The organism is Halorubrum sp. T3, from assembly GCF_000296615.1.
GTDB classification, from domain to species: Archaea; Halobacteriota; Halobacteria; order Halobacteriales; family Haloferacaceae; genus Halorubrum; species Halorubrum ruber.
The window spans coordinates 1,168,342-1,273,711 of sequence record NZ_JH815330.1 but is presented as its reverse complement, the minus strand read 5'-3'; the positions used below and the strand labels follow the sequence as shown (position 1 = coordinate 1,273,711).

Annotated in this window: 112 protein-coding genes and 4 tRNA genes (1 of these 116 cut by a window edge); 52 read left to right on the top strand and 64 right to left on the bottom strand. The window is 68.7% G+C overall.

Annotated features, from left to right (window positions below; genetic code table 11):
• Positions 1-515: 515 nt before the first annotated feature.
• Complete coding sequence (locus B378_RS0115540) at positions 516-1,076, top strand: TATA-box-binding protein (RefSeq protein ID WP_004046033.1); 561 nt, start codon at positions 516-518, stop codon at positions 1,074-1,076.
• A 102-nt stretch (positions 1,077-1,178) separates the two neighbouring features.
• On the opposite strand, the gene B378_RS0115535 is transcribed toward B378_RS0115540, so the two are convergent.
• From B378_RS0115535 to B378_RS0115520, 4 genes are all read right to left on the bottom strand, one after another.
• Complete coding sequence (locus B378_RS0115535; protein ID WP_017344686.1) at positions 1,179-2,384, bottom strand: Cdc6/Cdc18 family protein; 1,206 nt, start codon at positions 2,382-2,384, stop codon at positions 1,179-1,181.
• 746 nt (positions 2,385-3,130) lie between these two features.
• On the bottom strand, positions 3,131-3,946 hold the full coding sequence (locus B378_RS0115530) for a MarR family transcriptional regulator (RefSeq protein ID WP_017344685.1): 816 nt from the start codon (positions 3,944-3,946) through the stop codon (positions 3,131-3,133).
• Positions 3,947-4,012: 66 nt separating this feature from the next.
• Positions 4,013-6,265 carry an NADP-dependent malic enzyme gene (locus B378_RS0115525; protein ID WP_017344684.1) on the bottom strand — a complete coding sequence of 751 codons (2,253 nt, stop codon included), beginning with the start codon at positions 6,263-6,265 and terminating at the stop codon, positions 4,013-4,015.
• A gap of 191 nt (positions 6,266-6,456) precedes the next feature.
• Positions 6,457-7,563 carry a hypothetical protein gene (locus B378_RS0115520; protein WP_017344683.1) on the bottom strand — a complete coding sequence of 369 codons (1,107 nt, stop codon included), beginning with the start codon at positions 7,561-7,563 and terminating at the stop codon, positions 6,457-6,459.
• 113 nt (positions 7,564-7,676) lie between these two features.
• Between B378_RS0115520 and B378_RS0115515 the strand changes: the two genes are divergently transcribed.
• Positions 7,677-8,564 (top strand): hypothetical protein, encoded by an 888-nt coding sequence (locus tag B378_RS0115515; protein WP_017344682.1) that lies wholly within the window; start codon positions 7,677-7,679, stop codon positions 8,562-8,564.
• A 36-nt stretch (positions 8,565-8,600) separates the two neighbouring features.
• On the opposite strand, the gene B378_RS0115510 is transcribed toward B378_RS0115515, so the two are convergent.
• The 11 genes from B378_RS0115510 to B378_RS0115460 all read right to left on the bottom strand — a co-directional run bounded on the left by B378_RS0115510 (position 8,601) and on the right by B378_RS0115460 (position 16,118).
• Positions 8,601-9,326 (bottom strand): fumarylacetoacetate hydrolase family protein, encoded by a 726-nt coding sequence (locus B378_RS0115510; RefSeq protein ID WP_017344681.1) that lies wholly within the window; start codon positions 9,324-9,326, stop codon positions 8,601-8,603.
• A 54-nt stretch (positions 9,327-9,380) separates the two neighbouring features.
• Complete coding sequence (locus B378_RS0115505; protein ID WP_017344680.1) at positions 9,381-9,791, bottom strand: hypothetical protein; 411 nt, start codon at positions 9,789-9,791, stop codon at positions 9,381-9,383.
• A complete protein-coding gene (locus tag B378_RS0115500; RefSeq protein WP_017344679.1) occupies positions 9,791-10,153 on the bottom strand; it encodes a hypothetical protein in 363 nt (120 codons plus the stop codon). Before B378_RS0115500 ends, B378_RS0115505 begins: the two co-directional genes overlap by 1 nt.
• Positions 10,150-10,431, bottom strand: coding sequence for a ubiquitin-like small modifier protein 1 (locus B378_RS0115495; protein ID WP_017344678.1), 282 nt, complete (start codon positions 10,429-10,431; stop codon positions 10,150-10,152). The genes B378_RS0115500 and B378_RS0115495 overlap by 4 nt, the downstream gene beginning before the upstream one ends.
• A gap of 77 nt (positions 10,432-10,508) precedes the next feature.
• Entirely contained in the window at positions 10,509-10,892 is a 384-nt protein-coding gene (locus B378_RS0115490; protein ID WP_017344677.1) for a hypothetical protein, read from the bottom strand.
• Between the two features lie 36 nt (positions 10,893-10,928).
• Positions 10,929-11,801 carry an alpha/beta hydrolase gene (locus tag B378_RS0115485; RefSeq protein ID WP_017344676.1) on the bottom strand — a complete coding sequence of 291 codons (873 nt, stop codon included), beginning with the start codon at positions 11,799-11,801 and terminating at the stop codon, positions 10,929-10,931.
• Complete coding sequence (locus B378_RS0115480; RefSeq protein WP_017344675.1) at positions 11,798-12,796, bottom strand: phosphate uptake regulator PhoU; 999 nt, start codon at positions 12,794-12,796, stop codon at positions 11,798-11,800. The genes B378_RS0115485 and B378_RS0115480 overlap by 4 nt, the downstream gene beginning before the upstream one ends.
• Before the next feature lie 191 nt (positions 12,797-12,987).
• Positions 12,988-13,935: a D-2-hydroxyacid dehydrogenase gene (locus B378_RS0115475; RefSeq protein WP_017344674.1), complete on the bottom strand. Its 948-nt coding sequence runs from the start codon at positions 13,933-13,935 to the stop codon at positions 12,988-12,990.
• Positions 13,936-14,014: 79 nt separating this feature from the next.
• A complete protein-coding gene (locus B378_RS0115470) occupies positions 14,015-15,244 on the bottom strand; it encodes a cystathionine gamma-synthase (RefSeq protein ID WP_017344673.1) in 1,230 nt (409 codons plus the stop codon).
• A gap of 107 nt (positions 15,245-15,351) precedes the next feature.
• Positions 15,352-15,460: transfer RNA gene (locus tag B378_RS0115465), tRNA-Glu, on the bottom strand.
• A 91-nt stretch (positions 15,461-15,551) separates the two neighbouring features.
• Positions 15,552-16,118: a peptidylprolyl isomerase gene (locus tag B378_RS0115460; RefSeq protein ID WP_017344672.1), complete on the bottom strand. Its 567-nt coding sequence runs from the start codon at positions 16,116-16,118 to the stop codon at positions 15,552-15,554.
• Positions 16,119-16,331: 213 nt separating this feature from the next.
• On the opposite strand from B378_RS0115460, the gene B378_RS0115455 reads away from it, so the two are divergent.
• Together B378_RS0115455 and truA are read left to right on the top strand one after the other, a co-directional pair.
• Entirely contained in the window at positions 16,332-16,865 is a 534-nt protein-coding gene (locus B378_RS0115455; RefSeq protein WP_017344671.1) for a universal stress protein, read from the top strand.
• Positions 16,862-17,779: a tRNA pseudouridine(38-40) synthase TruA gene (gene truA, locus B378_RS0115450; RefSeq protein WP_017344670.1), complete on the top strand. Its 918-nt coding sequence runs from the start codon at positions 16,862-16,864 to the stop codon at positions 17,777-17,779. The genes B378_RS0115455 and truA overlap by 4 nt, the downstream gene beginning before the upstream one ends.
• A gap of 60 nt (positions 17,780-17,839) precedes the next feature.
• Here the strand turns inward: truA and B378_RS0115445 are convergent, their stop codons facing one another.
• Complete coding sequence (locus tag B378_RS0115445; protein ID WP_017344669.1) at positions 17,840-18,373, bottom strand: Rrf2 family transcriptional regulator; 534 nt, start codon at positions 18,371-18,373, stop codon at positions 17,840-17,842.
• Positions 18,374-18,803: 430 nt separating this feature from the next.
• Between B378_RS0115445 and nadE the strand changes: the two genes are divergently transcribed.
• Positions 18,804-19,736, top strand: a complete 933-nt coding sequence (gene nadE / locus B378_RS0115440) for an NAD(+) synthase (protein WP_017344668.1) — start codon at positions 18,804-18,806, stop codon at positions 19,734-19,736.
• A 48-nt stretch (positions 19,737-19,784) separates the two neighbouring features.
• Here the strand turns inward: nadE and B378_RS0115435 are convergent, their stop codons facing one another.
• The gene (locus B378_RS0115435; RefSeq protein WP_017344667.1) at positions 19,785-21,221 is read right to left on the bottom strand and encodes a M28 family metallopeptidase; all 1,437 of its coding nucleotides are present in this window, start codon (positions 21,219-21,221) and stop codon (positions 19,785-19,787) included.
• 114 nt (positions 21,222-21,335) lie between these two features.
• On the opposite strand from B378_RS0115435, the gene B378_RS0115430 reads away from it, so the two are divergent.
• Positions 21,336-21,406 (top strand) — tRNA-Gly (locus B378_RS0115430).
• 312 nt (positions 21,407-21,718) lie between these two features.
• Positions 21,719-22,807, top strand: coding sequence for a hypothetical protein (locus B378_RS0115425; protein ID WP_017344666.1), 1,089 nt, complete (start codon positions 21,719-21,721; stop codon positions 22,805-22,807).
• A gap of 29 nt (positions 22,808-22,836) precedes the next feature.
• Here B378_RS0115425 and B378_RS0115420 read toward each other — a convergent pair whose 3' ends face one another.
• Positions 22,837-24,273, bottom strand: a complete 1,437-nt coding sequence (locus tag B378_RS0115420) for a KaiC domain-containing protein (RefSeq protein ID WP_017344665.1) — start codon at positions 24,271-24,273, stop codon at positions 22,837-22,839.
• A 144-nt stretch (positions 24,274-24,417) separates the two neighbouring features.
• Between B378_RS0115420 and B378_RS0115415 the strand changes: the two genes are divergently transcribed.
• A complete protein-coding gene (locus tag B378_RS0115415) occupies positions 24,418-25,245 on the top strand; it encodes an NAD(+)/NADH kinase (protein ID WP_017344664.1) in 828 nt (275 codons plus the stop codon).
• A gap of 76 nt (positions 25,246-25,321) precedes the next feature.
• Positions 25,322-26,014, top strand: a complete 693-nt coding sequence (locus B378_RS0115410) for a VTT domain-containing protein (protein WP_017344663.1) — start codon at positions 25,322-25,324, stop codon at positions 26,012-26,014.
• Positions 26,015-26,292: 278 nt separating this feature from the next.
• Here B378_RS0115410 and B378_RS0115405 read toward each other — a convergent pair whose 3' ends face one another.
• The 3 genes from B378_RS0115405 to aspS form a co-directional block, all read right to left on the bottom strand.
• Positions 26,293-27,030, bottom strand: a complete 738-nt coding sequence (locus tag B378_RS0115405) for a DUF4382 domain-containing protein (protein WP_017344662.1) — start codon at positions 27,028-27,030, stop codon at positions 26,293-26,295.
• 1 nt (position 27,031) lies between these two features.
• Positions 27,032-27,334, bottom strand: coding sequence for a hypothetical protein (locus B378_RS0115400; protein ID WP_017344661.1), 303 nt, complete (start codon positions 27,332-27,334; stop codon positions 27,032-27,034).
• Positions 27,335-27,591: 257 nt separating this feature from the next.
• On the bottom strand, positions 27,592-28,896 hold the full coding sequence (gene aspS / locus B378_RS0115395; protein WP_017344660.1) for an aspartate--tRNA(Asn) ligase: 1,305 nt from the start codon (positions 28,894-28,896) through the stop codon (positions 27,592-27,594).
• 556 nt (positions 28,897-29,452) lie between these two features.
• Here aspS and B378_RS0115385 point away from each other — a divergent pair.
• Positions 29,453-29,785 carry a hypothetical protein gene (locus tag B378_RS0115385; protein ID WP_017344658.1) on the top strand — a complete coding sequence of 111 codons (333 nt, stop codon included), beginning with the start codon at positions 29,453-29,455 and terminating at the stop codon, positions 29,783-29,785.
• A 26-nt stretch (positions 29,786-29,811) separates the two neighbouring features.
• Here B378_RS0115385 and larC read toward each other — a convergent pair whose 3' ends face one another.
• Positions 29,812-31,203 (bottom strand): nickel pincer cofactor biosynthesis protein LarC, encoded by a 1,392-nt coding sequence (larC, locus tag B378_RS0115380; RefSeq protein ID WP_017344657.1) that lies wholly within the window; start codon positions 31,201-31,203, stop codon positions 29,812-29,814.
• Positions 31,204-31,691: 488 nt separating this feature from the next.
• A complete protein-coding gene (locus tag B378_RS0115375; RefSeq protein WP_017344656.1) occupies positions 31,692-31,874 on the bottom strand; it encodes a hypothetical protein in 183 nt (60 codons plus the stop codon).
• Positions 31,875-32,103: 229 nt separating this feature from the next.
• Here B378_RS0115375 and B378_RS0115370 point away from each other — a divergent pair, with 229 nt between their 5' ends.
• The 4 genes from B378_RS0115370 (at position 32,104) to B378_RS0115355 (ending at position 35,625) form a co-directional block, all read left to right on the top strand.
• Positions 32,104-34,326: a CDC48 family AAA ATPase gene (locus B378_RS0115370; protein WP_017344655.1), complete on the top strand. Its 2,223-nt coding sequence runs from the start codon at positions 32,104-32,106 to the stop codon at positions 34,324-34,326.
• Positions 34,327-34,418: 92 nt separating this feature from the next.
• Positions 34,419-34,652 (top strand): hypothetical protein, encoded by a 234-nt coding sequence (locus B378_RS0115365; RefSeq protein ID WP_017344654.1) that lies wholly within the window; start codon positions 34,419-34,421, stop codon positions 34,650-34,652.
• Positions 34,653-34,727: 75 nt separating this feature from the next.
• On the top strand, positions 34,728-35,261 hold the full coding sequence (locus B378_RS0115360) for a DUF5815 family protein (RefSeq protein ID WP_017344653.1): 534 nt from the start codon (positions 34,728-34,730) through the stop codon (positions 35,259-35,261).
• A gap of 139 nt (positions 35,262-35,400) precedes the next feature.
• Complete coding sequence (locus B378_RS0115355; protein WP_017344652.1) at positions 35,401-35,625, top strand: hypothetical protein; 225 nt, start codon at positions 35,401-35,403, stop codon at positions 35,623-35,625.
• Between the two features lie 78 nt (positions 35,626-35,703).
• Here B378_RS0115355 and B378_RS0115350 read toward each other — a convergent pair whose 3' ends face one another.
• On the bottom strand, positions 35,704-36,714 hold the full coding sequence (locus B378_RS0115350; protein ID WP_017344651.1) for a hypothetical protein: 1,011 nt from the start codon (positions 36,712-36,714) through the stop codon (positions 35,704-35,706).
• A 200-nt stretch (positions 36,715-36,914) separates the two neighbouring features.
• Here B378_RS0115350 and carB point away from each other — a divergent pair, with 200 nt between their 5' ends.
• A complete protein-coding gene (gene carB / locus B378_RS0115345) occupies positions 36,915-40,139 on the top strand; it encodes a carbamoyl-phosphate synthase large subunit (protein WP_017344650.1) in 3,225 nt (1,074 codons plus the stop codon).
• A 72-nt stretch (positions 40,140-40,211) separates the two neighbouring features.
• Here the strand turns inward: carB and B378_RS0115340 are convergent, their stop codons facing one another.
• Positions 40,212-40,805: a nitrous oxide reductase accessory protein NosL gene (locus B378_RS0115340; RefSeq protein WP_044965934.1), complete on the bottom strand. Its 594-nt coding sequence runs from the start codon at positions 40,803-40,805 to the stop codon at positions 40,212-40,214.
• A 104-nt stretch (positions 40,806-40,909) separates the two neighbouring features.
• On the opposite strand from B378_RS0115340, the gene B378_RS0115335 reads away from it, so the two are divergent.
• The 3 genes from B378_RS0115335 to B378_RS0115325 are packed head-to-tail and all read left to right on the top strand — an operon-like array spanning position 40,910 to position 44,582.
• Positions 40,910-42,964 (top strand): NosD domain-containing protein, encoded by a 2,055-nt coding sequence (locus B378_RS0115335; protein ID WP_017344648.1) that lies wholly within the window; start codon positions 40,910-40,912, stop codon positions 42,962-42,964.
• Entirely contained in the window at positions 42,961-43,722 is a 762-nt protein-coding gene (locus B378_RS0115330) for an ABC transporter ATP-binding protein (RefSeq protein WP_017344647.1), read from the top strand. The genes B378_RS0115335 and B378_RS0115330 overlap by 4 nt, the downstream gene beginning before the upstream one ends.
• Positions 43,719-44,582: a hypothetical protein gene (locus B378_RS0115325; RefSeq protein WP_017344646.1), complete on the top strand. Its 864-nt coding sequence runs from the start codon at positions 43,719-43,721 to the stop codon at positions 44,580-44,582. Before B378_RS0115330 ends, B378_RS0115325 begins: the two co-directional genes overlap by 4 nt.
• A gap of 49 nt (positions 44,583-44,631) precedes the next feature.
• Here the strand turns inward: B378_RS0115325 and B378_RS0115320 are convergent, their stop codons facing one another.
• Positions 44,632-44,985, bottom strand: a complete 354-nt coding sequence (locus B378_RS0115320; protein WP_017344645.1) for a hypothetical protein — start codon at positions 44,983-44,985, stop codon at positions 44,632-44,634.
• 111 nt (positions 44,986-45,096) lie between these two features.
• Here B378_RS0115320 and B378_RS0115315 point away from each other — a divergent pair, with 111 nt between their 5' ends.
• The 4 genes from B378_RS0115315 to B378_RS0115300 all read left to right on the top strand — a co-directional run bounded on the left by B378_RS0115315 (position 45,097) and on the right by B378_RS0115300 (position 48,120).
• The gene (locus B378_RS0115315) at positions 45,097-45,609 is read left to right on the top strand and encodes a helix-turn-helix domain-containing protein (RefSeq protein WP_017344644.1); all 513 of its coding nucleotides are present in this window, start codon (positions 45,097-45,099) and stop codon (positions 45,607-45,609) included.
• 127 nt (positions 45,610-45,736) lie between these two features.
• The gene (locus tag B378_RS0115310) at positions 45,737-46,594 is read left to right on the top strand and encodes a sulfite exporter TauE/SafE family protein (protein ID WP_017344643.1); all 858 of its coding nucleotides are present in this window, start codon (positions 45,737-45,739) and stop codon (positions 46,592-46,594) included.
• Between the two features lie 110 nt (positions 46,595-46,704).
• Positions 46,705-47,394 carry an SCO family protein gene (locus B378_RS0115305; protein ID WP_017344642.1) on the top strand — a complete coding sequence of 230 codons (690 nt, stop codon included), beginning with the start codon at positions 46,705-46,707 and terminating at the stop codon, positions 47,392-47,394.
• An 81-nt stretch (positions 47,395-47,475) separates the two neighbouring features.
• A complete protein-coding gene (locus B378_RS0115300) occupies positions 47,476-48,120 on the top strand; it encodes a DJ-1/PfpI family protein (RefSeq protein WP_017344641.1) in 645 nt (214 codons plus the stop codon).
• A 16-nt stretch (positions 48,121-48,136) separates the two neighbouring features.
• Here B378_RS0115300 and B378_RS0115295 read toward each other — a convergent pair whose 3' ends face one another.
• The gene (locus tag B378_RS0115295) at positions 48,137-48,613 is read right to left on the bottom strand and encodes a universal stress protein (protein ID WP_017344640.1); all 477 of its coding nucleotides are present in this window, start codon (positions 48,611-48,613) and stop codon (positions 48,137-48,139) included.
• Positions 48,614-48,753: 140 nt separating this feature from the next.
• On the opposite strand from B378_RS0115295, the gene B378_RS0115290 reads away from it, so the two are divergent.
• Complete coding sequence (locus B378_RS0115290; protein WP_017344639.1) at positions 48,754-49,188, top strand: hypothetical protein; 435 nt, start codon at positions 48,754-48,756, stop codon at positions 49,186-49,188.
• A gap of 163 nt (positions 49,189-49,351) precedes the next feature.
• Here the strand turns inward: B378_RS0115290 and B378_RS0115285 are convergent, their stop codons facing one another.
• The 3 genes from B378_RS0115285 to B378_RS0115275 form a co-directional block, all read right to left on the bottom strand.
• Positions 49,352-49,720 (bottom strand): hypothetical protein, encoded by a 369-nt coding sequence (locus B378_RS0115285; RefSeq protein WP_017344638.1) that lies wholly within the window; start codon positions 49,718-49,720, stop codon positions 49,352-49,354.
• Between the two features lie 58 nt (positions 49,721-49,778).
• Complete coding sequence (gene trmB, locus B378_RS0115280; RefSeq protein ID WP_017344637.1) at positions 49,779-50,831, bottom strand: HTH-type sugar sensing transcriptional regulator TrmB; 1,053 nt, start codon at positions 50,829-50,831, stop codon at positions 49,779-49,781.
• 96 nt (positions 50,832-50,927) lie between these two features.
• On the bottom strand, positions 50,928-51,677 hold the full coding sequence (locus B378_RS0115275) for a proteasome assembly chaperone family protein (RefSeq protein WP_017344636.1): 750 nt from the start codon (positions 51,675-51,677) through the stop codon (positions 50,928-50,930).
• Between the two features lie 139 nt (positions 51,678-51,816).
• On the opposite strand from B378_RS0115275, the gene B378_RS0115270 reads away from it, so the two are divergent.
• Both B378_RS0115270 and B378_RS0115265 read left to right on the top strand, forming a co-directional pair.
• Entirely contained in the window at positions 51,817-52,848 is a 1,032-nt protein-coding gene (locus tag B378_RS0115270; protein ID WP_017344635.1) for a mechanosensitive ion channel family protein, read from the top strand.
• Between the two features lie 44 nt (positions 52,849-52,892).
• Positions 52,893-54,521 carry an MATE family efflux transporter gene (locus B378_RS0115265; protein ID WP_017344634.1) on the top strand — a complete coding sequence of 543 codons (1,629 nt, stop codon included), beginning with the start codon at positions 52,893-52,895 and terminating at the stop codon, positions 54,519-54,521.
• A gap of 677 nt (positions 54,522-55,198) precedes the next feature.
• Here the strand turns inward: B378_RS0115265 and B378_RS0115260 are convergent.
• From B378_RS0115260 to B378_RS0115240, 5 genes are all read right to left on the bottom strand, one after another.
• Positions 55,199-55,426: a hypothetical protein gene (locus tag B378_RS0115260; RefSeq protein WP_017344633.1), complete on the bottom strand. Its 228-nt coding sequence runs from the start codon at positions 55,424-55,426 to the stop codon at positions 55,199-55,201.
• Positions 55,427-55,530: 104 nt separating this feature from the next.
• Positions 55,531-56,733, bottom strand: coding sequence for a DUF418 domain-containing protein (locus B378_RS0115255; protein WP_017344632.1), 1,203 nt, complete (start codon positions 56,731-56,733; stop codon positions 55,531-55,533).
• Positions 56,734-57,181: 448 nt separating this feature from the next.
• Complete coding sequence (locus tag B378_RS0115250; protein ID WP_017344631.1) at positions 57,182-58,246, bottom strand: Gfo/Idh/MocA family protein; 1,065 nt, start codon at positions 58,244-58,246, stop codon at positions 57,182-57,184.
• An 84-nt stretch (positions 58,247-58,330) separates the two neighbouring features.
• Positions 58,331-58,822 carry a hypothetical protein gene (locus tag B378_RS0115245; protein WP_017344630.1) on the bottom strand — a complete coding sequence of 164 codons (492 nt, stop codon included), beginning with the start codon at positions 58,820-58,822 and terminating at the stop codon, positions 58,331-58,333.
• Positions 58,823-58,894: 72 nt separating this feature from the next.
• Complete coding sequence (locus B378_RS0115240) at positions 58,895-60,625, bottom strand: thiamine pyrophosphate-binding protein (RefSeq protein ID WP_017344629.1); 1,731 nt, start codon at positions 60,623-60,625, stop codon at positions 58,895-58,897.
• A 162-nt stretch (positions 60,626-60,787) separates the two neighbouring features.
• On the opposite strand from B378_RS0115240, the gene B378_RS0115235 reads away from it, so the two are divergent.
• Complete coding sequence (locus B378_RS0115235) at positions 60,788-61,072, top strand: DUF5789 family protein (RefSeq protein WP_017344628.1); 285 nt, start codon at positions 60,788-60,790, stop codon at positions 61,070-61,072.
• The gene (locus tag B378_RS0115230) at positions 61,072-61,626 is read left to right on the top strand and encodes an adenylate kinase (protein WP_017344627.1); all 555 of its coding nucleotides are present in this window, start codon (positions 61,072-61,074) and stop codon (positions 61,624-61,626) included. The genes B378_RS0115235 and B378_RS0115230 overlap by 1 nt, the downstream gene beginning before the upstream one ends.
• A 75-nt stretch (positions 61,627-61,701) precedes the next feature.
• On the opposite strand, the gene B378_RS0115225 is transcribed toward B378_RS0115230, so the two are convergent.
• Positions 61,702-62,949 carry an RNA-guided endonuclease TnpB family protein gene (locus tag B378_RS0115225; protein ID WP_017344626.1) on the bottom strand — a complete coding sequence of 416 codons (1,248 nt, stop codon included), beginning with the start codon at positions 62,947-62,949 and terminating at the stop codon, positions 61,702-61,704.
• A 303-nt stretch (positions 62,950-63,252) separates the two neighbouring features.
• Complete coding sequence (locus B378_RS0115220; protein WP_017344625.1) at positions 63,253-65,190, bottom strand: DEAD/DEAH box helicase; 1,938 nt, start codon at positions 65,188-65,190, stop codon at positions 63,253-63,255.
• Between the two features lie 112 nt (positions 65,191-65,302).
• Here B378_RS0115220 and B378_RS17170 point away from each other — a divergent pair, with 112 nt between their 5' ends.
• The gene (locus B378_RS17170) at positions 65,303-65,446 is read left to right on the top strand and encodes a hypothetical protein (protein WP_017344624.1); all 144 of its coding nucleotides are present in this window, start codon (positions 65,303-65,305) and stop codon (positions 65,444-65,446) included.
• A 103-nt stretch (positions 65,447-65,549) separates the two neighbouring features.
• Here B378_RS17170 and B378_RS0115210 read toward each other — a convergent pair whose 3' ends face one another.
• The 8 genes from B378_RS0115210 to B378_RS0115175 all read right to left on the bottom strand — a co-directional run bounded on the left by B378_RS0115210 (position 65,550) and on the right by B378_RS0115175 (position 71,935).
• Positions 65,550-66,806: an RNA-guided endonuclease TnpB family protein gene (locus B378_RS0115210; RefSeq protein WP_026046316.1), complete on the bottom strand. Its 1,257-nt coding sequence runs from the start codon at positions 66,804-66,806 to the stop codon at positions 65,550-65,552.
• A 647-nt stretch (positions 66,807-67,453) separates the two neighbouring features.
• Positions 67,454-68,212: a hypothetical protein gene (locus B378_RS0115205; protein WP_017344622.1), complete on the bottom strand. Its 759-nt coding sequence runs from the start codon at positions 68,210-68,212 to the stop codon at positions 67,454-67,456.
• Positions 68,213-68,298: 86 nt separating this feature from the next.
• The gene (locus B378_RS0115200) at positions 68,299-69,267 is read right to left on the bottom strand and encodes an aldo/keto reductase (protein WP_017344621.1); all 969 of its coding nucleotides are present in this window, start codon (positions 69,265-69,267) and stop codon (positions 68,299-68,301) included.
• Positions 69,268-69,361: 94 nt separating this feature from the next.
• Positions 69,362-70,156 carry a thermonuclease family protein gene (locus tag B378_RS0115195; RefSeq protein ID WP_017344620.1) on the bottom strand — a complete coding sequence of 265 codons (795 nt, stop codon included), beginning with the start codon at positions 70,154-70,156 and terminating at the stop codon, positions 69,362-69,364.
• Entirely contained in the window at positions 70,153-70,317 is a 165-nt protein-coding gene (locus B378_RS16915; RefSeq protein ID WP_017344619.1) for a hypothetical protein, read from the bottom strand. The genes B378_RS0115195 and B378_RS16915 overlap by 4 nt, the downstream gene beginning before the upstream one ends.
• Positions 70,314-70,631, bottom strand: a complete 318-nt coding sequence (locus B378_RS0115185; RefSeq protein WP_017344618.1) for a hypothetical protein — start codon at positions 70,629-70,631, stop codon at positions 70,314-70,316. Before B378_RS0115185 ends, B378_RS16915 begins: the two co-directional genes overlap by 4 nt.
• Positions 70,618-70,911 carry a hypothetical protein gene (locus tag B378_RS0115180; protein WP_017344617.1) on the bottom strand — a complete coding sequence of 98 codons (294 nt, stop codon included), beginning with the start codon at positions 70,909-70,911 and terminating at the stop codon, positions 70,618-70,620. The genes B378_RS0115185 and B378_RS0115180 overlap by 14 nt, the downstream gene beginning before the upstream one ends.
• Before the next feature lie 418 nt (positions 70,912-71,329).
• A complete protein-coding gene (locus tag B378_RS0115175; RefSeq protein WP_017344616.1) occupies positions 71,330-71,935 on the bottom strand; it encodes a tyrosine-type recombinase/integrase in 606 nt (201 codons plus the stop codon).
• Between the two features lie 216 nt (positions 71,936-72,151).
• On the opposite strand from B378_RS0115175, the gene B378_RS16910 reads away from it, so the two are divergent.
• A complete protein-coding gene (locus tag B378_RS16910; RefSeq protein ID WP_155118227.1) occupies positions 72,152-72,622 on the top strand; it encodes a hypothetical protein in 471 nt (156 codons plus the stop codon).
• A gap of 256 nt (positions 72,623-72,878) precedes the next feature.
• On the opposite strand, the gene B378_RS0115170 is transcribed toward B378_RS16910, so the two are convergent.
• The 3 genes from B378_RS0115170 to B378_RS0115155 all read right to left on the bottom strand — a co-directional run bounded on the left by B378_RS0115170 (position 72,879) and on the right by B378_RS0115155 (position 73,736).
• Positions 72,879-73,103, bottom strand: a complete 225-nt coding sequence (locus B378_RS0115170; protein WP_017344615.1) for a hypothetical protein — start codon at positions 73,101-73,103, stop codon at positions 72,879-72,881.
• Positions 73,096-73,269 carry a hypothetical protein gene (locus B378_RS16905; protein ID WP_017344614.1) on the bottom strand — a complete coding sequence of 58 codons (174 nt, stop codon included), beginning with the start codon at positions 73,267-73,269 and terminating at the stop codon, positions 73,096-73,098. Before B378_RS16905 ends, B378_RS0115170 begins: the two co-directional genes overlap by 8 nt.
• Positions 73,270-73,662: 393 nt before the next feature.
• Positions 73,663-73,736: transfer RNA gene (locus B378_RS0115155), tRNA-Tyr, on the bottom strand.
• Between the two features lie 161 nt (positions 73,737-73,897).
• Between B378_RS0115155 and B378_RS0115150 the strand changes: the two genes are divergently transcribed.
• Positions 73,898-74,788, top strand: coding sequence for a hypothetical protein (locus B378_RS0115150; protein ID WP_017344613.1), 891 nt, complete (start codon positions 73,898-73,900; stop codon positions 74,786-74,788).
• A gap of 39 nt (positions 74,789-74,827) precedes the next feature.
• Here the strand turns inward: B378_RS0115150 and B378_RS0115145 are convergent, their stop codons facing one another.
• A complete protein-coding gene (locus B378_RS0115145; RefSeq protein WP_017344612.1) occupies positions 74,828-76,561 on the bottom strand; it encodes a S8 family serine peptidase in 1,734 nt (577 codons plus the stop codon).
• A 162-nt stretch (positions 76,562-76,723) separates the two neighbouring features.
• Between B378_RS0115145 and B378_RS0115140 the strand changes: the two genes are divergently transcribed.
• Positions 76,724-77,314, top strand: a complete 591-nt coding sequence (locus tag B378_RS0115140; RefSeq protein ID WP_017344611.1) for an NAD(P)/FAD-dependent oxidoreductase — start codon at positions 76,724-76,726, stop codon at positions 77,312-77,314.
• Positions 77,315-77,359: 45 nt separating this feature from the next.
• Here B378_RS0115140 and B378_RS0115135 read toward each other — a convergent pair whose 3' ends face one another.
• Both B378_RS0115135 and B378_RS0115130 read right to left on the bottom strand, forming a co-directional pair.
• Positions 77,360-79,000, bottom strand: coding sequence for a succinic semialdehyde dehydrogenase (locus B378_RS0115135; protein WP_017344610.1), 1,641 nt, complete (start codon positions 78,998-79,000; stop codon positions 77,360-77,362).
• A gap of 67 nt (positions 79,001-79,067) precedes the next feature.
• Complete coding sequence (locus B378_RS0115130; protein ID WP_017344609.1) at positions 79,068-80,087, bottom strand: AI-2E family transporter; 1,020 nt, start codon at positions 80,085-80,087, stop codon at positions 79,068-79,070.
• 516 nt (positions 80,088-80,603) lie between these two features.
• Here B378_RS0115130 and B378_RS0115125 point away from each other — a divergent pair.
• From B378_RS0115125 to speB, 4 genes are all read left to right on the top strand, one after another.
• The gene (locus B378_RS0115125; protein WP_017344608.1) at positions 80,604-81,773 is read left to right on the top strand and encodes an aminotransferase class I/II-fold pyridoxal phosphate-dependent enzyme; all 1,170 of its coding nucleotides are present in this window, start codon (positions 80,604-80,606) and stop codon (positions 81,771-81,773) included.
• Positions 81,773-82,057 carry a hypothetical protein gene (locus B378_RS0115120; protein WP_017344607.1) on the top strand — a complete coding sequence of 95 codons (285 nt, stop codon included), beginning with the start codon at positions 81,773-81,775 and terminating at the stop codon, positions 82,055-82,057. The genes B378_RS0115125 and B378_RS0115120 overlap by 1 nt, the downstream gene beginning before the upstream one ends.
• Before the next feature lie 110 nt (positions 82,058-82,167).
• Positions 82,168-82,545: a translation initiation factor IF-5A gene (locus tag B378_RS0115115; protein WP_017344606.1), complete on the top strand. Its 378-nt coding sequence runs from the start codon at positions 82,168-82,170 to the stop codon at positions 82,543-82,545.
• 5 nt (positions 82,546-82,550) lie between these two features.
• Positions 82,551-83,393: an agmatinase gene (speB, locus tag B378_RS0115110; RefSeq protein ID WP_017344605.1), complete on the top strand. Its 843-nt coding sequence runs from the start codon at positions 82,551-82,553 to the stop codon at positions 83,391-83,393.
• A 12-nt stretch (positions 83,394-83,405) separates the two neighbouring features.
• Here speB and B378_RS0115105 read toward each other — a convergent pair whose 3' ends face one another.
• Positions 83,406-83,657, bottom strand: a complete 252-nt coding sequence (locus tag B378_RS0115105) for a hypothetical protein (protein WP_017344604.1) — start codon at positions 83,655-83,657, stop codon at positions 83,406-83,408.
• A 76-nt stretch (positions 83,658-83,733) separates the two neighbouring features.
• A complete protein-coding gene (locus tag B378_RS0115100) occupies positions 83,734-85,383 on the bottom strand; it encodes an amidohydrolase (RefSeq protein ID WP_017344603.1) in 1,650 nt (549 codons plus the stop codon).
• 81 nt (positions 85,384-85,464) lie between these two features.
• Here B378_RS0115100 and B378_RS0115095 point away from each other — a divergent pair, with 81 nt between their 5' ends.
• Positions 85,465-85,914, top strand: a complete 450-nt coding sequence (locus tag B378_RS0115095) for a universal stress protein (RefSeq protein ID WP_017344602.1) — start codon at positions 85,465-85,467, stop codon at positions 85,912-85,914.
• 14 nt (positions 85,915-85,928) lie between these two features.
• Here the strand turns inward: B378_RS0115095 and B378_RS0115090 are convergent, their stop codons facing one another.
• Positions 85,929-86,888 carry an alpha/beta hydrolase gene (locus tag B378_RS0115090; RefSeq protein WP_017344601.1) on the bottom strand — a complete coding sequence of 320 codons (960 nt, stop codon included), beginning with the start codon at positions 86,886-86,888 and terminating at the stop codon, positions 85,929-85,931.
• 49 nt (positions 86,889-86,937) lie between these two features.
• Between B378_RS0115090 and B378_RS0115085 the strand changes: the two genes are divergently transcribed.
• Complete coding sequence (locus B378_RS0115085) at positions 86,938-88,320, top strand: DEAD/DEAH box helicase family protein (protein ID WP_017344600.1); 1,383 nt, start codon at positions 86,938-86,940, stop codon at positions 88,318-88,320.
• 543 nt (positions 88,321-88,863) lie between these two features.
• Here B378_RS0115085 and udk read toward each other — a convergent pair.
• On the bottom strand, positions 88,864-89,562 hold the full coding sequence (gene udk, locus B378_RS0115080) for a uridine kinase (protein WP_017344599.1): 699 nt from the start codon (positions 89,560-89,562) through the stop codon (positions 88,864-88,866).
• A 182-nt stretch (positions 89,563-89,744) separates the two neighbouring features.
• Here udk and B378_RS0115075 point away from each other — a divergent pair, with 182 nt between their 5' ends.
• The 6 genes from B378_RS0115075 to B378_RS15960 all read left to right on the top strand — a co-directional run bounded on the left by B378_RS0115075 (position 89,745) and on the right by B378_RS15960 (position 93,145).
• A complete protein-coding gene (locus tag B378_RS0115075) occupies positions 89,745-90,476 on the top strand; it encodes a cyclic nucleotide-binding/CBS domain-containing protein (protein ID WP_017344598.1) in 732 nt (243 codons plus the stop codon).
• Positions 90,477-90,563: 87 nt separating this feature from the next.
• On the top strand, positions 90,564-91,124 hold the full coding sequence (locus B378_RS0115070; RefSeq protein WP_017344597.1) for a GNAT family N-acetyltransferase: 561 nt from the start codon (positions 90,564-90,566) through the stop codon (positions 91,122-91,124).
• Between the two features lie 61 nt (positions 91,125-91,185).
• A tRNA-Thr gene (locus B378_RS0115065) sits at positions 91,186-91,259 on the top strand.
• A gap of 139 nt (positions 91,260-91,398) precedes the next feature.
• Positions 91,399-91,524: a hypothetical protein gene (locus B378_RS17440; RefSeq protein ID WP_256364748.1), complete on the top strand. Its 126-nt coding sequence runs from the start codon at positions 91,399-91,401 to the stop codon at positions 91,522-91,524.
• Complete coding sequence (locus tag B378_RS0115055; protein WP_026046315.1) at positions 91,517-91,993, top strand: hypothetical protein; 477 nt, start codon at positions 91,517-91,519, stop codon at positions 91,991-91,993. Before B378_RS17440 ends, B378_RS0115055 begins: the two co-directional genes overlap by 8 nt.
• A gap of 180 nt (positions 91,994-92,173) precedes the next feature.
• A complete protein-coding gene (locus B378_RS15960; RefSeq protein ID WP_017344595.1) occupies positions 92,174-93,145 on the top strand; it encodes a minichromosome maintenance protein MCM in 972 nt (323 codons plus the stop codon).
• Positions 93,146-93,163: 18 nt separating this feature from the next.
• On the opposite strand, the gene B378_RS16900 is transcribed toward B378_RS15960, so the two are convergent.
• Positions 93,164-93,523, bottom strand: a complete 360-nt coding sequence (locus B378_RS16900; RefSeq protein ID WP_155118226.1) for a hypothetical protein — start codon at positions 93,521-93,523, stop codon at positions 93,164-93,166.
• Positions 93,524-93,690: 167 nt separating this feature from the next.
• Between B378_RS16900 and B378_RS15955 the strand changes: the two genes are divergently transcribed.
• Together B378_RS15955 and B378_RS0115040 are read left to right on the top strand one after the other, a co-directional pair.
• Positions 93,691-94,197: a hypothetical protein gene (locus B378_RS15955; protein WP_017344594.1), complete on the top strand. Its 507-nt coding sequence runs from the start codon at positions 93,691-93,693 to the stop codon at positions 94,195-94,197.
• Between the two features lie 700 nt (positions 94,198-94,897).
• Positions 94,898-95,131: a hypothetical protein gene (locus B378_RS0115040; RefSeq protein ID WP_017344593.1), complete on the top strand. Its 234-nt coding sequence runs from the start codon at positions 94,898-94,900 to the stop codon at positions 95,129-95,131.
• 765 nt (positions 95,132-95,896) lie between these two features.
• Here the strand turns inward: B378_RS0115040 and B378_RS16895 are convergent.
• Entirely contained in the window at positions 95,897-96,052 is a 156-nt protein-coding gene (locus B378_RS16895; protein ID WP_017344592.1) for a hypothetical protein, read from the bottom strand.
• Between the two features lie 62 nt (positions 96,053-96,114).
• Here B378_RS16895 and B378_RS0115030 point away from each other — a divergent pair, with 62 nt between their 5' ends.
• The gene (locus B378_RS0115030; RefSeq protein ID WP_017344591.1) at positions 96,115-96,423 is read left to right on the top strand and encodes a hypothetical protein; all 309 of its coding nucleotides are present in this window, start codon (positions 96,115-96,117) and stop codon (positions 96,421-96,423) included.
• 822 nt (positions 96,424-97,245) lie between these two features.
• Here the strand turns inward: B378_RS0115030 and B378_RS0115020 are convergent.
• Together B378_RS0115020 and B378_RS0115015 are read right to left on the bottom strand one after the other, a co-directional pair.
• The gene (locus tag B378_RS0115020) at positions 97,246-97,461 is read right to left on the bottom strand and encodes a hypothetical protein (protein ID WP_017344589.1); all 216 of its coding nucleotides are present in this window, start codon (positions 97,459-97,461) and stop codon (positions 97,246-97,248) included.
• On the bottom strand, positions 97,454-97,663 hold the full coding sequence (locus B378_RS0115015; protein WP_017344588.1) for a hypothetical protein: 210 nt from the start codon (positions 97,661-97,663) through the stop codon (positions 97,454-97,456). Before B378_RS0115015 ends, B378_RS0115020 begins: the two co-directional genes overlap by 8 nt.
• A gap of 246 nt (positions 97,664-97,909) precedes the next feature.
• Between B378_RS0115015 and B378_RS17365 the strand changes: the two genes are divergently transcribed.
• Both B378_RS17365 and B378_RS0115005 read left to right on the top strand, forming a co-directional pair.
• Positions 97,910-98,434 (top strand): hypothetical protein, encoded by a 525-nt coding sequence (locus tag B378_RS17365; RefSeq protein WP_017344587.1) that lies wholly within the window; start codon positions 97,910-97,912, stop codon positions 98,432-98,434.
• 340 nt (positions 98,435-98,774) lie between these two features.
• Complete coding sequence (locus tag B378_RS0115005; protein WP_017344586.1) at positions 98,775-98,978, top strand: hypothetical protein; 204 nt, start codon at positions 98,775-98,777, stop codon at positions 98,976-98,978.
• A 37-nt stretch (positions 98,979-99,015) separates the two neighbouring features.
• Here B378_RS0115005 and B378_RS0115000 read toward each other — a convergent pair whose 3' ends face one another.
• Positions 99,016-99,435, bottom strand: coding sequence for a universal stress protein (locus tag B378_RS0115000; RefSeq protein ID WP_017344585.1), 420 nt, complete (start codon positions 99,433-99,435; stop codon positions 99,016-99,018).
• Between the two features lie 71 nt (positions 99,436-99,506).
• Positions 99,507-100,019, bottom strand: coding sequence for a CinA family protein (locus tag B378_RS0114995; protein ID WP_017344584.1), 513 nt, complete (start codon positions 100,017-100,019; stop codon positions 99,507-99,509).
• Between the two features lie 59 nt (positions 100,020-100,078).
• Here B378_RS0114995 and B378_RS0114990 point away from each other — a divergent pair, with 59 nt between their 5' ends.
• The 4 genes from B378_RS0114990 (at position 100,079) to B378_RS0114975 (ending at position 103,033) form a co-directional block, all read left to right on the top strand.
• Positions 100,079-100,750, top strand: a complete 672-nt coding sequence (locus tag B378_RS0114990) for a bifunctional 2-polyprenyl-6-hydroxyphenol methylase/3-demethylubiquinol 3-O-methyltransferase UbiG (protein WP_017344583.1) — start codon at positions 100,079-100,081, stop codon at positions 100,748-100,750.
• Positions 100,747-101,391, top strand: a complete 645-nt coding sequence (locus tag B378_RS0114985; protein WP_017344582.1) for a hypothetical protein — start codon at positions 100,747-100,749, stop codon at positions 101,389-101,391. Before B378_RS0114990 ends, B378_RS0114985 begins: the two co-directional genes overlap by 4 nt.
• Positions 101,392-101,491: 100 nt before the next feature.
• A complete protein-coding gene (locus tag B378_RS0114980) occupies positions 101,492-101,779 on the top strand; it encodes a hypothetical protein (RefSeq protein WP_017344581.1) in 288 nt (95 codons plus the stop codon).
• 72 nt (positions 101,780-101,851) lie between these two features.
• Positions 101,852-103,033: a PAS domain S-box protein gene (locus tag B378_RS0114975; RefSeq protein WP_017344580.1), complete on the top strand. Its 1,182-nt coding sequence runs from the start codon at positions 101,852-101,854 to the stop codon at positions 103,031-103,033.
• Between the two features lie 38 nt (positions 103,034-103,071).
• Here the strand turns inward: B378_RS0114975 and B378_RS0114970 are convergent, their stop codons facing one another.
• The 3 genes from B378_RS0114970 to B378_RS0114960 form a co-directional block, all read right to left on the bottom strand.
• On the bottom strand, positions 103,072-103,713 hold the full coding sequence (locus B378_RS0114970; protein ID WP_017344579.1) for a thymidine kinase: 642 nt from the start codon (positions 103,711-103,713) through the stop codon (positions 103,072-103,074).
• A gap of 101 nt (positions 103,714-103,814) precedes the next feature.
• A complete protein-coding gene (locus B378_RS0114965; protein WP_017344578.1) occupies positions 103,815-104,270 on the bottom strand; it encodes a hypothetical protein in 456 nt (151 codons plus the stop codon).
• A 128-nt stretch (positions 104,271-104,398) separates the two neighbouring features.
• Positions 104,399-105,370, bottom strand: the 3' portion of a protein-coding gene (locus B378_RS0114960) for an amidohydrolase family protein (protein ID WP_017344577.1). 93 nt of this gene lie beyond the right edge of the window; 972 of the gene's 1,065 nt are visible here — the last part of the coding sequence; its start codon lies beyond the right edge, outside the window — the gene reads right to left on this strand; its stop codon occupies positions 104,399-104,401.

Below are 105,370 nucleotides of genomic sequence, written 5' to 3'. Positions count from 1 at the left end.
ATCACCGCTTACGCCGGAGCGCAGGGGGCGTGATCCTCATCGGATGAGTCGGACGAGCCGACTCTGCGAAACCGGGCCGAGTTGAACGGCCCGAGTCCGCGGTGCGTTCTTCGCGTATTGACCGAACGGGCTTATACACTTAAGCACGTCGGAACGCTTCGACCGGCCGCGTCAACGGCCGGTCGGTGCCCCCTCGGCGGGGGCGCCTCGCATTTCTTCGAATGCCCGGGTTGTATTTAACCCCGTCGAAGCATCTACGCTACGTCATGCGGTTTCATGGGACAGTTCACAACGAGTTGATCCATCTGTGAGTGGTGACGACCGGAGACGGCCGGCGCCAGCGAGCGGTCGGATAGGAACTCGTGATCGGGCAATATATCAGAATAATATCATAGTAGCTCAGGCTACGTGGGGTCTCACGCGTACGCGGGATGAGAGACAATCCGTTTCGGGACGGACCGGTCGTTTATACCACGGGCGTTTATAAGGGAGGGGGACACATATAAAAGCGAACGATGACGAACCCTGCAGACTCGATCGAGATTCAGAACGTTGTTGCATCGACGGGTATCGGTCAGGAGCTCGATTTGGAGGCGCTCGCGGAAGACCTCCCGGGCGCGGATTTCAACCCGGACAACTTCCCCGGCCTCGTGTACCGGACCCAGGAGCCGAAGGCGGCCGCGCTCATCTTCCGCTCGGGGAAGATCGTCTGTACGGGCGCGAAGAGTATCGACGACGTCCACGAGGCGCTCGGGATCATCTTCGAGAAGCTGCGCGGCCTCCAGATCCCCGTCGAAGACGACCCGGAGATCACCGTTCAGAACATCGTGTCGAGCGCGGACCTCGGGCACAACCTCAACCTCAACGCCCTCGCGATCGGGCTCGGCCTCGAGGACGTCGAGTACGAACCGGAGCAGTTCCCCGGGCTCGTCTACCGGATGGACGAACCCGAAGTCGTCATTCTGCTCTTCGGGAGCGGAAAGATCGTTATCACCGGCGGCAAGCGGACCGACGACGCCGAGGAAGCGGTCGAGGAGATCGTCGAGCGCATCGAAGGGCTTGGCCTGCTCGGCTGAAGTTGAATCGATCGGTCTGTTCGGTTCCCACCGCCTCGGTATAAGGCGGTAATCGGTGTCGAGCGGCCGTCAGTCAGTGTCGAGCGGGCGAGTACGGTTCGGTTACGTTTCGGCGTCGTCCTCGGTGAGGACCTCTTTGACGACGCTCGGATCCTCGAGGAGCTGGTGTTTGGTGTAGCTCCCCTCGGCGCTGCCGCCGCTGTGTTTCGACTGTTCGATGATGTCGAGGAACGCGTGTTCCTTCAGGAGGTCGCGGACGCGTCGCAGCGAGAGGCTATCGGAGCCCTCCTGTCGACAGATGTTCTCGTAGATCTCATACACGCGACTCGTCCGGAATCCGTCCTGGCGACCGTTCGAGAGCGAGAGCAGCGCGAGCGCCTGAAGCACGTACCGCGAGTGGGGCGTTGACCCGCGGATGAGCTCCCGGAAGCGGTCGGTTTCGGCTCGCTCGCGCGCCTGCGTGACGAACTCCTCGCGGACCGTGGGTTCCCCGTTCGCCTGTGCGATCTCGCCCGCGTATCGGAGGATGTCGATGGCCTTCCGCGCATCTCCGTGTTCGCGCGCGGCGAGCGCGGCGGCGCGGGGGATCGTCGATGGTTCGAGTACGTCGTCGTGGAACGCGTCCGCGCGAGCCTGCATGATCTCCCGTAGCTGATTCGCGTCGTACGGCGGGAAGACGAACTCGCGCTCGCAGAGGCTCGACTTGACGCGTTCGTCCATCCGGTCTTTGTACTGGATCTTGTTGCTGATCCCGACGACGCCCAGCTTACAGTCGGTGATCTTTCCGGCCTCGCCCGCGCGGGACAGCTGCATCAGGATGGCGTCGTCGTCGAGCTTGTCGATCTCGTCGAGCAGGATCAGGACGACGTCGTACCGCTGGTCGAGTATCCGCCAGAGCCGCTTGTAGTACGTGGAGGTGGAGAGCCCCTTGTCTGGGACGTTGATTCCGGTCTCCTCGGGGTCGTTGACGCCCTCGGCGATCGTCTGGACCGCCTGCGTCTCCGTGGTGTCCTGCGCGCAGTCGACGTAGGCGAACGTCGCCGTGACGCCCTCCTCGCTCGCGGTCGAGACGAGTCGCTTGGAGACGTACTTCGCACACAGCGACTTCCCCGTACCAGTCTTCCCGTAGATGAGGACGTTGCTCGGGCTCTGCCCGAAGATGGCCGGATTGACCGCCGTCGCCAAGTCGGCGATCTCGTCGTCTCGGCCGACGATTCGGCCCTCGCCCGGCAGGTGACTGATCTCGAGGAGCTCCTTGTTCGCGAAGATGGGGTCCTCCCTCGTGAAGAGGTCGTCCGCTGCGTCCATGAGAGAGACACCGGGTTTCCGGTGAAATGAGTTCTGTTTCGCGGCCGCGTGTGGGGCGCGGGCGCGGGGCGGTCGGGGGACGGGTTGGTCCGTCGAGACACACACCGTGTTTCCGGTGAAAACGGGGGCTGGGGAGGGGAGGGTTGGGAAAGGTCTGAGGAGGGATGAGCTGGGAAAGGCCTGAGGAAGGGTGGGTTGGGAGAGATCCAGGGAGACAGGTCGAGAGAGGACTGATGGGGTGAACGGACGACGAGAGCAGGTGCGAGTTAACGAGAGCGGATGCGAGTTAACGAGAGTACGACGAGAGCACGTGGAGGCGGTGTCAGCAGACAACACCGGAGGGAAAGGCGGCCCGAAACTGAGTGAACGAGGTTAACAACGGGGACGATCGTCGGCCGGTTTCACCGGAAACACGGTGTTCGACGAGCTGAGGGTCGACACCATCACGGGAGAGACCACGTTTCCGGTGAAACGCCCGTCATGGCTCGGCGAGCACTCGCCAACTTGGCTTGGCGAGCTTTACTCTGAGACGGGTAATAAAACCTGTTGTTTTAATACGGTCAGAAACTGCGGTTTCTCAGACGACATGTCCCGCCCACGCACCGACCGCACCCAGCCACACCCCGATTTCACCGGAAACACGGTGTGTCTCTCCGCTCATATCACTCACCATTCGCACCTACCTGTGAGTCGCCCCGCGCGTGACCCGCACGGCGTCCCGCTCGCACTCGCGCTCAGTGACGGACTCAGCGGTCGAGGGAGTCGCGAACCTCGTACCGCACGCCGTCTTCGCGGAGCCGAGTCGTGTGCCGAGAGAGTTCGTCGGTCGACACGAGCAAGAGCACGTCCAGGCCGCGAAGGGCGGCCTGAGAGACGCCCGTCGCCGACCCGAACCGCACGTCGGGCCGCAGTCCGGTACGGGTCGCGAGGGCGTAGGCCTCGGTTCCGCCGACCGCGACGAGGTCTGCCCCGGTGGCACGGTCCCTGATCACGTCTGGAGAAGGAGGCTCCCCCTCAGTCACGGCGGGGACGGGAACGACCGTCACCACGCCCGGGTCGTACTCGACGACGCCTTCGAAGTCGGTGACGCCGACCGCCTCTCCCGCCTCGCCGCCCGTGACGACGACCGCCGTCGCCGCCGCGCCGCCCTCGGGGACGGCGTGTAACACGCCGTCGCGCATCTCCAGTCCGACGTCGTCCCCCTCCGCGAGCGCGTCGGTCGCCACCGCGGCGTCGACGTCGACGCTTCCCAAGACGTCGTCGGACACCCGGGAGACGAACTCCGAGAGGGCGTCGGTCCGCGTGATGATCCAGTCGACGCCCTCCTTCGTCACCTCGTACCGACCGCGACCGCGCTTCTCCACGAACCCGCCGTCGACCAGATCGCGGACGTAGTCGCTGACCGCCTGCGACGTCACGCCGATGACGTCGGCGATCTCCTCCTGGCTCACCGCCGGCTGTCGCGCGGCGATCTCGACGAGAACCCGGTACCGAGTCGCGTCGCGCCTGTTGTCGAGCACTCGCGGCCCGGTCGGTTCGTCCGGATCCTCGCTCGGTCCCATACCAATACTGTCGTAGTCGGAAACAAGTAAAATTGGTGTGCCGAGCGCCGGGCTGCGACCGATGAACTACTCCTGCGCGTCCACGACCGCGACGCTGGCGAGGTTGACGATGTCTTTCACCTCGTCGCCCCGCTGGAGGACGTGGACCGGCTCGTCCATGCCGACGAGCATCGGCCCGATGGCTTCGGCGCCGCCGAGGCGCTGGAGCAGCTTGTACCCGATGTTCCCGGCTTCGAGGTTCGGGAACACGAGGACGTTGGCGGCCTCGTCGAGCTGGGAGAACTCGTAGGTCCCGTTGAGGATGTCGTCGACGACCGCGGTGTCGGCCTGCATCTCGCCGTCGACCGGGAAGTCGACCGCGTCGTCGGACTGGAGGATGTCGACCGCGTCGCGCGGCTTCCGGGTCCCCTCGTTGTCGACGCTCCCGAAGTTGGAGTACGACAGCATCGCCGCGCGCGGTTCGACGTTGAACCGGCGCGCGAGGTCGGCAGTGTGTCGCGTGACCTCCGCCAGCGTCTCCGCGTCCGGGTCCTGATTGACGGTCGTGTCCGCACAGAAGATGACCCGGTTCTTGAACGTGAGCATGTACACGCCGGCGACGGTGTCGGTGTCGGCCGCGGACCCGACTATCTGGAGCGGCGGCCGGAGCGCGGACGGGTAGTGGTGGGTGAGCCCGGTGAGCATCGCGTCGACGTCGCCGGTCTCGACCATCACGCTTCCGAGGTAGTTCGTGTCCCGCTTCACCAAGTCGTCAGCTTCGCGCTTCGTGATTCCCTTGCGCTTCCGGAGCTCGTACAGCCGGTCGCCGTACCCGGAGACGTCGCGGTCGTCGGGGTCGACCACTTCGGGGCGGAACGAGAGGCCGAGTTCGGCCGCGGTCTGCGAGATGGTGTCGGCGTCGCCGAGCAGCACCGGCTCCGCGATCCCCTGCTCGGAGAGCTGGTAGGCGGCGCGGATCATCTTCTCGTCGGTGCCCTCCGCGAGCGCGATCCGCTTCGGGTCGCTCTTCGCCTTGTTCAACACGACCCGCATCATCTCGCGGGACTTCCCGAGCCGCGCTTCGAGCCGCTCCCGGTACTTTTCTAAGTCGATCTCGGTCCGCGCGGATCCGGATTCCATCGCCGCCTCCGCGACCCGCGGCGCCACCTCGAACAGCACGCGGGGGTCGAGCGGCTTCGGGATGACGTAGTCGGGGCCGAACTGAAGGGGCTCGTCGCCGTACGCCTTCACGACCGCGTCCGGGACGTCCTTGCGCGCGAGGTCGGCGAGCGCCTCCGCGGCGGCCGCCTTCATCTCCTCGTTGATCTCCGTCGCGCGCACGTCGAGCGCCCCGCGGAACAGGAAGGGGAACCCGAGCACGTTGTTCACCATGTTCGGGTAGTCGGACCGGCCAGTCGCCATGATCACCGTGTCGTCGCGCGCCTCTTTCGCGTCCTCGTAGGTGATCTCCGGGTCGGGGTTCGCCATCGCGAAGATGATCGGGTCGTCGCCCATCGAGCGGACCATCTCTTGGGAGACGATCCCGCCGACGGAGAGCCCGACGAACACGTCCGCGCCCGCCATCGCGTCCGCGAGGTCGCCGTCCTCGACGGGCGTGGCGAACTGGCTCTTGTACTCGTTGACCTCGCCGGCCTCGACGCGCTTCTCGGTGATGATCCCCGAGGAGTCGCACATCGTGATGTTCTCCTTGCGCGCGCCCAGTGAGACGTAGAACCGGGCCGTCGCGATGGCCGACGCACCGGCGCCGGAGAAGACGATCTCGAGCTCCGAGAGGTCCTTATCCGAGATGTCGACCGCGTTCATCAGCGCCGCGCCGGAGATGATCGCGGTGCCGTGCTGGTCGTCGTGGAACACCGGAACGTCCATCTCCTCGCGGAGCCGCTCCTCGATTTTGAAGCACTCGGGCGCCTTGATGTCCTCGAGGTTGATCCCGCCGAACGTCGGCTCCATCGCCTTCACCGCCTCGCAGAACGGGTCGACGGAGTCGATGTCGAGCTCGATGTCGAACACGTCGATGTCGGCGAACCGCTTGAACAGCACGCCCTTCCCTTCCATGACGGGCTTCGAGGCGGCGGCGCCGATGTCGCCGAGCCCGAGGACGGCCGAGCCGTTCGAGACAACGGCGACGAGGTTCCCCTTCGCCGTGTACTCGAAGACGGACTCTGGGTCGGCCGCGATGTCGCGACACGGCGCCGCGACCCCCGGCGAGTACGCCAGCGAGAGGTCTCGCTGCGTGTTCGTGGGCTTCGTGGTCTCGATCGCTATCTTTCCGGGCGGCTCCTGTCGGTGGTACTCCCGCGCGTCGTCGTCTAATCCCATGTCTCTCTCCATTCGTGAACGGAGTAAAAAGGTATCCTATGGTGTCGAATATACGATTCGACGTTCGACGATCATTCGACGTTCGCTATACGATGCCGAGAACCCTGACGACGCGCGACCATCGATAAATTCCCCCCAGCGATGCGCCATCACCACAGAATCACCCTCAGCAGCCCGCCATCACCACCGAATCACTCCCCCACTGATGCCGATTCGTCGCGCGCGATGAGCGCCGTCGACAAGGGGGCCAAGTCGGGATCGACCCCGGCAAGCGTCGAGACCTCGTACGCGGTCAGGTACGTCCTCACGAGCAAGGTGACCGGGAGCGTCAGGACCACGACGGCGACGACCGCGCAACCCAGAACGGTCGCGAGAACGATCACCCCCGCGGTCGTCCCGATCAGCGCCTCGACGCCGCCGAGGGAAACCGCCGCGAGGAGGAGCGCGACGAGACCCGCCACCGCGACGCCGCCGCCGACGAACGCGACGGCGACGGCCTGAACGATCCCGACACCGGCCGCGAGGACGAAGTGAACCGCGACGTAGACGACCACCTCTGCCCACGATCCGCGGAACGACGCCCAGACCGCCCGCCACCCGTCGACGACGCCGACGTCTCGGGCGACCATCGCCGGCGCGACGAACTCGAACGTGAGCCGTGAAACGACGGTCCCGGCGAGCGCGACGGCGGCCGCAAGCGCGCCCAACACTGCGAACGCGGAGGTGGCCGCCGGCGATCGCCCGGAGAGCGCGCCGACGGAGACGCCGAGGACTCGCAGCGCGTCGGGGTCGAGCGCCACCGCGAGCGCGGCCGCGGGGAGCACGGTGACGACCGCGGTTACCAGCGAGAAGCCGAGGAGTCCCAGCGCCTGTCCGAACCGGTCGCGGAACGGCCGCCAGATCGCGACCTCGGTCGTCGCGAGCGCGTCGTAGAAGGCGAGCCGGAAGGTGATGGAACACGCGAACAGGACGACCCCAACGAACAGGACACCGACGGCGACCCCGGCCAGCAGCGCGGGGTCGAGCTCGGCGAGACGCTCGAAACCCGCGCTCACGGTGCCTTCGAAGCCCGAGGGCACCGCCTCGCCGGAGTCCGGGGCGACGTCGTTCCAAGCGCCGACGCCGCCAGCGGGGGCGCCGAGAGAGGACGTCGCCCCGCCCGACATCCCGGCGCCGCCGCCGAGCATGAAGAGCGCGAGGAACGCGAGCTTCACCCACCGCACCGCCTCGAAGGGAAAGAGGAGCCGCCGCGTCGCGTCAACGGCGCGGTCGAGCGCGTCGACGGCGTGCCAAGTCATACCGACCGTTCGCCGGAGAGCGTCAAATAGGCTGGCCACGGACACCGTCGCTCGCTTCGCGAACTGACCGTCGACCCGCAGTCGTTTAGGGCGGAGGCGACGAACCGCCCGGTATGAAGGTCCGCGGTGAACGCGAGTGTCAGTCCTGCGGCACGCGGTGGTCGTACTACGAGACGGGCTCCGTCGCGTGTCCAAGCTGCGGCGACCTCCGCAGCGTCGGCGTCGACGCCCGCACCGCCCACACCGACACCTCCGCCTCGCTCGACCTCGCCGCCCACCGCGAGCGGTTCGGCGACGCGCCCGAGACCCTCCCCCGGTCGGGGACCGACGATCTCCAGTCCGACCTCCGGGAGTACTGCCGGAAGCGCGGGTTCATCGACGGCGGCCGGCTCGCCCCGCTCGACGAGACGTACCTCGCGGCCCGCGAACTGCTGGAGGCCGTCGACTGCTTCGAGCGACTGCGCGACCCGACCGACGCCGACCGCGAGTACCTCCTCGCGCTGCTCGCCGGCGCCGACGACGGCGACCGACCGCCGGCGGACGAGGTCCCGACAGCGCTCCGCGAGGCCCGCGGGATGGCGGCCGTGCGCGCGGTCGAAGCGTACCGGAGCGACGCGCTCGACTTCCTCGACGAACTCGAAGCCGGCACCGACCGAAACGACGCCGACCGAGACAACGCCGAAAGCGGCGATACCGAAAGCAACGACGCCGAAATCGACCAGACAGAGAGCGACGAAGACGCCCCGACGGTCACCGTCGACGGAGAGAATCCGGAAGCGAGGATCGGCCCCGCCCGCGACGCGTTCGAACGCCTCCGCGACCGCGTCACGCGCGTCGACGCCCTCGGTGGCGACGTGCCGCCCGCGGCCGCGGACGCCCTCGTCGAGGCGGCCGACGCGCTCGGAGCGTACGTCCGGACCGGCGACGAGACGGCGCTAACGAACGCCGACGACCTGATCGACGACGCGAGCGTCGACGACCTCGACCCCGCGGGCAGCTGATCTCAGTCGACGCCCGCTTAGCTGAACTCGGAGACGCTACTCCGGGTCCGGCGCGACCACCGCGTTCGAGAGCGTGCCGACCCCCTCGTAGGTGATCTCGACGCGCTCGCCGGGCTCGACGAGACCGGGATTCGCGGGGCTACCGAACGCGATACAGTCGCCGGGCTCGAAGGTGAACCGCTTCGAGAGGTACGAGACGATTTCGTACGGTCCGAACAACATCAGCTCCGTGTTGGCGTCCTGTCTCCTCTCGCCGCCCACGGTCGTCTCGATGTCGAGTCCCGTCGGGTCCACGTCGGTCTCGATCCACGGCCCGAGCGGCGCCGAGCCGTCGAACGCCTTGCGCGCGGTCCGCCCCTGTTGGTCGAGCGCGTCGACGTCGTTCATGACCGTGTAGCCGCGCACGGCGTCCGGGACCTCCTCGGGGTCGAGGTCGCGGCACCGCTCGTCGATCACCGCGACCAGTTCGCCGGCGTACGTCAGCTCGTCGGTCCACTCCGGATAGCGGATCGGCTCGCCGTGCGCGAGCAGGCTCGCCGGCGGCTTGACGAAGAAGTCCGGCTCCTCGGGGCGCTCGTACTCCATCTGGTCGAGCGTCTCGGCGTAGTTCCGACCGACGCAGTAGAGCGCGGTGGGGTCACAGGGCGGGAGCAGTCGCCCGTCGCGACCGACCTCGTAGCGGCCGTCGTCGGCGACGACCGCGCCGTCGACGTAGCGGCCGGCGACGGGTCCGTCCGGCGTGAGCAGTCGAGCGAGTCGCATGCGGGAACGTCCGCGCTGCGGTCCGAAAAGGCGTCGATGACGGCAGGACTCGGATCAGTCGCCTTCTTCGTCCGCATTCACGCCGATGACGACCCCGGACCGGATCTCCAGCGCCGTGTCGAACTCCTCCCGGCGACCGCTCCCGGAGCCGATCCGCTCGACCGCGGCCTCGTGAGCGCGGACCACGGCGTCGCGCTCGCGCTCGGTGAGCCCGACGCGGTCGGCCACCGCCTCCCAGTGGTCCGGCTCGACGAGGAACGTCTCCCGGCCCGGCTCGGCCGCGATTCGCTCGTAGCGCCGGCGGTACGCGTCGATTCTGGGCCCGAGATCGGCTTGGACGCGCGTGAGCAGGGCGGGCACGCGGGCCGCAGGCACGCTCGCGAGCGCGGCCGTCTTCACCAGCGCGGTGCCCTCGATCGGATACGGCCCCGTCTCTCCCTCACCGTCGTCGGCGTCGCCGGACATCACCCGCCTGCGCGCATCGCCTTCTGCCGGTACTTGGGGAGCAATTCGGCGAGGACTTCGGGGTCGCCCGCGAACTCGGCGGTCACCTCCGTGAGTTTGATCGCGGCCGCGGCGGTCACCTTCTCGGCGCTGAGGGTCACCCGCCAGCCGTCGCCGTCCACGCGGGTCGCCGCCGCGGGGTCGTCAGTCCCCACGAGCTTCCCGCCCAGATTCCGGAGGTAGTGGGCCGCAAGCCGCCGGGAGATGCCGCGGTACGCCACCGTCTCGCGCTCCCACCCCTCCTCCGCGGGCGGAAGATCGGGAGAACCGGAGCTCGCGTCGTCCCCGGCCTCCTCCGCCGTCGTCGACCCGTCGTCGCTCATGAACCCCCCGCGACCGGCGGGAACACGGAGAGCCGGTCGCCGTCCGCCATCTGCGTGTCGAGCCCGTCGAGGTGGAGCACCTCGCGGCCGTTCTTCAGGACGTTGATCTGCGGGGCGAGGTCGCCGTCGACGATCAGTCGGCCCTCCATCCCCTCGTACTCCGACTCCAGGTCGCGCAGCACGTCGCCGACCGTGGAGCCGTCGGCGAACTCCGCGTTCACCGTCTTCCCGCCGGCGGCCTCGCGAAACGTCGCGAAGAACCGCAGTTCCAGTTCCATACCCGTACGTCGTGTCGCGGCGGCTTAAAAGCGGCCGGCCGCGGAAGGCGACGGTCGAGAAGTCGACGCGTCGCCGACTACAGGTCGGAGAGGCGGATCCCGTCTTCGACCAGCCGGAAGTTGCGCTCGCGGTCGAGGTCGTCGGCGAGCCACTCGTGGTCGTACAGCTGGCCGATCAGCTCGAGGTAGAGGTTCCGCCACGCGATCGCGTAGATGGGCGACTGCCCCCACGCGCGCAGCTCCGGGACGAACTCGTGGTACGTGCTCGCCTGCGACTCCATGCGCTCGACCGCGTCCGCGACGACCTCGGCCGCCTCGTCCGGATCCGCCTCGTCGAGCGCGTCGTTCAACCGCGACTGGATGCCGGTGATGGCACGTCGCATGTCTCGTTCGGCGGTCCCCTCCTCCTCCGGGAGCGACTCGACGACGCCCTTCGGGACGCCGAGTTCGATCTCTGGCATGCGATCCCCTCGGGGGAGCGCGCTCAAAAAACCCGCTCACCCGGCAACGTCGAGCGCGGCGGAGCGGACACTCTCCGAGCCGGCGGTCGACACCGATCGCGACCGGATGTCCCGGTTCGCCGCTCCCCGCTCCGAGAGCCACGTTCCGGTCGCGTTCCCGACCGCTCGCCGGCTGGCGTCCGGCGACAGCGACGCGGGATCGTCGCCGGGCTGTGGTCCGTACGCGCCGAATCCGGCGTGGTTGACGCCGTCGAGTTCGACGATCCGAGCGTCCGCCGGCAGGTTCGACCGAGACGCGCGCTCGCGCTCGGCGTCGATCACCCCGTCGGCGCCGCCCAAGACCGAGAGCGCGTCGAGGCCGCTCTCGGAGACGTCGCGGTCGCAGTACGCGGCGTGGAGGACGAGCGCGTCGTACGCCTCGGCGTTTCCGGCCGCGTGTCGGCAGGCCATGGCGCCGCCGAGCGAGTGGCCGCCGACCGCCCACGCGTCCACCTCGGGGTAGCGTTCGCGGACGCGCTCGGCGCGGTCCGGCGCGAGGACGGCCAGGTTGAGCGGCATGTCCACCACGACGACGAGCGCGGCGCGATCGGACGCCGCCACGATCTCGGCGGCGGTGGGAACGTAGCTCTCGTGATCCACCCGCCCGCCCGGATAGTAGACGAGCCCGACGGTCGACGACGTCACCGGCCCGTCGCGGACCGCGGTCCCGACCGCCATCCGGTCCACGGAGACGTTCGGGTCGGCCTCGACGGCCGCGACCGCGTCCGCGTCCGGCCCCAGGCCGGCGGCGAAGTACGCGGCGCCGCCGGCGACGACGAGCCCGACGAGGAGGACGACCGCACCCCCGGCGAACGCGAGCGTCCGGCGCTCGGGCAGTCGACGCGCTATCGCGTCGAGGACGCCCCTCACGGCGTCGGCGCGGCCTTCTGGAGCGCGGTCTCGGCGATGTTGCCGCCGTAGTCGGCCGAGCGAAGCACGGAGTCGACGACGAGCCCCAGCAATTGCGCGCGCGTCGGATCAAGATCACGTAGAAGCTCGTCGATGGCGCGCACCCGCTCGTCGATCGCCCTGACCATCGTCCGCGCCTCGTTGGCCCGTCGGGTCGCCTCGTCGGTGTCGTCGTCGAACAGCGCGTCCATCGCGGTGTCGATCACCTCGACCGCGTCGCCGTGGAGGTCGCTCACCGCCTCGACGACCTCGTCGGGAAGGGGCTCGTCGATGTTCAGCGTCAGGTGCGCGATCTTCGTCGCGTGGTCGCCGATCCGCTCTAACTGACGAGCGCTGGAGTGGTAGTCGAAACACTCCTCGCGCGGAAGTCCGAGCTCCTCGGCGGCCTTCGGCGTCCGCAGCGTGGCGCGGAAGATCCGCGAGACGACGAGCCACAGCCGGTCGAGGTCGTCGTCGCGGCCGATCACGTCGCGCGCGAGGTCATGGTCGTGTTCCGCGAGCGCGGTGATCGCGTCTTCGAGCATCGACAGCGAGATCAGCCGCATCCGCGTGACCGCGTTGTGGATCGAAAGCTCCGAGGAGTCGAGGAGGTCCTGAACGACGAGCCTGTCGCGCGTCTCCTCTAACACCTCCAGGCCGACGAGGCTCTGGACCGCGTCGCGGATCGTCGACCGCTGCTCGGTGCTGATCTCCGCGGCCTCCAGCTCGATGACGTCGAAGCCGCTGACGTACATTGTCGTCACCGCGCGCTGGAGCGCTTGCCCCGTCAGGTCGGCGATGTCCAGCGTCCCCCGCGTCCGCTCTTCGTCGGACCGCGGGGTGAGGACCAGCGAGTCGCCGTCGGGGTGGAACTCGATCTCCGTCCCCGCCTCGACGTCGTTGTCGGTCGCCCACGTCTTCGGGATCGAGACCGTGTACGTCGAACCGCCGGTGACCTGGACCTTCCGCGTTTCCATGGTTCGCCCTCCGGAGCGGAACACCTTAATCTTGATCAAAAATATATACTTCGACGTACATGTGAGGATTCATCCGATGTCCGCCACCCCAGTCGCTACTTTTGAACCGTATCAGACCCTCTATTAGGATAATATTAGCGCTATATACTTCTATATATTTCACACCGGCCGCGAAACTCCCTGGTCTCGCCTCAGACGACCCGGTTCCGAAGCTCGTCGCCGGCGTCAAGCCGCGCGACGTTGTCAGCCAGGATGTCCGCGACGCGCTCGTAGTACTCGGGCGTGTGGCCGGCGTTGTGCGGCGTGATCGTCGCGTTCGACAGGCCCCACAGCGGGTGGTCCTCCGGGAGGGGCTCCGGGTCCGTGACGTCCAGCGCCGCGCCGCGGATGCGGTTGTTCCGGAGCTCCGTCACCAAGGCGTCGGTGTCGACGATCGGCCCGCGTGCGATGTTGACGAGGACGGCGTCGGGCCGCATCGTCCGGAGCGCGTCGGCGTCGACGAGCCCCCGCGTCGTCTCCGTGAGCGGACACGCCAGCACGACGTACTCGGCGTCCGTGACGGCCTCGTGGAACTCGTCGAACCCGTACACATCGTCGGTCGGACCGCCCTTCTCCGGGGAGTAGCGCACGCCGACCGTATCGACGTCGAACGACTCCAGCCGATCGACGACGGCCTGCCCGATGGCGCCGAGCCCCACCACGGCGACGGTCGAGCCGTACACCTCCGTCGTCTCGTAGGTGCGCCACTCGCGGCGGGACTGCTGGCGGTACGCCCGGTGGAACTGCCGCGCGTGCGCGATCATCGAGCCAATGACGTGCTCGGCGATGTTCGAACCGTGGACGCCCGACGCGTTCGTCACGGCGACCCCGTGGTCGTCGAGCAGGTCGCGCGGCAGGTGCCCCGTCCCCGCGAACACGCAGGCGAACAGCTCTAACTCCTCGGCGGCCGCGAGCAGCTCCTCGTCGATGGTGAGCCCGACGGCGACCCGCGCGGTCCGGATCAGGTCGCGCTCCTCAGCGGGAGTCCGCGCCCGCGTGACCTCCGCGTCGGGGAGTCGATCGCGGATCGCCGCCACCAGTTCGTCGGGGCCCAGCCCGTGGATCGTCTGTCGAAGCACCAGAACGTCTGGATCGCTCATGTGGGCAGTCTCGGCGGAACCGATAAAAATGGTGTCAGTCGGCCGGCGCCGGACGCGACCTCCCGTTCCGGAGAGCCCGCTACGACAGCGCCGCGTCGAACGCCGCTTGGAGGTCAGCCTTCATGTCGTCGACGTGTTCGATCCCCACGGACACCCGGATGAGGCCGTCGGTGAGCCCGGCCGCGAGCCGCTCCTCGCGCGGGATCGCGGCGTGGGTCATCGCGGCGGGCTGCTCGATGAGGCTCTCGACGCCGCCGAGCGACTCCGCGAGCGTGAACACCTCCGTCTCGCTCACGACCGTCGACGCCTCTTCGAGGGTGCCGTCCAGCTCGAAGGAGAGCATGCCGCCGAAGTCGTCCATCTGCTCGGCGGCCAGCTCGTGATCGGGATGCGACTCCAGCCCGGGGTAGTAGACGCGCTCGACCGCGTCGTGGTCCTCCAGCCATTCGGCGAGCGCCATCGCGTTCTCGCAGTGGCGGTCCATCCGCACCGGGAGCGTCTTCGTCCCGCGGAGGACGAGGAACGCGTCGAACGGGCCGGGCGTTGCGCCGACGGAGTTCTGGTAGAAGCCGAGCCGCTCGTCCAACTCCTCGTCGTCGACGATGAGGGCGCCGCCGATGGTGTCCGAGTGGCCGCCGAGGTACTTCGTCAGCGACTGGCAGACGACGTCCGCGCCGTGTTCGAGCGGGCGCTGGAGGTACGGGGTCGCGAACGTGTTGTCGACCGCGCAGAGCGCGTCGCCCTCGTGGGCGATGTCGGCGAGCGCACCGATGTCGTTGACGTTCATCAGGGGGTTCGTCGGCGTCTCGACCCACACTAACTCGGTCTCCTCGCGCATCGCGTCCCGGACCGCGTCGTGGTCCGTCGTGTCGACGAAGCTGGTCTCGATGTCGTACTCGTCGTACACCTGCGTCAGGATGCGGTGCGTCCCGCCGTACACGTCGTCGCCCGCGACGACGTGGTCGCCCGCCGAGAGGAGGTTGAGGACGGTGTTGATCGCGCCCATGCCGGAGGAGAAACAGCGCGCGAGGCTGCCCGACTCCAGCGAGGCGAGGTTCGCTTCGAGGTCACTGCGCGTCGGGTTCCCCGTGCGGCTGTACTCGTAGCCGCGGTGGTCACCCGGCCCGTCCTGCTCGTACGTCGAGTTCGCGTGAATCGGCGTCATCAACGCGCCCGTCTCCGGGTCCGGCTCTTGGCCGGCGTGGATCGCGCGGGTCTCGAAGCGGCGGTCGTCGGCGCCGCCGTAACCCCCGTCGCCGCCGCGGCCGTCGCCTCCGTCACCGTCGCCGCCGTCGGATCGGTCGCTCATACCCGATGCTCCGCCACCGACGGCCGTGATTCTTCCCCTTCGGACTGACCGGAGAACGGAACGGACGACCGGAGAACGAGACGCGTCGCTCGCGGTGTGAGAGTGGATGCTCGGTCAGGGATTTGAACCCTGGTCGTCGGCTGACTTCCGAACCGGCGCCGAGGCGCCGCGTCCGCCGAAAGGCCAACATGATTGGCCGGACTACACCAACCGAGCGCGATTATCGCTTACGGCGGGGATGATTTATATCTTCTTAACTCCCCCCGACGTGGGAGGGTCGAACACGGGACGGGGGAACCCGGACCGACTACTCGTCGACGTCGACCTTCTCGATCTCGACGGCCTCTCGGGGGTCGTCGTTGCGCCCGGTCGGCACGCCGCCGATCTCCTCGACGACATCCATCCCGTCGATGACCTGCCCGAAGACGGCGTGTTTGCCGTCGAGGTGCGGGGTCGCGTCGAGCGTGATGAAGAACTGCGAACCGTTCGTGTTCGGGCCGGAGTTCGCCATCGAGAGGATCCCGGGCCCGTCGTGGGTGAGGTCGTCGTGGAACTCGTCGTCGAACTGGTAGCCGGGGCCGCCGCGACCGTTCTCCATCGGGTCGCCGCCCTGGATCATGAAGTCGTCGATGACGCGGTGGAAGACGATGCCCTCGTACAGCGAGTCGCCGCGGACCTCGCCGCTTTTCGGGTCCTCCCAGGTGTTTGTGTCGCGCGCGGGCTCCGCGTCGGCGGCGGGGTCGTGGCGGGCCAGCCCGAGGAAGTTCTCGACCGTCTTCGGCGCGCGGTCGGCGAACAGCTCGACGACGATGTCGCCGTGGTTGGTCTGGAGCGTCACCTGCGGGTTGTCGGGGTCGGAAACCTCTCGTGCCATGTCCGCGAGGAGGGACGCGCGTCGGAAAACCCTGCCCATCCGTGCGAGCAGCGCACCGGGAGCGAGCATCGCACTTATAAATAAGCGCCGCGGACGCGTCGACACAGGCCCGCACTTCGTTCTGTCCGTCGCTGCGATCCGACCGTACCGGACCTCAGTCCAACCGCTTCAACGGCCGGTATCGTTTTCCGCCGGGCGCGAGCAGTACCGCGTATGTACGACGACATCCTCCTGCCCGTCGCGCCCGGCGGGGAGGCGAACGACGCCATCCCGCACGCCGCCAGCCTCGCCGAGCGATACGACGCGACGGTCCACGTCCTCTCGGCCGCCGATACCGCAGTCGACACGCTCGCCGGCCCGCGGACCGGCGTGTTCTCCGACCGGCTCGCGGAGGCGGCCGAGGAACGCGTCGAGGCGGTGACCGCAGAACTGGAAGCGGCCGGCGTCGAGGCAGTCGGAAGCGTCGTCCGCGGCGACCCGCTGGACGTCATCGAGAACGCGATCGACGACGGCGCTGACATCGTCGTCATGCCGAGTCACACCCGCCGCGGGATCCGCCGGCTGCTCCTCGGGAGCGTCACCGAGAAGGTCGTCCGCGTCGCGTCGGTGCCGGTAGTGACCGTCCCGATGGCCGATCCCGACGGGGCGGACGGAGAGACGGAGTCGACCGATACCGACGAAGGCGCGGGCAACGCGACGGGCGGCGGCGACGCGACGGACGGCGGCGACGCGTCCGACGATCAGTGACGGCCGCGTCGAACGGTCACGGGACGGTTACCCGCGCCTTCCGGGTCGCGTACGACGGCCGAGAGTACGCCGGCTTCCAGCGCCAGCCGCACGCCCGCACGGTCGCGGACGCGCTCCTCGAAGCGCTCGCGGAACACGGCGTGGTCGATCGCGGCGACGGGTCGACCCACGCCACGCCGCCCGGCTACGCCGCGGCGGGCCGGACCGACGCCGGCGTCTCAGCGGTTGCCCAGACCGTCGCCTTCGAGGCGCCGCCGTGGCTCACGCCGCGCGCGTTCAACGGCCACCTGCCGGGATCGGTCCGCGTGTGGGCCGCCGCCGACGTCGCAGACGGCTTTCACGCGACGCACGACGCGGTCCGGCGGACCTACCGGTACCACCTCTACGCGCCCGAATCGAGTTCCGAATCCGGCTCGGACCGCGCGCGCCGAGACCCGGAACACGCGGTCGACGACGACCGGTTCCGGGCCGCGCTCGCGCGCTTCGACGGCGAGCACGACTTCCACAACCTGACGACCGACGAGACGGGGACGGTCCGCGACCTCGACGCGCGGGCGACCCGCGAGGGCGACGCGCTCGTCGTCGAACTCTCGGCGGACGGGTTCCCGCGCGCGCTCGTCCGGCGGGTCGTCGCCGCCGCTCGCGCCGTCGGTCGCGGAACCGCCGACCTCGCGTGGATCGACCGGCTGCTCGCCGCCGAGCCGATCCCGGGAGACCGCGGCGTCGGTCCCGCGCCCCCGGAACCGCTCGTGTTGTGGGACGTGACCTACCCCGACGCGGAGTTCACCGTCGACCGCGAGGCGGCGGAGAGCGCGCGCGTCGCCTTCGGCGAGCGACACCGGGACGCGCGTCACGCCGCGGCCGCGACCGATGCGGTCCGCGACAGGCTGTTCTCCGCGGTCGACGAGGAGTGAATCGGGCTTCCGGACGGCCGCGGCTCTGGTCCCCGCTCAGGCCCCCGTTCAGGATCCCACTCAGGCGGCCGACCCCCCCGCCGGCGTCTCCATGCCGTCGACGCGGACCAGGAGGCTGTTGCCGTCGACGTTCGTCGCGTCGACGACGCCGGAGAGCCGCAGCCCGGTGGCGGGCGTCGGCCCGACGGTCACGTGATCGCCCGCGTCGAAGGGGCCGACCGGGCCGCGGATCACGAGTTCGGCGCGACACAGCTCCGGATTTGCGACGCTCGACAGGTCTATCTCCGCGACGGTGACGTCCTCGACGGGGTCGCCCTCGCGCTCGACCGGCGTCGTCGCGGCGTCCTCTAAGCGCTCGATGCCGAGCGTGTCGTACGCCTCGTCGGTCGGGATGTAGCCGCCGTCGGGCCCGGCAACGCCCTTGACGAGCCCGAGCGTGCTGAGGCTCCCCATGCGGTTCCGCACCGTTCCCGGATTGCGGTCGATCGCGTCGGCGATCTCGCGGCCCTGTACCGGCGCCTCCCGGCCCTCGGAGAGGTTCACGAGCGCGGTGAGCACGCGTTCCTGACTCGAACTCAGCTGGATGCGTGACATGGACAAATCGAACTCTATCTAACTAATAAATGTTCGTATATAATCACATTATATGCTTAGAACGATTATTCTGTGACTAATTTCTATTCAAACGTACTCAAATTGGGCGTGTTATTTTGGGAGACGAGTTATTCCTTCGTTCAGCGGCATCGAAGTTCAAGTATATTAGATTATTCCGATTCTAATCGCACGTACATCGTGCTTCACGAGTAACTCTACTCCACTCAGCCGTAACTGTACCAATTCCTTATACGATCCACACCGCAAGTATTTACCAGCGCAAACGGAAGCGGCGGCCGACTGATGACGATCCAACGCGACGCTCGCGAACGCCCGCAGAGACGCACCCGCGCTCCCTCACGAGCCGTCGGCGGACAGGCCCGTCGGCGGACGATTCGGACGGGGCGGACGGCCCGCGCCGGAGGAGGAGATGGCTGACCCGGAGTCGGCGTTCGATTCGGACGGGGCCGCCGCCGAGCGTTCGGCGGGAGGGGCGGTGTCGAACCACGAGCGAGACGCCGCCAGTTCTCACTCCCTTCCCGCCTCGCTGCTCCCGGACCGGGATCCCGCGGTCGAACGCGACCGAGTCCGGTCGTTCGTCGCCGACCGGGTCGCCGCCGCGGGCGCCGACGGCGTGGTCGTGAACATGAGTGGCGGGCTCGACTCGACGGTGACGGCGGCGCTCGCGGTCGAAGCGCTCGGCGCTGACCGCGTGTACGGGCTGATACTTCCGTGTAACAAGATCGGCGCGCCGCACGCCCGCGACGCCGAGGCGCTCGCGGAGGCGCTGGGTATCGACCACGACACGGTCCACCTTCAGCCGCTGTTCGCGCAGTTCGGCGCCGTCGCCCCGGACCGCTTCGACCTCCATGACGAGCCGGTCCGGTCCGGCAACGCCGTCGCGCGGCTCCGGATGGCCGTCGCCTACCTCGCTGCCAACGCGACGAACCGCCTCGTCTGCGGCACCGCGAACCGGAGCGAGCTCCTCCTGGGCTACCTGACGAAACACGGCGACGGCGCGGCAGACCTGTTCCCGCTGGGCCACCTCTACAAGACGGACGTCCGGGGGCTCGCGGCCGAGCTTGACGTGCCGGAGTTCGTCGTCGAGAAGGCGCCGACCGCGGGGTTCCTGCCGGGGCAGCGCGACGCGGACGACCTCGGCGCCCCCTACGAGGTCATCGACCCGGTCCTCCACCTCGGCGTTGACCGCGGGCTGGACCCGGAGGCGGTCGTCGAGCGGATCGAGGGAGCCGACGCCGACCTCGATGTCGACCGCGAACTCGTCGCGGACCTGCTCGGACGCCACCGCGCGACGGCCCACAAGCGGCTTCCGCCGCCGACGCCGGACGCGGACGTGGAGTGACCGGGCGGGCGGTCGCTCCGCCCTGCGGCCGCTCCGCGACCGCCCCGCTCAGTCCCAGTCGGCCGGCCAGAGGTCGGCCGCGCGCATCCCGGTCTCGAAGTCGGCCTCGCGGAACGCGGCCGCGAGCTCGTCGCGGTCCAGCCGCGGAAGGTCGCGCTCGGGCGCCGCGAACTCGGCGACGAGCAGCGCGATCAGCATCGCGTGTTCGCGGACGTTCCGGTCGTCGACCTTGTCACGGGTGTCCGCGTGGGTGTGGCCCCACCCTCGCCCGCGGTCGCCCGAGTCGCTGTGGAGCTGGAGCGCCGGCACGCCGCGGCGCACGAACGGCCACTGGTCGGAGAACGGGTGCGGCTGCGCGTCGACCGCGATCGGCTGGCGCGTCGCGGTCGACACTGCCTCTGCGACCGACGCGGCCGCCGTGGAGGCGTGCGCGAGCGCGACCAGGTCGCGGAACCGTCCCGCGCCGTCGACGTTGACCACGCCCTTCACGCGATTGAGGTCGAGGCGGTCCGCGAGGTGCTCCGCGCCGAGTAGTCCCACCTCCTCCGCACCGACTGCGACGACGTCGACGCCGAGGGGGAGGTCCGCGTCGGCGAGGATCTCGGCCGCGGTCGCGACCGTCGCGATCCCGCAGCCGTTGTCGAGCGCGCCCTCCGCGATGTCGTGGGCGTCGTAGTGGGCGAGCAGGAGGACTCGCTCGTCGGTGTCGGGGCCTGCTCTCCCGATCACGTTGCGGCTCTCGCCCGGCGTCGTCGACGCTTCGACCGACAGTTCAGCCTGTGCGACCGGTTCGGAGTCCGGGCTGGCTGAATCGCCCCCGACCGCGTACTCGCGGAGCCACGCGCCGGTCTCCTTCGAGACGCCGACCGCGACCGCCTCGGCCTCCTCGCCGAACGTGAGCGATCCGGTGGGCGGCAGCTGCCCGTCGAGGTGGTTGACGAACACGAAGCCGACGGCGCCGGCGTCGATCGCGTAGCCGAACTTCTCCATGCGGTGGACGAACCGCCCGCCCTCGGGGGTGGTGGTCGAGGCGACCGCGATCCGCCCCTCCACGTCGCGCTCGTCGATCTCTCTCGGGGTGCCGTACCCCACGTCGACGAGCTCGCCCGCGACGCTTCCTGACGGCGAGTACGGGAGCGCCAGCGCCTCGAACGAGCGCGTCGCCGGCTCGCCGTCCCGCCCCGAGACGGTCACGTCGAGCGACGCCGACCCGCGCTCCCACGCGGGCAGGTCGAACGGCTCCGTGCGCACGTCCGCGAGCCCCGCCCGCTCGAAGGCGTCGGCGACGAGGCTGGCGGCCCGGCGCTCACCCTCGCTGCCGGCCATGCGACTCCCGATCGCCGTGAGGTCGGTGAGGAAGCGCCACGGCTCGTCGTCGGTCCAGGTCGCGCCGAGCGCGGGCGCGAGGTCGGCCGCGCGCTCTCGCACGCGATCGACCGTGTCTGCGGCGTCCGTTCGCGTTGCGTCCGCTGCGTCGTCGGTCATGGCCGTGCCTTCGTCGGCGGCCGCTTAATCGTGTGGCTCGCGGCACTCGGCGTCGGTGGTCGGGGTCCGCCGAAACGCTACGTTCAAGTGGGACGGTCGGGTACCTCGAATCGAGCACCGTTGGTCCAGTGGTAGGACATTAGCTTCCCAAGCTAATAGCCCGGGTTCAATTCCCGGACGGTGCATTTCTCGAACGCAGTGAGAGAAATCACCGGACGGAATTGAACCCTATCAGTCGCGCGCAGCGAGTGAAACGAGCGAGCACGTCTGATTTCGGTTCAATTCCCGGACGGTGCACTTCCTTCGGTCGTGCCCCGTCCGTTGTCCCGTTCGCTCCGTCGCCGGCGCTTTGCGCCGGCTTCCAGAGGGACCGTAGGTCCCTCGCCGCTCACGGGACTCCCGGACGGTGTATTTCTGCGACGATCAGCTCGCAAGCGCCGGCGCTCGCCGAAGACAGAGGACCCACTCTTATACTGTCTGGATGGTGACCGGACGCTATGGCAGACGTACAGCGATATCGGGACCGACTGCTGATCGAAATCATCGCCGAGAAGCTCGGTTTCGGGCGGCTATCGGACACGCTCACCGGCGGAGACGTCTATCCGCCGTATCTGCTCGTCGCGGTCGGACTGTTCGTCGAGTACGGGCTGTTCGACGTGTACAACTTCCTCGTGTCGGGGAAAAGCTCCTTTTTCGTACAGCCGAACTCGCTCGCCATCCCCGCGATGACGGTCCTCGGCGTGTTCGGGCTCCGGTACATCCACGAGAGCTACGCCGACGCGATGATCGCGCTCGGTATCGACGACGAACACGTCGACATCGACGCGTCGATGCGGCGGCAGTTCGAGGGGCTCGTCTCCCTCCGGACGCGGACGGCGGCCTACGTCGTCGCCCTCGTCGCCTTCTACGCCTTCGGGGCGTTCGTGCTCGGATTCCCGCGTCTCATCGAAACGGACGGGATCGGCCTCGTCTTGTACGCACAGGCGGTCTCGTTCCCGCTCATCACGATCCCGATCTTGGTTGAGCTCGGGGTGTCCTACGTCGCCGTTCACCTCGCTGTCCCACGCCGGCTCGCCAAGGCGGACTTCGGACTCTTCTACTACGACCCCCGGAACCTCGGCGGGTTCGAACCGGTCGGAGAGCTCCTCAAACGCTCGTATTACATCTATACGGGGGTCCTGCTGTTGTGGTTTCTCCAGACCCACATCCCGGTCATCCTCTCGCAGTACCTCTCGTCGCCGTATCCGGCTCCCGGGCCGGGTTTCCAAGCGGTTCTCTCGGCCGTCTGGTTCGTCGGCGTGCTGACGATCGGGTACTCGATGTACAGGGTCCACGCAATCATGAAGAGCAAAAAGCGAGCGAAGATCCGATCGCTGGAACGGGAGCTTAAGCGGTCGGTGAGCGACCCGTTCGACGCCACGCTCACGGATATTGAGAACAGGGAGCAGTACGAGAACGCACAGGAGACGCTCGCGCACGTCGAAAGCACCGGAACGTATCCGACGACGTTCGCCATGTGGTCGCAGATATTCGTCAGCGTCCTACTTCCGCAGGCGTTGAACTTGGTCGTTCAGCTCCCCGGATAGGTTCGGAGCCGCCCGCGGCCCGCGAGGGCTCAGAAGATGTTCGCCTGATCGTACACGGAGATCCCGGTGTCGGTGATGTCGTACGGCTTCGTCTCGCGGGAGTGGTTCGCGTCGCGGATCTTCTGGATCTCGACGGCGAGGCGGGTCTCGCGGAAGTCCGAGCCGCGGACGTACTGGAGGACGAACACGGCGTCGGTGAGGTACTCGACGATGCCGTGCCGGGAGGCGTACGGCGTCTCCTCGCTCGCCTCGGAGGTGAGCAGCGTCGTGACGCCCGACTCCTTCAGCGAGCGCGTGAACCCGAACACCTCAGAGCGTCGCTTCGCGGGGTGGTCGTACATCATCTCCAAGAGGGAGACGGAGTCGAGCACCAGCCGGTCCGCGTCGAACTCAGCGATGAGCCGGACGAGGTCGTTTCGGATCGACGACAGCGAGTTGGCCATCTCGATGGGGTCGATGGCGACGACCGCGAGGCGGTCCTCCGCCGCGTGCTCGCGGAACGACCACCCCTTCTCGGTCGCCGTGTCGAGAATCGACTCGCGGGTCTGTTCAAGCGTGATGTAGATCCCCTTCTCGCCCGATTCGAGCGCGTGGTTGAGAAACTGGAGCGCGAACGTCGTCTTCCCGGTGCCGGCCCCGCCGATGACCGACAGCAGCGACCGGCTGGGGACGCCGCCGAGGATCATGTCGTCGAGCCCCTCGATCCCGATGTCGGTCCGCTCGATTTCGGACTCGAACTCGTCGGGGTCGACGTCGAAGTCGGTCGTCCCGCCGGCGTCCGCGTCGCCGCCGAACTCACCGAATCCGAAGTCGTCGTCGTCTCCGCCCGTACTCCCGCGGTAGCCGCCGAACGGATCGCCGCCACCGCCCGCCGCTCCACCGTCACCGGCGCCGCTTGACCGGCCGTCGGACCCGCCACCACTCCGACTCCCGCCGAAGGGGTCGTCCGCGCCGAACGGGTCCGTCGCGCCGCCGTCGCCGCCAGCGTCGAGGTCGTCGGTACCCGCTTCATCGCCGCCGAAGGGGTCGTCTTCGCCGAAGGAGTCGAACCCGGAGTCGGCGTCGACGTCGCCGAACGCGTCCGCCGGAATGCCACCGCTCGCCGCGTCGTCGCCGCCGAATTCACCGTCGCCGAACTCGCCTCCGTCGGACTCGTCGCCCTCCCCGGCGTCGCCGGCGAAGGGGTCTCCGTCGCCCGCCTCGGCGCCCGTCTCGTCGCCGGCACCGCCGAACGGGTCGGCCGGTTCGGCGTCGTCGCTCGCGGCCTCCGTTTCCCCCGCAGGGTCGTCCGCACTGGCTTCCGAGTCGTCCGCGTCGCCATCCGGATCGGCGGACCCGTCTTCCGCACCGTCTGAACCGCCCTCCACGCCATCGGACCCGCCCTCTGCACCGCCCACCGGCGGCTCGTCGGACTCCTCGTCGGTCTCGCGCAGCGCGCGCTCGAACCAGTCGTCCTCCTCGCTCATCGTTTCCGCCGCCCGTGGGGGGTCGACATGGACCGAGCAACGCGGCCGAGCGGCTTGAAACTTTCCGGCGAGGTTTCAGGTCTCGGGAACCCGGTGCCGCCCGATGTCCGCACGCTTTTATCCGGGGCTCGGGATGGATTCCGCATGGAAGTGGGCATCGTGGCGCGAAAGGGAAGCGAGCGGGCGGCGTCGCTCGCGGCGACCCTCCGAGACGTCGTCGTCGACGCGGGCGAGAGCGTTTGGCTGGACGAGGAGACCGCTGCCGCGCTCGACGCCGGCGACGACGCCCGACCGGTCGACGCGTTCGGCGACTGCGACCTCGTCGTCGCGGTCGGCGGCGACGGGACGTTCCTGTTCGTCGCGCGCAACGCGGGCGACACCCCGATCGTCGGGGTGAACCTCGGCGAGGTGGGCTTTCTCAACGCCGTCCCGCCGGCGGACGCCGCGACCGCGCTCCGCGCCGAGATCCGGGCGTTCCGCAACGGCGGCTTAGACGTCCGCGAGGCGCCGCGGCTCACCGCGAGCACCGGCGACTGGACCTCGACGCCGGCCGCGAACGAGGTGGTCGTCCAAGGCGACCGGCGCGGCCCGGGTGGCGGGATCGACTACGAGGTGCGCGTCGACGGGTCCCGGTACGCTGGCGGCCACGCCGACGGGGTCCTCGTGGCCACGCCGACCGGGTCGACCGCGTACAACCTCTCCGAGCGCGGGCCCCTCGTCCACCCCGAGGTCGGGGGGTTAGTCGTCAACGAGATGGTCGCCGAGGAGGGGATGCCGCCGCTCGTGGTGGACGCCGACGCGACGGTCACCGTCTCGGTCGCGGACGACGCGGGCGCGACGGTCGTCAGCGACGGCCGCGACACCGAGACCCTCGACGGGCCGGTTGAGGTGACAGTCGAGCGCGCCGCGCCGCCGATACGCATTGCCGGCCCGCCCTCGGACTTCTTCGAGGCGCTCGGAAAGCTGTCGTGAGCCGGACGCGCAGACCTTCGGCTCCCGCTCGAACGCACCCACAAAGCGTTTACCGGGCGCCCGCGGACCGGCGAGCGTGAATCGCCGGTCGACGCTCGGGCGGTACGCGGTCGCGGGCGCCGTCGTCGCCGCGCTGGCGGCGCTCGCGCTCGCGGTCTCCCCCGAGGGGGCGCTCTCGCGGCTCCGCTGGCTCGCGACCGATCCGCTCCGGTTCGGGGTCGCCGTCGTCGCGCTCGCCGCCGTGCGGCCCCTGCTCGCGTGGCCGACGACCCTCCTCGCCGTCGCCGTCGGCTTCGGGTACGGCTGGGTCGGGGCGCCGTTCGCGCTCGCGCTCGTCGTCGGCACCGCCCTCCCGCCGTACGCGCTCGCTCGGGCGGGGCGGCTCCGAATTCGCGACGGTTCCGAGACGGGCGAGGAGCCGGGCATCGCAGACCGGTTCTGCCGGGCCGGCGAGCGCTTCGCGGCGGAGTCCGGCAGCGTGCGCGCCGTGGCCGGGACCCGCCTGCTGCCGCTCCCCTCCGACGCTGTGACGGCCGGGGCCGCGGCCGCCGGCGTCGGGGTCCGGCCGTTCCTGGTCGGCACGGCGCTGGGCGAGTTGCCGTGGGTCCTCGCCGGGGTCGCGGTCGGCGTCTCGCTCGACCGACTCGCGGCGAGCGGCGGGTCGCTCGTCGACCCGACCGTGATCCTCGGGATGGCCGCGGTCGGCGCGCTGGTCCTCGCCGGACCGCTCTATCGGACGTTCGTGCGGCCGGACGCGGCGACTGCCTGACTCCTCGCGGTATGAAAAGGCCGAAAGGCGAACGGATCGGAGAAAGCGGAGACCGCCCGAACGCGTCGTCGTACGGGCGATCGTGCGGGTCGTGTGCCTCTGACGGCGTCTGCCTCGGATCGGGGACCGACCGCAACGGCGCGCGCATTCCCCCGGTCCCCGAATCCCGGGAACCGACCCAGCCCTGACCCCGAAGCCGCGGCGCGGGCCGCGCTCGCTCCGCGCGAGCGACGGGTGCGGCCGCGACTCCAACGGGGGACCGGGGGACTGCGGCGTCGCTACGAGTCGTCGGTCTCGTTGTCGCCGCTCGATCCGTCGTCGTCCGAGTCCGACGACTCCTCGTACTCCACCTCGATGCCACTCGGTACCGGTCGGAGGAGGTAGCGGCCGTTCCCGCGCAGCACCGGCGCGAAGTCCGCGGTGAACGTCGTCCGCGTGTTCTCCCGGATCTCGAACGCTTCGTTGAACTTCAGCGGCGCGTTGCCCGGGAGGTCGACGGTCGCGTCGCTCCCGTCGGTGAGCGTCCCGTCCGCCGACGACACGTCGATCTGGAGGTACGGGTACTCCCCCGTCTGGAGCTCGCGCTCGTCGATCAGCTGCGTCTCGCCGTTCTGGAGTTCGACGAGGTCGGCCTCTTGGGCCTCGTCGAACTCGAAGTACTCGCGGCCGGCGTCCTCCTCGTCGTCGGCCTCGTCGCCCGCGTCCGTCTCGTTGCCGTCGGCAGTCTCGTTGTCGCCAGCGTCGTCGCCGCCATCGTCCGTGTCGGTCTCGTTGCCGTCGGCGTCCTCGCTGTCCGGCTCGGCGCCCTCCGGCCCGAGCCAGAACCCCTCGACGGTGACGACGAGCGACTCGAAGTCGCCGATGTCGGCCGGCTGGTCGGTGACCCGCGTCGCGAGCGTCCCGCTCGCCCGGCCGACGCAGCCGGCCAGGCCGGCCGCGCCGAGCGCGGCGGCGCCGGTCGCACGGAGGTACGTTCGGCGGTCGAGCGCGAGGCGGTCGGACGTGCGGTCCGTCACGTTACGCCCCCTCCTCGTCGGTGTCGGTTCCGTCGTCTGCGTCGCCCTCGCCGGCGCCGTTCCCGGCGACCTCGCTCACGGTCTCGCCGAGGTCGTCGACGCCGCCGTCGAGGAACTCGTTCACGCTATCGAGGACCCCGCCGACGAAGTCCGGCACCTGGTCCGGGAGGTCGCTCGGTGGGCCCGCGTCGCCCGAGGCGTTGTCCGGGCCGGGCGTCGCCGCGACGGCACCGGCGGCCGCGCCGGTCCCGATCAGTACCACCGTGGCCAGCGCCACGAGCAGCGTCGTTCGGAGTGCGTTCATAGCAACTTCCCCTCGGGGCCCGACTCCCTTTAATGACGCAAGCCGTTCAGCCGAATTACGCCCAATTTAATTCGGTTTAACGGGCGTGAGAGACTTTGAAACCCGAATCTCGTCAGATCGGCAGGCATCTTATAAAAGACGGCGAACGCCGAGCGGTTCGATTGTCGCTCGCGCGACGGAATTGGATCCCGACCGCGCAGCCGCGCATCGGGGAGCGGACGGAACGAGCCTCGACGGTCCGGATCGGTTCGGTCCCGCTACGGCTCCAGCCGGTTCGGGTCGCGCGGGAACATGATCGCCTCCTTGATGTTGTCGAGGTCGGCGACCTTCTGGACGAGGCGGTCGATGCCGAGCCCGTAGCCGCCGTGCGGGGGCGTGCCGTAGCTCAGCGCCTCGATGTAGAACTCGAAGTTCGCGGTCTCGACGCCCTCCTCCTCCATGACCTCGACCATGCGCTCGACGTCGTGCTCGCGCTGGCCGCCCGAGGAGAGCTCCTGTCCTTTATATATCAGGTCGAACTTCCGGGAGGCGATCTCGTCGTCGGGCACGTCCTGCATGTAGTAGAACTTCTCGTCGGGGTAGCCGACGACGAAGAACGCCGGGTGTCCCTGCTCCTCGAAGTGCTCGCCGAGCAGCTTCTCCCCTTTCGTGTCGAGGTCGGTCGGGTCGTCCGGGAAGTGGCCGTACTCGGTTTCGAGGATGTCGAGCGCCTCGTCGAAGGTGATCCGCGGGAAGTCCTCTTCGGGCACGTCAAGGTCGACGTCGAGCAGGTCGAGCTCGCGCTCGGCGTTCTCCGCGACCTCGCTGAGCGCGTAGCGCAGCGACTCCTCTTGGACGTCCATCACGTCGTCCTCGTCGTCGATGTACGCCAGCTCCACGTCGAACATCGCGATCTCGGAGACGTGGCGAGAAGTGGCGAAGTCCTCGGCGCGGAACGCGGTGCCCGTCTCGTAGACGGCCTCGTACCCCGACGCCATCAGCATCTGCTTGTACAGCTGGGGGCTCTGCGAGAGGAACGCGTCCTGGTTGTAGTAGAGGATCGGGAACAGCTCGGCGCCGCCCTCGGCGCCGCCCTTCGAGATCAGGGGCGTCTTGATGTCGACGTACCCCTCGTCTTCGAACCACTCCTCCATCGCGGTGATGAGCTCCGAGCGCAGGGTGAACACCGCGAGCGTCTCCGGCTTGCGGAGGTCGAGCGCGCGGTTGTCGAGCCGGGTCGAGAGGTCGACCTCGATGTCCTTCGAGATTTCGAGGGGGAGCGGGGAGTCGGCCTCGTCGATGACCTCGTACTCGGTGGGCGCGATCTCGACGCCGCCGGGCGCCTGGTCGCTCTCCAGCGGCTCGCCGACGACGCGGACCACGTCCTCGGCGCCCACGTCCTGGACGGCCTCGAACAGCTCGGGCTCGCGCTCCTCCTTGAAAACGATCTGGATGAGCCCCTCGCGGTCGCGCACGATGAGGAAGACGAGGCCTCCCAGGTCGCGGATCTCGTGGACGTGGCCGGCGATGGCGACCTCGTCCGCGTCCGGTTCGACGTCCGACGTGTGAATTCGCTCGATCATGACGGTGGCTGCTTACGCGCAACTGGTCGGGCGTTCGGCATAGGCCTGTCGTCTCGGCGTCGACGGAACGGCTCGCCCGCGGCCGCTCCGGCGGATTCTCGGGGACTTCCGGGCCGAATTCACCGTGGCATGTGGTCGCATAACTAACATAATTTTAATACGAAACCGATACAGGAGGCTGATAACGGCGCTTCCCGCGCCGCGGATCCCGACCATGACCCGTTCCACCACCTCGACGCTCGGCCGGTCCGCGAGCGTCGCGTTCCTCGGGTGGATCGGGATCGGGTATTCGGCTCCGAACCCACGGTCCGTCCGCCCGACCGCGTGACGCGCGTCGGCTGGGGAGCTTTCCCCGCGGGACGGACCATCTCCCGTTCTCTCCAGCCGCCGCTGTCCGTCATGCGCGTCGAGTGAGACGACCGTCACCCTCGCGAGCGTCGCCGTCGGCGACCCCCGTCGTCGCCGGCGCGGCGTTCGAGGACGCGGATCGGTCGCCTCCCGGGGTCGGCCCGGGACGCCGACCGGCCGCCCCGCGTTCGACTCGCGGCGAGGGCGTATGGCGGCAGCCATCCACACGCCGTCGGTCGAGGCCACGGTGACCGTCCGCGTCTCGCAGGCGGCCGCCGGCGACCTCGTCGCCGGCGCCAGAGCACAGATCGAGCGAATCGACGGCCTCAGCGTCGAGGAGCTTGAAATCGCCGGCCTCCGGCCCGGCCTCAACGACACCACGGTCGAGGCGGTCGCCACCCTCGCGGTCGACGAGGAGGCGGTTCGGGCGGCCGAGCTCGGCGCGGACGAGGCGGTCGTCGCTGACCGCGTCCGGGAGCGCCTCGCCGACGGGTTCGGCGTCGACCCCGAGCGCGTCGAGCGAGTCGACCCGCCCGACTGACGGGGCGGGGGCTCGGTCTTCCGAACCTAACCGTCGTCGAGCCGCTCCCGCACGTCGGCCTCGGCGCGCCGGAGCACCTCCCGGATCGGGAGGCCCGTCGCCTCGGCGACCGCGGCCGCGTCGTCGTACTCCGCGCTGACGTCGTACACCTCCCCATCCGTCGTCGAGGCGACCTTCACGGCCACCTTGTGGTCGACGCCGTCGACCCGGAGCGTCGCCGTCTCGAACTCGCGCTCGGCGATCCAGCGGTGGGTCGCGCCCGACTGGCGCACCCCGAGCGTCCCGGTCTCCCGGGCGAGCCGCTCGGCGACCGCCTCGGCGTCCGCCGGCTTACAGATGACCTTCACGAGGTGGCCCGGGCGGGATTTCTTCATCGTCGTCGGAACGATCGTCACGTCTCGCGCGCCGGCACGCGAGAGGGTCTCCTGAAGCCCGCCGAGGACCTCCGGCGCGGCGTCGTCGAGGTTCGTCTCCAGGACGGCGATGTCGTCGCGGACGAGGCTGCCGCCTGCGGTTCGTTCCCGCGCGGTCTCGCTCGCTGACGGTCCCCCGTCGCCGACGAGCGCGCGGAGGACGTTCGGGTGGCGCTCGAACTCGGCGTCGCCCGCGCCGTAGCCAGCGCGCTCGACCGCCAGATCCGGGACCGCGTCGACGTCGTCGGCGACCGCTCCGAGGATCGCGGCGCCCGTGGGGGTGAGCAGTTCGCGGTCGATCGGCCCGCCGACGATCCGGAAGTCGGCGCGGCTCGCGATCTCGGTCGTCGCCGGGGCCGGAACCGGGTACGTCCCGTGGCTCATCTCGACCGTGCCGCCCCCGGCAGCGACCGGCGTGGTGAGAACGCGGTCGGGATCGAGGTCCGCGAGCAGCAGCGCGGCGCCGACCACGTCGGCGATCGCGTCGTCCGCGCCCACCTCGTGGAAGTGCGTGTCGTCGAGGTCGGTGCCGTGGACCGACGCCTCGGCGCGGCCGAGCAGTTCGAAGGCGTCGAGCGCGGTCGACTCGACCGCGTCGGGGAGCCCCATCGACTCGACGAGATCGATCACCTCGCGGTAGGAGCGGTGGACGCCGGCGCCCTCGGCGTGGGTGTCGTCTTGGGCGGCCTCCGTCTCGTGGTCGTGGCCGTGACTGTGGTCGTGGTTGTGACCGTGGTCGTGGTCATGCGTGTGATCGTGGCCGTGATCGTGACCGTGGCTGTCGTCCGCGCCTGTCTCGACCGCTCCGTCGTCCTCGCCGTCGACGAGGACGTCGACCGTGGTCGCCCGAATCCCGTTCTTCTCCGTCTCTCCGACCTCGTATCGTATCGGGAGGGCGTCGCTGACGGGGGCGAGGACGTCGGGGTCGGCGCCGGCCGCGATCAGCGCGGCGCAGATCATGTCGCCGGCGGCGCCGGTCCGACCGTCGAAGACGAGCGTTCGCATGGTGCTCCCGAGGCGACTGGCGGACAAATACCTCGGGATTGACGCCGCCGAATCAGTCGGATATTCGTTTATAACTGTCCGGCCAGTAGCTGTTTATCATTTATAAATGAATAACGCCGCTGCGCTAAACACCACCGAGGCCTCGGTCGCTCATTTATCAACCGATGATTACGAATCGACGGAGAACATCTCCAAAGCCCCAGCCGCGAGGGCTCGCGCGACTCGCTGCGCTCCTCAGTCAGTCGCTACCGCTCCTTCCCTGCGGTGCTTGCGTCGTCGTGCTTCGCCCTCGCGGCTGCCCCTTTGATTCCCACCCCGCACGGCACCGCAACCGCACCTCACGCCTCCCCAGCCTCGCCGCTCGCTCGGGGCTCCCTTCGGTCGCCCACATCGCTCGCGGCGTCCCTCGCGCGTGCTGACTCGCGGCCACCGGTGGCGGCCGCTCGCAGGCACGCGCCACCGCAAATTGTCGTTGCTATTTATAAACGCTACTCGCCGGTCGCGAACAGGTACAGCTCGCCGACGACGATGAACGCGACGACCGCGAGCGGAACGGCGAGGAAGCCACCGATATCGAGGGCGTACAGCGCGGCGCCGACGAGCGCACCGGCCACGAGGAAGGCAAGCCGGGAGAGCAGCGACCGCATCGGGTCGGAGAGGGACTCGAACACGTCTGATAGTCGCCTCGCAGGGACAAAAGGCGCCCGTCGCGACAACGCGCGAGTCGACGGCGAAAAGGCACGCTTACGACGAGGTTTTAAGAGCGGGCTTCGTATCGTGCTATATGATAACACAACATTCCGCGGGCGCTAGTCGCTCGGTGCGAAGCGGCGGCGCCGGGACGGGCAACAGGCTTATTCCCGGACCGGGTCCAGATACGACCATCCCCCGCGAGGAACCATGAACGAAGTCCAACTCGAAGTGGCGAAGGCGTACCCGAACGACTCGGGGCGCGGCATCGCCCGACTCGACCCCGACACCCTGCTGCACCTGAAGCTCTCGCCCGGCGACATCATCGAGATCGAGGGCGCGGAGACGACCGCCGCGAAGGTCTGGCGCGCCGACCGCCAGGACTGGAACACCGACACCGTCCGCGTGGACGGGTTCACCCGACAGAACGCGGACGTCGGCATCGGCGAGCGCGTCACCATCCGGAAGGCGGAGGCGGAGAAGGCCGACAAGCTCGTGCTGGCCCCACCCGAGGAGGCGTCGGTCCAGTTCGGCTCCGACGCCGCCGGCATGGTGAAACGCCAGATCCTCAAGCGCCCGGTCGTCGAGCGCGACATCGTCCCCGTGATGTCGTCGACGAACCACCCGTTCATGCGGTCGCCCGGGCAGGCGATCCCGCTGATCGCGGTCGAAACGGAGCCGGACGGCGTCTGTCTCATCACCGAGGACACCGAGGTCGAGCTTCGCGAGGAGCCGATCTCCGGGTTCGAGAAGACCGGCGGCGGAATTACGTACGAGGACATCGGCGGGCTCCAGTCGGAGATCCAGCGCGTCCGCGAGATGGTCGAGCTGCCGATGAAACACCCGCAGATCTTCTCGAAGCTCGGCATCGAGCCGCCGCAGGGCGTCCTGCTCCACGGCCCGCCGGGCACCGGGAAGACGCTGCTCGCGAAGGCCGTCGCCAACGAGACCTCGGCGTCGTTCTTCTCGATCGCCGGCCCGGAGATCATCTCGAAGTACTACGGCGAGTCCGAACAGCAGCTCCGGGAGATCTTCGAGGATGCCAAAGAGGAGTCGCCCTCGATCATCTTCATCGACGAGCTCGACTCGATCGCGCCGAAGCGCGAGGACGTGACTGGCGAGGTCGAGCGCCGCGTCGTCGCCCAGCTGCTGACGATGATGGACGGGTTAGAGACCCGCGGACAGGTGATCGTCATCGGGGCGACGAACCGCGTCGACAGCGTCGACCCCGCGCTCCGCCGGCCGGGTCGCTTCGACCGCGAGATCGAGATCGGCGTCCCCGACGAGGTGGGCCGCAAGGAGATCCTCCAGATCCACACCCGCGGGATGCCGCTCTCCGACGACGTGAGCCTCGATCACCTCGCGGACGAGACGCACGGGTTCGTCGGCGCCGACATCGAGAGCCTCACCAAGGAGGCGGCGATGAAGGCGCTCCGGCGCTACCTCCCCGAGATCGATCTCGACGAGGAGGAGGTGCCCCCGAGCCTCATCGACCGGATGATAGTCAAGCGCGACGACTTCTCGGGCGCCCTCAACGAGGTCGAGCCGTCGGCGATGCGCGAGGTGCTCGTCGAGCTGCCGAAGATCTCGTGGGACAACGTCGGCGGGCTCGAGGACGCCAAACAGCAGGTCCAGGAGTCGGTGGAGTGGCCGCTCACCTCGCCGGAGAAGTTCGACCGGATGGGCGTCGACGCGCCGAAGGGCGTGCTGCTGTACGGCCCGCCGGGCACCGGGAAGACGCTGATGGCGAAGGCGGTCGCCAACGAGACGAACGCGAACTTCATCTCGGTGCGGGGGCCGCAGCTGCTCTCGAAGTGGGTCGGCGAGTCGGAGAAGGCGATCCGGCAGACCTTCCGGAAGGCCCGGCAGGTGAGCCCGACGATCATCTTCTTCGACGAGCTCGACAGCCTCGCGCCCTCGCGCGGGCAGGAGATGGGGAACAACGTCTCCGAGCGCGTCGTCAACCAGCTCCTGACGGAGCTCGACGGCCTCGAGGACATGGGCGACGTGATGGTGATCGGCGCGACCAACCGCCCCGACATGATCGATCCCGCGCTGCTGCGTTCCGGACGCTTCGACCGGCTCGTGATGATCGGTCAACCGGATCAGGAGGGCCGCGAGCAGATCCTCGACATCCACACCGAGGACACGCCGCTCGCGCCCGACGTGAGCCTCCGCGAGGTCGCCGAGATCACCGACGGCTACGTGGGCTCCGACCTCGAGGGGATCGCCCGCGAGGCCGCTATCGAGGCGCTGCGCGACGACGACGACGCCGAGGAGGTCGAGATGAAGCACTTCCGGCGCGCGATGGAGTCGGTGCGCCCGACGATCAACGACGACATCCTCGCGTACTACGAGGACGTCAAAGAGCAGTTCAAGGGCGGCGGCGGCGAGTCGCTCCGCGACACCGGCGGTCGGATCGGCTTCCAGTGAGCGCCTGAGTTTCGGGCCGCGGATCGCCCCGCGCCGCTCAGACCCGCCGCGACCGACCGCTTTTGCGTTCCCGCCTCGAAGGAGCGACCGGTATGTCCGACGACGTGACCGTCGACGTGGAGGTCGAGGTGGAGGTCGACCGGGACGAACTGGAGATCGAACGCGAGGACGCCGAGGTGGTCGAAGCGACCTACGAGGCGAACGGGATCGAGATCGAGGTCGAGGCCGAAGTGGAGACGCACGGCGGCGAGAGCGACGAGGGTGAAGACGACGAGAACGCGCCCGAAGCCGACGACGACGAAAGCGGCTACGAGGATCTCGAGTAGCGAACCTCGCCGTTCCCGCTCCCCCGCACCGACCCGTTCCGCTCCTTTTAACCTCGACAGCGACCAAGCGGAGCTATGTCTCAGCCCCGCGTCCCCGGCGGCGACGAGAACGCGCTGGAGCTACCCTGCGGGGAGACGATCGGCGCCGGCGACCTGGACCTCGGGATGCGCGAGTACGAGTGCGCCTGCGGCGAGACCCACGCGGTCGTGATGGACGTCCACCCGCCCGAGCGGTTCCTCCCCGACTTCCTCGTCGAGGTCCTCCGCGAGGCGATCGACACGACCAGCGAGGAGATGCCGGAGTTCGACACGCCGCACCTGCTCGGCGTCGTGTTAGAGGAGTTCCCGGAGGCGGTCGTTTCCCACGACGCCAGCGAGAACGCCGACGTGGGGTACGCGATGGTCTGGGTGACCGAGTTCGACTCCCGCCGGCTCCACGAGATCGTCGTCGAGCTCGTCGTCGAGCTGATGGAACACGCCGTCAGCCACGCCGACGACGATGAGGCGCTGTCGGCGTTCGAACAGGAGATGGTCGAGTTCGACGTGAGCGAGTTCGTCGAGCAGTACCGGTCGGAGCGCGACCTCGAAGCCGAAGACCCGTACGCCTGAGCGAAACCCGACTCGTTCCCGTCGCGTCTCGGCAAACGGCTCAAACGGCCGAAAACAACCGCGAGAGAACTCGTGTCAGACAACCGTCCGACTCCTGTCTCACTGAACCCTATATGTTCGGAGACCCTACGTAAGACGTATGAGCGCCGGCGAATACGACCGGTTCGACCGGATCCGCGGCGTGCTCGCCGAGGCCGACGAGCCGCTGACGGCGCGGGAGATCCTCGCCCTGGTCGAGGAGTGTGACGACTGCGAGGAGATCGACAGCCCGCACCGAGTCGCCACCGTGTTGGGGCGGCGGGCCGAGCGCGGCGAGGTCGAGGTCATTTCGGGCCAGCCGTACCGGTACCGGATCGAAACCTGAGGGCGGCCGGCGTCCGGGAGGCCTCCGTCCGTGTCGAGGGGGCGGTGTGCGGTCGGCCGGCGACGGTCCGCGAGATTTCTACGGCGTGACGATCAGGTCGAACCGATAGACTCCGTCTCGGTACTCGACGACGACGTTCCGGAAGTCGACGCGGTCGTCGTAGCTCTCGATCGGTTCGAGGTCATCGGCGATGCCGAGCGCGTCGAGGGCCTCGTCGAGGTTGGCCGACGGCGGCGCGCCCTCCTCGTAGCGGCGCGGGTCCTCGGCGATCGCGTCGTCCAACACCCCGCGAGCGCCGTCCGAGAGCCCGGCCTCGCTCAGGTCGCGCTCGACGATCGCGTCTCGCGCGTACTCGGTGAATCCGCCCGGCGAGGCGGCGATCTCGTCGATTGCGTACGTCCACTCCGGAACGTCGACGGTCCGCCGCTCCGTGACGGCTCGGAAGAATTCGTCGCTGTACTCCACGAACTCGAACGGCGGCGACGGGACGAGCGCGCTGGCGTCGGCGTCGAGCCCGTGGTGGAACTCGACGGTCTGGAGCTCGTCGAACTCCGGGTCTCCGAGGAAGCCGTCGTTGCCCGCGTACACGGCGTCGAGCGCCGCGTCGAGCACGCGCTCGTCCTGCTCGGAGAGGTCGAAGGGCGGTTCCGCGACCGCCGCGCCGTCGGGCGGCGTCTCGTCGACCCGGTCGACCGCGAAGTGCCAGCGCTCGCGTTCGAGGACGCGCTCGTCGGTGATCCGGACCTCGTAGAAGGTCCCGTCGCGTTCGAGGAACGTCGGCCGCGGTCGCGTCTCGGTTCCCCACTGGTCTCGACCGACGAGCGGCCACTGTCTGACGGTCACCATCCCGGTTTCGAACAGCTCGGAGAGGGACGCGGTCTTGGCCTCGGTCGTGAAGTCGACGCGGGTGGTGGCGTCGATGACCGTTGGGTCGGGCCACAGGTAGGGGGGTCCGATCGACGATAGGTCCAGTTCGTCGGCGATGAGCGCGTACGAGTCGAGGTCGCCGGGGCTGAGACAGCCGGCCGTCGCGGCGGTCGCGCCGGCGACGCCGAGCAGTTGGAGGGCGCGGCGGCGGGAACAGGGCATATCAGTCCCCGATTTTCTGACATCTCGGTAAATCCCTTGTGGTGGGCCTCTCAGCTCACCGATACGGAGAGGCGGCGGGAAAATCATGTGGTGTCGTACCGACCACCGTGGCACGTCGTGTCTTGCGAAAATCGCAAACTCGCTGCGAGATTCGTACTCTACCGCCGGCCTTATTACGATGAGCGTATTCCGTCCGCGTAATGAGCGAGGACCGGACGATTCTCCTTATCGGCAGCGGACCGATCCAGATCGGACAGGCGGCCGAGTTCGACTACTCCGGCGCGCAGGCGTGTCGCGCCCTCCAGGAGGAGGGCGCCCGCGTCGTCCTGGTGAACTCGAACCCGGCGACGATCATGACCGACCCGGAGACGGCCGACCGGGTGTACATCGAGCCGATCACGCCCGAGGCGATAGCGGAGGTCATCCGCATCGAGGAGCCCGACGGCGTGATCGCGGGGCTCGGCGGACAGACCGGGCTCAACGTCACCGCCGAGCTCGCCGAGGAGGGCATCTTGGAGGAGCACGACGTCGAGGTGATGGGGACGCCCCTCGACACCATCTACGCCACCGAGGACCGCGACCTCTTCCGCCAGCGCATGGAGGGGCTCGGCCAGCCGGTGCCGAAGTCGACGACCATCTCTCTGGACGACGACGAGTCGGTCACCGACTTCGACGAGGCGGCGTTCCGCGAGCGCGTCCAGGAGGCGGTCGACGCGGTGGGCGGCCTGCCCGTCATCGCGCGGACGACGTACACCCTCGGCGGCTCGGGCTCGGGCGTCGTCGACGAGTTCGAGGAGCTGGTCGAGCGGGTCCGCAAGGGGCTCCGCCTCTCGCGCAACAGCGAGGTGCTGATCACGGAGTCCATCGCGGGCTGGGTCGAGCTGGAGTACGAGGTGATGCGGGACGCCGACGACTCCTGTATCATCATCTGTAACATGGAGAACATCGACCCGATGGGGATCCACACCGGCGAGTCGACGGTCGTCACGCCGTCGCAGGTGATCCCCGACGACGGCCATCAGGAGATGCGGGACGCGGCGCTCGAAGTGATCCGCGACCTGGGCATTCAGGGCGGCTGTAACATCCAGTTCGCGTGGCACGACGACGGCACCCCCGGCGGGGAGTACCGCGTCGTCGAGGTGAACCCCCGCGTCTCGCGCTCCTCGGCGCTCGCCTCGAAGGCGACCGGGTATCCGATCGCCCGCGTCACGGCGAAGGTTGCGCTCGGCAAGCGGCTCCACGAGATCGACAACGAGATCACCGGCGAAACGACGGCGGCCTTCGAGCCCGCCATCGACTACGTGGTGACGAAGGTGCCGCGCTGGCCCATCGACAAGTTCGACGACGTGGACTTCGAGCTCGGCACGGCGATGAAGTCCACCGGCGAGGCGATGTCGATCGGCCGGACGTTCGAGGAGAGCATGGTGAAGGCGCTTCGCTCCTCGGAGTACGACCCCGCCGTCGACTTCGACGAGGTCGACGACGCGGAGCTCGAATCCGAGTATCTCGAACGCCCGACCCCCGACCGCCCGTACGCGATGTTCGAGGCGTTCGACCGCGGCTACGCCGTCGACGACGTGATCGACCTCACCGGCATCCACCGCTGGTACGTCGAGCGCTTCGAGAAGATCGCCGACGGCACCGCCGCGGCCGCCGAGGGCGACTTCACCGAGGCGGCGATGGTCGGCCGCACCGACGCCGAGATCGCGGCGACCGCGACCGCCGGCGGCGTCGACGCCGACGTGGGGCAGGTTGAGAGCGAGGTTCCGGACCGCACTTATAAACAGGTCGACACCTGCGCGGGCGAGTTCGAGGCCTCGACGCCGTACTACTACTCCGCGCGCCTCCCGGAGTTCCTCCGGGGCGCCGACACCGCCGGCGCGGCGAACGAGGTCCGCGTCGACCCCGACGTCGAGAGCGTCGTGGTCGTCGGCGGCGGCCCGATTCGCATCGGGCAGGGCGTCGAGTTCGACTACTGCGCGGTCCACGCGGTGCGCGCGCTCCGCGAGCTCGGCATCGACGCGCACGTGATCAACAACAACCCCGAGACGGTGTCGACGGACTACGACACCTCAGACGGACTCTTCTTCGAGCCCATCTCCGCCGAGGAGGTCGCCGACGTGATCGAGACCACCGGCGCCGACGGCGTGATGGTCCAGTTCGGCGGGCAGACATCCGTCAACGTGGGCGAACCGCTCCAGGCGGAGATCGAGCGCCGCGGGCTGGACTGCGAGATTCTGGGCACGAGCGTCGAGGCGATGGACCTCGCCGAGGACCGCGACCGGTTCAACGTCCTGATGGACGAGATGGGAATCGCGCAGCCCGAGGGCGGCACCGCGACGAGCGAGGCCGAGGCGCTGGAGCTGGCCCACGAGATCGGCTACCCCGTCCTCGTGCGTCCCTCCTACGTGCTGGGCGGCCGCGCGATGCGGGTCGTCGAGGACGACGCGGAGCTCGAGGAGTACATCGAGGAGGCGGTCCGCGTCTCGCCCGACAAGCCCATCCTCGTCGACCAGTTCCTCGACGACGCGGTCGAGCTGGACGTCGACGCCGTCGCGGACGGCGAGGACGTGCTGCTCGGCGGCGTGATGGAGCACGTCGAGAGCGCGGGCGTCCACTCGGGCGACTCCGCGTGCATGATCCCGCCGCGCTCGCTCGGCGACGAGACGCTCGGCCGGGTCCGCGAGGTCACCGAGGACATCGCCCGCGCGCTCGACACGGTCGGCCTGCTCAACGTCCAGCTCGCGGTGACTGGCGTCGAGAGCGAGGCGGAGAGCGAAGTGTACGTGTTGGAGGCGAACCCGCGCTCCTCGCGGACGGTCCCGTTCGTCTCGAAGGCGACGGGCGTCCCCATCGCCAAGCTGGCGGCGAAGGTGATGACGGACGACCTGACGCTCGCCGACCTCGACGCCGACGAGCAGATCCCCGAACACCGCTCCGTGAAGGAGGTCGTCCTGCCGTTCGACCGCCTGCCGGGCTCGGACCCGCGGCTCGGCCCGGAGATGAAGTCCACCGGCGAGGTGATGGGCACCGCGACCTCCTTCGGCAAGGCGTACGACAAGGCGCAGGACTCCACCGGGAAGCCGATCCCGGAGTCCGGCACCGCCGTCGTCGACCTCTCGGCCGAGGAGTTCCCGGACCCGGGCACCGAGGCGGGCGAGGCGCTCGTCGACGGGTACGCCGAGCACTTCGAGCTGAGCGAGGCGACGGACCTCATCGAGGCGGCGAGGCGCGGCGAGCTCGACCTCATCGTCTCGCGCCAGCGCGACCTGCTGGAGGTCGCCGTCGAGGAGGAGATCACCTACTTCTCGACGCACGCCTCCGCGAAGGCGGCGCTCGAAGCCCTCGACCACGCGGGCGACGACCTCGACGTGATGGCGGTGTCCGACCGCCCGAAGCGCGTCGAGCAGTGGGGCGCAGAGTAGTCCGCTCGCGTCGCGAAGACGGTCGGACCGAGCCGTCTGTTTAAATACCCCCGTCGCCGGTCGCCAACTTGTTTATAAAGCTTCGAGCGTCGACCGCTCCACCTCGGTCGCGGGCATCGCCTCGCCGCCGTACTCCGCGACGAACTCGTCGACGTCTCCGTCGTCGCTGAACGGGATCAGGTCCGGCCCCATCGCGCCGATCACCTCGCTGCGCGCGACGACCGTGAGGGCCGACTCTCGGGCGAACGCCTCGCTCTCGACGTGCGAGGAGAACATCGTGTCGCCGCCCTGCTCGAAGACCTCCTGTTCGACCGCCGAGTAGTCGGTGAGGAACGTCGCCAGCGGCGTCCGTCCCTCGGCCTCGGCGTCGAACCGGTAGGTGTACGTACAGGTCGCGCTACAGAACTGCGCCGGGCGACCGCCCTCCGGCTCGTCGTCCTCGAAGTGGACCTGCCCGACCGTCCCGGGGTGGTCGGCGACGATCATCCCGCACTGGTCGCAGGCCTGATCGTCGGCGATGGTGACGGGGGCGATCGAGTTCGACCCGCCGCCGGCGCAGCCGGCGACGGAACCGATCCCGGCGGCGGCGATTCCGGCGAGCAGGCGTCGCCGCGGGACGCTCTCCGTGCGAGGGCGCGCGGGCATCGAAGGGTCGTCTCTCTTCATAGTCGGATTTGGATTACTGGCCTCTTAGCCCCTCTGGACGCGTTCAAAGGCGCGTTCGAGGAACGAACCAAACGCCCTAAGTCGCCGCCGATCGAAGCGTTCGCGTGGCAGTTTTCGACCCCGCTACCGCCCGGTCGCGTCGCCTCCGCCTCGCGGTCGTCGCGCTCGTCGCGCTCGCCGCGGTCGCGACCGCCGGCGCGTTCGCCGCGGACCCGAGCGAGTCGGTCCCCGATCCGGTGCGGTTCGACGACGCGGTCCAGCTGGGGCTCTCCTCGGAGACGGACGCGCTGATGGCCGGGGACGCGACCCTCCCGCGGGTCCAGGTGTTCTACTCGCAGCTCCAGTACGTCGTCGGCTACAACGGGGTCGTCTCGTTCGTCGACTCGCGGCGGGACGGCCGGACGGAGCGGCAGTTCGGCTACCCGCTCGTCGCGTACGTCGAGACGTTCGACCACAGGGACCCGGGCACGACCGAGTCCGGGCTGTTCTCAGCGACCGGCGCGGGCGGGTGGACGCCGGTCGGTGACGCCCGGTACGTCGTCGGGAGCGACGCCCAGGGCCCCTCCGGCGAGGTCGTCGTTCCCTTCCGGGACCGCGAGGCGGCGGCGGCGTTCGCGGCCGACCACGGCGGGTCGGTCGTCGGCTGGGAGGCGGTCCGGACCCGGTCGTTCGACGTCGACTCCGCGGCGACCGTGCGGTCGCTCGCGCCGGAGCGCTGGCGGACGGCGACCGAGCGGCTCGCGGCGGCGGAGCGGCGCGCGGACCGACCGGTCTCCGTCGTCGTCGGCGAGGACGCCCCCACCATCGACGCCGCGGTCGCGGCCGCGCCGCCGAACACGACGGTCCGCGTGCCGCCCGGGACCTACGAGGAGACCGTGACGGTGAATCGGTCCGTGACGATCGCCGGCGCGGGCGCCGGCGGCGAGCGGGGCGACGCCGGCGCGACCCGCGTCGTCGGCAACGGGACCGGGTCGGTGATCACCGTCCGCGCGCCCGACGTGGCGCTCACGGGGATGCGAATCGCGGGCACGGGGAACCGCACCCGCGACCCGGACGCAGCCCGCGAGTCCCGCGACCCGGAGGGCGGAACGTGGGACACGAACATCCAGCTCGGCTACGGCCACGGTGACGCCGGGGTCAAGGCGGTCGGCGCGCCGGGGCTCGTCGTCGACGACGTCGCCGTCGACACGGACGCGAGCGGCCTCCTGCTCCGGGAGGGCTCGCACGCGACCGCGACCGGGCTCCTCGTCGACGGGACCGACGAGTGGCAGGACGGATTCATGGGCGTCACCGGGATGGAGTCGCGCGTCACCGTCACCGACAGCCGGTTCGAGGGCGGTCGGGACGGGATCTACCTCCACCGCGCGGACGGCTCCGTCGTCCGCAACTCGACGTTCGTCGACAACCGGTACGGGACGCATCTCATGTACACCGGCGACGCGCTGGTCGCGGACAACGCCTTCCGGAACGAGCTGTTCGCCGGCGTCACCGTGATGACGCGGCCGGCCGGGAACGCGATCGTCGGCAACGACGTCCGCAACTCCAGCGCTGGAATCCAGGCGTCGGGCACGCGGACCTATATCGGCTACAACACGCTGGTCGGGAACGAGCTCGGCTTCTCCACGAGCGCCCGCGGGTCGCTGTACGAACACAACGTCGTCGTCGACAACGAACTCGGGGCGCGCGCGACGACCGTCGTGCCGTCGAGCCGGGTCGTCGCGAACGACTTCGTCGGGAACGACGACCACGCCGACGCCGGGGCCGGCGCCCTGCGCGTGTGGGCCGACGGGGACCGCGGGAACTACTGGGAGGGCGCGAACGTCGGCCCGCGCGCGGCCGGCGACCGGGCGTACCGACCGACCTCGCCCGTCGACGGCGCGCTCCACCGGCATCCGAGCGCGGTCGCGGTCCGCGAGTCGCCCGCGGCGCGGCTGCTCGACCGGCTCCGCGGGACCGTCCCCGGCGCGCGCTCCGGGAGCATCATGGACCCCGTCCCCGCGGCAGAGCCGTACCACCCCGACCGGATCGACGCGGTTACGGGGGCGAACGCCGACGACGGGCCGGTTCGGGGCGACTGGCGGTCCGCGCACGGGGGCGCCGGAAACGCGAGCGTGACGCCTTCGGTACGACCGACGGCGACCGCGGAGGGGGCGGAATGAGCGAGCGCGCGCTCGCCGCGGTCGACGGCGTCACGCGGGCCTACGGCGGCGTCCCGGTCCTCGAAGGCGTCTCGCTGTCGGTCGAGGCGGGCGTCACCGCCGTGGTCGGCCCCAACGGCTCTGGCAAGTCCACGCTCCTCGGGGTGCTCGCGGGCGCGGTCGAGCCCACCGACGGGGCCGTCCGGTACCCCGAGGGCGGCCCGCGCTCCGGCTCCGAGAAGCGCGTCGGCTACCTCCCGCAGCGGGTCCCGTTCCGCGACGGGTTCACCGCGCGCGAGACGCTCGGGTTCTACGCGGCGCTCGTCGACGGGGACCCGGACGCGGCGCTGGCGGCGGTCGGGCTCGCCGACGCCGCCGACAAGCGCGTCGAGGCGCTCTCCGGCGGGATGCGGCGGCTGCTCGGGATCGCGCAGGCGACGCTCGGCGACCCGGCCGTCGTCGTCCTCGACGAGCCGACCAGCGGGCTCGATCCGGAGATGCGCGAGCGGGCCTTCCGCGCCGCGGCCCGCGCGAGCGACGACGCAGCGGTCGTCGTCAGCTCGCACGACCTCGACCTCGTCGACGCGCACGCGGACGCCGTCGTGGTCCTCCGCCGCGGACGGATCGCCGCGGCGGGGCCCCGCGAACGGCTCCTCGACGAGCACGAGGTCGACGATGTGGACGGACTGTACCGCGCCGTCGCCGGCGACGCCGACGCCATCGCACGGGGAGACAACGGCGGCGAGGCGGTCCACGTCGCGGGGGTGTCCGACCGATGAGCACCCCGTTCGACGGCGTCTGGCTCGTGTTCCGTCGCGAGCTGGTCACGGTGCGGCGGACTCCCGGCTACGCCGTCCTCGCGCTCGGGCTGCTCGTCGTCCTCGGCGGGCTCGTCGCGGTCGGCGGCGGCGGCGCGACCGGGTTCGTGCCCGCGGTCGTCGACCTGCTCTTACCGACCGAGGTGTTGGTCCCGCTGCTCGCGGTCGTGCTGGGGTACCGCGCGCTGTTCGCCGACGCCGCGAGCGGCGAACTCGCCGTGATCCGGACCTATCCCGTGAGCGCGGCCGCGTACGTCCTCGGCGTGCTGCTGGCGCGGACGGTCGCGCTCGTCGTGCTCGTCGGCGGACCGTTCGCGCTCGTCGGCGCGTACGTCTGGCTCACCGCCGCCCCGGACACGGGAATCTTCGCGACGCACGCCGGCGTCGACTCGCCGGTTCTCTTCGTCCGCTTCGTCGCGCTCGTCGTCCCGTTCGGCGCGGCGTACCTCTCGCTGTCGGCGGCGGTGTCCACGATCGCGACGAGCCGGCGGAGCGCGGTCGCGCTCGGCGTGCTCGCGCTGCTCGCCGGGGTCCTCGGCGGCGACCTCGCGGTGCTCCGGTCGCTGTCGGCCGGGGCGCCGGCGGGGGGCGTCGCGGAATCCATCGCGTTCACCCCCAACGGGGCGTTCAGGGGGCTCGTCTTCGAACACGTGATCGGGGTCGCCTTCGCGCCGGAGGGCGGCTTCGTGGACACCGGTCTCGCGGCCGCCTCGCTCGTCGGCTGGAGCGTCCTCGGGGTCGTCGCGGCGGTCGCGGCGGTCGCCTTCGGTCCGCGCGTCGACGTCGCAGTCGAGCGCCTCCGCGGGAGGCTCGACCGATAGGCGCGTCGCGGCGACGGTGGCGGTCGCTCGGTCCGAGGCGACGCCCGACTCAGTCCGAGGCGGCGTCGTCGCCGACGGCCCCGGGCGCGTGGGCGTACACGGCGTAGAGGACGAGCGCGGCGATCAGGAAGTCCAGACTGTGCGCGACGAGGTGGTGGACCGGCATCGGCACGACGCCGAGGACCGTGCCGGCGCCCACGACCGACCGGGCGAGGAGCGCGCCGACCGCGAGGGCGATCAGCCGGTACTGCGCCCGCCGCCGCCGACGGTACGCGGCGAGGCTGACGGCGAAGAGGAGAGTCGTTCCGAGCCCGGCGGCGATCACGACCGCCAAGATGGGGAGCGACCCCTCTACGGACCACCCGGCGAGCGCCGGTACCGACCCCGAGAGCGACTGCGCCACGGCGGTCCTTGGGACGCGACCGATAAGAAGCCGTTCCCCCGCGACGTTCCCAGACGGGGAGACCGCGCGGGCGCCTTTTATCCCGCGCGAGGGTAGGACGGACAGCCACGAATGTCGGACACCAGATCCCGGATCCGACGCCACGTCCGCGAGACTCCCGGCGTCCACTTCAACCGGATCGGCCGCGACCTCGACATCGCGACCGGGCAGGCGCAGTACCACCTCCGGCGACTCGTCCGCGACGGCGAGCTGGCGGTCGAGCGGATCGGCGGGCGCGCCCACTACTTCGATCCGGACGTCGACGCGCGGGACCGCCGGACCCTCGCGTTCCTCAGGCGCGAGACGGCGCGCGAGATCGTCGTCCGCCTCCACGCGGACGGCCCGACTCGCCCGGCGGCGCTCGCGGACGACCTCGGCCTCGCGAAGAGCACGGTGTCGTGGCACGTCTCGACGCTCGCCGACCACGGGATCGTCGAGAAGTCGCCCGACAGACCGATGACCGTCTCGCTGGCCCGTCCGGAGCGGACGGCCGCGCTCCTCGACGAGGTGTCGCCGTCGCTGCCCGACCGGCTCGTCGACCGCTTCGTCCGCACGGTCGACTCGCTCTTCGACGCCGAGGAGTGACGGCGTCGACGCCGTTCAGGGGGCGGACCGTCTCGGCTCCTTCACGGGCTGGCCCCGCCCCGGGTCGGTCTCGTCCGTTCGCCGATCGCACCAGATCGATTAGCGGCCTCCGGGCCGTTTCGCCGATATGTACGCTGTCAGCGCTGCGGCGCTCCGTCCGTTCCTCGCCGCCGCCGACCCGGCGACCTGCGAGCCGAGCGGCTCCCTCTACGCGACCGACTCGCTGGGCCTCGGCGTCTTCCTCCTTGTCGGGCTGCTCGGCGGCGCCCACTGTCTCGGCATGTGCGGGCCGCTCGTCACCACCTACGCCGACCGGATGCGGTCCGGGGAGGCCGCCGGCGGGCGCGGGCGGGGCGACGACCTCACCGTGCGGCAGGTCCGCCAGCACGCGCTGTTCAACCTCGGCCGGGCGACGAGCTACGCGGTCCTCGGGGGCCTCTTCGGGCTCGCCGGGAGCGTCGCGTTCGTCACGGGACGGACGATGACGACCGTCGCCGACGACGTCCACGCGCTCACCGGAATCGCCGTCGGCGGGATGATCGTCGCCGTCGGCGTTCGTTACGCGCTCCGACTCGAGTTCGAGTCCGTCCCGATCCCGGGGTTCGACCGGGTCGCGGCCGCGGTGAGCGAGCGGATCGTCGCCCGCGTCGACGCGTGGGTCGGCGACTGGCGCATCCTCGGGCTAGGTGCGGCCCACGGATTCCTCCCGTGTCCGCTCTTGTATCCCGCGTTCCTGTACGCGTTCGTTCAGGGGAGCGCGCTCGGGGGCGCCGTTTCGCTCGGCGTCCTCGGCCTCGGGACGGTGCCGGCGATGCTACTGTTCGGGACGGCCTTCCAGTCGATGCGCCTCGAAACGCGGCTCCGGTTCCACCGCGTCCTCGGGGTCGCGTTCGTCGCGCTCGGGTACGTCCCCCTCCAGCACGGGCTCGCGACGCTCGGCGTCCCGCTGCCGCATCCGCCGATCCCGTACTACGCGCCGCTTTGAGGGGCGAGCCGCCGGGCCGGGTCGCCGCTCGCTCGGCCTCGCGGGCCGCGTCGCGTCCGTTCGCCGATCGCACCAGACGCGTTATGCGCCGCTCGCTCCATCGGTCGAGCATGAAGCGCCGAACGATGCTCGCCGGCGTCGGAACGGCCGCCGCCGGCTCGGTCGCGGGCTGTACCTCTCGGCTGTTCGGCGGGAGTCCGGACGGCGTCACGCTCGATCCGCAGGAGGACCAGATCGCGGACAGCGAGGACCTCGCGTACCCCGCGTACGGGCAATCGCTCCCGTCGTTCGAACTCCCGGCCCCCCTCGCGGACGAGACGTTCGACAGCGATGAACTCGACCGGACCGCCCTCGTGACCGGCGTGTTCACCTTCTGTCCCGCGGAGTGTTCGATCCTGCTGCGGCAGTGGGTGACGGTCCAGCGCCGCGTCGCCGACGCGGGACTGACAGACGACGTGTACTTCATCCCGATAACGTTCGATCCGGAGCGCGACGACGCGGCCGCGCTGCGCGACAACGCCGAGTCGATCGGCGCCGACCTCGACGCCGGCAACTGGCTCTACCTCCGTCCAGAGACGCCCGAGCGCGCGAAGGCCGTGGTCGAGGACAAACTGGGGATCGGGTTCGAGCGGACGACCGACAGCGACCGGCTCCCCGGATACGACTTCACCCACATCGTCGTGACCATGCTCGTCAACCCTGACGGGGTCGTCGAGCGCGCGTACCGCGGCGAGCGGCTCGACCCGGAGCGGGTCGCGAGCGACATCGAGCGAGTCGCGGCCGCCTTCGACGACGAGTGACTGGGCGCGGCGTCGGCCGCGCGACGGCGCGGGGTCGGCGGGAGGGGAACGCACAAGCCGTCCGCCACCCTCCCGAGCGGTATGAACGTCGACGTGCTGCTGTACGACGGGTTCGACGAGCTCGACGGTATCGGCCCGTACGAGGTGTTCGACTACGCGTTCGGCTACGCGGCCGAGCGGGACGACGGCCAGGGAGAGTCGACGAGGGCGGGGCGCGTCCGGTACGTCACGCTCGACGAACGCGATCGGGTGACCGCGAGCCACGGGACTCGCGTGGGCGTGGACGGGACCCTTCCCGATCCGAACGCTGACGACGCGCCCGACCTGCTGGTCGTCCCCGGCGGCGGCTGGAGCGCGCGCGACGAGGACGCGAGCGCGTGGGCCGAGGCGCGGAAGGGGGACGTGCCGCGCGCGCTCGCGGCGCACCACGAGGCCGGCACGCGGATCGCCTCGGTGTGCACCGGGTCGATGCTGCTCGCGGAGGCGGGGATCACCGACGGCCGCCGGGCGGTCACGCACGCCTCGGCGATCGAGGAGCTCCGTGAGTCGGGCGCCGAGGTCGTCGACGCGCGCGTCGTCGACGACGGCGACCTCCTCTCCGCGGGCGGGGTCACCTCCGGGATCGACCTCGCGTTGTATCTCGTCGAGCGCGAGTTCGGCGAGGGGGTCGCCGGCCGGGTGGCGACCGTCATCGAGTACGAGCGGCGGTACGAGGTCGCGGAGTGATCCGAGCGGGACGCGCTCAGTCGTCGCCGTCGTTCGGGAGGGGAACGTCGCCCTCGTCGCCGCCGTCCGCCTCCTCGCCCGTGGTCTCGCCGTCGGCGCCGACGGTGATCACGGTGCAGTCGAGCTCGCCCCGGAGGAACGAGTCGATGTCCGGGTCGGAGAGCAGCTTCTGGACCATCCGCCGCCACCGGCCGGCCTGCTTCGAGCCGATGACGACGACGTCGGCCCCCTCGGCGACGATCTCTTCTAAGATCGTCTCCTCGACGAGGAAGCCGCGGCGGACGACGTAGCGCGCGCGGTCGACCCGGCCGATCCGCTCTTCGACCGCGCGCTTGAGGTCGCTGCGCGAGACGCCTCCCGAGCGCTGATATAAGTCGACGTGGAGGATCGTGAGGTCGGCGCCGCGCTCCTCGGCGATGCGAGCCGCCTCTCGGAGCGTCGCCGCCGAGTGCGACGAGGGAGGAAATCGGACCGGAACCACGACGAGCGTCATGTCAGACCGGTGGGACCCCCGACGTAAATACGCTGTCGGTGTGGCGGGCCATCGCGATCCCCGTGCGGTGACGACGGCCGGCGAAGACGCTCGGGACCGGAGGACTCGTCTCTCTGGAACGCCACGGGTTCGGAACGACGATGAACGACGACGAACGGTACGAGACGCTCTGTCGGGTGTTCAACGAGGTGCTCGCGGACGGGGAGGACGGGCCCATCGAGATCGAACTCTCCGCGGACGAGCGGGAGGTACTGGCGTCCGCGCTCGCTTACCACAGGGAGATCACCGCTCCGTACTCCGGCGACGCGGTGGGGCGGACCGAGTACCGGTGCCCGGGCTGCGGGAGCGAAGCCGAGTTCCGAGCCCGAGACGAACAGGTCGAGGTGGAGGCGGAACACCCCGACATCGGCGTCGAGGTGCGCAGGTACCACGGAATCGCGCAGTGCCGAGCGTGTCACGTACTGACTGAACTCACGCGGTTCGAAGCGATCCGAGCCGACGGGTTCGACGAGGACGCGTGGGAGGAGCTGTACGAAGCCACCTACCGCCACAGAGAGCGCGCAAAACGGGTGTAGTCGGAGGCGGTCCGCCGTCGCCGTCAGCCGTCGGCGAGGTCGAGGTGGGGATAGGAACGAGGTGTCGACGGGAGAGAGAGCGCGGGAACGAGGCGTCGACGGGAGCGAGAGAGCGCGGGAGCGAGGCGTCGACGGGAGCGAGGCGCCGACGAGGGTGACGCTCCTACGACCGGTCTCCGGTCCCCTCGGCGGAGACGGGTTCGCCCGCGCCCGTCGGCGGTTCGAGGCGGACGGTGTGTCGCGTGTGTCGAGCGTGGGTCCGCGCCCAGCGCCGCGCGGGTCGCTCCGCGAGGAACCGCTCGCCGTCGGGACAGCGGTCGCACCGAGCGATCCACGGGGTCACCCCGTCAGGGTAGTGGCCGGTGTGACGCTCGTGGTCGAGCGCGAACTGCTCGATCGCGTGGCTCCCCGGGCCGAGGTCGTCGACCTCGCTGTCGAGTACCCACTGGCGGTCGCACCGCTCGCACGAGACGGTCGGCACCTCTCGGTCGTCGTCGGAGAACGCGTCGTCGGAAAACGGGTCGTCGGTCACGGGGTCGCTTCGGGCCGCGCGCACTTGAACGGCGACCTCCGGGAGTCCGGACCCCGCCTCAAAGCGCCGGCGGCTCGTCGCGGCCGATGACTATCTCCTGGCCCTCGACGTCCTCTAAGGCGGCGACGCGGCCGCCGATCTCGACGCGGCCGCTCTCGGTCTCGACGACGAGCGAGGCCACCTCCTCCGTGTCGACGAACGCGACGTCGACCACCTTCCCGCGGACCGTCACCTCCTCGCCGGTCTCGATGTCGCGCCCCTCGACGGTCGCGTAGAACTCCTCGCCGTCGAACTCGCGGACGTCCTTCACGGCGCGGCGGATGGAGGCGTAGCGGCGCGGGAAGGGCCGCTCCTCGCCGTCGGCGGCGAGCGTCTCGGCGGTCGTCCACAGGACCGTCCCGAAGAAGCCGGAGACGAGGAAGCCGAGCGCGGAGCGGTTGAAGATGACGCCGTAGCGCTCGCGGTCGTCGCGCAGTGCGTCCTGCGTGGCGTAGACGGAGTACTCGCCGTCGCCGACCGCGAGGACCGGCGTGGTGATCCCCCGGCGGGCGCGCGCGATGGTCGCGACCTCCAGGTAGTCGAACTCCGCCGGGTCGGGCGCGTTCGACGCGGGCGTGACGAGCAGTTCGACGCTGACCCCCTCGGCCACCTTCGCGGCGAGCTCGTCGCGGAAGCGCCGGAGGAGGCCGGGGGTGAGCGACAGCGCGAGCTCGTACTCCGCGTTCTCGATCACCTCTTCGAGGTACCGGAGGATCGTCGAGCGCGACTTCACGAGCGACACCGCCTCGGTCTCGCGGGTCGGCGCGGTGTAGCGCGCCTCCAGCTCGTCGACCATCTCCGCGAACGACGAGCGCAGGTCGCCGAACGCGTCGTCGGGGTCGACCGCGACGATCTTCATCGGGCGCGACTCGCGGAGCTCGACGAGCCCGCGGTCGGAGAGGCTCCGGACGGTGTCGTACACCCGCGGCTGCGGGATGTCGGTCCGGTCGGCGATGTCGCTCGCCGTCAGTTCTCCGTGTTCCAGCACCGCGAGGTACGCGTCGATCTCGTACTCGCCGAGGTTGAACCGGTCCCCGACGCGGTCGAGGGTGTCCCGGAGATCGTCTGTCATGGTCGGACGAACGAGGGCGGGGATTATAGCTTTTTACTATGAGTCGAGTTGTACGCGTTTTCGGAGCGTGGTCCTCGCTCGGCGGCCGCCGACCGGCTACATGTACATCCGGTCGTAGCTCCCCTCGGGCTCCCGCTCTTCGATCCGCTCGGCGAGCTCCTCGTAGCGGCGCCGGATCTCCTCGGCGAACGCCTCCAGCGGGGCCGCGTCGACGCCGAGCTCGTAGATCGCGTTCGCCGTGTCGACGAGCCGCACCGCGGCGTCGACGTCGGGCGCCTGCGCGTGGACCGGCGTGACGAACACCCCGACGCCGAGCGGCGAGTCGAGGCCGCGTTCGAGCAGGCCGGCGTTGGCCCCGTCGAGGAATCCGGACTCCATCGCGGGCACGTCGACTCCGTCTCCGAGGCGGGCGGCGCGGTAGTCCTCGGTGGCGACGTGGAAGGTGCGGTGGGCGTCGGGACCGTGCGCCACGGGAACGCCCGCCAACACCGCGATCTCTCCGATCCCGTTCGCCTCCGACCAGTCGAGGAGGGCGTCCGCGAGCAGTTCGCCGAGGAACGGCGGGACGAACTGCTCGGCGACCAGGACCGTGATCTCGCGGTCCGCGTCGGTGTACAGCCGGATCGGGTGCCGCGGCGTCCCCCTCGTGAACGGCGTGATCGACGGGGCGCCGTCGATCCGGACGTGGCCGGTCTCCTCGAAGTCGAGGTCGTCGACGAGGTAGTCGACGGCGGTCAGGCCGGCGAGCCCGAACGAGGAGAAGCCGGCTATCAGGGTTTCGCCCGGCTCGGTGTCGTGTTCGACGCTGAACCTCGGTGTCGTCGGGTCCGCGGGCGGTCGAGACATACTTCCCCTTCGCTCAGCCGGGCCATAGTGGTTGCCCCGAGGCTCGCGTTCGGGGGGCCGTCGATCGCTGTGCCCGCACTTTCGCCCCCCGATCGCCACGGGGAGAAACGCTTTTTCGGATGGCCGACCGCGGATTCCCATGGTCTTCCCGGAGGGGACGCCGATCGCGGGGGTCGTCTCGCGGCTCGCGGGCCTCGGCTCTCGGCTCGCGGATCTACCGGGAGCGAGCGTGCTGACGGTCCTCGCGTCGGTCGCGGTCGGCGTCGTCGTCGCCAACTTCCTCGTCCGACTGATCGGCCGACCGGTCGCGCGCCGCGTGTCGCGACAGAGCGTCGCGCAGACGATCGTTCGCGGCGTCCGGGTGGGGACGATCGGCGCCGCGCTGCTCGTCGGGCTCGGCGCGGCCGGATTCCAGTTCTCGGACCTCCTCCTCGGGACGGCGGTGTTCTCGGCCGTCATCGGTATCGTCCTCGCCCCGCTGGTGGGGAACTTCATCAACGGCGTGTTCGTTCTCGCCGACCAGCCGTTCGAGATCGGCGACATGATCGAGTTGGAGGACGGGACGACGGGGTTCGTCGAGGACATCACGATCCGGTACACGAAGATATTCACCCTCGATAACACCTTCCTCGTGGTGCCGAACGGAACGATGCGCGAGCGCGACGTCACGAACCTCTCGGCGGAGGACGAGCGCACCCGGCGGTCGATCGACGTCCTCGTCACCTACGAGAGCGACGTCCCGGAGGCGCGCCGCCGCATCGAGCGCGCGGCGCGCGACTGCGACGCCGTCATCGACGGCGGGCCCGACATCCGCATCGGCGTGGCGCGGTACATGGCGGGCCCCGACTGCCGGCTCCACGAGTTCGGCGACAACGGGATCCTCCTGCGGCTCCGCTACTGGGTGAAGAAGCCGTACAAGCTGGCGAAGGTCCAGTCAGACGTGAACACGAAGATCCGCCAGCGGCTCGGGGACCCGGACGCGAACGTCACGATGGCGTACCCGCACCGGCACCTCGTCTTCGACGACACCTCCGGCGTCGCCCGCGTCGAGGCCGAATCCGGAACGCCGGGGGGCGTCGATCCCGACGCGCCCGCTGCCGCCACCCCGGACCTCAGCGACGACGCCGAGAGCGACCGCGACGACTTGAGCGGCGGCGGGGCGGGACAGTGACCGGATCGGAAGCCTGATAGAGCGCCCCCGGCGTTTGTACGGCAGTGAGCGACGAGCCCGCTGCCGATCCGGACGGCCCCTCCGACGACGGTTCGCCCGACGGCCCATCCGGCAACCCGCCGGACGGCCCCGTCGCCGGTCCGTCCGGTGGCCCCGGCGACGACGACGGCCCGCTCGACGACGAGTCGATCACCGAGGGGAGCCTCCTCCGACCGCTGTTCCGCCTCGCGTGGCCGATCGTCGTCATCCAGCTGCTGCAGGTGACGTACAACATCGTCGACACCCTCTACCTCGGCCGGCTCTCGGCGGAGGCCGTCGGCGCGATCAGCCTCGCGTTCCCCCTCATCTTCCTGCTGATCGCGGTCGCCGGCGGGTTCACGACCGCGGGCGCGATCCTCGTCGCGCAGTACACCGGCGCGGACGGCGAGGGGTCCGCCGGGCTCGTGGCGGGACAGACCATCTTCACCGTCTCGGTGCTGTCCGTGTTCATCGGGATCGGCGGCTACTTCTACACCCGTCCGGCGCTCGAGATCCTGCCGAGCGACGCGGACACCGCGGCGACCGTGATCCCCCTCGCGGCCGACTACATGGAGGTCATCTTCGCCGGGATCCCCCTGATGTTCGGCTTCTTCGTCTTCTCGGCGCTGATGCGCGGCTACGGCGACACGCGGACGCCGATGGCGGTCATGTTCATTTCCGTCCTCCTGAACGTCCTGCTCGACCCGTTCTTCATCTTCGGGTTCGAGGGGAACCCCCTGTTCGGGTGGCTCGCCGCGGTGCCCGGCGTCGCCGCGCTCGACCCGGTCGCGCTGGAGGCGACCCTGCTCTCGGCGACGGGGATCACCGGGATCGGCATTCAGGGCGCCGCGCTCGCGACGATCCTCTCGCGCGGCGTCGCGACCGCTATCGGGCTCTGGATCCTGTTCGGGACCGGCTACGGTCCCGACGTGACCTTCGGCCACCTCGTCCCGGACCTCGATTTTATCCGGGACATCTTCCGGCTCGGGCTCCCCTCCAGCGTCGAGCAGACGACGAGCGCGCTCGCGATGATCACCCTCACCGCGATGATCGTCACCTTCTCGCCGCCCGTCGTCGCGGCGTACGGCCTCGGCAACCGCCTCATCTCGCTCGTCTTCCTCCCCGCGATGGGGCTCGGCCGCGCTATCGACACGATGGTCGGGCAGAACCTCGGCGCCGACCGCGCCGACCGCGCCGCCAAGGCGGTGAAGTTCGCCGCCACGACCGGCGCGGGCGTGATGTTCCTCGTCGCGGTCGTCGCCGTCGCGTTCACCGAGCCGATCGTGGGGGCGTTCCTCGGCGACGTGCCGGACGCGCCCGCGACGATCTCGTACGCGGTCGAGTACGTCCGTATCCGGTCGGTCGAGTTCGCCTTCATCGGCGTCTCGCAGGTGATCTTAGGCGCGTTCCGCGGCGCCGGCAACACGAAGACCGCGATGGTCATCTCCATCCTCACCCTCTGGGTGGGGCGGGTCGCGAGCGTGGCGTACCTCGTGTTCGTCGCCGGCTGGGGCGAGACCGGCGTCTGGGTCGGCATGGCGCTCGGGAACGTCCTCGGCGCGGTCGTCGGCGTCGCGTGGTTCTCGCGCGGCACGTGGACCGAGCGCTACATCGACGACCCCGACCCCGGCGTCGACCCCGTGGGCGACGACTGACGCCCCGGATCCGTTGCGATCCGTCGCAAATGAGATATTCCGGCCCAATCGCGCTCAATACAGCGGTAGCGGCGAGCGATAGCGGGAGAAAGTATCGCAGATCGGTAGCAACAATTCGATATTTAAATAGTCGCCAGCGGCGCCGACGGTCATTTATAAACAGCCGGCGGTGGCGTCGCCGGCGGCTGCGCCGCCGGCTGCCAGAGGCGCGTCGCGCCTCGCTACGCCTGCGAGCGGCCGGAGCGAAGCGGAGGCCGCGAGCCAGCCCGCGAGGGACGCCGCGAGCGACCGGAGGGAGCGAGCGGCGAGGTTGGGGAGGCGTGAGGTGCGGTCGCTGTGCGGGGCGGGACTCAAAGGGGCAGTCGCGAGGGCGAAGCACGCCGCAGCAAGCACCGCAGCGAGGGAGCGACAGCGACCGAGCGAGGAGCACAGCAAGGCGCGCGAGCCGTCGCGGCTGGGGCTTTGGAGGCCGTCAGCGCAACGCGGCCGACCGTTTATAAACAGCCGACAGTAACACCGCTGATCTACTTATAAACGGCCACACTCACCACCTACTACACCTACTCCCGAAACTGTTCAAGAAGCACTCTTCAGCTACCAACCGCTTCAGGCGAATATATCTCTGAAGAAGGGACTTCAACGGAGCCGACGCTCGGTATAACCGGCCGCCTGTGTGCTCAGTGCTTGAACAGATAGACCGCGTCGTCGTCGCGGAGCAGGCAGAACCGGGCGCCATCGTTCTCGGGGAACGTCGTCCTCGCCTGTCGGGTGACGAACAGCCGCGAGAAGACGTCGTCGCAGACGGGACACGGCATCTCCTCGCGGTTCTCCCAGAGGCTCGTCGCGCCCGAATCGCGGAGCTGCTTCAGTTCGTGGCGGTGGTCGTGGACGTCGAACTCGGCCATATCCGGGGGTTCGGTGGAAGGGTGTTGAACGTGTCCACGCGAGTCTCAGTTCGGAGAACGGGCGGGGCGGAACCGCCGCCGTCAGCTAGCGCGGGCGGCGTCGGTCAGTTCCCGAGCCGCATCGGCTGCGCCTCGCCGTAGGTGAGCGTCCGCCACACCCACTCGACGGGACCGAACCGGAAGTACCGGAGCCAGAGCACCGAGAGGACGACCTGGACCGCCCAGATCGCGACGACGATCCCCATCGCCTCGATCCGGCTGACGTAGCCGAACAGCCCGAGGCCGTGCCCGTAGAAGATCGTCGTCGCGATCACCGTCTGGAGCAGGTAGTTCGTGAACGCGGTCCGGCCGACCGCGGCGAGCGCGCGCGTCACGACGCCCTCGCCGCGCCACCGGACGAACAGGGTGACCAGTCCGACGTACCCGCCGGCGACGAGGAGGCTCCCGACGTAGTTGAACTGCCGCCAGTACAGCGCGGCGCCCGCGCTCCAGTCGTTCGCCTCGATGTAGGCCACGCCCGCGACAACGATCCCGACGCCGACGGCGCCGCCCGCGACGAGCCGACGGTAGAACGCCGTCGACCGCTCCCCGGTCAGCACGCCGCGCTTGTACAGCGCCATACCGAGCAGCATGACGCCGCCGACGCGCCAGAAGCTCGATCCGATGAAGCCGGACGTCTGCCGCTGGAACGAGGAGTCGACGCGGTGGCTCATCTGGTCGAGCCAGCCGCCGCGGTAGGCGGCCAGCTCCTGTCGGATCGCGGCCTCCGAGGGCAGCCACTGCCCGGCGAGCGCCTCGCCGCCGATCGAGACCGCCGCGAACAGCTCGATCGCGGGGATGAAGAGCAGGAAGACTCCGGCCAGCCCGGCGAGCCGGCGCGCGTCGAGGTCGCGGACGAACAGCAGGAAGATCCCGGTGAACCCGTACGCGACGAGGATGTCGCCGTACCACAGCAGGTAGGCGTGGAGGAGTCCGACCGCGATCAGCACCGCGGTCCGGCGGAGGTGGAGCCGGACGGCATCTTGGCCCTTCTCTTCTTTGCTCTCGATGAACATGAGGACGCCCGCGCCGAACAGCGCCGAGAAGATCGTGATGAACTTCGACTGCGCGAACACGTGGCCGAGGAACCACGTCCAGTAGTTGAGCCCCGCGAAGTCGCCGTACACGTTGGGGTTGAGCAGGGTCTGCTCCGGCATCGAGAAGACGCGGATGTTGATGACGAGGATGCCGAGCAGCGCAAACCCACGGAGCGCGTCGAGGCTTGTGATCCGTTCGGAGGGCGGCGTGGGGCCGGGATCGCGGGTCACGAGTTGTCCGCGAGGACGGCCCCCAGCACCGAATAGGTTCCCATCGCGGACGATACGTGAGCGCTTTCGCCGGGAGGGATTCGGTAACTGAGGCCGTCGTGCCCTCAGGCGCTCGGCTGTACGCAGTTGCCTATAAATCGCTGATCGGCACGAACACCACCGAAGCCCCAGTCGCGAGGACGCCGCACGCTCGGGGCGGTCCTCAGTCACTCGCTTCGCTCGTTCCTTGCGGTCCTACCGTCGCCTGCGGCGTCCTCGCGACTGCCCCTTCGAGTCCCACCCCGCCCCACACCGCACCTCATACCTCCCCAGCCTCGTCGCTGGCGGCTGGCGCCGCCAGCGACTCCCTCGCGCGTGCTGTCTCGCGGCCGCCGGGGGCGGCCGCTCGCAGGCACGCGCCACCGCACTATCTTATAAAACATCGTCGCCGAGTTGGAATCTTTCCGGCTCAGTCCAGCCGAACCGCCGCGCCGGTCTCGGAGGACCGGTAGATGGCGTCGATGACGCGCTGAACGCGCAGTCCCTCCTCAACGGTGTTGAGTGTTGGCGCCTCGCCCGCGGCAACCGCTTCGAGGAACGTCGCCTGCTCGGCGGCGTGGGCGTCGCCCTCGCGCGTCTCGACGGTCGCGTCCGTGAGGTGGTGGCCGCCGCCGACGCCCGCCTCGTGGATCGTGAGGTCGTCGCTGCCGCGGTCAAACGTCGCGCCCGCCTCGGTGCCGCGAACGACGAACTCGTCCGTCGCCGGCCGGTTCGTCGCCCACGCGACCTCCAGCGACACCGTGGAGCCGTCGGCGCCGCGGATGAACGCCGACGCGGAGTCGTCGACGTCGAACCCCTCGGGCCCGGCGTCGTCGCCCCACATGTGGACGTACGCGTAGTCGTCGCGACCGCCGAACTCCGAACGCGTCTCCCCCGAGACCTCCACGACCTCGGGGTGATCGAGGAAGTAGAGGGCGAGATCGATCGCGTGGACGCCGATGTCGATGAGCGCGCCGCCGCCGGCGACCTCGCTGGACGTGAACCACGACCCGCGGCCGGGAACACCCCGTCGGCGCACGTAGTTCGCCTCGACGTGGGTCGTCTCGCCGAACCGCCCCTCGTCCTGATAGTGTTTGATCACCCGAACGGGCTCCGCGAACCGGTTGTTGAACCCGACCATACAGAACCCCTCGGCGTCGCGGGCGGCCTCGGCGATGCGCTCCGCGCTCTCGAGCGTGTGCGCCAGCGGCTTCTCCAAGAGGACGTCGAGGCCCGCTTCCAGCGCGGAGGTCGCGTACTCCTCGTGGAAGCGGTTCGGCGTGGTGATCAACACGGCGTCGCAGGCGTCGTAGAGGGCCGCCTCGTCCTCGTATGCGGGGAGGTCGAACTCCTCGTGGAACCGCGCGCGGGTGTCCGCGTCGATGTCCATCCCGCCGACGAGGTTCGCGCCGCGCTCGGCCAGCTTCGTCGCGTGGTGAGTGCCGATGCCGCCGAGACCGACGATCCCCACGGCGACGTCGTTCGGATGCGTCATGGGCGGAATTCACAACGTGTGTTGTTAAGTTTCACGTCCTGCCGGGCGCGCGAGGAACGCGACGCGTCGGGCGACGGGCTGCGGTCAGGCGACAGGGAGGCCGACGGCCGTCGCCGTCGCGGCGTCGATCACCACCGACGCGCCGTCGACCACCGCGGGCGACATCGAGTCGGCGAACTCGAAGAGCTCGCCGAGCGAGTCCGCGTTCTCGACGAGTCCGTCGCGCGCGTCGAGCAGCGCCCGGAACCGCTCCGGTTCGCGGGCGATCACGAACCGACCGACGGACGCGCCGGTCCCGAGAAACGCGAGGAGGGCGAGCGCTCGCGAGATCGCGAGCAACTTCAACAGGATCGGGAGCGCAAGTGCCAGCGCGAGCGCGGCGACCACCCCGGTGACGACCTCACCGAGGGATCCGCCGTCGGCGAGGTCGACGACGCCCGCCCCGGAGAGCAGGACGAACCCGCCCACGAGGAGCGCCAGCGAGCCCCACATGAACGCCGCCAGCAGGCGGACCGGGCCGTCGTAGCCCTTCCCGGCGTCGTCCGGGACGTCGTCGTGGACCCACGGGTTTCGCATACGAGACCTCGGGAGCCGGCGCCCATATAGATCGCTTCAGATCTCGGAAACACCCGGCGTGAAACCGAGTGGCTACTCGCCCGGTCGCGCCCCGGTCATCCACTCGCTCGCCTGCGGTTCGGCCGGGTCGGTGACGACCTCGACGAGCGCGGGGCCGTCCCGGCTGCGAGCGCGCTCGACGGCGTCGCCGACGGCGTCGCGCTCGCGGACGCGCTCCGCGGGCAGACCCATCCCCGACGCGACCGCGACGAGGTCGAGGCCGGTCTCCGCCCAGCCGTAGGCGCCCTCGGGGAACTCGTACGAGCGCTCCGCCTCCTCGCTGATGATCGCGTAGTCGTCGTTGTTGAGCGCGACGACCGTGACATCTATCCCCTCGCTCGCCAGCGTGTGAAGCTCGTGGACGCACATCATGAGCCCGCCGTCGCCGGTGAGTGCGACCACGTCGCGCTCGGGGTTCGCCAGCTTGGCGCCGATCGCCGAGGGGAGGCCGGTGCCCATCGTCGCCCACGAGCCGGGGTTGACGTACGACCGCGGCCCGGACGCGGGGAACGAGACGAGCGTCCACAGCCGGAACCCGCCCGCGTCGGCGGTCACGACCGCCTCATCGGGGACCGCGTCGCGCACCGCCGAGAGGACCTCGACGGAGCGGAGCGGGTCGTCGGGGCCGCGGTCCTCGGAGAGCGCTTCGAACCGCTCGCGGTCAGCCGCGCGGACGGCTTCGGCGCGCTCGGCGCCGGAGCGGTCACGAGACGCCGCCCGCCCGTCCTCCGTGCAGTCGTCGAGCGCGCGGAGGAAGCGGTCGGCGTCGGCGACGACGCCGAGGTCGGTCTCGTAGCCGAACCCCACGTCGTCGCCGTCGAGCGTGACGTGGACCAGCGTCTCCGGCATCGAGACGGACCACGAGGCGGTCGCGACCGCGTCGAGGTCGGAGCCGACAATGAGGCCGACGTCCGCGTCCGCGAGGAGGCCGCGGAGCTCCGCGCTCGCGCCGCCGCAGAGGACGCCGGCCGACAGCGGGTGCGACTCGGGAAGCGTCCCTTTTCCTTTATAAGTCGTTACGACCGGCGCGTCCAGCCCCTCCGCGACCGAGCGGAGCGCGTCGCTCGCGCCCGAGCGCCTGACGCCGCCACCGGCGAGGACGACGGGCGCCGTCGCGTCGGCGAGCAGTTCGGCGGCCTCTGCGACCGCCTCCGCGGGCGGCGCCGGCGGCAGTGAGGGTTCGCGTTCGCCGACCGCCGGCTGGGGCGTCCGGCCCGCGAGAACGTCTTTCGGGATCCCGACGCGGACCGGGCCCTGCGGGTGTTCACGCGCGATACGGATCGCCTCGACCACCGCGGGGACCGCGCCCGCGGGCGAGTCCACGAGGACGTTCTCCTTGACGACGGTGTCGTACGTCTCGGGCGGCGTCTCGTGGATGCCGTCGCCGCCGCGGACCGACCGCTCCGTCTCGACGGCGAGGTGGAGGAGCGGGACGCAGTCGTTCAGCGCGTTCTTCAGCCCGTTCATCGCGTTCGTGTCGCCCGGGCCGGGGACGACGCAGGTGGCGGCCATTTCGCCCGGCTCGCTCGTCTCGGCGTACCCCCACGCCTGATGGGAGACGGCGGTCTCGTGGCGGGCGACGACGAACCGCGCGTCGCGGTCCGCGAGCGCCCGGTTCAGCGGGAGAGTCTGCTTCCCGGGGATGCCGAAGACGGTCTCGACGCCGCGGTCGAGCATGGCGTCGACGACCGCCTCGGCGACGGTCGGGGGCAGGTCGTCGGTCGCGGCCGGATCGGCCGCGGGCGAGGGCTCGTCAGCGTCCATGTCGCGAAGTCACCGGAGTGTGTGTTGAAAGCTTCGCCCGACGACGGTCCGCGGTCGGGTTCGTGGCATCGACGCGGGCGCACGAAGGGAACGGCCGGGAGACGCGACGACCCCCCGCGGTACATACACACTTATACTCACGTGCGTTGTCATATGGTATGAATGCGCTTACCAGAGACACGGGACCTGTTCGCGAGAAAGCTAGAGTTTCCGGCACCCCGAAGCGAGGTGCTTGAGACGGTCGGTGACACGGAGCTGTCGCCGCCGGACGGGGAGTCCACGACGATCCGGGCGGTCGTCGATCGGTCGGACATCGAGACGTTCGACTCGGCGGACGACCTCTACGACACGCTGATGATGCTCGTCGGTGCCCAGTTCATCGGGCGCCGGTACTACGACGACCGCGGCGGAATGCCGGGCGACGAGGAGAACGAGGTGAGCTTCTGATGTCCGTCACGCTCGTGTCGGGGGTCAACGGCGTCGGCCTCTCCAGCGTCTGTCAGGCGGTCCGACGGGGACTCGGAGACGGGTACAAGCTGATCAACTTCGGCGACGTGATGCTCGAACAGGCGGCGGCGATGGGCATCACGACCGAGCGGGCCCAGCTCGGTACGCTCTCGCAGACAGAGACGCGTCGCCTCCAGCGCCGCGCGGGCGAGTTCGTCGCCGAGGAGGCGGCGACGACGAACGTGATCCTCTCGACGCACCTCGCGGTCGAAACGCAGACCGGCTACGTCCAGGGGCTCCCGGTCGAAGTCCTTCGGGACGTCTCGCCGGACGCGTTCGTCCTCGTGGAGGCGGAGCCGGCGACGATCCTCGAACGGAGGCGGGAGAGCGACCGCGACCTCGACGGGATCACCGAACGCCAGATCGACTTCGAGCAGGACCTCAACCGCTCCGCGGCGCTCCAGTACGCGAGAGACCAGAACGCGCCCGTTCGGTTCGTCGAGAACGAGGGGGAGATCGAAACGGCGGCCGAGCGCCTGGCGGACTCGCTGTAAACTACCCTACCCTACTCCCTCGGCGCTACGCGCCTCGGTCCTTGAGGGTAGGGCTTTGATGTGGACTCCCAGCAATCAGTCGCCAGCAATAGGCTGGTAACTCTCGCCGTTCAACGTCCCACCATTCACACGCACGTCTACTTGTGCGTCTCCGTCCCCCGACTTGGGCGAGGAACGGAGTTTGTGTTGTCGCTTCCGAGCGTACCGCACGCCAATATTCTTTGCGGCGTTGTAATCCGCGTTCACTTCATACCCACACTTCTGGCACTCGAACTGTTCGCCATGGCGGTTGCCGTCGTGCGTAAAGCCACAGTCCGTCCGAGAACAGCGTTGGGATGTATGGTTCGGCTTGACCTGCTCCACAGAGACTCCCTCTTCAGGGGCCTTGTAGGAGACGTACTCAAACAGGCGTCGGAACGCCCAGACGTGGTGCCACTTCGCGTGTGGAAGCCGCTCACGAATGTCGCTCAAGTCCTCGAACGCGATTACGTCGCAGTCGTGTTCGACGGCTTCCGAGACGAGTTCGTTGGCGATCGTGTGGATGTACTGTTTTCGCCAGGCTTCTTCACGCTTCCCGAGGCGAAGAAGCGCGTTGTGTGCGGCCTGCGTTTCGCGTTGTTGCATCTCGCCACGCCGCTTCTCGAACTCACGACACCAGTGGTCGTAGTCGTCTCCTTGCCAAAACGTGCCGGTTGAGGACACAGCAAGGCTGTTGACGCCGAGGTCGATACCGAGGACCGTTTGGTCGGAGTGCCCGGTATCTTCCGAAACCTCATCGTCACCGTCTGTTCGCCGCGTCGAAATGTTGAGATAGAACTCGTCAGTGGCCGCGTCGTACCGAAGCGTACTCTCGCGGAACTCGTAGTTCTCGGAGAGTACGTACCGCTCGTAGGGCGTCGGACTGTCTGCCGGGAGAACGAACGACGGTTCGACTCGGCCCTCAACAGTTGCCAGCGACACCTTGTTCCGGGAGAAGGTCGCGCTCCGGGCGTCGTAGTCCATCGTTTCGGCCGTGAACGTCGGTCGAGAGACGCGCTGTCCCTTTTTCCACCGTTCGACACACGCTTTGACGGCTTCGACAGCGCGTTTGATAGCGGCTTGGACAAGTTGGGCTTGGAGGTCCGTCTCCTCTCGGAGTTCGGTGTAGAGCGCGTCACGAACCCCTCGCTTGTTGGTCTTACACTCAGTGTAGGAGGTGTCGGACCAACAGTAGTCGGCGGTTCGGTTCGCGCAGTACAGGTATTGCTCGGCGGTTTGGTGGAGTGCGTCGCGTTGCTCGTCGGAAACAGCGAGTTTCACGACGGCGGTTCGACGCACATTCATGTTTTCAGAGAGTACCCAACGGTACTTATATACTTGGGAGTCGGTCGGTCGCGGTGTGGCGGTTGTGTCGTCCCATGTCGGTTTCCTCCTCGACCTACTCGCTCGCTCCGCTCGCTCCTTGAGGTCGGGGGCTCCACCTCGAAAATGCTGACCGGCCGCCTCGGGCCGGCCCGCACCGCGGGCCGAGGGGGTCGCGTCGCGGGCTGAGGGGTCGCGTCGCGGGCTGAGGGGTCGCGTCGCGCGCTGAGGGATCGCGTCGCGCGCTGAGGGGTCGCGTCGCGCGCTGAGGGGTCGCGTCGCGCGTTACTCCGCGACGTTCGTCTCGCGGACGCGGACGCCCTTCCGACCGAGGTGGCGCATCTGCCGCTGGGCGAACTCCTCTTCGCTCGACCCGCGCGTCGCGAGGACGTAGACTAGCGCGGAGCCGGTCGGGCGCATCGTCCGGCCCGCGCGCTGTGACCCCTGCCGGCGGGAGCCGCCGAGGCCGCTCGCGACGACCGCGAGCTCGGCGTTCGGGAGGTCGATCCCCTCGTCGCCCACGCGGGAGACGACGAGCGCGTCGAGGGCGTCGTCGCCGTCGGCGTCGCTCCCGCCGGCCTCGTCGTCTTCGGCGCGGAATCGCCGGAACAGCTCCGCGCGCTCGTGGTGCGGCGTCTCGCCGCTGATGAACGGGGCGCCGAGCGCGTCGGCGATTTCCCGCCCGTGGTCGAGGTACTCGACGAAGACGAGCGCCTTCTTATCGCGATGGGCGGCAAGCAGGTAGCGGATCTCCTCGACCTTCGCGGGGTTCTCGGCCGCGAGCCGTCTGCGCTCGCGGCCGTCCGCGGCGGCATACTCGCTCTGGGCCAGCTCGTCGCGCCACGGCACGTAGCGGATCTCGACTTCGGGCTCTTGGACGAAGCCAGCCTCGAACAGCGCGTCCCAGTCGGCGCCGATGGGTTGCCCGATCAGGGTGTAGATATCTTCCTCGCTGCCGGTCTCGCTGACGGGCGTCGCCGAGAGCCCGAGCCGGTGTTTGCTCTGGAACTCCGCGGTTCGGGAGTACACGGGGGCGGTAACGTGATGCACCTCGTCGAAGCAGATCAGCCCCCACTTCCGGGAGTCGAAGAGGCTCCGGTGGCGGTCCATCCCCGCGATCTGGTAGGTGGCGATCGTGACGGGGCTGATGTCCTTGGTTCCCCCGTGGTACAGCCCGATATCGCCCGGGTCGACCGTCGAGTGGTCGAGTAGCTCCTCGCGCCACTGGTCGGCGAGCTCGCGCGAGGGGACGAGGATGAGGGTCTCGCCGCCCACGGCCGCGATCGTCGCGATCGCGGCGACCGTCTTGCCGGAGCCGGGCGGCCCGACGTACACGCCCGACTTGCGGTCGAGGAACGTCTCCACCCACGTCGCCTGGTAGTCGCGGAGGTCCGTCGTGAGCTCGATATCGACGGGGTCGCCGGTTTCGAGGTCGCGGTCGTCCTCGACCGGGTAGCCCGCGTCGTAGAGCGCGCGCTTGATCTCGGCGACCGCGCCCTCGTTCACCCACGCCTCCGTGTCGGAGATCGGCGCGCGGAGGTGATCGTCGTCGAGGTGCTGGTCCGCGACGTTCCCCATCAGGCTCTCCGAGGCGGCCGTCAGGACGACGTAGCCGTCCTCGTGGGTCGAGAGCCGGAAGCGGTGCGCGCGGCGCCACTGGTCGCGGACCCAGTCTTCGAGGTGTTCGAAGCGGCGCGGGAGCACGGAGCGCAGCGCGTCGACGAGCGCGTCGGCGTCGTCGAACGGCGCCGCCCACACGTCTTCCTGCCGGATCCGGTAGAGGTACCCGCGGGTCCCCGGCTCGGTGCCGGTGGTGTCGACGAGGTTCGCGAACTGCGAGAGCCGCGCCCGGGTGTACTGGGTGGGGCGGTCGACGACAATCTCGCGGCGCTTCGGGAAGGCGACGACGCGCTCGCGGCTCGCCAACGCGCCCCAGTCGCGCGGGTAGAAGACGACGGGATCGGCCTCGACGTCGAGCCGGTCCACGTCGCCGCGGTCGACGAGCGCTGCGAGGGCGTCGCGGGCCGCGGCCTGCGTGGTACCGAGTCGGCGGGCCACCTCGCTCGCGGTCGCGACCGGGCGCTCCTCGGCTTCGAGCGCCTCGTGGAAGCGATCTACGGAGATATTGTCGGCGTCAGAGCTGTCGGGGTCGGGAGTCGCGTCGTCGTCGGGAGCGTCGCCTCCGGAGTCTTCGCCGGCGTCATCGCCGGTGTCGTCGGTCATCACCGACGCTTCGACCGCGACGCGGAAAGGGGTAGCGTCACCGGGTGGGCGGTCCGGTCGGCCGGTACTCGGCACAAAACATATACGGCGAATTCGAAAAACGTCCGGCCCCATGCTCGACGCTGAATTCGAAGTGTGTACCGAGTGCGGCAACCTTCACATGGAAGGCGGGGCCGGTCCCCGTGACGTATCGGAGTGCGCGGTGTGCGGCGGCCGCGTGAGCGACGTCGAACTCGACGACATCATCGGGTTGTAGACGGGCCCGGCCGAGTTGGCGCCGCCTCCGAGAGGGCAGTGAGGTGAATCATTTTTGACATCCTCCTCCGCCTGAAGGCGGAGGAATCCCGAGCGTTGGGATATTAGGGTTTGCAGACTCCCTGTTCTCTCGGTGTGAACCGTCCGCTCTCGCGGTCGAACAGGAAGACTCCGGGCTGTGCCAACCAGCCGTTATTCATATCCCCCGTCGGGGGACTCTGAGTTATCTTTCTGCGAATGTTCACCGCACCGTTCACGTCTGCGTTCATCGTCGTCTCGCACGACTCACAGACGTACAGACCGCGCTCCACACGATTCGAGCCACGAATCTGTCCGCAACACGAACACGTCTTTGAGGTGTTCTCCTCGTCCACTCGGTCAACGAGGATGCCGTGTTCCTCGGCCTTGTATTCGAGCAGGCGAACAAATCTGTCGAACTCCCATCCGTGGAGTTTCTTGTTCCCCGACTGACCCCAATTCCGCGAGTCGCCGTTCTCATCCTCGCGGATGTCACTGAGGTCGCCAACCGAGATCATCTCCACACTTTCTTCGATACACCGCTCAACAATGTGTTTCGAGAGCGTGTGGAGGAAATGGTCTTTGCGCCGGGAGAGTTTCCGGCGAGCCTTCCGCGCACGCTTTGACGGCCCGTTCTCGCCTTCGGTCTGGTACTCCTCACGGGTGAAGTAATGCTTGTCTTCTTTCAGCGTGTTCCCCGGATACAGTTCACTCTCGCCGTCCTCGTAGTCGATGGCGAGATAGTTGCTGATACCGAGGTCGATCCCCGCCGTGTTGTCACCCGGTGCGTCTTCGACTGGGATTTCTTTCTTACAGACGAGGTGGAGTTCCCACTCGTCGCCGTTCCAGACGGCACGCACTTGCTGGATGTTCTCGACTTCTACGTCGGGGCGAGTTTCGTACTCCACGAGGATGAAGTCAGACCGTGACTCTTTCAGATTGAAGCCTTTCGAGAGGCGGAGCTGGCCGTGCTTGTCGTCGTGCTTGATCGCTCGCTTCTTCCACGTCACGGTGGATCGCGGATGGATGTCGCCACGTTTCCGGTAGCCCGGTGGGTTGTTGCCGTCGTCGGAGTTGTACCAGCCGGTGAACGCTTCAGCAAGTTCTTCGAGAACTCGCTGACTTGACTGAGAATGGAGATCACTGTAGCGTTCGTGGTCTTTCAACTCCGATTTGAGTTCGGCTTCGTCGGGTATCTCACCGCCTTCGTCCCACCGTTCTTGGATGTAGTAGCGTCCGACATTCCACAGTTTGGATGCAGAGAACCCGCACTGGTCGAGGTCGTCACGAACCTGACTGTGGTTCGTGATGCGTGCGACGTAGGTGCGGGTTGTCTCCAGCATCGAACTGTCCTCATAATACATTATGAGAGAGTGTATATTAAAATTAATGACCGGACGTTGAATATCCGATTGGGGTGGCTTCAGTGGGGTGTCGGTCAGAGTGTCGGATTCATCCCGCGGCTAAAGGCGCGGGTATTCTCCTTGTTCTTTATAAGCAGCTGGGACAGCGCGGGTTCGCTCGTCCGACAGCGGCCCGAGTAGCCGCGTCGTCACCGATCTGGCGGGATCGACTCCGATAGTTCAGTTGCTGTTTATAAGTAGCCGCTCTCGCCGCGGAGAGCACTCCAAAGCCCCAGCCGCTCGCTTATAAATGGCTACTGACGGAGCGACGGTGAACGACCCCAAAGCCCCAGCCGCGAGGGCTCGGTGCGCTCGCTGCGGTCCTCGTCGTTCGCTTCGCTCACTCCTGCGGTCCTTGCGTCGCGCGCCTTCGCCCTCGCGGCTGCCCCTTTGAGTCCCACCCGACCACCCCGCACCGCAGCCTCACACCTCCCCAGCCTCGTCGCTGGCGGCTGGCGCCGCCAGCGACTCCCTCGCGCGTGCTGGCTCGCGGCCTAGCGGCCGCTCGCAGGCACGCGCCACCGCACCGCGTAGCCACTGGCAAAGAGCGTGACTACTCGGGAGTCGTTTATAAATCGCGTCGCCGGCTACCGACCCGGTGACCGCTGCCGACACCGCCGCGAGGTGATCCCCTCCTTCGAGCGGAACCGGCAGCCGCAGTCGGTACAGCGCACGAACGGCTCGCCCGGCTCGGTTTCGAGGCGGTGCTCGCCCACCTCGAACGGGCGGGTGACCGTTCTGGGGCGGATCTGGTCCGGGATCGCCGTCGACGCGGACTCGCTCAGCGCGGCGCGCACGGCGATGGTGTCGACGTCGACGCCGTCCCATCGCGAGGCTTCGAGAGCGGCGTCGCGGTCCGCGACCTCGGTCCAGCCGGTGACGACAACCGGGGAGTTCGTCTCCGTGTCGCTCACGACCACGACGAAGCGGACGCCACCCTCGACCAGCGCGAACCGCCAGCCGTCGGTGTTGTTCCACCGGAGCTGCCCCTCACGGATCGCGTCGCTCACGGTGCGCGTCGAGACGTACCGACCGGGCTGTTCGAGCCGCTCGCGGAAGTGGTCGGTGAGCGCGTACAGGGACGGGTCGCGCACGGGCGGATCCTCCGGCGTCCGGGCGGTCGCCTCCCCGCCGTGCGGCGAGTCGACCGACCGATACTCCCGGTTTCGGCCGGTCCGGTCGGTTCGGCCGGCGCGAGCGCGGCGCCGCGCGGGCGACTCCGGCGGCGACCGAGGCCGTACGTCGTCCTCTCGGCTCGCGGCGGCGGTCGTGGAAGCGGTCCGACGCTCCGTCGATCCGGGCCCGAGGGGCTCCGCGTCCCCCGACCCGCCCTGTCGGGATGCCACTACGACACCGTATCGAGCGCGCTCTTAAGTGTGTTACGGCGACACAGGGACTCGACCGTCCGGTCCGCGCCCGGCGGCTCGGGGTCCTACTCGTGACCGGAGACGCGGACCGGCTCGTACGGCTCCTCCAGCCACTCGACGTCGGAGTCGGAGAGGTCGACGTCGAGCGCCTCGACGGCGTCTTCGAGGTGTTCGACGCTGGAGGTCCCGACGATGGGCGCGTCGACGACGTCCTTGCCGGCCACCCACCGGAGCGCGATCTGCGCCATCTTCACGCCCTTCTCCTCGGCGAGCTCCTCGACGCGGCGGTTGATCTCCTCGCCGCCGCCCTCGCGGTAGGGCCTGCCGAGATCGGTCTCGTGTTCCCCCCGAGTCGTCGCGTCGTCCTGTTCGTACGGCCGTGCGAGGTACCCCGCGCCGACGGGGCTCCACGGGATCATCCCCACGTCCTTCTTCTCGCACAGCGGGGCCATCTCGCGCTCCTCCTCGCGGTACGCGAGGTTGTAGAGGTTCTGCATCGTGACGAACCGCTCGTACCCCCGCCGTTCGCTGACGCGGAGCGACTCGGCGAACTGGTGGGCCCACATCGAGGAGGCGCCGATGTACCGCACGTCGCCGCGGCGGACGGCGTCATCGAGCGTCGCGAGCGTCTCCTCGATCGGCGTGTCGTAATCCCAGCGGTGGATCTGATACAGGTCGATCGTGTCCATCCCGAGTCGGTCGAGCGAGTTCGAGAGCTCCTGCTCGATCGCCTTCCGGGAGAGCCCGCTCGCGTTGGGGTTCGACTCGTCCATCTCGCCGTACACTTTCGTGGCGACGACGAACTCGTCGCGGTCGTACTCGCCGAGGACGTCGCCGAGGGTCTCCTCGCTCTCGCCGTTCGAGTAGACGTTCGCGGTGTCGAAGAACGTGATCCCGAGCTCGATCGCGCGCTCGACCAGCTCGCGGCCCTCCTCTTCGTCGAGCATCCAGTCGTGCCCGCTCCCGAAGCTCATACAGCCCAGCGCGAGTCGGCTCACGGTCGCTCCCGTGCCGCCCAGCGTCGTGTACTCCATGTGGAATCCGCCGGCCGCGGGGGATAAAAAACGTCGCGCCGCGGCAGTCGCCTTCGGGACCGGCCGGTCCGGCGAATCGCCGGCCGGAGGGTCGTCACGGGAGCGACTCGCACGCCTCGCCGTCGCCGTCGGCGTCGAGGCCGTGCGGGTCGCCCGTGGACCGTTCCAAGACGGCGTTCGCCTCCGCGCGCGTGTCGAAGTCGTCGCAGTCGTAGTCGCCGTCGGCCGGGAGCGGCGGGAGGTCGGCATCGTCGACCTCGCTCGCGTCGGTCGGGTAGTCGGACTCGTCGAAGTTCCAGAGGCCCGCCCCGCGCTCTCTCGCGTCCGCCTCGGTCGCGGCGTACGCGTCGCGCAGCGCGAACTCGGTGTCGTACAGCCGCGCGTACCCCTCCGTGAGCAGCCGCTCGTTGAAATCCTCGCCGTCGACGTACAGCACCGCGAGGAGGCGCCCGTAGCCCCCGCGGCGGTCGCCGCCCGTGACGACCGTGACTTCCTCGCCGGCGAGCTCCGACTCCGCGAACGCCGACGCCTCGTCGCCCCACGCTTTGAGGTGCGCCCGGCCGGCGTCCGTCTCGGGGATCCCCTCGAACTCGCCGGGCGACGTCGACCCGACGCTCGTCTCGGGCGTGTCGACGCCGAGGAGCCTGACGGTGTCGACCTCGCCGTTCGGGAACTCGACCTCCATCGTGTCGCCGTCGACGACGCGCACGACGGTGCCGGTCCAGGCGGTGTCGTCCGGATCGTTCGGGTCGACGCCGTCCGGGTCGGCCGGGGGCGAGTCGAGGTCGGCAGGCGGCGAGTCGGAGCCGACGTCCGGGACCGGCGCGCCGGCGCAGCCGGCCAGCACGACGAGGAGGACGACGGCGATCGACCGCCAGAGAACGCTCATACCCGCTCGTCGGCCGGAGTGGTGAAAAGTCGGGTGGTGGCGGTGTCGGCGAAATTGAACTTTGTGAACCGTCGGTCGAACCGGCCAGTGAGGTGGTCGGCGTAGTCGTTGCGCACCACGTTGGCGTCGGCTCGCGTGCCGAATTCGACGATCCCCGTCACACACAGTTCTCCGCGATGTCCGCGCCGGTCGGGTCGAACGCGAGCGCCGGGCAGGGTTCCCCATCGTCGACGCGCGCCCCTTCGGCGGCCTCGCCGTCGACGGCGTCGGAGCCCATCTCGTCACGAAGCACCAGGGCGTCCGCGCCGGTCGGGTTGAGGTCGCAGTACCGGCCCGGCTCGTCGTCCCAGAACGGACAGGGGAGACGGTACGCGGTCGCCCGACGGTAGATCTCGCGGAGCCGTGACAGCGCGGTTCGCTCGCCCTCGTTCTCCGGCTGGAGCGCGAGGGCGGCGCCAGCTTCAGAGGCGCGCATCACCGATCACCGCCTCGATGAGGGCCGCGGCACCGATACCGAGCAGCAGCCCCTTCGCCGCGCGCTCGTAGCCGTCGAACGCCGACTCAGCGGCGGAGGCCGATTGCGCGCTCCGGCTCGCTTTATTCGCCGCGACGTAGGCCATGAAGGTGCTGTACTCGCCGAACTCGTCGACGTGGTGCCAGTAGGCGAAGTGCGGCGCCAGCTCCGGCTCGTCGTTTTCGATCGCTTCTTTTGCGTCCTCAAACTCCTCGGTCGTCGGTAGGTCAGTGGTGACCATACCGACACGTCACACGCCCGCAGTATAGTTATTATTGATTAATTAATAACTGAATAAATTGTGAAAGGGAGACGATCACTTCGTTGATTTGCTGAGACACAGAATTACAGGTATCATCAGTTGGATACATGCTTGAATTAGATTTATATGAAACGATAATCAGTTCCCAATATGGCTAATATAGTCGCTGGTGCGAAGTGTCCTCACTGTGGTTCAACAATCGAGGGTGAAAATATAGATATATTGATGGGAACTGGATCGTCTAACACGGAGGGCTATAATGGGGGTATGACGAGTAGTTCAACAACATCACTTCGCGTCTGTCCCTCTTGTAACACAATCTTAGGATAGTGTTTTATTGGTTCAGGCGGGCTGAACTGTTTTTCAAATAGAACGCGGCTTCCGTGCCGATTAGTAACTACACCCGATCGATGTGGTCGTAGACTCTCTCGGTGGTCTGGATCGTCGCATGCCTGAGCCGGTTCCGCACGTCGTTGTGACCCTCCTCAACGTTGAGCATCCGGTAGGCGATGCTGTGGCGGAGCGTGTGCGGCGTCACGTCCTTCGGGTCACCTCGCCCAGTGACCGTCATCGGTCGCACGTCGGCGCCGACGGCGGCCTCCCGGACGACGTTGCGGACCGACTCGGTCGTCATCCGATCAGACTGCCGTGACGGCCACATAGCCGCAGCCTCCTTCCAGCGACCGGCGAGATACGTCCGAAGCGTCCGGACGGTCTCGTCGGCCAGCTCAATTTCGGTGTAGTTCGGCGTGCGGTCGGTCGGGTAGTCCTTCTGGATGTCTGCCGGGAGCGCGAGAACGCCGTCGTCGAGGTCGATGTGGTCGGCCACGTCGAGCGCGACGGCCTCCGCGACGCGGAGCCCGGAGTCGTAGAGCGTCGCGATCAGCGCGTCGTTGCGAGCGGCGAGGTACGGCGCGCTCGCTTCGACGGTCGCGGAACGCATCTGGTCAACCTGCTCCGGCTTGAGCCAGACGGTCGCTTTGTCCTGAGTTTGGGTTTCCATTGTTCGGGGTGTTTCGAGGTAGCTGGTTTATAAACGGTTCAGGGGAGGTGCGAGTTTGGGTTTCTGTATAGAGAATCCCAAACTGGTCTGATGGGTACGCACACCAAATGTCAGTGAGGTCAGAGACGATACCAAAGTTAACCTTTTTGTCAATGGTGCTTGTACATTGAGGTGACAAGTTCGTATTACAATATTTAAACTGATATAATATTCAAAATGTATGGTTTTGCTCTCTCTGTCTTCGAGATTATTGGACTCATAGCTCCGCTGGTAGCAATTCTCATCATCCAGATAGTGAGGAATGAGGAGCTACGTTCTGCTATACCCGATAACTGGATTCTTGAGCTTTCTACCGGTTTGTTCATCACTGGGCTACTCCTTATTGGAGCGATATTCGGGGCAACAGCTGTCGCATCTAGATCCCTCACCAGTATTTTTGAACTAATCACTCTGTTTTTCCTAGCGAGTGGGATCGGCGGACTCGTGATCTCAGCAACAGCTATTCCAGCATTAGTTATGTTCGACTCATTGGATTTCGACGACGAGGAACAGACTGAGCTTGAGGACCACGCAGAATCACAATCGGGTAACACACAAGATGAAACAGACAGAGACTCTGGGCAAGATTTAGGTTCACAGGAAAATGACGATGAGGTACAGACGGTTGAGCCCGACACAGAGAACTGATACAGAGCCGTTCCCCTACACCAATGACAACCACTGGAATGAGCCGGTCCGAGATTCGGAATACTGCTTCCCGTCTTCGGCGGCTTTTCCTTTTCCTTGTGATCGCCTTGGGGTCGGTAGTCTTCTCTACAGCAATTAGCCATCCGGCCGCACAGATCGCATCGGTCGGGCTGTCTGCATTCTTCTTTGGCTATTTGCTCTACGTTGGTTCTCCTCTCCTCAAGCGAATAGTCTCGTAAATAAATAACAGACTGGTTCATTCTTTCCTCACGTACTCGACGACGTGTGCCGCGTTCTGCTCGTCATGGCCGACGAACCGCGTCTCGCCCGGCTCGACGTGGATCCGCTCGCTATGGTCGCACGACAGGCACGTCACCTCATAGATGCGGTGTCGACGGCGGTCAGCCGCGTCCTCGACGTCGCGCTTCCCGCGGAGGTCGACGTTCGGCGCCGCGCCCTGGACCGTCGCGTCGTTACGCATCGGCCACCCCGTCGCCGTCGCGGTCGCCGTCGACGAACGCGGTCGCAGTCCCGCACCGCGGGCAGGTCGTGGTCCGCCTCCGCTGAACGTCGTCGGTCGTCTCGACGAGCGTCCGGACCCAGTCGTGGCCGAACAGCCGGCAGCGGAGGTCACGTATCGCGGTCACCTCTGCTCTCCGCGGCTTCGACGTCGATCTCGATGTCGACCGTCTCGTCGCTGTCGCGACGAGTGCTCATGATTCACCCCGTCCACTTCGAAATTCGCACGACCGCGTCGGGGGCGTTACGAACCTTGTTGAACTCCGATTTTTCGGGGCATCTTCTGAAAACGTGGCCTAACGGCTCACATCTTCTACGGACTGAAATAGCCGGTTCTGGGTTCTACCCGGAATCGGCAAGAAGCTGCCATCTGCCCTCCCCGAATTGAACTCGCCGAGACAGTCCGGGCGTGCGGCTCGCTTCGCTCGCCGTTCCGGGCTGTGACTCGTCTGCTCAATTCGGGTCGGTCGTCCCTCTCGGTCAGCAACCGCTCGCTGTCGCTCACGGTTGCTGAGGTTCAGTCCGCCCTCCCCGAATTGAACGGGGGACAAGTCGATCTACAGTCGACTGCTCTACCAAGCTGAGCTAAGGGCGGTTACCGAAACATAGCCGCCGGATTCGACTTAAGGGTTCCCTTTCAAATCCGGTGTGATCCGCCGTACCGCGGCCCCGATCGCCAGACTCGAACGCCGCTCGTGTCGCGACCGGACCGCCTCGCCGCGCGGCAGTTAAGTCGCTCGCGGCGGGAGCGGGGACATGGCCGACGGCGACGACAGACAGGCGACGTTCGGGTCGGACGGGAGCCTCGAAACCGAGACGACGCCGGACGCGACGGGCGAGAACGACTTCGGCGAGGAGAAGGAGGCCAACGAGACCGACGGCGGGTACAGCCGCTACGTCGTCTCCAGCCTCCTCCAGAAGGCGGTCCGGCGCTCCGACGAGGAGGTCGCGGCGTGGGCGGCGTGGGAGCTGGCCCGGTCCGGGTACGCCTGGAACCTCTGGGACCGGCTCAACCTCTACGTCGTCGAGGACCTCCGCGCGGGCGACGAGGTCGCGCTCCTGATCGAGCGCTACGAGGAGCTCGCCACCGAGCGCTGGGAGCCGGCCGAATGGAAGGGCCGCCTCTGCGCGATCCACGCCGCGCTCGCGGCGGCCCGCGCGCGCTCGACCCGCGAGGCGTCGAACGCCGACGCCTACTTCTCCGCGGTGGCCGAAATCCGGGCCGAGGCCCGCGAGCGCGGCGAGGAGCCGGCACACGACTTCCCCGTCGGCGACCTCGAACCGGAGGGGACGTTCGACGCGGTGTTCGACGGGCACACCGGCGAGGGGTCGAAGCGCGGGCGCGGCACCCGATTCTTCAAGACGCACGGGGCCCGCGTCGGACCGGAGGGCGAAGACGAGCAGAGCGCGCGCTGGCAGCGGCTCGCGATGATCCTCGACGAGGCGGTCGAGTACGACGCCGACGAGCTCGACCGCGCTGTCGAACCGGTCGACCCAGACGACCCGTGGGGTGAGTCGGAGTCGGACGGCGAGGGTCCGAGCGAGAAGGACGCCACCGGAACGAGCGCGAGCGACGGCGACGACGAGGACACGGGCGACGACGGCGACGACGACGGGAGCGGTTCGCTCAGCGACTTCGCGGAGTGACCGCTCCCGAGTTCGTCGAGGCCGTCGACGACCTCGGCCTCACTCTCTCCCGGCGCGAGCGACCGCGGTCAGGCTCGCGAACGCGACGGCGACGACCGCGGCGACGGCGCCGAATCCGGGCGCCCCGTCGTCGGTGCCGTCGCTCGATCTGTCGGTCTCCTCCGTCTCGGAGTCGTTCGGTTCGGTCTCGTTCGTCTCGGTCCCGTTCGCGTCGCTCGCGACCGACTCCGGCGGCGCCGCCTCGACGGCGGCCCCCACGGCGGCCGGCGCGTCGACGACCCCGTGGCCGTACCGGGCGTCGGGCGCCGTCGCGTTCTCGGGGTGGACCGCGGTGTCGACGAGCGCCGACTCGATCGCGGGGGCCGCGACGCGACCGTCGGTCGCTGCCACCGCGAGCGCCGCGACCCCGCTCACGTGCGGTGCGGCCATGCTCGTCCCCTGTCGGAATACGTAGCTCTCACGCGTGCCGGCGGCGGCGCTGGCGATCCGGACACCCGGTGCGGTCACGTCGGGGACGACGTACGTCGCCGGCCAGTCTGCCGGATGCTCGCCGAAGGCGTCGCTTGCGTTTATCCGCTGGCCGCCCGAGAACGGCGGGACCCGTCGCTCCTCGTCGACCGCGCCGACGGCGACCGCGTCGTACGCGTTGGCGGGCGACGAGGAGGCGTTCGGGCCCTCGTTGCCGACGGCGGCGACGACGACCGTCCCCGTCGCGCGGGCGTTCCTGACCGGCCCGACGAACCCGCGGAACGTGCCGTTCGCGCCGAGGCTCAGCTGGAGCACGTCGGCGTCGGCCGCGGTCGTCGCGTGTTCCATCGACGCGACGACCGCCGCGAACGTCGCCGTCCCGTTCTCGTCGAACGCGTCGAGCCCGTAGAGGCTCGCCTCGGGCGCGACGCCGATGTACGTCCCGGAGGCGTTCCCGCCCGTCGCCGTCCCCGCGACGTGGGTCCCGTGGCCGTCCGGGTCGCTCGCGTCCGCGACGTCGTCGCTCACGAGCGTCCCGTTCTCGTCGAACGACGCCCACCCCGCGAGGTCGATGTCTCGGTGGTCCGGGTCGACCCCAGTGTCGACGACCGCGACGGTCGCACCCGCGCCCCGCGTGTCGAACTCACTCCACGCGGTCGGCGCGCCGATCCGCCGCACACCGGCCACGGCCCGACCGCTCGGGTCGGCGCCGAGCTGTGGGTTCGCAGTCGCATCGCCCCCCGACTCGGCGTCGGCCTCGATCGGCTCGATAACGACGTTCTCGTGGATCCGGGCGACGTTCTCGACCGCGCGCAGATCGGCCGCCGTCACGCGCCCCGCGTCGACGGTGACGAGCAGCGCGTTCGCCAGCCAGAACTCACGTTCCACCGTGACGCCGGGCCGCGAGGCCGCGAACGACTCGAAGGCCGCCTGCTCGGCGGCGGCGTGGTCGCGCAGGTCGGCGACGGTCGCGCTCGCGTTCGCGCCCGTCGCGGGAACGCCCTCCGTCGCGCCGAGCGCCGCGGGGTCCTCGACCGAGTCGAACCGCACCACGAGTTCGACCGTTCCGTTCTCCCCGTCCAGCGGTGACCCGCTCCGATCGGTCGTCGAGGGAGATCCGTCGTGGACCGACCCCGCGGCGGGGTCGGCGGCCGCGACGCCGGCGGCCCCGGCCGCGACCGCGACGAGGACGACGCCGGCCGCCATCGCGAGCGCGACTGCGACGCGGACGCGCGGATCGCGAGACCGAGCCCGTCCCTCCCCGAGCGACCCCCGCGTCGACCCGTTCCGCGACCGGCCGTTCATTACACGCCACCCTTCGAGGGTCGGCGCAAATACCTTCTGCTCGGTCGAGGTGGGGCCAACCGGTCGCGCGTCGGCCGGGGCAGGCCGACAGCGAGACGCGCTCGGCGCTTACCGATCCCCGCTTCCGCCAACCCTTATGCGCCGGCCGGCGTAGACGCGCACATGACGAACGTCGTAATCGTCGGCGGCGGACCCGCCGGCCTGAGCGCAGGACTGTTCGCGAGCAAGAACGGCCTCGACACCACCCTGTTCGACACGGACGGGACGTGGATGCACAAGGCGCACCTGTTCAACTACCTCGGCGTGGGCTCCGTCGGCGGCAGCGAGTTCATGGCGACCGCGCGCCAGCAGGTGGACGACTTCGGCGTCGACCGTCACCAGGGCGAGGAGGTCACCGGCGTCGAGGCGACCGGAGACGGCTTCACGGTCTCGACCGAGGACGGCGAGTACGACGCCGACTACGTCGTCCTCGCGACGGGCGCAAACCGCGACCTCGCGGAGGAGCTTGGCTGCGAGTTCGACGACGACGACACCGTCAGCGTCGGCGTCTCGATGGAGACCAGCGTCGAGGGCGCCTACGCGACCGGCGCGATGGCCCGCGCCGAGGAGTGGCAGGCGGTCATCTCCGCGGGCGACGGCGCCGCCGCCGCGCTCAACATCCTCTCGAACGAGAAGGGCGAGCACTACCACGACTTCGACGTCCCCGACACCGCGGCGTCGGTGTTCGGCGACCTGATCGACGACGAGGAGTAACCCCTTTTCGGCGCGCCCTTCCGCGCCGATCCGTTATCCGTCCCTTCAGCGACGCGACAGGCGCCGCCGTACCGCGTCGACGCTGCGTCGGATCCCCGACCCGACCCGCATCGCGGCGAACGCGCCGCGGACGAACCAGTCCGTCGGGATCCGCTCGGGGAACGTCAGCGGGCCGACCCGCGAGACGCCGACCGTTCGGGCCTCCGTGTACCGCTGAATCCCCTCCCTGCCGTGCCGGCGGCCGAGCCCGGAGTCGCCGAACCCGCCCATCGGTGCGTCGTTCGCGCCCCACGTCGCGAGGAAGGCGTCGTTGACGTTCACCGTGCCGCAGTCGATCTCGCGGGCGATCTCGGCGCCGCGCTCGCGGTCCGCGGTCCAGACGCTCGCGTTGAGTCCGTACGGGGAGTCGTTGGCGGCGTCGACCGCGGCCGCCGCATCGGGGACCAGCGTCACCGCGACCACTGGGCCGAACGTCTCCTCGCACGCGACCGTCGCGTCCGGGTCGACGCCGGTCAGTATCGTCGGCTCGTAGCAGTACGGCGCCACGTCTGGCCGGGCGCGGCCGCCGGTCTCGACGGTCGCGCCGCGCTCGCGGGCGTCCGAGACGTGCGACTCGACGCGGGCCAGCTGGTCGGCGTCGACGAGCGAGCCGAGGTCAGCGCCGTAGTCGTAGCCGGTCCCGAGCGTCAGCGCCTCCGTCTCGCGGACGAACGCGTCGAGGAAGTCCTGATACGCGGACTCGACGACGTAGATCCGCTCGGCGGAGAGGCAGAGCTGGCCCGCGTTCGAGAAGCAGGCCTGAACCGCGCCGCGGGCGACCTCCTCGACGTCGGCGTCCCCGAGTACGACGAGCGGGTTGTTGCCGCCGAGCTCCAGCGAGCAGCCGATCAGGTTCCGGCCAGCGCGCTCGGCGATCGTCCGGCCCGTCGCCGTGCTTCCGGTGAACGCGACGTAGTCGACCGCGTCGATCAGCGGCGGGCCGATCTCGGGCCCCTCGCCCGTGACGACCTGGAAGAGGTCGTCCGGGAGGCCGGCGAGCTCCAGCAGCTCTGAGAGCAACAGGGCCCCGTACGGCGTCTTCTCGTCCGGTTTGAGGACGACCGCGTTGCCCGCGGCCAGCGCGGGGATCGCGTCGGCCATCGACAGCGTGAGCGGGTAGTTCCACGGCGAGATCACGCCGACGACGCCGACCGGCTCGCGCGTGACCGTCGCGGTCGTGATCCCGGGCGCGACGCCCCGCCGCCGCTCGTCGGCGAGCGCGTCGGGCGCCTCGCTCGCGACGTACGCGCAGCCGGTCGGCACGTCGAACAGCTCCTCGACCGCGGTGCGGCGGGACTTCCCGGTCTCCAGTTGGAGGAGGTCGAGCAGCTCTTCCCGGTGGTCCGCGACGAGCTCGCCGAACCGCTCGACGACGCGGGCGCGCTCCTCCGCGGGCTTCTCAGCCCACCGCTCCTGCGCGTCCCGGGCGCGCTCGACCGCGGCCTCGACGTCGTCGGCGTCGCAGGCCGGCACGCTCCCGATCCGCTCGTCGGTCGCCGGGGCGAACACGTCGATGCGGTCGCCGTGGTCGCTCGCGTCGTCGTCCGCCGGCCGCGAGCGCGCCACGCGGTCGGCGAGTCCGTCGAGCCGTCGCGCCGCGAGCGTCGGGGCGTTGCCGACCGCGGTCGGGGGGTCCGTCGAGGACATCGGATACCGTGTCGACGGGCGGCGGAGGGAAAGCCGTACCGGCGACGGGGGCAAGTGCGGGAGCCGGTCAGTCCGTCGAATCGCGGCGCTCGGCGGTGGCGTCGGCCGAGGCGCCGGTCTCGGAGAGCATGTCGACGGTTTCGAGGAGCAGCGACACGACGAGGGGGCCGACGATGACCCCGACTGCGCCGAGCGTGAGAATGCCGCCGACGAAGCCGACGAAATACAGCCCGGGAGAGATCTTCCCGGTCCAGTCGGCGAGCTGGGTCCGGATCACCGCGTCCGGGACGAAGGCGACGACGACGAGGCCGACCACCAGCACGGCGACCGCTCGCCCGGTCTCACCCACGAGCAGGTCGCCGACCCCGAGCGCGACGATCAGCACGCTCGGGCCGACGACGGGGACGAACTGGAGGACCCCCGCGATGACGGCCAACAGGACCGGCGAGCCGTAGCCGAGGAGCCGGAACACCGCGAGCGCGAGGACGAAGGTCCCGGCCGCGGTCGCGGCCTGAAGCACGTAGATCGAGTACAGCGTCCGCCGCGTCCGCTCGTGGAGCCGAGCCGGGATGTCGTGGTACTCGGCCGGGACGACGCCGAAGACGGCCGTTCCGACCGCGTTCGGTCGGTAGAGGATCCCGTAGACGAGGAAGGTGAACACGACGAGCTCCAGGACGAGCACCGGCGCGGCGGCCGCGACCGCCAGCGCGACCTCCCGGAGCCACGCCTCGGCGGCCGCGACGAAGGGCGCGATCTCGACGACCGTCTCGAACCCGCCGACGCTGATCGGGACGACGTCCGGGATCCCCTCGAGGATCGCGATCAGCTCCGACCGGCGCCGGTACAGCGCGTACAGCAGCGGCGCCACGAGGAGCGTGGCGCCGACGAACGCAACGGCGGTGGCGACGGCGCACGCGATCCGCCGCGAGAGGCCGCGGCCGACGAGCCGCTGGCGGAGGGGGTAGAGGACGTACGCCACGGTGACCGCGAACACGACCGTCCGCAGCACCTCTGCCAGCACGGCCGCCGCGAGCGTCGCCAGCGCGACGAGCAGCACCGCCAGCAGCCGTTGCCGGGTGAGAACCATGTGTGCGAGTCACGATCGGCGAGGAAAGTCGTTGCGGTGGCCGCGGCGACCGCGAGCCTATTTTTAAAAGCCCGCGACTGGTGGCGACGATGGCTTATAAAGAACAATGCGGTCGGCGCGTGCCTCCGAGCGCCCTTTGGGCGTGAGGAGCGCGCGCGAGGGAGTCAGTCGCCGGAGCGAAGCGGAGGCGACTGACGAGGCTGGGGAGGCGTGAGGTGCGGTCGCGGTCGGGTGGGACTCAAAGGGGCAGCCGCGAGGCGGCCGCAGGCGACGCAAGCACTGGAGGGAGCGAGCAGCGCGAGCGACCGAAGCGCGCAGCGAGCGTGCGGCCGCCTCGCGGCTGGGGCGTTGGAGGAGTTCATCGCCGATCGGCGATCAGCGATTTATAAACAATCCACCGAGATTTGGACGCATTTCTCGTCGACGTATCGAAGGGGCACCACGAACACGTCAATCCGCCCCGCGGTCGCCGTGAGCAACCACAGCACCTAACCTCGCGCCGGCCCGAGGACGCCCATGCGCATCGACCCGTTCGGCCTCGAACGCTGGTTCGCGGAGCACGAACACGAGGCCGACATCATGCTGGCCGAAAGCGGCATCCGGTCGCTTGACGCGAGCCGATTCGACCTCGACCCCGGGAAGCTCGGCTACGTCATCCCGACCAACGGCGACCCCGAGTTCCGGGCGTCCGTCGGCGACCGCTACGACCGCTCCGCCGACGAAGTCCTCTTCACCTGCGGCACGCAAGAGGCGAACTTCCTAACGTTCCTCTCGCTGCTCGGCGACGAGGGCGCCGTCGACGGGGAGGGCGACGCCTCGGACGCCGACGCGGCGGGCGTCGGCTCCGGCACCCACGCCGTCGTCGTCACCCCCACCTATCAGGCGCTCCACGCCGTCCCCGACGCCTTCGGGGACGTCACCCGCGTCGAACTGGAGCCGCCGGAGTGGGAACTGGATCCCGACGCGATCGCCGACGCGGCCCGCGACGACACGGCCGTGATCGTCGTCAACAATCCGAACAACCCGACCGGGCAGTACCACGACGAGGCCGCGATGCGGGCCGTCTACGACGTCGCCGTCGAGCGCGACGCCTACCTGCTCTGCGACGAGGTGTACCGCCTGCTCGCCGACGAGCCGCAGCCGCCGGTCGCGAGCTACGGCGCGCACGGTATCTCCACCACCAGCCTCACGAAGGCGTACGGGCTCGCCGGACTGCGGTTCGGCTGGATAGCCGGCCCGGAGCCGGTCGTCGAGCGCGCGTGGCAGTGGAAGGACTACACGACCATCTCGCCGAGCCTCTTCGGCCAGCACGTCGCGAAGCAGGCGCTCGGCCGGCGCGAGGACCGGATCCTCGCCGAGAACCGCGAGCTTGCGGCCGATCACCGCGAGACGGTCGCAGAGTGGGTCGACCAGCACGACCTCGACTGGCTCGACCCGGTCGGCGTCAACGCGTTCGTCACTGTCCCTGACGGCTTCGACGACGCGGAGGCGTTCTGCCGGACGGTCGTCGAGGAGGCGAGCGTCGTCCTCGCGCCCGGAAACCTGTTCGGCTTCCCGGACCGCTTCCGGATCGGGTTCGGCCTCCCGACCGAAGAGCTGGAGGAGGGGCTCGACCGCGTGAGCCGCGTGATCGAGGACCACGCAGCGCCCTCCGACTCGGCCGCAACGACCGGAGGTGACGCCTGATGGGGCTGTTCGGCGAGCTCAAAGAGGACGTGGTCGAGTTCGTCCGCGACCCGACCGACGAGCAGAAGATACTGGTGACGGCGGCGGTCGCCATCGCGATCGCTGACCGCGCGCTCTACTTCGTCGACTTCCCGTTCGTCGTGCGGACGACGGCCGCCGTCGGCGTCGGCTTCATCGTCATGTTCCTCGTCAGCTACCTGTACACGGGACAGTTCGTCCCGCCGGACGGGAACGTCGACGACGACGAAGGGGTAGAGGAGTACGTCGACGAACTCGACCCCTGACCGCCACAGCCGAGTCCGGCGAACTCACCACGGGCGGGGACGCCACCCGGCGAACGCCCGCTCGACAGCGTTCCAAACAGTTTATACACGCGACGCGGGAATTGACGCTCATGCCGCGAGAGCAGAAGCAGGTTCGCGAACTCCAGGAGGGCAGCTACGTGATGATGGACGACGCGCCCTGTAAGATCAACCATTACAGCACCGCCAAACCCGGTAAACACGGCAGCGCGAAGGCCCGCGTCGAGGGGAAGGGCGTCTTCGACGACAAGAAGCGCTCGCTCTCGCAGCCGGTCGACGCGAAGGTGTGGGTCCCGATCATCGAGCGCAAGCAGGGACAGGTCGTCAACGTCAGCGGCGACGAGGTCCAGGTGATGGACTTAGACACCTACGACACGTTCACGATGCGGATCCCCGAGGGCGAGGACTTCACCTCGGACGACAACATCGAGTACCTCGACTACGAGGGCCAACGGAAGATCATCGGGTAGTCGGCATGTTCCCCGGGGCGACGACCGACCGCGAAGCTGCTTCCTACGTGGTCGTCGGCGCTCCGCTCGACGCCACGACCACTTTTCAGCCGGGCACCCGGTTCGGACCGGACCGGGTCCGGAAATTCGCCGAGACGTACGACGACTACGACCGCCGCACCGACAGCCGCTTCTCCGCGCTCGGCGTCCACGACGCCGGCGACGTGCGTCCGTGGGACGACGTCGAGGCGTACCTCGACCACCTCGCCGCCGAGCTGCGGAGCGTCGTCTACGACGACGCGACCCCCCTCCTCCTCGGCGGCGAACACACGGTCACGTACGCGGGCGTCGACGCCGTCGACCCCGACGTCTTAGTCGTCGCCGACGCGCATCTCGACCTCCGCGAGGCGTACGACGGGAACCCGTGGAACCACGCCTGCGTCACGCGCCGCTGCCTCGACGACCTCGGTGTCGACCGCGCGGTGATCGTCGGCGCGCGGACCGGGTCCGAGGCGGAGTGGGAGCGGGCGGCCGACGCCGACGTCGAGGTCATCCCGCCCGAGGACGCTCGCGAGTGGCTCGACGCGCTCGACGGCGAGGACGCGTTCGGAGACGACTCCGTCTACTGCTCCGTCGACGTCGACGCCCTCGATCCCGCCTACGCGCCCGGAACCGGGACGATGGAGCCGTTCGGACTGGAGCCCCGCGAGGTCCGCGACTTCGTCCGCGCGGTCGCCCCCTATGCCGACGGGTTCGACGTCGTCGAAGTGAACGACCGCGACGACGGGCAGGCGGCGGCGCTCGCGGGCAAACTGCTGCGGGAGTTCGTCTACGCGCACGCGGCCGGCGAAAACGGGCCGGGCGAGTGACGGACGAGAGCGTTACGAGACCTCGGAGAGCCGCCGCCGTGCGGCGGTCACCGCCTCCATCGCGTCGATCCACTCGCGGGGGTCGGTACACCAGATGCGGTCCCCCTCGACGCTAACACAGAAGACCGACTCGCCGGAGGGCGACAGCGTGACGCGGTCGACGTCGGGGCGGTCGCCGAGGTACGCGTCGATGAGCCGTCGGGCGGTCTCCGCCTCCGAGCGGAGGCGGTTGCCCTCGGCGTACTCGATGGCTATCTCTGCCATACGCCCAGTTTAGAACTACACGATTAATAACTGCTGTTTTCTGGCAGCGATTGCGGCTTCCCGGTCGCTCCGTCTCCTATCGGCCGTCGAACACGACCTCGCCGTCGACGACGGTCAGCGCGACGTCGATATCGTCGATCGCGTTGTCGGCCTCCCACGGCGACGCGTCGAGCGCGACGAGGTCGGCCCGCTTCCCCGGCTCGACCGTCCCGAGTCGGTCCTCGTCGAAGCCGGCGTAGGCGGCGCCGCTCGTGTACGCACGCAGCGCCTCGGTGACGGTGAGCCGCTGGGACTCGGCCGGGGCGTTGACTGCGTGATGAACGCCGAACAGCGAGTCCATCGGCATCCCGTCGGAGCCGAACGCGAGTTCGACGCCCGCGTCGAGCATCTCACGGTAGCGGTTCGTCTCGGCGGTTCGCTCGGGTCCCAGCCGCGCCTCGTAGAGGCCGTCCTCCCGCGCCCACTTCAGGAAGTTCGGCTGGACGCTCGCGACGACGCCCGTCTCGGCGAGCCGCTCGATGGCTTCGTCGTCGGCCAGCTCGACGTGTTCGATCCGGTGGCGCGCCTCGCCCGCGTCAATCCGCGAGGCGTCCTCGTAGGCGTCGAGCACGGCGTCGACCGCCTCGTCGCCGATGGCGTGGGCGGTGAACTGGAAGCCAGCCTCGGTCGCTTCCGCCACCGTCTCGTTCAGTTCCTCGGGGTCGACGACCCACTGGCCGGTCTCGTCGGGCGCGTCCGCGTACGGCTCCGAGAGCCGGGCCGTCCGGCCGCCGAGGCTCCCGTCCGTGTACGACTTGATCGCGCCGGTCTCGACCATCTCGCTTCCGGCGTTCGTCGCGAGGCCGACCTCGCGGGCCGCGTCGAGGTGGTCGCTCCAGTAGTTGATCCGGACGCGGGCGGTGAGCTCGCCGGCCGCGTCGAGGTCGCGGTAGACCCGCGGCGCGTGCGAGTCGCGGACCATGTCGTGGAAGCCGGTGATCCCGCGGGCGGCGCAGTGCTCCAGCGCGGCCTCGACGATCTCCCGCGTCTCCTCGCGGTCCGGCTCGACCGCCCGGTAGATCGGGTCGATGGCGGCTTCGAGCAGAACGCCGGTCGGCTCGCCGTCGCCGCCGATCACCTCGCCGTCGCCGCCGGTCGGCACCGTCTCGTCGGGGGCGTCGGCGAGGTCGTCCGCGAAGCGGTCGAGCGCGACGCCGTTGACCGCGGCGACGTGCATGTCCTCGCGGAACGCCGCGACCGGGCGCTCGGTCGAGACGCGGTCGAGGTCCGCGCGGGTCAGGTAGCGCGACTCGTCCCACGTCGACTCGTCGTAGCCGTAGCCCAGTACCCAGTCCTCCGCTTCCCCGTCGCCGTCCGGCGCCTCGTCGCCGCTCGACTCGGATTCCACTTCCGCCGCGCGCTCGGCGAGCAGGTCGACGGCCGCGTCCGGAGAGTCCGCCGCGGAGAGGTCCGCGTGGACGAGGTAGCGGCCGACGGTGGTGAGGTGGGTGTGCGCGTCGACGAATCCGGGGAGGAGAACGCGACCGTCGAGGTCGACCACGTCGGTGTCGACGCCGGCGAGCAGTTCCACGTCGTGGGTCCGGCCGGTTCGGACGATTTCGCCGTCGCGCACGGCGACCGCCTCGTGAACCGCGTCGCCGCCGTTGTCTGCGTCGCCGCCGTCCTCCGGGTCCGCGAGCGTGTGTACCTCTCCGTTCACGAAGATCCGGTCCGCGGCCTCGGTCATGGAAATTCGGGGGGTACACAGCGTGTTAACCGTTCGGGAAACGGCGACCGATTTATTCGGAGGCCCGACGAATCGCCGCGTATGTACGACAACGTCCTCCTGCCCACCGACGGAAGCGTCGGCGTCGACCGCGCGATCGACCACGCGATCGACGCCGCCGACCGCTACGACGCGACGCTCCACGTCCTCTACGTCGTCGACAGCGACGTGGTGAACGCTTACTCCGGCGACGAGTTCGTCGACGGCGCCGAGGGCGCCGAGGAGACGCTCGAAGAGACCGGCCGCGAGGCGCTCGACGCCGTCGCCGAGCACGCCCGTGACGCCGGCGTGGATGCGGTCACCGCGCTGCGGTACGGCGTCCCACACGAGGAGATCCTCCGGTACGCCGACGAGGAGGACGTCGACCTCACGGTGATGGGCTCGAAGACGCGCTCGGGCGACTACCGCCGGATGCTCGGCTCCGTCACCGAGCGCGTCTCGCGGCAGTCGCCCGCGCCGGTGAGCATCGTGAAGACCACGGTGGAGGCCTGAGCGCCGCGGCCATTTTATAAGCGCTCCCGCACGTCCGCCGCGACCGCCGACAGCGCCGCCTCCGCGACGTCCACCCGGTCCGCGAGGCTACAGAACCCGTGCGCCATCGCCGGGTAGTGGCGGTGTTCGACCGGCGTCCCCTCGCGCTCGAACCGCTCCGCGAGCGCGACACCGTCGTCGCGCAGGGGGTCGAACCCGGCCGTGACGACCGTCGCGGGCGGGAGGTCGCCCAGATCCGGCGCCCGGAGCGGCACCGCGTAGGGGTTCACGGCGTCCACCGGGCTCCGGAGGTACTGGTCGTAGAACCACTTCATGTCCGCGCGCGTCAGGAGCGGGCCGTCCGCGTTCTCGCGGTAGGAGTCCGTCTCGAAGTCGTACCCGGCGATCGGATAGAGGAGGAACTGACCGGCGGGCTCGGGGAGGTCGCCGAACTCCCGGGCGCGGAGCGAGGCCGCGACGGCGAGCGCGCCGCCGGCGCTGGTCCCCGAGACGCCGATCCGGTCGGAGTCGACGCCAAGCGAGTCGGCCGTCTCCGCGACCCACGCGACCGCGGCGGCGGCCTCGTCGACCGCGACCGGGAACGGGTGTTCCGGCGCGAGCCGGTAGTCGACGGAGACGACGACCGCGTCGGCGCGGGTCGCGAGCTCGCGGCAGATCCCGTCGACGGAGTCGAGCGTGCCGAGCGTCCACCCGCCGCCGTGGCAGTGGACGAGGGCACGGGCGGGCGAGTCGCGGGCGTCGCCCTCGGCGACGGTGCCTTCGGGGCGATACACCCGGACCGGCACCTCGCCGTGCGGGCCGTCGAACGCGAGATCGCGGACCTCGGCCACGGGCGGCTCGGGCGGCCCGGAAAACAGGTCGTCTTCGAGGTCGCGGGCGGCCTCAACGGAGAGGTCGCTCCACGCGGGCGGTCCCAGCGACTCGATTTCCGCGATCGCCGCCGCGAGGTCCGGATCGAGTTCGGCCGCGCGCATGGCGGACTGAGACGGTGGGCCTTTGTAAGTCGGTCGGCAACTCCGGGCGATGGACGTCCGGCTGACCTACGAGGACGGGACGATCCGGGTCGACGCGGACGCCGACCTCGGCCCGGACGCGCTCCCGCCGCTGCCCGGCGTCGAGACCGACCCGCGGACCGGAACCGGCCGCGCGCCGGCGCACCGCTACGCCGAACTCCGGCGGGCGCTCCGGGTGGCCGGCGTCTCGGTCGACGACCGGGTCCTCGACGCGAGCGACCGCGCCGCCGAGGACGCGGGGCTGCCGGACGCGCTCGCGACGGACTACGACCTCCGCGAGTACCAGCGCGAGGCGCTCGACGCGTGGCACGAGGCGGGCGACCGCGGCGTGATCGAGCTCCCGACCGGCGCCGGCAAGACCGTGATCGCGATCCGCGCGATGGTCGAGTTGGGCGTCCCGACGCTCGTCGTCGTCCCCACGGTCGACCTCCTCGACCAGTGGCAGCGGGAGTTGGAGCGCGAGTTCGACGTCCCGATCGGGCGGTTCGGCGGCGGCGAGCAGCGCCGCGAGGCGGTCACGGTGTCGACGTACGACTCGGCGTACCTGAAGGCGGACGGCGTCGGCGACGCCTTCGAGTTCGTCGTCTTCGACGAGGTCCACCACCTCGGCGGGGAGGGGTACCGCGACGCCGCGCGCCTCCTCGCCGCGCCCGCGCGGCTCGGGCTCACTGCCACCTTCGAGCGCCCGGACGGCGCCCACGAGGTCGTCGCCGACTTGGTCGGCGACCGCGTCTACGCGCTCGACGTGGACGACCTCGCGGGCGATCACCTCGCCCCCTACGACATCCGGCGGATCGAAGTCGAACTGACCGACGAGGAACGCGAGCGCTACGACGAGAAGCAGGGGACGTTCGTCGAGTACGTTCGCGACGCGGGGATCACGTTCTCCAGCGGGAGCGACTACCAAGAGCTCGTCAAGCGGTCGGGAAACGACCCAGCGGCCAGAGAGGCGCTCCTCGCGAAGCAGGACGCCCGCGAGATCATGATGAACGCCGACCGCAAGGTCGAGCAGCTCGGGGAGATCCTCGACCGCCACCGCGACGACCGCGTGATCGTGTTCACTGCCCACACCGACCTCGTCTACCGGCTCTCCGAGCGCTTCCTGCTCCCCGCGATCACCGCCGAGACGGGCGCGAAGGAGCGCCGCGAGATCCTCGAACGCTTCCGCGACGGCACCTACGGCCGGGTCGTCGCGGCGAACGTCTTAGACGAGGGGGTCGACGTGCCCGACGCGAACGTCGCGGTCCTGCTCTCCGGCTCGGGCAGCGAGCGCGAGTTCACCCAGCGGCTCGGCCGCGTGCTCCGCCCGAAGGAAGACGGCGGGCGGGCGACGCTCTACGAGCTCGTCAGCGCCGAGACCGCGGAGGAGCGGGTGGCGAGCCGGCGGCGGTAAGCCGGAACGGTTGAGATGCGATATTTAAATGACCGTGAGCGGCTGCGACGATTACTTATAAATAGCGGTGCGGTCGGCGCGTGCCTGTGAGCGCCCGAAGGGCGCGAACAGCACCGCGCGAGGGAGTCGGTCGCCGAGCGAAGCGACGGCGACCGACGAGGCTGGGGAGGCGTGAGGCTGCTGTGCGGTTGCGGTCGGGTGGGACTCAAAGGGGCAGCCGCGAGGGCGGCGCAGGCGGCGCAAGCACCGCAGGAACGAGCGGAGCGAGTGACGAGGAGCGCAGCGAGCGTGCGCCGCCCTCGCGGCTGGGGCTTTGGCGGTGTTCACCGCCGACATACGAGCAGTAGTTTATAAACGAGCGGCTGGGGCTTTGGCGGTGTTCACCGCCGACATACGAGCAGTAGTTTATAAACGAGCGGCTGGGGCTTTGGCGGTGTTCACCGCCGACATACGAGCAACGATTTATAAGCAAACGACCGGGGCTTCGGCGACAGATGCCGTCATTCCGGCATTCACGCCCGGAGACCCTACGTTTCGAACTGATTAATCGTCGCTGTCCATGTCGAGCGAGCGCTTCTCGCCGAGCTCCGCTTCGAGGCTGCCGCGTTCCCAGCTCCGGACCGCGTCTCCTTCGACCTCTGCCCGAAGCTTCTCCTCTAAGAGGTTCACCGCGACGCTGTTGGCGCCCTCCGGGATGATCACGTCGGCGTGCTTCTTCGAGGGCTCGATGAACTGCTCGTGCATCGGCTTCACCGTCGAGAGGTACTGGTCGATGACGCCTTCGAGGTCCCGCCCACGCTCGATCACGTCCCGCCGAATTCGCCGGAGAATACGCACGTCGGCGTCGGTCTCGACGAACAGCCGGAGGTCCATCATGGCGTTTATCTCCTCGTCGTACAGCGCCAGGATTCCCTCCAACACGATTACGTCCGTCGGCTCGACGGTGACGCGCTCGTCCTCGCGGTTGTGGATCTCGAAGTCGTACTGGGGCATCTCGACGGACTGCCCCTCCAAGAGGGCCTCCAAGTGTTCCCGGAGGAGTTCCCACTCGAACGCCGACGGGTGGTCGTAGTTGACCTCCTGGCGCTCCTCGAAGTCGAGGTGCGAGAGGTCCTCGTAGTAGTTGTCCAGCGGGATCCGGGTGACGCTGTCGCCGAGGTCGCGGGTGACGAGCCGGGAGACCGTCGTCTTCCCGGCGCCCGTCCCGCCCGCGATCCCGATCACGAACGAGGGAATGGCCATATCGACGTTCGAACGTCGGAGGGTTTGAACGCTCCCTTTCGCGCTTCGCGCGTGGTCGTCGGGCCCGGCTGCGGACGGGTCGCTCCTTCGGGCGGCATGCTAACCGATCTCACGAGTAGGACCGGCGCGAATAAAACGCTACCGGGGGCAGCTTTTAGCCGGTTGGAGCGGATCCGAGTCGTATGCGAACAGACACCACGGTTCGTGACGTGATGCACCGCGAGTTCCTCGGCGTCAGCGAGTCGGACTCGCTCCCGGAGGCGGCCGCGCTGCTGGTCGACGAGGAGACGAACTGCCTGGTCGTCGTGCGCGGCGGCGAGCCGGTCGGGCGCCTGGAGTCCCGCGACGCGCTCGACGCGCTGCTCTCCGCGACCGGCGTCGCCGACGACTCGGACGATACTCCCGATCCCGCCGACCGCACCGTCGGCGACGTAATGGGCCCGCCGCTGCCGACGGTTTCCCCTGACGACTCACTGGCGGCGGTCGAAGAGCGGCTCGTCTCGGAGGGAGCGGACCGCGTCGTCGCGGTCGACGACGGCGAGGCGGTCGGCGTCGTCACGGACGGCGACGCGCTCGCCGCGGGCGCCCCGCGGACCGGCGCCGGCGCCGAGGGGTTCGGCGAGGAGGCCGCGGCCGGCAGCCCCCGATCGGACGGAACGGTGCTGTCGGCTGCAGCCGCCGCGGACTCCGACGCGGAGCGGGGCGCCGAGGCGACGATGGACCCGGAAGCGGCGGAGCGCGCCGCGGCCGCGTCCCGCGACGAGCCCGCCGGTACCGACGGCGGCGCCGACTCCGTCGCGGGCGCGCCGAGCGGCGCCTCAACGCAGGGCGTCTGCGAGAACTGCGGCGCGCTGGTTCCCGACCTCGTCACCGCGAACGGGCAGGCCGTCTGCCCGAACTGCCGCGAGATCTGAGCGAACTGCCGCGAAATCCGAGTCGGCCTCGAAGCGAGCGATTCGCCGGCCGGCAGCCTCAACACGCCCCGAGCCGAAGGCGATCGCATGGGCGAGACGGACGCGCGGATCGAGCCGGCGACCGCCGACGACGTCGACGCCGTCGTCGACATGTGGGTGACGCTCGCCGCCGGTCAGCGCGAGCACGGCGCCACGCTCCGCGGCGAGGCGAACCGCACCGCGGTCCGCGAGTGCGTCGCGCAGTCGGTCGTGACGGGGGAACTGCTCGTCGCTCGCGAGCCGGCCCCCGACGCGGAGACGGACGGCAGTGGCGACCGCGACGCCGACCCGGTCGGCTTCGTCGGCTTCTCGCTCGAACGCGGCGACTACGAGCGCGACGCCGTCCGCGGGACCGTCAGTAACCTGTTTGTGGTCCCGGAGCGACGAGGGGAGGGGATCGGCGCGGCGCTGCTCGACGCGGCCGAGCGCGCGCTCGCCGAGGCGGGCGCCGACCGCGTTGCGCTGGAGGCGCTCGCCGACAACGACGGCGCCCGAGCGTTCTACGCTGAACACGGCTACGAATCACACCGCGTCGAACTCACGAAGTCGTTGAGCGGCGTCAACGGCGACGGACGCAGCGACGACGGATCGGGCGACGAAAGCGACTGACGCCGGCCGGGTTCGCGGAAAGCGACACGCACACATAGGAGGACCGAGTACGGCCGCACGCGCCAGGGGAGCATGGGTGGTTCATGCACTCGACTTGTAATCGAGACTTCCGGGGTTCAAATCCCTGCCCTGGCTCTATCACGTTTCTGAACAATCCCGCGCGGATCCGCACCCCGGTGGGGTTGTGCGTCCTGTCGAGAGTCAGGTAGTTACACTACATGCCGCAATAGCGAACACTGGAGCGGCGGCTTCGGGAACAGAGGTGACCGCGTAGATGGCGATCTGTACCGCCCTCGGTTGTACTCACGACGCCGAGTTCGTCATCTGTCTGGAGGATGGTCGCGAGCGCCCGGTCTGTCCCGACGACGCCGACGACGGTGAGGTGGTCGGCGATGTCTGAGGACGACGACGTCTCCGCCCGGGACGCACTTGCCATCGCGCAGCGGGCCCTCGCGAAGGCGAACGGCCTCGAGGCTGACCTCGACGAGGCGACCTACGAGATCGAGCGCCTCCGCGAGGACGTCACCTCACTCGAGCTGCGCCTCTCCGAACACGATGACGATCGCGACTACGCCGAACTCACCCGTGATGACAAGGTCGGGATGGTCCGCGAGCACGCCTTCCAGAAGGCGACTCGTGGCTCGGGTGTCGCCGCGCTCGACTACGACGACATCATGTGGGAGGTGTTCGACGGAGAGCCGTCGGCCGACCACTGCTACACACTGATGGAGCTCGCCGCGGACATCCGCGGCTTCGAGGTGAAGACGCCGGCCAGCGGCAACCGCAGCCTCACCGTCGACGCTAGCGAGGCGAAACGCGGCGCGGTGTTTTCGTCCGCGAATAAAACCGACATGGAGGGGGTGAGGTAGCGATGGTGGTCTTCTCGCGTGGGATTCCGCCTCCGCTTGTACTCCCTGTAGATCACCATAAACATCGCTGTGTAAGCAACTGTCCGTTAGCCACTAGGCCGTCGTTCTGGCCGACGTCTGGCCGTCATCGTCCGGCGGTCCGAGTGGTTCGACAGACTTTATTCGCGGACGAAACTCACGATGTCCACCACCCACGACCGACAAAAGGAGAACGAGACCCTAACCGAGACGCTGACCCGCTTCCTCCGGGAGCGGTACCGCGACGCGGTCGGAACGCTCGCCCAGCGCTACCCGAACGAGCGGCGGTCGCTCGTCATCGACTACGACGAGCTCTTCGAGTTCGACCACGCGATCGCGGAGGACTGTCTCGCCAAGCCGGGGCAGATGCGAGAGATCTTCGAGGAGGCGCTCCGTGCGTACGACCTCCTAGCCGACGTCGACCTCGCGAACGCACACGTTCGCGTGTCGAACCTGCCGGCCGAGCACACCTACTACCCCGGCGGCTTCTCCCCGACGGACCAGGCGAGCAACTACCGGGCGGTCACGGGCGAGGTGTCGAACGTCACCGACCAGTACTCGAAGATCGTCGAGGCGGCGTTCGAGTGCCGGCGCTGCGGGACGATGACCTACATCCCGCAGACCGACTCGGGCTTCCAGGAGCCGCACGAGAGTCAGGGCTGCGAGCGGCAAGGGCCGTTCGACGTCAACTACGACCAGTCGGCGTTCGTCGACGCCCAGCAGTTCCGTCTTGCGACGCCGCCGGAGATCGCCGAGGGGAGCGGCACCGAGATCGACGTGTTCGTCGAGGACGACCTCGCCGACATCGTCACCGCCGGCGACCGGGTCACCGTCGCCGGGACGATCCACCTCGAGCAGCAGATACAGGGCAACCAGAAGACGGGGAAGTTCGACCCCTACGTCGACGCCGGAGTTCTGGAGGTCAACGAGACAGACCACACCGACGTCGACCCGCAGCAGTCGCTCGTCGAGGTTGCCGACATTGAGCAGCTGCCCGGGACCGAGCCGTACGAGCTCCGGGAAATCGAGGTGATGCCGTCCAGTGCTGACCTCCGGCTTCAGAACAGGGAGACTGCCAGCGAGCGGATCGCCGACTTTGAGGACCGGCTCAGTGCGGTGGCCGAGCAGATTTAATCATCTCACTTCGCTCAGTCAACTATCATAAAGCGATCTCCCGATATATATCAGTAGTACTGCCAAGGCAAAGAGAAAAATAATTACGAACGCCATAGGCTCCAACACTACTCTAGAATCTTCACTAGCGGCCAAATAGAACCCAGCAAAAGCACCAAGCCCTGTTTGAGCTATGTGTCCAAACCAATCGACAATCGCTTTTCCAAGATCATTCTTATTATCTGATATAAATGCCCAGGCTCGTTCGCGTCGCGTGTCGAAATCCCTCTTTTCAAATTCTGGGTATGGTCCTTGGTCGTCTCTAGGATCAATTTGGTTAGTATCGGAACTGCTCTCAGGATCATCATCTGACCGTTCTTCCATCTCTTCTTCAGACATGTCTTCACGATAGTATTGAAAATGTAATAATTGTGTGTCCGATGATCGTCCGCTTCGCGCGGCGGGCGTGAGGCCACCAGCGCACTCCGATTCATGTCCACAACATCGACACCCTGAGTCGCATCGCTATCGAGAACGCCCAACTGCTCGCGCACGCTGTCGGGTTCGTGCTCTTCCTGGTCGCGCAGCGCTACCTCGGCCGGTGGCCCGACCTGTGGCGCGCCCGCCGAGTCGTCTTGGCCGTGCTCGACCGCCTCGCCGACGGCGACTACGACGATGAGCTTGATGTCGTCGACGAGCGCGTCGGTGTCGACCTCGAGGCCGCGGCCGACGCCCTCCCGGAGAAGACTGGCCTCCAGATCAACGCACGGACGCTCGTCAGGACGATCGACGCGCCGCCGAGTGAGGTTCGCGCCGAGCTCCGGTCGATGGAGCGCGTGTACCCGAACACGCTCGCGTCGATCCAGTACGATGTCGACGAGGAGACGGGCGAGCGCGTCTGGGAGGTCGGCTCCTACGCCTATCGGCCCGAGGGCTTCTTCGGAATGTGGCAGTATCACGTCCGGCTCACGCCGGCGGCAGGCGGGCGAGAGACGCGTCTGTGGGCGCACTACGAGCGGTCGCCCTGGAGACAGCCCGTGCGGCACCCTCCGCGGCGAGGGGTGGGACGCTGAGAGGGGCGTCCGCGAGATCGCGTCGCTGTTCGCAAGTGATAGTCGGGCAAAATAAATGGGTTGGGAGATAAGCCTCCTAGCATGGATTAACTATCTATTTCCAGCCCAGCAACTCAGACTTCATGAAACTCAAGAGTGGTATTGTAATACTAATCATGCTGGTAGCAAACACGAGTAAAAATAAACGCCGAGGTTCAATGAAATCTATTGGAGTATCAAATGTTTGCTTGTATAAGTATATCATAGACATATAAAATGAGGCAAATATGAAGAATATTGTAATACTAAGTGTGACTGGTGAGAATTCGAACCTCTTTCTATTACTTAGGACATTTAATATCAGCGCAGTCGCGGTTACTGCCAGCGAGACTCCTGTGAGGAGTTGTGAAGGCAATCCAGGAACAGTCATCGGTTTCAGTTAAGCATTATATATAATCAAGTATCAAATTAGTGATTACGTAGAAGTGTTAATTTCGCTCCCACCAATTGCCGATCTCCTGTGCCTCGATGTCGAAATTCGCGGAGACGCCACACCAGTAGTGGATGCCAACGGTGCCTGGGTGGGTCGTGATCGGCCCCTTCGTCTTACCGCAACCCGAGCAGTTGATGTTGAAGAGCGGGTATAAACCCCCCGCCGATCTGTTTGTTGTGCCTGTCGAGCGCCCGTAGCCTTTTGCGAACGGTGTTCAATAAGCCGCGTATGGAGACTGACTCCACCGCGCCGACCGCTCGCGACGGCTTTGTCACGCGCCGGCTGCTCGCGCTCGCGGCGCTGATCTTCGCGTTAAATCTCCCGACACTCACGGTGCTCGACAGTCTCGTCTGGCAGGCGGGCTTCGCCCTCCTGTATCTCGGTGGGGCGCTCGCGATCGCGAGTGCCGCGAAGGCCATGCTCATTGTCTCGCGCCACGGTATCGCCGCGCTCTCACGGTAGTTCGGCGTGCGGATTTATACGGTGTTCGCGGGCGCACTACGAACGCTCCGCGTAGCGGGCGCCGGTTCGGCACTACCGCGGCGAGGGCTGGGAGGCCGAGGAGGGCGTGCGGGAGATCGCGTCGCTGTTCGCGAGTGACGAGAGGTTTGAGGCGAGCGACCGAGCGACCATGCTTCTCGGTGGTTGACGAAACACTTCCAGTCAACTCAATACTCTTTTACGCTGGAACACGTAGGTAAGGATGCCTCGGAGCAACGTAACCCGCTCCGAATGGCACACCACGAGGTGGTTTCCAAGATGGAACACCACGACCCACCGCGATAGGGGGCCGGAGCTGATCCGGCTGCGGTGACAACACGTCCTGCTGGGCGTACCTCGTGTCGTGTCTTTTCGAAATGAGTACAGGAATGAATGCCCCGCAGAGCGGGGCCGAGGAACGTCAACCCTCGGTAGTCCTGCCTCGGAACCGGTGACCGAACTCCCGAGCAATTAACCATGTGGTCAGCAACGCAAGCACCATCATGGCGACGCCGAGAGCAGGGTACCCTGCCCAAAGCAGAGCAAGACCTCCTTTCGTGGCGATGATAGGGGTCACCGCCAGTCTGCTGGGCTTACTCATGCGTGTCTTCCGCCGACGTCGCTTGCGCTCAGCCGACTTGCGACCTCTATTACACGGCCGCCGTGTGTCAAGGAGGAACATTATCTCAAAAGTGTTGCTGTTCAAATATACGCACGGCTACGACTTTCTATATATCTCTGAACCGGTTATCGCTCCCACCAGTCGCCGATAGCCTGCGCCTCGATGTCGACACTCGCAGAGACACCACACGAGCAGTGGATGCCGACGGTGCCGGGGTTGTGGTGATCGGCCCCCTTTGTCTCGCCGCAGCCCGGGCACTCAACGTAGAAGGTTTCAGCCATTGGCGAGACATATCACTTGCGTCGGCATAGTGCTTATCACAGTGTCTCCGAGACGCTGTCGTATGAGTAGACCACCGATCGAGATCACGTTAGAAGCACTCCGAATCGATGTCTCCGGCCCAGACTGGCTCGTAGACTTCGGGTGGTGGCTGAAAGAGGGTAGTGCGACCACAGCTCTGGATCTCTACAGTATCGGAGAAGCGCTGGTCAGCGGGGTATCCGACGTTTGGTGTCTTAGTGCCGCTTTCTTTGTGATCACAATCGCTCGTGTCGCCTGTCGCCGACTCGGTTTAGAGGTCGACATGGTCCGCTACTTATCGGCTCACGGCGAGATCAAGGTGGACGGCACGGCAAACCCGACCATCGAATAGTGCCCGCGGCCAGACCTAACTACACCCTGTCGTCGGCAGCGCATCCCGCGCTTCCTTCCGCTTGGCGACATCGTACGCATCGTTGTCACTCTAGTTGCCGTGCGCGTCCTTCACGATCTCGCGGAACGCACCCATTACAGTCGGCTTCGGCGCGTCCGGCGCGACGCCCAGAACCTCAATTATCAAGAACATAAGAACCCAGTCAAGAGTTAGCAAAATTTTTTCAACGCGCCAGTAGTGATGAAGACTGGGCCTAGTACTGCTACAGACGGATCTGATTTGGCCCATACCTCGCTGCTGTGACGGCGAGCCGGCCCGCTCCTGCGAAAACAAATTCGGGCATATCCACTCTTTCAATACAATATGAGTAATACACCAGAGATTGGCTGGTGGCATATCTCAGTTCACACGCGACCAGACGGCTAGTCCGGCGAGGGTAAATCCCACACCGACCGCTACGGCGCCTCGGTGAACGAGCCACGCTCCTGCGAGTACCGCAAACGCTGGTGCTGTGACACCAGGGAGGAGCGACATATTGGACATATCCAATCTCTTGCGTGATTTTTCTAGCACACAGCTTGTCTCTTGGTGACGGCTCGCGATCGCACTGAGGCGACCGCATGAATGTTGATCCGTTTGTTTTTCCCAGATTGAGATTGTTCTGCGGTTGTATAATCTTTGATGTTCTTTATCTGTGAATAGATAAATGAATCCGGTGAATATATACAAAAAATTCCAAATTCTGATATCCACGAGCTGTTTTCTAAACGTTGATTTTTAGCTACCCTCGCTGCCTTGTGCCTCAGCCAGATCGCGCGTCTCCTAAACGATCGACTGCTCAACCTCAGCCTCGGGCACCTCGATCGCGGCCTCGATTGTCGGCACGGTTACCTCCGGAACGTCGACGTCGATCGAGTAGGGGATCGCGAGCTGGTACAGCGCGAGGTCGTCGGGCTCGGTCTTCCGCTGACGCTGCTCGCCGGAGCGCCAGTCGAGGATGAGGTACCCCTCGAACGTCTCCGTCTCGGCGTCAGTCATCGTTGACCTCCTCGCAAACAACCTCGCGGAGCTCCTCGAGCAGGTCCGGATGGTGTTCTTTGAGTACTTCGACATCGCTCTCGAGCTCTTCCTGGATCCGACCGCGAACTCGGGAAGTCGCTTGGTACTTCCGAGAGTCTCCATGCTCGCCCGCGATTTGCTCGCGCTCCGTTTCGGTGAGAAGCGCGCGAGTCTTCGCCATACCGCGTCTTCCGTGCCTGTCCATTGTAGAATTTGCTAACCTCTACAGAACAATACTTAGCGCATCTACTAATAGTTAGCGCAAATGCTAACCTATGACTAGTTAGCAAATATACTAATAAGTGGGTAGCTCGGGACGCGGCTAGAAACGGACTGGTCGCCGGCGGTGGGACGCCAACGACCGGGCTACCAGAGAAGACAGCATGTCCACGAAACCTACTGCGCTGAAAAGCGCAAAGACACGCGATTGATCGCACAGTACACTACGCTCGGCGTTGACGCCGAGGGGTACATTCACCGCTTCGACCGCGACGCCGGCATTGTCCACCGTATCGACCCCGAGACGGGCGTTCGCGAGCGCCGCTCGGACCTGCGCGAGTGGCTCGCCGCTCGTGACAACGTCGAGATGGGCAACGCCGTCGACGTCTACGTCCACGAGTTCATCGGCGAGGAGGTCGCGCTCACTCGGCGTCGGGTCGTAGCTGCTCGAGGTACCGGTCGGGATCCAGGCGACGCTCTCGGGCGACTCGTCGAGACGCCGGACGCGCTTCGTGAAGACGCGGATGGCGGACCGGTAGTCCCGGTTCGTCTCCTCGCTGTCGTACTCCCGGTTGATCCAGCGGACGACAGCCTCGGCGGCGTCGCGATCGTGAGTGGCGTCGGCGAGCTGGTCGGTCGCCTCATAGAGATTACTGCGAATAGTTTCAGAGGCGGCGTCGAGGGACGCTGGTTCAGCCGCCCTCAGTGCCGATACGGATCGTCACGGCGGTAAAGACTCGCAGTAATCACTATCAGCCATCCGCGTACAGTGGCGGAGGAGTTTGAGGTGCCGGTAGTCGGAGTACTTGCTCTTCATCAGGTCGAGCTGGTCGGAGAAGGTGAGCAGCGCCTCAGCGTCCTCCTCAGTAACGTCTCGCTCCCGTTCGCGAATCCGCTCACGGAGGCCCTCGACGGCGTCTCAGGGATCCTGCGTCGAAATACAGGCTCGTGGAGCGCAGGGATTGTAAACATAATTCCCACATCCCTGCCCTGGCTTCCCGCGGAGGGCCAGAATCCGATTGCGGAACCGTTCCTCGGACATTTCTTAAGTAGCCCGGACGCTCACGTCGGGTATGGACTCGTCGGACCGCGCGCTGCTCGGCGTCGCCGGAATCGTCGGCGCGCTCGTGATCGCGGTCGGGTTCGCCGGCGGTGCCCTCTTCGGTTTCGACGAGTCGGTCGCGCGGCCGCTCCGGCTCCTCGCGGTCGAACCGCTCACGTGGATCGTGATCGCCGCGCTGGTCGTCGCGGTCGTCGGAAACGCCTACATCGAGTAACGACCGGGACGGCCGCGCCGCCGGGCGGGGATCCGACTCACCGCACGACCGTCACCGGCACCGGCGAGCGCTGGAACACCGTCTTGGCCACGTTGCCGACGAGGAGTCTGTCCGCGAGCGACCCGCTGTGGGTGCCTAACACGACGACGTCGAACTCCTCGGCGTGGTCGATGATCTGGCGCGCCGGCCGTCCCGCCTCCACGATCGTCTCGATCGCCGTGTCGTACTCGTCAGCGATCTCGCGGGCCCGCTCGAACACCGGCTCCGCGGCCTCGCGGATCCCGCCCTCCTCGTCGTCCGACAGGGCGATCCCCGCGGCCTGCCCCATCATCGGCGACGCGCCGCCGACGACGTTCAACACGGTGATCTCGGCGTCGGGGTGGCCGTCGAGCGCGTACCGGAGCGCGCGCTCGGAGAGGTCTGAGCCGTCCATCGCGACGAGTACGCGCTCTATCATACCGGTAATACGCGCCGTCACCTGATAAACGCACGTGGTGGATCGGGTCGCGCGCCCAGGTCTCCGCTTGCTCAGCCCTCGACGTCCTCGATCGTCCGGACGAGCGCGTCGAGCGCGTACTCGGCCGCGCCCCGCTTCACCGCGTCGCGGTCGCCGTCGAGGACGGCCCGCTCCGCCCGCACGAACGACTCCTCGGTGCCCCACGGCGCGGCGTGCGCGACGCCGAACCAGACGAGCCCGACCGGCTTCTCGTCGGTGCCGCCGGTCGGCCCCGCGATCCCGGTGGTCGCGACCGCCCAGTCCGCGTCCGCTCGGTCGCGCGCGCCCGCCGCCATCTCGCGGACGACGGGCTCGCTCACGGCCCCGTGGGCGTCGAGCGACTCGCGGGAGACGCCGAGTAGTTCGCGCTTGGCGTCGTACGTGTACGTCACGAACCCGCGGTCGAAGTAGGCGCTCGCGCCCGGCACGTCCGTCACCCGCGACCCGACGAGGCCGCCGGTGAGCGACTCCGCGGTCGCCAGCGTCTCGTCGCCGTCCACGAGGAGTTCGTTCAGCCGCTCGGCGGGGTCCGTCGCGTTTTCCATACCCGTCACTCCGAGCGGGCGCCCCTGAGGTTTACGCCCGGGCACCTCGAAGGGTGATCGTGACCGACACCGACTGGGACGAGCGGTTCGCGTTGGGCGAGTACCCGCGCACGCCGGAGCCGTCCCCCGTGCTTCGCGCCTACGAGCCGTCGCTGCCGGGCGGCCGCGCGCTCGACGTCGCGACCGGCACCGGCCGAAACGCGGTGTTCCTCGCGGACCGCGGCTACGATGTCGACGCGCTCGACGCCTCGGCGGAGGGGCTCCGGATCGTCCGCGAGCGCGCCGCGGAACGCGGGATCGGCGACCGGATCGAGCCGATTCGGGCGGACATCTCGACGTACGGGTTCCCGACCGAGGCGTACGACCTCGTGACGATGAGCTACTTCCACGCGCTCGACCGATTCGCGGACCTCGTCGAGTCGCTCGCGCCGGGCGGGTACCTGTTCGTGGAGGGTCACCTCCGGTCAGCGGAACCGTCGCCGTCGGGCCCGAGCGACGACCGGTACCGCTTCGCGGCGAACGAGCTGCTCCGCGCCGGGCTCGGGCTGAGCGTGCGCTACTACGACGAGACGACGACGGAGCGCCCCGGCGACCGCCGGCGCGCCACGGCCCGGCTGCTCGCGCAGAAGTCGACCGGCGGTCGGCAGTCGTACCCGGAACGCCCAAAGGCGCCGGACCGCTGGCCGGGAGGCGAGAGCGACTCAAAAGCGGAGAGCGGGCGGAACCCGTGAGCGACGACGAGACCGCGTCGCCCGCGGCGGTCCTCCGGTCGCTCGTGGCGCGCGCGGTCGACGCCGACCCGGCGAGCCTCGACGATCGAGTCGAGGTCGTCGAGCGCGGAGACGAGCCGGATGCCGACGACGCGGCCGGCACCGACGCCTCGACTCCCGCGGGACGGCTCGCGGAACTCGTCGGCGAGGCCGACAGCGTCGTCGCCGTCGTCCCGCGGTTCGACGCCGACCTCGCCCGGCGACTGAACGCGTCGCTGGCGGCCTCGGGGAGCGACGCTGCGGCCGGAGGCGACGTTGCGGCCGGAGACGACGCTGCGGCCGCGGAGAACGACGCCGAATCCGAGTCGAGCGCGCCGCGCGAGGTCCGCGTGGTGTTCACCGGGTCCGCCAGCGACCGCCTCGCCGGAGCGACTGGACCGGTCGTCCGGCGCGCGCTCGCCGACCGCGGCGTCGACACGTACCGCCACGAGGGCGAATCGCCCGTCGCGGTGGTCCTCGCTGAGGACCGCGCGGTCGTCGGGGTGATCGACGGGGACGGGGTCGCAGCCCTGCTGTGGACGGGGGACCCGGCGGTCCGCGAGTGGGCGGCCGCGACCTGCCGGCGTTACCTCGACGACGCCAAGCGGGTGACCGAGGGGTGAGCGGGTCCGAATCCAACCGGCCGGCAGGTGAACGGGACCGGGTCCGACCGGCCGCGACCGCCCCCGCTCCGCTTTTGAGGGTCGCCGTCGAAGGGGTCGTATGAAAGCGCTACTGCTGTTGGTGGCCGGAATCGGCGGACTGCTCGAAGCCGTCGCGCCGCGGCGCGCCGTCGCACTCTGGACGCGCGCGTTCTACCGGAACGCCGGCGAGGCCGAGCCGCGCGAGTGGACGTACACGGCCGCGAAGGCCGAGGGGGCGCTGGTCGCCGCCGCCGCGCTCGTGGGGCTGTTCCGCCTCGCGACCGCGGACGACGACGCTGCGGCGGGCGACGAGGCGACCGCCGACGGGCGCGACCGCGACGTGACGGCCGGCACAGACGGGGCGTAAGCCGACACCCCGCCCGCGGCGTCGACCCGGCCCACCCGAACGTATATCCGACGGGTCCCGGTACAGATTCGCATGTCGGGCCCTCACGCGGACCACGGGGCGACGGACGCGTCGACGGTTCGCGTCCTCCACGTAGACGACGATCCGGCCTACCTCGACCTGACGGCGACCTACCTCGAGCGGATCGACGAGGCGTTCGAAGTCAGTTCCGAAACCGACGTCGACGACGCGATCGAGAGGCTGGACGCGGAGCCGATCGACTGCGTCGTCTCCGACTACGACATGCCCGGGACGGACGGGCTGACGCTCCTCCAGCGGGTCCGCGACTGCGGGATCGAGATCCCGTTCGTGCTGTTTACCGGAAAGGGAAGCGAGGAGATCGCGAGCGAGGCCATCTCGGCGGGCGCGACGGACTACATTCAGAAGCGCGGCGGCAACGACCAGTACGAGGTGTTGGCCAACCGGGTGCGCAACGCCGTCGACCAGCACCGGTCGCGGGTCGCGCTCGCCGAGAGCGAGGAGCGGCTCTCGCGGTTCATCGACCAGTCGCCGCTGGGCACGATCGAGTACGACGACGAGTTCCGGATCGTCCGGGCGAACCCCGCCGCGGAGGAGATCCTCGGCTACGACGAGTCCGAACTGCTCGGCGGCACGTGGCTTCCGTTCGTTCCCGAACCGGAGCACCGACACGTGGCGGCGCTCGAACGCGACCTCCTCTCGGATAAGGGCGGCTACCAGAGCGTCAACGAGAACGTCCGCAGCGACGGCGAGCGGATCCGCTGCGCGTGGCACAACCAGGTGGTGACCGACGCCGACGGCGAGGTGATCGGCGTGTTCTCGCAGTTCGAGGACGTCACCGAGGCGACGGCGCGCAAACGCGAGATAGAACGGACGAACGCCGTGTTGTCCACCGCCCTCGACGCGCTCCCGGTGGGGATGCTCGTCGAAGACGCGGACCGACAGGTGATCCGAGTGAACGAGCGGCTCTACGATCTGTTCGACATCGACGGGGACCCGGAGGCCGCAGTCGGGCGCGACTGCGAGGCGTTCGCGGCCGACCTGAGCGGACGGTTCGCCGATCCCGAGGGGTTCGTCGAGCGGATCGAGCGGATCGTCGACGCTCGGCGTCCGGTGAACGACGAGCGGCTCGCGCTCGCTGACGGGACGACGCTGGTTCGCACGTATCGACCGATCGACCTGCCGGACGGCGACGGGCACCTGTGGGCATACCGGCGGGCGCGTAACTCCGACTGAAGTGACGATCAGCGGTCCGCAGGCGAGCGCCGACTGACTCAGTCGTTCGCGGAGTCGGCCTCGGCGCTCTCGAACGGTCGTTCCCCGTCGGGCCGGTCGCCGGTCAACAGGACGTGACAGTCGCGACACCGCGCCTCGTAGGACTCCTCGGCGCCGACGAGGATCGTCGGGTCGTCGACGTGGGCGGGCTCGCCCTCGATGAGCCGCTGGTTCCGAGAGGCGGGCTCGCCGCAGACCGAGCAGATGGCCTGCAGCTTGTCGACGTACTCGGCGGTCGCCATGAGCTGCGGGAGCGGCTCGAACGGCTCTCCGCGGAACGTCTGGTCGGTGCCCGAGACGATCACGCGGCTGCCGCGGTCGGCGAGGGTGTTACAGACCTCGATGAGCGCGTCCGAGAAGAAGTTCGCCTCGTCGATCGCGACGACCTCGGCGGGATCGTCGTCGAGGATGTCTCGCGGCCCGTCGCCCTCGTTGTCGACGACGGTCGCCTCCCACTGGCGGCCGGCGTGGCTGCCGATCGTCGTCTCGCCGTAGCGGTCGTCGATCGCGGGCGTGTAGACGGCGACCGACTGCCCGGCGATCTCGGAGCGCCGGAGCCGGCGGAGCAGCTCCTCCGTCTTGCCCGAGAACATCGACCCCGAAATGACCTCGATCCACCCGGATCGAGTGATGGCGTGCATACCCGATCGGGCCGGAGCCAGCGACTAAACCGTTTCTCTCCCGGCTCGCGGTCGTCGCGGAGGTGCCGCGGAGGTGCCGCGGCCGCGCCGTCAGCGGTGGGTCAGACCCCGGTCGCGACCGCGACGATCAGGGCGGCGACGAGGACGTACGCCGCCGCGGAGAGCGCCCAGTCGCGCCGGATCGGGCCGAGCCGCTGGCGCGGGAGCCCGGACGCGCGGGGCAGCGGGACGAGCGCGAAGAAGCCGACCATCAGCGCGAACATCGCGTGGCCCGAGACGACCAGCGCGACGCCGACCCCGACGCCGAGCGTCGCCTGTACCGCCGACACGAGCCCGACGAACAGCAGTCCCGAGCCGCCCCCGGCGACGTAGTGGACCCACGTCGCCAGCCGCGCCGGCGCGTCGTCGACCGGGGTGTCGGTGAGCACGCTCGCCGCGACCTTCGGCGCCGTCTCTCCCTCGGGGAGCCGCGCCATCACTGGGTCCATCGCGAGCGTCGCGACGAGTCCGACGACCGGCCCGAGGGCGAGGCCGGCGAGCAGCGAAAGCGTCGTCATGGAAGGGGACAGGGGCGGGAGCGGCTTCACTCCGTCGGCGGGGGAAATCGGTCCCGGCGTCGGCGGGGAAAGCCGGTCCCGGTATCGGCGGGGAAAGTCGGTCCCGGCGTCGCCGGACCGCCCCCGGCTCAGTCGCCGCGCGGGACGACCGGCTCGCCGCCGATGACGACTCGGGAGACGTCGGCCTGCCCGGCGCGTCTGACCACCGCGCGGACCAGGTCACGGGCCCCGGCGAGGTTGTCCGAGTCGCCGTCGAGGACGAGCAGGTCGGCGTCCGCCCCGGGCTCGACCACGCCGCGGTTCAGTCCGGCGATCGCGGCCCCGTTGACCGTCGCCATCCGCAGGATCTCGCGGGCGGGGAGATCGGAGAGCTTCGCCGCGAACTCCATCTCGCGGAACATCGACGGCGAGTCCGTCATCACGTTGTCGGTACCGAGCGCGACGGTCGTCCGTTTGTTCAGCTCGCGGATCGGCGGCACGCCGACGTTCGTCACGAGGTTCGACCGCGGGCAGACGACGACGGGGGTCCCGCGATCGGCGAGCCGTTCGAGGTGGATCGGCTCGGCGTGGACCATGTGGACGAGGAAGTCCGGATCGAGGTCCATCGCGGCGTTGACGTCGTCGGCGTCGCGCTCGCCCGCGTGGATCCCGAAGGGCTTGCCGGCCTCGCGCGTCGCCGCCCGGACCGCGTCGAAGTCGGCGTCGCGGGCGCCAGAGGCACCGTACCCGTCCGCGACCGAGAGCACGTCGGGGTCGTCGCGGCCGAAGACGACCGACTCGATCGCGCGCTCGCCGAACGGGACCCCCTCGCCCGCGAGCGCGTCGCGGAGCGCGTTCACGCCCTCAATGCCTCCCTCGCGGAACTCCAGAAAGGTGCCCGTGCCGGTCGCCTCCATGTATCGCAGCGTGCGCGCCATCGCGGCCACCTTCTCCTCGTGGTCCGCGTCCCGGAGGAGCCGGTGTTTCAGGCCGTCCGGCGGCGCGACGAGCTCGTCGAGCGAGAGCCCCTCGCCTGCCTCCTTGGCGATCGAGTCGCCGATGTGGGTGTGAGCGTTGACGAACGCCGGAAGGATCACCGCGTCGCTCTCGACGGACGCCTC

Coding starts and splice junctions, on each gene's coding strand:
- B378_RS0115540 (WP_004046033.1), top strand. CDS start 516: ATGACGAACCCTGCAGACTCGATCGAGATTCAGAACGTTGTTGCATCG.
- B378_RS0115535 (WP_017344686.1), bottom strand. CDS start 2,384: ATGGACGCAGCGGACGACCTCTTCACGAGGGAGGACCCCATCTTCGCG.
- B378_RS0115530 (WP_017344685.1), bottom strand. CDS start 3,946: ATGGGACCGAGCGAGGATCCGGACGAACCGACCGGGCCGCGAGTGCTC.
- B378_RS0115525 (WP_017344684.1), bottom strand. CDS start 6,265: ATGGGATTAGACGACGACGCGCGGGAGTACCACCGACAGGAGCCGCCC.
- B378_RS0115520 (WP_017344683.1), bottom strand. CDS start 7,563: ATGACTTGGCACGCCGTCGACGCGCTCGACCGCGCCGTTGACGCGACG.
- B378_RS0115515 (WP_017344682.1), top strand. CDS start 7,677: ATGAAGGTCCGCGGTGAACGCGAGTGTCAGTCCTGCGGCACGCGGTGG.
- B378_RS0115510 (WP_017344681.1), bottom strand. CDS start 9,326: ATGCGACTCGCTCGACTGCTCACGCCGGACGGACCCGTCGCCGGCCGC.
- B378_RS0115505 (WP_017344680.1), bottom strand. CDS start 9,791: ATGTCCGGCGACGCCGACGACGGTGAGGGAGAGACGGGGCCGTATCCG.
- B378_RS0115500 (WP_017344679.1), bottom strand. CDS start 10,153: ATGAGCGACGACGGGTCGACGACGGCGGAGGAGGCCGGGGACGACGCG.
- B378_RS0115495 (WP_017344678.1), bottom strand. CDS start 10,431: ATGGAACTGGAACTGCGGTTCTTCGCGACGTTTCGCGAGGCCGCCGGC.
- B378_RS0115490 (WP_017344677.1), bottom strand. CDS start 10,892: ATGCCAGAGATCGAACTCGGCGTCCCGAAGGGCGTCGTCGAGTCGCTC.
- B378_RS0115480 (WP_017344675.1), bottom strand. CDS start 12,796: ATGGAAACGCGGAAGGTCCAGGTCACCGGCGGTTCGACGTACACGGTC.
- B378_RS0115475 (WP_017344674.1), bottom strand. CDS start 13,935: ATGAGCGATCCAGACGTTCTGGTGCTTCGACAGACGATCCACGGGCTG.
- B378_RS0115470 (WP_017344673.1), bottom strand. CDS start 15,244: ATGAGCGACCGATCCGACGGCGGCGACGGTGACGGAGGCGACGGCCGC.
- B378_RS0115460 (WP_017344672.1), bottom strand. CDS start 16,118: ATGGCACGAGAGGTTTCCGACCCCGACAACCCGCAGGTGACGCTCCAG.
- B378_RS0115455 (WP_017344671.1), top strand. CDS start 16,332: ATGTACGACGACATCCTCCTGCCCGTCGCGCCCGGCGGGGAGGCGAAC.
- B378_RS0115445 (WP_017344669.1), bottom strand. CDS start 18,373: ATGTCACGCATCCAGCTGAGTTCGAGTCAGGAACGCGTGCTCACCGCG.
- nadE (WP_017344668.1), top strand. CDS start 18,804: ATGGCTGACCCGGAGTCGGCGTTCGATTCGGACGGGGCCGCCGCCGAG.
- B378_RS0115435 (WP_017344667.1), bottom strand. CDS start 21,221: ATGACCGACGACGCAGCGGACGCAACGCGAACGGACGCCGCAGACACG.
- B378_RS0115425 (WP_017344666.1), top strand. CDS start 21,719: ATGGCAGACGTACAGCGATATCGGGACCGACTGCTGATCGAAATCATC.
- B378_RS0115420 (WP_017344665.1), bottom strand. CDS start 24,273: ATGAGCGAGGAGGACGACTGGTTCGAGCGCGCGCTGCGCGAGACCGAC.
- B378_RS0115415 (WP_017344664.1), top strand. CDS start 24,418: ATGGAAGTGGGCATCGTGGCGCGAAAGGGAAGCGAGCGGGCGGCGTCG.
- B378_RS0115400 (WP_017344661.1), bottom strand. CDS start 27,334: ATGAACGCACTCCGAACGACGCTGCTCGTGGCGCTGGCCACGGTGGTA.
- aspS (WP_017344660.1), bottom strand. CDS start 28,896: ATGATCGAGCGAATTCACACGTCGGACGTCGAACCGGACGCGGACGAG.
- B378_RS0115385 (WP_017344658.1), top strand. CDS start 29,453: ATGGCGGCAGCCATCCACACGCCGTCGGTCGAGGCCACGGTGACCGTC.
- larC (WP_017344657.1), bottom strand. CDS start 31,203: ATGCGAACGCTCGTCTTCGACGGTCGGACCGGCGCCGCCGGCGACATG.
- B378_RS0115370 (WP_017344655.1), top strand. CDS start 32,104: ATGAACGAAGTCCAACTCGAAGTGGCGAAGGCGTACCCGAACGACTCG.
- B378_RS0115365 (WP_017344654.1), top strand. CDS start 34,419: ATGTCCGACGACGTGACCGTCGACGTGGAGGTCGAGGTGGAGGTCGAC.
- B378_RS0115360 (WP_017344653.1), top strand. CDS start 34,728: ATGTCTCAGCCCCGCGTCCCCGGCGGCGACGAGAACGCGCTGGAGCTA.
- B378_RS0115355 (WP_017344652.1), top strand. CDS start 35,401: ATGAGCGCCGGCGAATACGACCGGTTCGACCGGATCCGCGGCGTGCTC.
- B378_RS0115350 (WP_017344651.1), bottom strand. CDS start 36,714: ATGCCCTGTTCCCGCCGCCGCGCCCTCCAACTGCTCGGCGTCGCCGGC.
- carB (WP_017344650.1), top strand. CDS start 36,915: ATGAGCGAGGACCGGACGATTCTCCTTATCGGCAGCGGACCGATCCAG.
- B378_RS0115340 (WP_044965934.1), bottom strand. CDS start 40,805: ATGAAGAGAGACGACCCTTCGATGCCCGCGCGCCCTCGCACGGAGAGC.
- B378_RS0115330 (WP_017344647.1), top strand. CDS start 42,961: ATGAGCGAGCGCGCGCTCGCCGCGGTCGACGGCGTCACGCGGGCCTAC.
- B378_RS0115325 (WP_017344646.1), top strand. CDS start 43,719: ATGAGCACCCCGTTCGACGGCGTCTGGCTCGTGTTCCGTCGCGAGCTG.
- B378_RS0115315 (WP_017344644.1), top strand. CDS start 45,097: ATGTCGGACACCAGATCCCGGATCCGACGCCACGTCCGCGAGACTCCC.
- B378_RS0115310 (WP_017344643.1), top strand. CDS start 45,737: ATGTACGCTGTCAGCGCTGCGGCGCTCCGTCCGTTCCTCGCCGCCGCC.
- B378_RS0115305 (WP_017344642.1), top strand. CDS start 46,705: ATGAAGCGCCGAACGATGCTCGCCGGCGTCGGAACGGCCGCCGCCGGC.
- B378_RS0115300 (WP_017344641.1), top strand. CDS start 47,476: ATGAACGTCGACGTGCTGCTGTACGACGGGTTCGACGAGCTCGACGGT.
- B378_RS0115295 (WP_017344640.1), bottom strand. CDS start 48,613: ATGACGCTCGTCGTGGTTCCGGTCCGATTTCCTCCCTCGTCGCACTCG.
- B378_RS0115290 (WP_017344639.1), top strand. CDS start 48,754: ATGAACGACGACGAACGGTACGAGACGCTCTGTCGGGTGTTCAACGAG.
- trmB (WP_017344637.1), bottom strand. CDS start 50,831: ATGACAGACGATCTCCGGGACACCCTCGACCGCGTCGGGGACCGGTTC.
- B378_RS0115275 (WP_017344636.1), bottom strand. CDS start 51,677: ATGTCTCGACCGCCCGCGGACCCGACGACACCGAGGTTCAGCGTCGAA.
- B378_RS0115270 (WP_017344635.1), top strand. CDS start 51,817: ATGGTCTTCCCGGAGGGGACGCCGATCGCGGGGGTCGTCTCGCGGCTC.
- B378_RS0115260 (WP_017344633.1), bottom strand. CDS start 55,426: ATGGCCGAGTTCGACGTCCACGACCACCGCCACGAACTGAAGCAGCTC.
- B378_RS0115250 (WP_017344631.1), bottom strand. CDS start 58,246: ATGACGCATCCGAACGACGTCGCCGTGGGGATCGTCGGTCTCGGCGGC.
- B378_RS0115245 (WP_017344630.1), bottom strand. CDS start 58,822: ATGCGAAACCCGTGGGTCCACGACGACGTCCCGGACGACGCCGGGAAG.
- B378_RS0115240 (WP_017344629.1), bottom strand. CDS start 60,625: ATGGACGCTGACGAGCCCTCGCCCGCGGCCGATCCGGCCGCGACCGAC.
- B378_RS0115235 (WP_017344628.1), top strand. CDS start 60,788: ATGCGCTTACCAGAGACACGGGACCTGTTCGCGAGAAAGCTAGAGTTT.
- B378_RS0115230 (WP_017344627.1), top strand. CDS start 61,072: ATGTCCGTCACGCTCGTGTCGGGGGTCAACGGCGTCGGCCTCTCCAGC.
- B378_RS0115225 (WP_017344626.1), bottom strand. CDS start 62,949: ATGAATGTGCGTCGAACCGCCGTCGTGAAACTCGCTGTTTCCGACGAG.
- B378_RS0115220 (WP_017344625.1), bottom strand. CDS start 65,190: ATGACCGACGACACCGGCGATGACGCCGGCGAAGACTCCGGAGGCGAC.
- B378_RS17170 (WP_017344624.1), top strand. CDS start 65,303: ATGCTCGACGCTGAATTCGAAGTGTGTACCGAGTGCGGCAACCTTCAC.
- B378_RS0115210 (WP_026046316.1), bottom strand. CDS start 66,806: ATGCTGGAGACAACCCGCACCTACGTCGCACGCATCACGAACCACAGT.
- B378_RS0115200 (WP_017344621.1), bottom strand. CDS start 69,267: ATGGAGTACACGACGCTGGGCGGCACGGGAGCGACCGTGAGCCGACTC.
- B378_RS0115195 (WP_017344620.1), bottom strand. CDS start 70,156: ATGAGCGTTCTCTGGCGGTCGATCGCCGTCGTCCTCCTCGTCGTGCTG.
- B378_RS0115185 (WP_017344618.1), bottom strand. CDS start 70,631: ATGCGCGCCTCTGAAGCTGGCGCCGCCCTCGCGCTCCAGCCGGAGAAC.
- B378_RS0115180 (WP_017344617.1), bottom strand. CDS start 70,911: ATGGTCACCACTGACCTACCGACGACCGAGGAGTTTGAGGACGCAAAA.
- B378_RS0115175 (WP_017344616.1), bottom strand. CDS start 71,935: ATGGAAACCCAAACTCAGGACAAAGCGACCGTCTGGCTCAAGCCGGAG.
- B378_RS16910 (WP_155118227.1), top strand. CDS start 72,152: ATGTATGGTTTTGCTCTCTCTGTCTTCGAGATTATTGGACTCATAGCT.
- B378_RS0115170 (WP_017344615.1), bottom strand. CDS start 73,103: ATGCGTAACGACGCGACGGTCCAGGGCGCGGCGCCGAACGTCGACCTC.
- B378_RS0115150 (WP_017344613.1), top strand. CDS start 73,898: ATGGCCGACGGCGACGACAGACAGGCGACGTTCGGGTCGGACGGGAGC.
- B378_RS0115145 (WP_017344612.1), bottom strand. CDS start 76,561: ATGAACGGCCGGTCGCGGAACGGGTCGACGCGGGGGTCGCTCGGGGAG.
- B378_RS0115140 (WP_017344611.1), top strand. CDS start 76,724: ATGACGAACGTCGTAATCGTCGGCGGCGGACCCGCCGGCCTGAGCGCA.
- B378_RS0115135 (WP_017344610.1), bottom strand. CDS start 79,000: ATGTCCTCGACGGACCCCCCGACCGCGGTCGGCAACGCCCCGACGCTC.
- B378_RS0115130 (WP_017344609.1), bottom strand. CDS start 80,087: ATGGTTCTCACCCGGCAACGGCTGCTGGCGGTGCTGCTCGTCGCGCTG.
- B378_RS0115125 (WP_017344608.1), top strand. CDS start 80,604: ATGCGCATCGACCCGTTCGGCCTCGAACGCTGGTTCGCGGAGCACGAA.
- B378_RS0115120 (WP_017344607.1), top strand. CDS start 81,773: ATGGGGCTGTTCGGCGAGCTCAAAGAGGACGTGGTCGAGTTCGTCCGC.
- B378_RS0115115 (WP_017344606.1), top strand. CDS start 82,168: ATGCCGCGAGAGCAGAAGCAGGTTCGCGAACTCCAGGAGGGCAGCTAC.
- speB (WP_017344605.1), top strand. CDS start 82,551: ATGTTCCCCGGGGCGACGACCGACCGCGAAGCTGCTTCCTACGTGGTC.
- B378_RS0115105 (WP_017344604.1), bottom strand. CDS start 83,657: ATGGCAGAGATAGCCATCGAGTACGCCGAGGGCAACCGCCTCCGCTCG.
- B378_RS0115100 (WP_017344603.1), bottom strand. CDS start 85,383: ATGACCGAGGCCGCGGACCGGATCTTCGTGAACGGAGAGGTACACACG.
- B378_RS0115095 (WP_017344602.1), top strand. CDS start 85,465: ATGTACGACAACGTCCTCCTGCCCACCGACGGAAGCGTCGGCGTCGAC.
- B378_RS0115090 (WP_017344601.1), bottom strand. CDS start 86,888: ATGCGCGCGGCCGAACTCGATCCGGACCTCGCGGCGGCGATCGCGGAA.
- B378_RS0115085 (WP_017344600.1), top strand. CDS start 86,938: ATGGACGTCCGGCTGACCTACGAGGACGGGACGATCCGGGTCGACGCG.
- udk (WP_017344599.1), bottom strand. CDS start 89,562: ATGGCCATTCCCTCGTTCGTGATCGGGATCGCGGGCGGGACGGGCGCC.
- B378_RS0115075 (WP_017344598.1), top strand. CDS start 89,745: ATGCGAACAGACACCACGGTTCGTGACGTGATGCACCGCGAGTTCCTC.
- B378_RS0115070 (WP_017344597.1), top strand. CDS start 90,564: ATGGGCGAGACGGACGCGCGGATCGAGCCGGCGACCGCCGACGACGTC.
- B378_RS17440 (WP_256364748.1), top strand. CDS start 91,399: ATGGCGATCTGTACCGCCCTCGGTTGTACTCACGACGCCGAGTTCGTC.
- B378_RS0115055 (WP_026046315.1), top strand. CDS start 91,517: ATGTCTGAGGACGACGACGTCTCCGCCCGGGACGCACTTGCCATCGCG.
- B378_RS15960 (WP_017344595.1), top strand. CDS start 92,174: ATGTCCACCACCCACGACCGACAAAAGGAGAACGAGACCCTAACCGAG.
- B378_RS16900 (WP_155118226.1), bottom strand. CDS start 93,523: ATGTCTGAAGAAGAGATGGAAGAACGGTCAGATGATGATCCTGAGAGC.
- B378_RS0115040 (WP_017344593.1), top strand. CDS start 94,898: ATGGAGACTGACTCCACCGCGCCGACCGCTCGCGACGGCTTTGTCACG.
- B378_RS16895 (WP_017344592.1), bottom strand. CDS start 96,052: ATGGCTGAAACCTTCTACGTTGAGTGCCCGGGCTGCGGCGAGACAAAG.
- B378_RS0115030 (WP_017344591.1), top strand. CDS start 96,115: ATGAGTAGACCACCGATCGAGATCACGTTAGAAGCACTCCGAATCGAT.
- B378_RS0115020 (WP_017344589.1), bottom strand. CDS start 97,461: ATGACTGACGCCGAGACGGAGACGTTCGAGGGGTACCTCATCCTCGAC.
- B378_RS0115015 (WP_017344588.1), bottom strand. CDS start 97,663: ATGGCGAAGACTCGCGCGCTTCTCACCGAAACGGAGCGCGAGCAAATC.
- B378_RS0115005 (WP_017344586.1), top strand. CDS start 98,775: ATGGACTCGTCGGACCGCGCGCTGCTCGGCGTCGCCGGAATCGTCGGC.
- B378_RS0115000 (WP_017344585.1), bottom strand. CDS start 99,435: ATGATAGAGCGCGTACTCGTCGCGATGGACGGCTCAGACCTCTCCGAG.
- B378_RS0114995 (WP_017344584.1), bottom strand. CDS start 100,019: ATGGAAAACGCGACGGACCCCGCCGAGCGGCTGAACGAACTCCTCGTG.
- B378_RS0114980 (WP_017344581.1), top strand. CDS start 101,492: ATGAAAGCGCTACTGCTGTTGGTGGCCGGAATCGGCGGACTGCTCGAA.
- B378_RS0114975 (WP_017344580.1), top strand. CDS start 101,852: ATGTCGGGCCCTCACGCGGACCACGGGGCGACGGACGCGTCGACGGTT.
- B378_RS0114970 (WP_017344579.1), bottom strand. CDS start 103,713: ATGCACGCCATCACTCGATCCGGGTGGATCGAGGTCATTTCGGGGTCG.
- B378_RS0114965 (WP_017344578.1), bottom strand. CDS start 104,270: ATGACGACGCTTTCGCTGCTCGCCGGCCTCGCCCTCGGGCCGGTCGTC.